The sequence below is a fragment of the Nibrella saemangeumensis genome (assembly GCF_039541915.1).
Classification (GTDB): Bacteria; Bacteroidota; Bacteroidia; order Cytophagales; family Spirosomataceae; genus Nibrella; species Nibrella saemangeumensis.
Window position 1 is genome coordinate 1 of the sequence record NZ_BAABHD010000012.1, and the last position, 115,343, is coordinate 115,343.

General features: G+C 50.1%; 106 protein-coding genes and 3 tRNA genes (1 of these 109 running past the window's edge). 55 read left to right on the top strand and 54 right to left on the bottom strand.

Features of this window, described 5'->3' with window-relative positions:
* Window positions 1-3,557: 3,557 nt before the first annotated feature.
* The 7 genes from ABD949_RS05275 to ABD949_RS05305 form a co-directional block, all read right to left on the bottom strand.
* Window positions 3,558-4,760 (bottom strand): aspartate aminotransferase family protein, encoded by a 1,203-nt coding sequence (locus ABD949_RS05275; RefSeq protein ID WP_345241325.1) that lies wholly within the window; start codon window positions 4,758-4,760, stop codon window positions 3,558-3,560.
* Window positions 4,761-5,289: 529 nt separating this feature from the next.
* The gene (locus tag ABD949_RS05280) at window positions 5,290-6,489 is read right to left on the bottom strand and encodes a hypothetical protein (protein ID WP_345241327.1); all 1,200 of its coding nucleotides are present in this window, start codon (window positions 6,487-6,489) and stop codon (window positions 5,290-5,292) included.
* Window positions 6,490-6,518: 29 nt separating this feature from the next.
* A complete protein-coding gene (locus ABD949_RS05285) occupies window positions 6,519-7,400 on the bottom strand; it encodes a type 1 glutamine amidotransferase (RefSeq protein WP_345241329.1) in 882 nt (293 codons plus the stop codon).
* Between the two features lie 10 nt (window positions 7,401-7,410).
* Window positions 7,411-8,511 carry a carboxylate-amine ligase gene (locus tag ABD949_RS05290; RefSeq protein ID WP_345241331.1) on the bottom strand — a complete coding sequence of 367 codons (1,101 nt, stop codon included), beginning with the start codon at window positions 8,509-8,511 and terminating at the stop codon, window positions 7,411-7,413.
* 11 nt (window positions 8,512-8,522) lie between these two features.
* Complete coding sequence (locus tag ABD949_RS05295) at window positions 8,523-9,572, bottom strand: ATP-grasp domain-containing protein (RefSeq protein ID WP_345241333.1); 1,050 nt, start codon at window positions 9,570-9,572, stop codon at window positions 8,523-8,525.
* Between the two features lie 13 nt (window positions 9,573-9,585).
* Window positions 9,586-10,062 (bottom strand): DinB family protein, encoded by a 477-nt coding sequence (locus ABD949_RS05300; RefSeq protein ID WP_345241335.1) that lies wholly within the window; start codon window positions 10,060-10,062, stop codon window positions 9,586-9,588.
* Window positions 10,063-10,074: 12 nt separating this feature from the next.
* On the bottom strand, window positions 10,075-10,782 hold the full coding sequence (locus ABD949_RS05305) for an esterase family protein (protein WP_345241337.1): 708 nt from the start codon (window positions 10,780-10,782) through the stop codon (window positions 10,075-10,077).
* A 149-nt stretch (window positions 10,783-10,931) separates the two neighbouring features.
* On the opposite strand from ABD949_RS05305, the gene ABD949_RS05310 reads away from it, so the two are divergent.
* Both ABD949_RS05310 and ABD949_RS05315 read left to right on the top strand, forming a co-directional pair.
* Complete coding sequence (locus ABD949_RS05310; RefSeq protein WP_345241340.1) at window positions 10,932-11,783, top strand: alpha/beta hydrolase; 852 nt, start codon at window positions 10,932-10,934, stop codon at window positions 11,781-11,783.
* A gap of 16 nt (window positions 11,784-11,799) precedes the next feature.
* A complete protein-coding gene (locus tag ABD949_RS05315; protein WP_345241342.1) occupies window positions 11,800-13,755 on the top strand; it encodes a hypothetical protein in 1,956 nt (651 codons plus the stop codon).
* A gap of 9 nt (window positions 13,756-13,764) precedes the next feature.
* On the opposite strand, the gene ABD949_RS05320 is transcribed toward ABD949_RS05315, so the two are convergent.
* From ABD949_RS05320 to ABD949_RS05335, 4 genes are read right to left on the bottom strand one after another with little or no spacing between them, the layout of a single operon-like run.
* Window positions 13,765-16,557: a CHAT domain-containing protein gene (locus ABD949_RS05320; RefSeq protein ID WP_345241343.1), complete on the bottom strand. Its 2,793-nt coding sequence runs from the start codon at window positions 16,555-16,557 to the stop codon at window positions 13,765-13,767.
* A complete protein-coding gene (locus ABD949_RS05325; protein ID WP_345241345.1) occupies window positions 16,554-18,020 on the bottom strand; it encodes a S8 family peptidase in 1,467 nt (488 codons plus the stop codon). The genes ABD949_RS05320 and ABD949_RS05325 overlap by 4 nt, the downstream gene beginning before the upstream one ends.
* 11 nt (window positions 18,021-18,031) lie before the next feature.
* Window positions 18,032-18,760, bottom strand: coding sequence for a tetratricopeptide repeat protein (locus tag ABD949_RS05330; RefSeq protein ID WP_345241347.1), 729 nt, complete (start codon window positions 18,758-18,760; stop codon window positions 18,032-18,034).
* On the bottom strand, window positions 18,757-19,350 hold the full coding sequence (locus ABD949_RS05335; RefSeq protein WP_345241348.1) for an RNA polymerase sigma factor: 594 nt from the start codon (window positions 19,348-19,350) through the stop codon (window positions 18,757-18,759). The genes ABD949_RS05330 and ABD949_RS05335 overlap by 4 nt, the downstream gene beginning before the upstream one ends.
* Window positions 19,351-19,477: 127 nt before the next feature.
* On the opposite strand from ABD949_RS05335, the gene ABD949_RS05340 reads away from it, so the two are divergent.
* Window positions 19,478-20,074 (top strand): DUF3244 domain-containing protein, encoded by a 597-nt coding sequence (locus ABD949_RS05340; RefSeq protein ID WP_345241350.1) that lies wholly within the window; start codon window positions 19,478-19,480, stop codon window positions 20,072-20,074.
* A 209-nt stretch (window positions 20,075-20,283) separates the two neighbouring features.
* On the opposite strand, the gene ABD949_RS05345 is transcribed toward ABD949_RS05340, so the two are convergent.
* Both ABD949_RS05345 and ABD949_RS05350 read right to left on the bottom strand, forming a co-directional pair.
* Window positions 20,284-21,123 carry a universal stress protein gene (locus ABD949_RS05345; RefSeq protein ID WP_345241352.1) on the bottom strand — a complete coding sequence of 280 codons (840 nt, stop codon included), beginning with the start codon at window positions 21,121-21,123 and terminating at the stop codon, window positions 20,284-20,286.
* Between the two features lie 93 nt (window positions 21,124-21,216).
* Entirely contained in the window at window positions 21,217-22,251 is a 1,035-nt protein-coding gene (locus tag ABD949_RS05350; RefSeq protein WP_345241354.1) for an aldehyde dehydrogenase family protein, read from the bottom strand.
* Between the two features lie 135 nt (window positions 22,252-22,386).
* Between ABD949_RS05350 and ABD949_RS05355 the strand changes: the two genes are divergently transcribed.
* From ABD949_RS05355 to ABD949_RS05365, 3 genes are all read left to right on the top strand, one after another.
* Window positions 22,387-22,737 (top strand): 4Fe-4S dicluster domain-containing protein, encoded by a 351-nt coding sequence (locus ABD949_RS05355; RefSeq protein WP_345241356.1) that lies wholly within the window; start codon window positions 22,387-22,389, stop codon window positions 22,735-22,737.
* Window positions 22,738-23,020: 283 nt separating this feature from the next.
* On the top strand, window positions 23,021-24,214 hold the full coding sequence (locus ABD949_RS05360; RefSeq protein WP_345241358.1) for a porin: 1,194 nt from the start codon (window positions 23,021-23,023) through the stop codon (window positions 24,212-24,214).
* A gap of 60 nt (window positions 24,215-24,274) precedes the next feature.
* Window positions 24,275-25,603 carry an ammonium transporter gene (locus ABD949_RS05365; protein ID WP_345241360.1) on the top strand — a complete coding sequence of 443 codons (1,329 nt, stop codon included), beginning with the start codon at window positions 24,275-24,277 and terminating at the stop codon, window positions 25,601-25,603.
* 174 nt (window positions 25,604-25,777) lie between these two features.
* Here the strand turns inward: ABD949_RS05365 and mtaB are convergent, their stop codons facing one another.
* Window positions 25,778-27,109: a tRNA (N(6)-L-threonylcarbamoyladenosine(37)-C(2))-methylthiotransferase MtaB gene (mtaB, locus tag ABD949_RS05370; protein ID WP_345241362.1), complete on the bottom strand. Its 1,332-nt coding sequence runs from the start codon at window positions 27,107-27,109 to the stop codon at window positions 25,778-25,780.
* Between the two features lie 420 nt (window positions 27,110-27,529).
* On the opposite strand from mtaB, the gene ABD949_RS05375 reads away from it, so the two are divergent.
* From ABD949_RS05375 to ABD949_RS05410, 8 genes are all read left to right on the top strand, one after another.
* A complete protein-coding gene (locus ABD949_RS05375) occupies window positions 27,530-29,719 on the top strand; it encodes a glutamine synthetase III family protein (RefSeq protein WP_345241365.1) in 2,190 nt (729 codons plus the stop codon).
* Window positions 29,720-29,813: 94 nt separating this feature from the next.
* Window positions 29,814-30,995: a M28 family metallopeptidase gene (locus tag ABD949_RS05380; RefSeq protein ID WP_345241367.1), complete on the top strand. Its 1,182-nt coding sequence runs from the start codon at window positions 29,814-29,816 to the stop codon at window positions 30,993-30,995.
* Between the two features lie 92 nt (window positions 30,996-31,087).
* Window positions 31,088-31,651 (top strand): hypothetical protein, encoded by a 564-nt coding sequence (locus ABD949_RS05385; protein WP_345241369.1) that lies wholly within the window; start codon window positions 31,088-31,090, stop codon window positions 31,649-31,651.
* Between the two features lie 2 nt (window positions 31,652-31,653).
* Window positions 31,654-32,493, top strand: coding sequence for an AAA family ATPase (locus tag ABD949_RS05390; protein WP_345241670.1), 840 nt, complete (start codon window positions 31,654-31,656; stop codon window positions 32,491-32,493).
* A gap of 83 nt (window positions 32,494-32,576) precedes the next feature.
* Entirely contained in the window at window positions 32,577-33,776 is a 1,200-nt protein-coding gene (locus tag ABD949_RS05395) for a vWA domain-containing protein (RefSeq protein ID WP_345241371.1), read from the top strand.
* 16 nt (window positions 33,777-33,792) lie between these two features.
* Window positions 33,793-34,500 (top strand): 16S rRNA (uracil(1498)-N(3))-methyltransferase, encoded by a 708-nt coding sequence (locus ABD949_RS05400; protein ID WP_345241373.1) that lies wholly within the window; start codon window positions 33,793-33,795, stop codon window positions 34,498-34,500.
* Between the two features lie 64 nt (window positions 34,501-34,564).
* Window positions 34,565-35,233: a DUF4159 domain-containing protein gene (locus ABD949_RS05405; protein WP_345241375.1), complete on the top strand. Its 669-nt coding sequence runs from the start codon at window positions 34,565-34,567 to the stop codon at window positions 35,231-35,233.
* A 92-nt stretch (window positions 35,234-35,325) separates the two neighbouring features.
* Complete coding sequence (locus ABD949_RS05410; RefSeq protein ID WP_345241377.1) at window positions 35,326-36,165, top strand: acyl-CoA desaturase; 840 nt, start codon at window positions 35,326-35,328, stop codon at window positions 36,163-36,165.
* Between the two features lie 51 nt (window positions 36,166-36,216).
* Here ABD949_RS05410 and ABD949_RS05415 read toward each other — a convergent pair whose 3' ends face one another.
* The 4 genes from ABD949_RS05415 to ABD949_RS05430 all read right to left on the bottom strand — a co-directional run bounded on the left by ABD949_RS05415 (window position 36,217) and on the right by ABD949_RS05430 (window position 40,170).
* A complete protein-coding gene (locus ABD949_RS05415) occupies window positions 36,217-36,744 on the bottom strand; it encodes a 5' nucleotidase, NT5C type (RefSeq protein WP_345241379.1) in 528 nt (175 codons plus the stop codon).
* Complete coding sequence (locus tag ABD949_RS05420) at window positions 36,741-37,373, bottom strand: hypothetical protein (RefSeq protein WP_345241381.1); 633 nt, start codon at window positions 37,371-37,373, stop codon at window positions 36,741-36,743. Before ABD949_RS05420 ends, ABD949_RS05415 begins: the two co-directional genes overlap by 4 nt.
* A gap of 84 nt (window positions 37,374-37,457) precedes the next feature.
* Window positions 37,458-38,852, bottom strand: a complete 1,395-nt coding sequence (locus ABD949_RS05425) for a dihydrolipoamide acetyltransferase family protein (RefSeq protein WP_345241383.1) — start codon at window positions 38,850-38,852, stop codon at window positions 37,458-37,460.
* A gap of 46 nt (window positions 38,853-38,898) precedes the next feature.
* Window positions 38,899-40,170 carry a competence/damage-inducible protein A gene (locus ABD949_RS05430; protein WP_345241385.1) on the bottom strand — a complete coding sequence of 424 codons (1,272 nt, stop codon included), beginning with the start codon at window positions 40,168-40,170 and terminating at the stop codon, window positions 38,899-38,901.
* Window positions 40,171-40,253: 83 nt separating this feature from the next.
* Between ABD949_RS05430 and ABD949_RS05435 the strand changes: the two genes are divergently transcribed.
* The 8 genes from ABD949_RS05435 to ABD949_RS05470 all read left to right on the top strand — a co-directional run bounded on the left by ABD949_RS05435 (window position 40,254) and on the right by ABD949_RS05470 (window position 46,819).
* Window positions 40,254-40,991: a DUF4197 domain-containing protein gene (locus ABD949_RS05435; protein ID WP_345241386.1), complete on the top strand. Its 738-nt coding sequence runs from the start codon at window positions 40,254-40,256 to the stop codon at window positions 40,989-40,991.
* A 191-nt stretch (window positions 40,992-41,182) separates the two neighbouring features.
* Window positions 41,183-41,542, top strand: coding sequence for a gliding motility protein GldC (gldC, locus tag ABD949_RS05440; protein WP_345241387.1), 360 nt, complete (start codon window positions 41,183-41,185; stop codon window positions 41,540-41,542).
* Window positions 41,543-41,566: 24 nt separating this feature from the next.
* Window positions 41,567-42,775 carry a thioredoxin family protein gene (locus ABD949_RS05445; protein WP_345241389.1) on the top strand — a complete coding sequence of 403 codons (1,209 nt, stop codon included), beginning with the start codon at window positions 41,567-41,569 and terminating at the stop codon, window positions 42,773-42,775.
* 297 nt (window positions 42,776-43,072) lie between these two features.
* A complete protein-coding gene (locus ABD949_RS05450; protein WP_345241391.1) occupies window positions 43,073-43,462 on the top strand; it encodes a hypothetical protein in 390 nt (129 codons plus the stop codon).
* Between the two features lie 22 nt (window positions 43,463-43,484).
* Window positions 43,485-43,745, top strand: coding sequence for a hypothetical protein (locus tag ABD949_RS05455; protein ID WP_345241393.1), 261 nt, complete (start codon window positions 43,485-43,487; stop codon window positions 43,743-43,745).
* 68 nt (window positions 43,746-43,813) lie between these two features.
* The gene (locus ABD949_RS05460; RefSeq protein ID WP_345241395.1) at window positions 43,814-44,680 is read left to right on the top strand and encodes an STAS domain-containing protein; all 867 of its coding nucleotides are present in this window, start codon (window positions 43,814-43,816) and stop codon (window positions 44,678-44,680) included.
* Between the two features lie 12 nt (window positions 44,681-44,692).
* Window positions 44,693-45,079 carry an STAS domain-containing protein gene (locus ABD949_RS05465; RefSeq protein ID WP_345241397.1) on the top strand — a complete coding sequence of 129 codons (387 nt, stop codon included), beginning with the start codon at window positions 44,693-44,695 and terminating at the stop codon, window positions 45,077-45,079.
* 45 nt (window positions 45,080-45,124) lie between these two features.
* Window positions 45,125-46,819, top strand: a complete 1,695-nt coding sequence (locus ABD949_RS05470; protein WP_345241400.1) for a sensor histidine kinase — start codon at window positions 45,125-45,127, stop codon at window positions 46,817-46,819.
* A 54-nt stretch (window positions 46,820-46,873) separates the two neighbouring features.
* Here ABD949_RS05470 and ABD949_RS05475 read toward each other — a convergent pair whose 3' ends face one another.
* Window positions 46,874-47,365: a hypothetical protein gene (locus ABD949_RS05475; RefSeq protein ID WP_345241402.1), complete on the bottom strand. Its 492-nt coding sequence runs from the start codon at window positions 47,363-47,365 to the stop codon at window positions 46,874-46,876.
* A 713-nt stretch (window positions 47,366-48,078) separates the two neighbouring features.
* Here ABD949_RS05475 and ABD949_RS05480 point away from each other — a divergent pair.
* Entirely contained in the window at window positions 48,079-48,282 is a 204-nt protein-coding gene (locus ABD949_RS05480; protein ID WP_345241403.1) for a hypothetical protein, read from the top strand.
* Between the two features lie 455 nt (window positions 48,283-48,737).
* Here ABD949_RS05480 and ABD949_RS05485 read toward each other — a convergent pair whose 3' ends face one another.
* On the bottom strand, window positions 48,738-49,982 hold the full coding sequence (locus ABD949_RS05485) for a BamA/TamA family outer membrane protein (protein ID WP_345241404.1): 1,245 nt from the start codon (window positions 49,980-49,982) through the stop codon (window positions 48,738-48,740).
* A gap of 191 nt (window positions 49,983-50,173) precedes the next feature.
* Between ABD949_RS05485 and ABD949_RS05490 the strand changes: the two genes are divergently transcribed.
* Window positions 50,174-50,440 (top strand): hypothetical protein, encoded by a 267-nt coding sequence (locus ABD949_RS05490; RefSeq protein ID WP_345241406.1) that lies wholly within the window; start codon window positions 50,174-50,176, stop codon window positions 50,438-50,440.
* Here the strand turns inward: ABD949_RS05490 and ABD949_RS05495 are convergent.
* The 20 genes from ABD949_RS05495 to ispG form a co-directional block, all read right to left on the bottom strand.
* Window positions 50,429-50,812, bottom strand: a complete 384-nt coding sequence (locus ABD949_RS05495) for a LytTR family DNA-binding domain-containing protein (protein WP_345241408.1) — start codon at window positions 50,810-50,812, stop codon at window positions 50,429-50,431. The two genes, ABD949_RS05490 and ABD949_RS05495, sit on opposite strands and share 12 nt — an antisense overlap.
* Before the next feature lie 145 nt (window positions 50,813-50,957).
* Window positions 50,958-51,941 (bottom strand): sensor histidine kinase, encoded by a 984-nt coding sequence (locus ABD949_RS05500; RefSeq protein ID WP_345241410.1) that lies wholly within the window; start codon window positions 51,939-51,941, stop codon window positions 50,958-50,960.
* Window positions 51,938-52,624 (bottom strand): response regulator transcription factor, encoded by a 687-nt coding sequence (locus ABD949_RS05505; RefSeq protein WP_345241411.1) that lies wholly within the window; start codon window positions 52,622-52,624, stop codon window positions 51,938-51,940. Before ABD949_RS05505 ends, ABD949_RS05500 begins: the two co-directional genes overlap by 4 nt.
* Before the next feature lie 112 nt (window positions 52,625-52,736).
* Window positions 52,737-53,054, bottom strand: a complete 318-nt coding sequence (locus ABD949_RS05510) for a hypothetical protein (protein WP_345241413.1) — start codon at window positions 53,052-53,054, stop codon at window positions 52,737-52,739.
* A gap of 356 nt (window positions 53,055-53,410) precedes the next feature.
* Window positions 53,411-53,755: a hypothetical protein gene (locus tag ABD949_RS05515; protein WP_345241415.1), complete on the bottom strand. Its 345-nt coding sequence runs from the start codon at window positions 53,753-53,755 to the stop codon at window positions 53,411-53,413.
* Window positions 53,756-53,991: 236 nt separating this feature from the next.
* On the bottom strand, window positions 53,992-54,462 hold the full coding sequence (locus ABD949_RS05520; protein WP_345241417.1) for a hypothetical protein: 471 nt from the start codon (window positions 54,460-54,462) through the stop codon (window positions 53,992-53,994).
* The gene (locus ABD949_RS05525; RefSeq protein ID WP_345241418.1) at window positions 54,463-54,999 is read right to left on the bottom strand and encodes a hypothetical protein; all 537 of its coding nucleotides are present in this window, start codon (window positions 54,997-54,999) and stop codon (window positions 54,463-54,465) included.
* Between the two features lie 255 nt (window positions 55,000-55,254).
* On the bottom strand, window positions 55,255-56,163 hold the full coding sequence (locus ABD949_RS05530; RefSeq protein ID WP_345241420.1) for an SPFH domain-containing protein: 909 nt from the start codon (window positions 56,161-56,163) through the stop codon (window positions 55,255-55,257).
* Window positions 56,164-56,279: 116 nt separating this feature from the next.
* The gene (locus tag ABD949_RS05535; protein ID WP_345241422.1) at window positions 56,280-57,149 is read right to left on the bottom strand and encodes a porin family protein; all 870 of its coding nucleotides are present in this window, start codon (window positions 57,147-57,149) and stop codon (window positions 56,280-56,282) included.
* 344 nt (window positions 57,150-57,493) lie between these two features.
* On the bottom strand, window positions 57,494-57,706 hold the full coding sequence (locus tag ABD949_RS05540; RefSeq protein ID WP_345241424.1) for a hypothetical protein: 213 nt from the start codon (window positions 57,704-57,706) through the stop codon (window positions 57,494-57,496).
* 145 nt (window positions 57,707-57,851) lie between these two features.
* Window positions 57,852-58,229: a hypothetical protein gene (locus ABD949_RS05545; RefSeq protein WP_345241426.1), complete on the bottom strand. Its 378-nt coding sequence runs from the start codon at window positions 58,227-58,229 to the stop codon at window positions 57,852-57,854.
* 230 nt (window positions 58,230-58,459) lie between these two features.
* Window positions 58,460-58,762 carry a hypothetical protein gene (locus ABD949_RS05550; RefSeq protein ID WP_345241428.1) on the bottom strand — a complete coding sequence of 101 codons (303 nt, stop codon included), beginning with the start codon at window positions 58,760-58,762 and terminating at the stop codon, window positions 58,460-58,462.
* A gap of 109 nt (window positions 58,763-58,871) precedes the next feature.
* A complete protein-coding gene (locus ABD949_RS05555; protein WP_345241430.1) occupies window positions 58,872-59,774 on the bottom strand; it encodes an SAM-dependent methyltransferase in 903 nt (300 codons plus the stop codon).
* Between the two features lie 53 nt (window positions 59,775-59,827).
* Window positions 59,828-60,916: a fatty acid desaturase family protein gene (locus ABD949_RS05560; protein WP_345241432.1), complete on the bottom strand. Its 1,089-nt coding sequence runs from the start codon at window positions 60,914-60,916 to the stop codon at window positions 59,828-59,830.
* A gap of 8 nt (window positions 60,917-60,924) precedes the next feature.
* Window positions 60,925-61,257: a winged helix-turn-helix transcriptional regulator gene (locus tag ABD949_RS05565; protein ID WP_345241434.1), complete on the bottom strand. Its 333-nt coding sequence runs from the start codon at window positions 61,255-61,257 to the stop codon at window positions 60,925-60,927.
* 420 nt (window positions 61,258-61,677) lie between these two features.
* Window positions 61,678-63,894, bottom strand: a complete 2,217-nt coding sequence (locus tag ABD949_RS05570; protein ID WP_345241436.1) for a bifunctional SulP family inorganic anion transporter/carbonic anhydrase — start codon at window positions 63,892-63,894, stop codon at window positions 61,678-61,680.
* Window positions 63,895-64,262: 368 nt separating this feature from the next.
* Window positions 64,263-64,817: a tetratricopeptide repeat protein gene (locus ABD949_RS05575; RefSeq protein WP_345241438.1), complete on the bottom strand. Its 555-nt coding sequence runs from the start codon at window positions 64,815-64,817 to the stop codon at window positions 64,263-64,265.
* Between the two features lie 70 nt (window positions 64,818-64,887).
* A complete protein-coding gene (locus ABD949_RS05580) occupies window positions 64,888-65,238 on the bottom strand; it encodes an MmcQ/YjbR family DNA-binding protein (RefSeq protein ID WP_345241440.1) in 351 nt (116 codons plus the stop codon).
* A 4-nt stretch (window positions 65,239-65,242) separates the two neighbouring features.
* Window positions 65,243-65,425, bottom strand: coding sequence for a DUF6728 family protein (locus tag ABD949_RS05585; protein WP_345241442.1), 183 nt, complete (start codon window positions 65,423-65,425; stop codon window positions 65,243-65,245).
* A 103-nt stretch (window positions 65,426-65,528) separates the two neighbouring features.
* Window positions 65,529-67,547, bottom strand: coding sequence for a (E)-4-hydroxy-3-methylbut-2-enyl-diphosphate synthase (gene ispG, locus ABD949_RS05590; protein WP_345241444.1), 2,019 nt, complete (start codon window positions 67,545-67,547; stop codon window positions 65,529-65,531).
* A 199-nt stretch (window positions 67,548-67,746) separates the two neighbouring features.
* On the opposite strand from ispG, the gene ABD949_RS05595 reads away from it, so the two are divergent.
* The gene (locus ABD949_RS05595) at window positions 67,747-68,826 is read left to right on the top strand and encodes a DUF3500 domain-containing protein (protein WP_345241446.1); all 1,080 of its coding nucleotides are present in this window, start codon (window positions 67,747-67,749) and stop codon (window positions 68,824-68,826) included.
* Here the strand turns inward: ABD949_RS05595 and ABD949_RS05600 are convergent.
* Both ABD949_RS05600 and ABD949_RS05605 read right to left on the bottom strand, forming a co-directional pair.
* Window positions 68,823-69,896: a mevalonate kinase family protein gene (locus tag ABD949_RS05600; RefSeq protein WP_345241448.1), complete on the bottom strand. Its 1,074-nt coding sequence runs from the start codon at window positions 69,894-69,896 to the stop codon at window positions 68,823-68,825. The genes ABD949_RS05595 and ABD949_RS05600 overlap by 4 nt on opposite strands.
* 92 nt (window positions 69,897-69,988) lie before the next feature.
* On the bottom strand, window positions 69,989-71,212 hold the full coding sequence (locus ABD949_RS05605; protein ID WP_345241450.1) for a sugar MFS transporter: 1,224 nt from the start codon (window positions 71,210-71,212) through the stop codon (window positions 69,989-69,991).
* A 345-nt stretch (window positions 71,213-71,557) separates the two neighbouring features.
* Between ABD949_RS05605 and ABD949_RS05610 the strand changes: the two genes are divergently transcribed.
* From ABD949_RS05610 to ABD949_RS05620, 3 genes are all read left to right on the top strand, one after another.
* The gene (locus tag ABD949_RS05610) at window positions 71,558-71,977 is read left to right on the top strand and encodes a 6-pyruvoyl trahydropterin synthase family protein (RefSeq protein WP_345241451.1); all 420 of its coding nucleotides are present in this window, start codon (window positions 71,558-71,560) and stop codon (window positions 71,975-71,977) included.
* Entirely contained in the window at window positions 71,937-72,686 is a 750-nt protein-coding gene (gene folE / locus ABD949_RS05615) for a GTP cyclohydrolase I FolE (protein WP_345241452.1), read from the top strand. Before ABD949_RS05610 ends, folE begins: the two co-directional genes overlap by 41 nt.
* Window positions 72,687-72,771: 85 nt before the next feature.
* Window positions 72,772-73,467: an SDR family NAD(P)-dependent oxidoreductase gene (locus tag ABD949_RS05620; RefSeq protein ID WP_345241453.1), complete on the top strand. Its 696-nt coding sequence runs from the start codon at window positions 72,772-72,774 to the stop codon at window positions 73,465-73,467.
* A 48-nt stretch (window positions 73,468-73,515) separates the two neighbouring features.
* Here the strand turns inward: ABD949_RS05620 and ABD949_RS05625 are convergent, their stop codons facing one another.
* Together ABD949_RS05625 and ABD949_RS05630 are read right to left on the bottom strand one after the other, a co-directional pair.
* Window positions 73,516-74,430: a sugar phosphate isomerase/epimerase family protein gene (locus ABD949_RS05625; protein ID WP_345241454.1), complete on the bottom strand. Its 915-nt coding sequence runs from the start codon at window positions 74,428-74,430 to the stop codon at window positions 73,516-73,518.
* Between the two features lie 229 nt (window positions 74,431-74,659).
* A complete protein-coding gene (locus ABD949_RS05630; protein ID WP_345241455.1) occupies window positions 74,660-75,688 on the bottom strand; it encodes a cation diffusion facilitator family transporter in 1,029 nt (342 codons plus the stop codon).
* A 70-nt stretch (window positions 75,689-75,758) separates the two neighbouring features.
* Here ABD949_RS05630 and ABD949_RS05635 point away from each other — a divergent pair, with 70 nt between their 5' ends.
* Together ABD949_RS05635 and ABD949_RS05640 are read left to right on the top strand one after the other, a co-directional pair.
* Window positions 75,759-76,307 carry an NUDIX domain-containing protein gene (locus ABD949_RS05635; RefSeq protein WP_345241456.1) on the top strand — a complete coding sequence of 183 codons (549 nt, stop codon included), beginning with the start codon at window positions 75,759-75,761 and terminating at the stop codon, window positions 76,305-76,307.
* 18 nt (window positions 76,308-76,325) lie between these two features.
* Window positions 76,326-76,961: a LysE family translocator gene (locus tag ABD949_RS05640; protein ID WP_345241457.1), complete on the top strand. Its 636-nt coding sequence runs from the start codon at window positions 76,326-76,328 to the stop codon at window positions 76,959-76,961.
* 82 nt (window positions 76,962-77,043) lie between these two features.
* Here the strand turns inward: ABD949_RS05640 and ABD949_RS05645 are convergent, their stop codons facing one another.
* Both ABD949_RS05645 and surE read right to left on the bottom strand, forming a co-directional pair.
* Window positions 77,044-78,627, bottom strand: coding sequence for a GH3 auxin-responsive promoter family protein (locus ABD949_RS05645; protein ID WP_345241458.1), 1,584 nt, complete (start codon window positions 78,625-78,627; stop codon window positions 77,044-77,046).
* 22 nt (window positions 78,628-78,649) lie between these two features.
* Window positions 78,650-79,423, bottom strand: coding sequence for a 5'/3'-nucleotidase SurE (gene surE / locus ABD949_RS05650; RefSeq protein ID WP_345241459.1), 774 nt, complete (start codon window positions 79,421-79,423; stop codon window positions 78,650-78,652).
* Between the two features lie 57 nt (window positions 79,424-79,480).
* On the opposite strand from surE, the gene ABD949_RS05655 reads away from it, so the two are divergent.
* Window positions 79,481-79,981 (top strand): GNAT family N-acetyltransferase, encoded by a 501-nt coding sequence (locus ABD949_RS05655; RefSeq protein WP_345241460.1) that lies wholly within the window; start codon window positions 79,481-79,483, stop codon window positions 79,979-79,981.
* Between the two features lie 98 nt (window positions 79,982-80,079).
* On the opposite strand, the gene trhO is transcribed toward ABD949_RS05655, so the two are convergent.
* Window positions 80,080-81,051, bottom strand: coding sequence for an oxygen-dependent tRNA uridine(34) hydroxylase TrhO (trhO, locus tag ABD949_RS05660; protein ID WP_345241462.1), 972 nt, complete (start codon window positions 81,049-81,051; stop codon window positions 80,080-80,082).
* A gap of 177 nt (window positions 81,052-81,228) precedes the next feature.
* On the opposite strand from trhO, the gene ABD949_RS05665 reads away from it, so the two are divergent.
* Window positions 81,229-81,843 (top strand): deoxynucleoside kinase, encoded by a 615-nt coding sequence (locus ABD949_RS05665; protein WP_345241464.1) that lies wholly within the window; start codon window positions 81,229-81,231, stop codon window positions 81,841-81,843.
* A gap of 69 nt (window positions 81,844-81,912) precedes the next feature.
* Here the strand turns inward: ABD949_RS05665 and ABD949_RS05670 are convergent, their stop codons facing one another.
* A complete protein-coding gene (locus ABD949_RS05670) occupies window positions 81,913-82,644 on the bottom strand; it encodes a hypothetical protein (protein WP_345241465.1) in 732 nt (243 codons plus the stop codon).
* A gap of 495 nt (window positions 82,645-83,139) precedes the next feature.
* Window positions 83,140-83,221, bottom strand: a tRNA-Leu gene (locus ABD949_RS05675).
* Between the two features lie 275 nt (window positions 83,222-83,496).
* On the opposite strand from ABD949_RS05675, the gene ABD949_RS05680 reads away from it, so the two are divergent.
* The gene (locus tag ABD949_RS05680) at window positions 83,497-83,871 is read left to right on the top strand and encodes a DUF3127 domain-containing protein (RefSeq protein ID WP_345241466.1); all 375 of its coding nucleotides are present in this window, start codon (window positions 83,497-83,499) and stop codon (window positions 83,869-83,871) included.
* A 107-nt stretch (window positions 83,872-83,978) separates the two neighbouring features.
* Here the strand turns inward: ABD949_RS05680 and ABD949_RS05685 are convergent.
* Window positions 83,979-84,054: transfer RNA gene (locus ABD949_RS05685), tRNA-Lys, on the bottom strand.
* Between the two features lie 90 nt (window positions 84,055-84,144).
* Window positions 84,145-84,217, bottom strand: a tRNA-Lys gene (locus tag ABD949_RS05690).
* A gap of 79 nt (window positions 84,218-84,296) precedes the next feature.
* Between ABD949_RS05690 and ABD949_RS05695 the strand changes: the two genes are divergently transcribed.
* Together ABD949_RS05695 and ABD949_RS05700 are read left to right on the top strand one after the other, a co-directional pair.
* Window positions 84,297-85,016, top strand: coding sequence for a tetratricopeptide repeat protein (locus ABD949_RS05695; RefSeq protein WP_345241467.1), 720 nt, complete (start codon window positions 84,297-84,299; stop codon window positions 85,014-85,016).
* Between the two features lie 158 nt (window positions 85,017-85,174).
* Window positions 85,175-85,639, top strand: coding sequence for a CHRD domain-containing protein (locus ABD949_RS05700; RefSeq protein ID WP_345241469.1), 465 nt, complete (start codon window positions 85,175-85,177; stop codon window positions 85,637-85,639).
* A gap of 45 nt (window positions 85,640-85,684) precedes the next feature.
* Here ABD949_RS05700 and ABD949_RS05705 read toward each other — a convergent pair whose 3' ends face one another.
* On the bottom strand, window positions 85,685-87,931 hold the full coding sequence (locus ABD949_RS05705; RefSeq protein WP_345241471.1) for a T9SS type B sorting domain-containing protein: 2,247 nt from the start codon (window positions 87,929-87,931) through the stop codon (window positions 85,685-85,687).
* A 64-nt stretch (window positions 87,932-87,995) separates the two neighbouring features.
* Between ABD949_RS05705 and rlmD the strand changes: the two genes are divergently transcribed.
* Complete coding sequence (gene rlmD, locus ABD949_RS05710) at window positions 87,996-89,423, top strand: 23S rRNA (uracil(1939)-C(5))-methyltransferase RlmD (protein WP_345241474.1); 1,428 nt, start codon at window positions 87,996-87,998, stop codon at window positions 89,421-89,423.
* Between the two features lie 79 nt (window positions 89,424-89,502).
* On the opposite strand, the gene dnaB is transcribed toward rlmD, so the two are convergent.
* The gene (gene dnaB, locus ABD949_RS05715) at window positions 89,503-91,080 is read right to left on the bottom strand and encodes a replicative DNA helicase (protein WP_345241476.1); all 1,578 of its coding nucleotides are present in this window, start codon (window positions 91,078-91,080) and stop codon (window positions 89,503-89,505) included.
* 371 nt (window positions 91,081-91,451) lie between these two features.
* Between dnaB and ABD949_RS05720 the strand changes: the two genes are divergently transcribed.
* The 16 genes from ABD949_RS05720 (at window position 91,452) to ABD949_RS05795 (ending at window position 108,774) form a co-directional block, all read left to right on the top strand.
* Window positions 91,452-92,402, top strand: coding sequence for a PhoH family protein (locus tag ABD949_RS05720; protein WP_345241478.1), 951 nt, complete (start codon window positions 91,452-91,454; stop codon window positions 92,400-92,402).
* A complete protein-coding gene (locus ABD949_RS05725) occupies window positions 92,383-93,708 on the top strand; it encodes a M43 family zinc metalloprotease (protein ID WP_345241480.1) in 1,326 nt (441 codons plus the stop codon). The genes ABD949_RS05720 and ABD949_RS05725 overlap by 20 nt, the downstream gene beginning before the upstream one ends.
* Before the next feature lie 6 nt (window positions 93,709-93,714).
* Window positions 93,715-94,164: a GNAT family N-acetyltransferase gene (locus tag ABD949_RS05730; protein WP_345241481.1), complete on the top strand. Its 450-nt coding sequence runs from the start codon at window positions 93,715-93,717 to the stop codon at window positions 94,162-94,164.
* Window positions 94,161-96,260: a ComEC/Rec2 family competence protein gene (locus ABD949_RS05735; RefSeq protein WP_345241483.1), complete on the top strand. Its 2,100-nt coding sequence runs from the start codon at window positions 94,161-94,163 to the stop codon at window positions 96,258-96,260. The genes ABD949_RS05730 and ABD949_RS05735 overlap by 4 nt, the downstream gene beginning before the upstream one ends.
* An 82-nt stretch (window positions 96,261-96,342) precedes the next feature.
* Window positions 96,343-97,026, top strand: coding sequence for a TetR family transcriptional regulator C-terminal domain-containing protein (locus ABD949_RS05740; RefSeq protein WP_345241484.1), 684 nt, complete (start codon window positions 96,343-96,345; stop codon window positions 97,024-97,026).
* Between the two features lie 52 nt (window positions 97,027-97,078).
* Window positions 97,079-98,425, top strand: coding sequence for an ABC1 kinase family protein (locus ABD949_RS05745; RefSeq protein WP_345241485.1), 1,347 nt, complete (start codon window positions 97,079-97,081; stop codon window positions 98,423-98,425).
* Window positions 98,426-98,549: 124 nt separating this feature from the next.
* The gene (locus ABD949_RS05750) at window positions 98,550-99,053 is read left to right on the top strand and encodes a deoxycytidylate deaminase (RefSeq protein WP_345241487.1); all 504 of its coding nucleotides are present in this window, start codon (window positions 98,550-98,552) and stop codon (window positions 99,051-99,053) included.
* Complete coding sequence (locus ABD949_RS05755; RefSeq protein ID WP_345241489.1) at window positions 99,050-99,655, top strand: acyl carrier protein phosphodiesterase; 606 nt, start codon at window positions 99,050-99,052, stop codon at window positions 99,653-99,655. The genes ABD949_RS05750 and ABD949_RS05755 overlap by 4 nt, the downstream gene beginning before the upstream one ends.
* Before the next feature lie 12 nt (window positions 99,656-99,667).
* Complete coding sequence (holA, locus tag ABD949_RS05760; RefSeq protein WP_345241491.1) at window positions 99,668-100,702, top strand: DNA polymerase III subunit delta; 1,035 nt, start codon at window positions 99,668-99,670, stop codon at window positions 100,700-100,702.
* 225 nt (window positions 100,703-100,927) lie between these two features.
* Complete coding sequence (locus ABD949_RS05765; RefSeq protein WP_345241492.1) at window positions 100,928-101,731, top strand: polysaccharide biosynthesis/export family protein; 804 nt, start codon at window positions 100,928-100,930, stop codon at window positions 101,729-101,731.
* A 23-nt stretch (window positions 101,732-101,754) separates the two neighbouring features.
* Window positions 101,755-104,076 carry a GumC family protein gene (locus ABD949_RS05770; protein ID WP_345241494.1) on the top strand — a complete coding sequence of 774 codons (2,322 nt, stop codon included), beginning with the start codon at window positions 101,755-101,757 and terminating at the stop codon, window positions 104,074-104,076.
* 5 nt (window positions 104,077-104,081) lie between these two features.
* The gene (locus tag ABD949_RS05775) at window positions 104,082-105,566 is read left to right on the top strand and encodes a lipopolysaccharide biosynthesis protein (protein ID WP_345241496.1); all 1,485 of its coding nucleotides are present in this window, start codon (window positions 104,082-104,084) and stop codon (window positions 105,564-105,566) included.
* Window positions 105,567-105,577: 11 nt separating this feature from the next.
* A complete protein-coding gene (locus ABD949_RS05780; protein WP_345241497.1) occupies window positions 105,578-105,961 on the top strand; it encodes a metal-sensing transcriptional repressor in 384 nt (127 codons plus the stop codon).
* A gap of 65 nt (window positions 105,962-106,026) precedes the next feature.
* On the top strand, window positions 106,027-106,566 hold the full coding sequence (locus tag ABD949_RS05785; protein ID WP_345241499.1) for a serine acetyltransferase: 540 nt from the start codon (window positions 106,027-106,029) through the stop codon (window positions 106,564-106,566).
* Window positions 106,567-106,576: 10 nt separating this feature from the next.
* Window positions 106,577-107,764 (top strand): EpsG family protein, encoded by a 1,188-nt coding sequence (locus ABD949_RS05790; RefSeq protein ID WP_345241501.1) that lies wholly within the window; start codon window positions 106,577-106,579, stop codon window positions 107,762-107,764.
* A gap of 128 nt (window positions 107,765-107,892) precedes the next feature.
* Complete coding sequence (locus ABD949_RS05795; RefSeq protein WP_345241503.1) at window positions 107,893-108,774, top strand: glycosyltransferase family 2 protein; 882 nt, start codon at window positions 107,893-107,895, stop codon at window positions 108,772-108,774.
* Between the two features lie 61 nt (window positions 108,775-108,835).
* Here the strand turns inward: ABD949_RS05795 and ABD949_RS05800 are convergent, their stop codons facing one another.
* Complete coding sequence (locus ABD949_RS05800) at window positions 108,836-111,574, bottom strand: glycosyltransferase (RefSeq protein WP_345241505.1); 2,739 nt, start codon at window positions 111,572-111,574, stop codon at window positions 108,836-108,838.
* A 196-nt stretch (window positions 111,575-111,770) separates the two neighbouring features.
* On the opposite strand from ABD949_RS05800, the gene ABD949_RS05805 reads away from it, so the two are divergent.
* The 3 genes from ABD949_RS05805 to ABD949_RS05815 form a co-directional block, all read left to right on the top strand.
* Window positions 111,771-112,997, top strand: coding sequence for a glycoside hydrolase family 2 TIM barrel-domain containing protein (locus ABD949_RS05805; RefSeq protein ID WP_345241506.1), 1,227 nt, complete (start codon window positions 111,771-111,773; stop codon window positions 112,995-112,997).
* Between the two features lie 183 nt (window positions 112,998-113,180).
* Window positions 113,181-114,269, top strand: a complete 1,089-nt coding sequence (locus tag ABD949_RS05810) for a glycosyltransferase family 4 protein (RefSeq protein WP_345241508.1) — start codon at window positions 113,181-113,183, stop codon at window positions 114,267-114,269.
* Between the two features lie 3 nt (window positions 114,270-114,272).
* Window positions 114,273-115,343: the 5' portion of a DUF1972 domain-containing protein gene (locus tag ABD949_RS05815; RefSeq protein ID WP_345241510.1), read on the top strand. 66 nt of this gene lie beyond the right edge of the window; only the first 1,071 of its 1,137 coding nucleotides appear in the window; the start codon lies at window positions 114,273-114,275; the stop codon falls past the right edge of the window.

Sequence of the window (115,343 nt, forward strand, 5' to 3'; positions counted from 1 at the left end):
CGGGTGCGCTACATCCAGGGGGCGGGTGGTCTGGGTCTGCAGGTGAGCTGGCAGGGGCCGGGCGTAGCCAAGCAGGAGATCCCCGCCAGTGTGCTGGCTCATGTGGGGGTAAGCTGTGAGTACACGGCCATGGCCAGCAGCAGCGGTCCGGTAGTGGTGGGTCAGAGCCTGCAGCTGTCGGCCAACGCGGTAGCGGGAGCTACTTACCGCTGGAGCGGTCCCAATGGCTTCAGCAGTAGTGAGCAGAACCCGGTACTGGGGGCTGTGAGTCTGTCACAGGCGGGCAGCTACACGGTGACCATCACGCGCAATGGCTGTAGTGTCAGTGGCAGCACAGCAGTACAGGTGAACCCGGTAGTGGTGTCCTGTGAGTTTAGTGCGAGTGCCACGGTGAGCAACAGCAGTCCGGCCTGCAACACGCCGGTGCAGCTGACGGCCGCCTGCAGCGGAGCCGACTGCGCGGGGGTGAGCTACAGCTGGACGGGGCCTAATGGCTACAGCGGCAGCGGGCCGAGCGTATCGGTGGTACCGCCTGCGGTGAGTGGCACCTACACCTATACGGTGAGTTTGAGCCGCAGTGGCTGTGCGGTGCGCACGGCCCAGGTGAGTGTGACGGTGGGCAACTGCGGGGGTGGCCNGTGTCTGTTTAGTGCAAGTGCCACTGTAAGTAACAGTGCTCCAGACTGTAACACACCGGTGCAACTGACAGGCAGTTGCACCGGGGCGGACTGCGCGGGGGTGAGCTACAGCTGGGCAGGTCCAAACGGCTACAGCGGCAGCGGGCAGAATGTATCGGTGGTACCACCTACGGTGAGTGGTACCTACACCTATACGTTAACTGCCCGGCGCAATGGTTGCGCTGACCAGGTCACTACGACGAACCTGAATGTCAGTAACTGCTCTACTGATCCGTGTTTTCCGGTTAACGTTTGCATTGAGTCGGAGAGTTTAACAGGAGGGAAAAACCTAACGTATGACCCACTTGCGTCAGGTGGAGTCCTGGTGGCTGGTTTCGGACTTCCAACTAACTATTTACAATACGAAGTGAGCATACCGACTGCTGGTAGCTATACCCTTATCTTACGGTATAAAACGCAGAATTACCCAACCGCATCGATCATAGTAAATGGCGGTATTGTACAGTCTGTTCCGTTGAACCGGGTTAATTCCGCTATGCCTTATCGGGAGGCCCGTCTCCTGCTGACTTTAAAAGAAGGTAATAACACGATTCGTATTCAGGGAAGCAACGATGGTAGTTTTGACCAGGACCGGATTTGTATTGTCTCCGCCTTTTCCATCAATGCTCAGTCAACAGTCCTGACACCAGGTTGCGGTACTAAGGTAAGCCTGAAGGCGATCTGTGGTGGAGGAGATTGTACTGGCGTGGTTTATCGCTGGAGCGGACCTGATGGTTTTTCTCAGGTGGGCAATGAAGTCACAGCAACAACACCAGCCGCAAACGGTACCTACCTGTATATGGTTACTGCCACCAAACAAGGTTGCAGTGAACAGACCGCCAGTGTAACGTTAAGCGTATTGGTAAAGGATTGTCCCAGCGTAGGCAATTACCAGTATTTAGGTAGGGTTGGTACCAACCGGGAGAACATAAACATCGCGAAGAATTATAAGGATAATGTTTGCTATGTTTCAGATGTTTCGAATTTTAAATCCGTGCCGGGCTATAATACGCTCTACTTTATCAATGATATTTTCGTAGGCTTTGCTCTTGACAACTATGCATTACCAATAAATGCTAAATATGTCATTGACAAAATAATTACGAAATCAATGCCGTCTGGTCCGTACCCGAGAGTCAATGACTGGTGGTACGCTGGTGGCGACCCGAGCTGGATTTATAGCTCTAATCAGGAGATTATCAGTACGTATAATCCGTATGTGCCTTTCAAGGGTGAAGAGTCTATCGACGGAAATAAAGGAATTCTCTTACCCCGAAATGAGCTATGGCTTGTTAACACGAACTCCTGGAATTCGCAGGCTGTCAAAGATGCTCCGGCAAAAGCATTGCCATCCGACAAACTATACGGTGGGTATCAGCAGGATGCAAAATCAGTCCTGAGTGAGTATTATTCAAGAGGGTGGAACGCATTTGGTCTCAAGCGGCATATACCGTTGAACAGGCCTGAAGAAACGGTTCCGGATGCCATGTTTCAATCTATGCCCAATGCAGTTGATTTTTGGAACACTATACCCAATGAGCCACGTTCGATCAATGTTACCTATGAGCAGGGCAGGCGTGCAGCGGAGAAGTTAGGAACTCGGTTCGCCGGGATACAGCTTGATCAGATGCGTGAAGATACTGATCCACAATATCCTTCGATATTGGGTCCTGGTTACTTTGGACTATATGAGCGATTACGGGAGATATTTCCGGGTGCCAAGTATTTTGGCGTATATGGGCAAATGGACATCCGCTACCAGGCAATCGCAGAAAATTTTAGATCCAGAAACGGAAGCGAACGGGCTCCGTTGCATCCTGATTACAAAAACCGGTATATTTCGCAGGATGAAGCCCGCAGAAAAAGCGATGGAAGCATGGATGACTTCTACCAGGGCCGGGTAAATAACAAAAGTTATTCAGATATAGGCATGGAGCAGCTGATCCAATTGTACCCGTTCTATGCGAATCAGGTTGATCTGCCTTATATTAAAATGCATGAAATGGATGTCATGTTAAAGCAGGATCCTAACAGGCGGCCTATGGGGTATTTCTGGGCTTATCGTGAATTTGTTGGGAATGGCGCCGGAGCTCCTTTTGTCTCCTGGGAACACGAGACGACAAATCCAGTGGGCCGGGTTTTACGGGATGCCCATCAGTCTCACGGTACAACGGCGTTCGAGGTATTCGTCTTTGATATGATGGTCCGTGGTCAGGGGGCTATCTCCTTCAACAATGCTGTTAACCAGGTTGATGATCCGAATGCCATTCCGGTTAACGATGTTGGACATATTGCGAACCAGTTTTTCCCGGGTTCAGGTGGCTCCAATTATTTCCCCTACAGACAAATAGGAAATTATAATAAACCGCACGCTCCTCTGTTAAATTTCGATATTGCGCATCAGGCAAGAGACAAAGCCCTACGGGTCTTTGATTACCTGGGCACAACTAAACCGGAGTGGCGGTACGCAAAGTATTCACTGGACGGGGGTAACTTTTGGCGGGAGGTTCCGGCCGATGGGAGTGCTGTTCTGCAGCACGCGAATGATTACAAGCCAATGGCCATGATTCTTCGGAATCCTACCAACGCAAAACAAGTGATCTGGGCGGTGGACCCCTACTGCCAGCCGAATGCAGAGCAAAAAATAACGGTTGAAATTACGCCGGGCAGAAACATCACCATTCCTCTCGTTGGGAACGCACTTCACGTAGTGCTGGTCAATCTGATGCCGGAATAAGGGCGTTGGGTCTGCCTTTTCATAGAAGAAGCCGGGACCTAAGCCCGGCTTCTTCTTTTTGGTATATCCTGCCTAACGTTAACCGATCCAGACTGACCAATCAGTACAAGGGGGACAGACAACGATGACCAGGATACCCCTGATTAGGCATTAATGGCTTCCAGAACTATCGCACAGGCCCGTCGTATCTCTGTTTCGGTAATAATTAAGGGCGGGGCTATACGCATGGAGTTGTTGCAGAAGAGAAACCAGTCGGTAATGACGCCACAGCCGGTCTGCCCCCGTTCGATAGCCCGGTCAATGATGGGCTTAAGGATTTCAAATGACTCGAATTCAGCCGCCAGCATCAGGCCCTTGCCTCGTACTTCTTTAATAGCCGGGTGAACCAGTAGTTGACGGAACAATTGCCCTTTGGCTTCGGTAGCTTCATGTAGTTTGTTGTCCAGGATAGTCTGCAGCGTAGCCAGCGACGCGGCACAACTGACCGGATGTCCACCGAAGGTGGTAATGTGACCCAGAATTGGGTTGTTCCTGAACACCGCCATTAGCTCAGGCGAACTGACAAACGCACCAATCGGCATTCCACCCCCCATCCCTTTAGCGCAGACTACCACATCCGGTTCTATTCCAAAGGCCTCAAACGCCCAGAAGGTACCGGTACGCCCGAAGCCGGTTTGTATTTCATCAAAAATCAGTAAAGCGCCCACATCGGAACACCGCTCACGCACGGCTTGCAGGTAAGCGGCATCCGGTACCCGAACACCCGCTTCACCCTGAATAACTTCCATAACGACGGCGGCCGTACGGCAGGTGATGTGTTCGAGGTCTTCCACGTAGCCATGGCGAATGTGCCGAATACCAGGCAGGAGCGGGCGGTAGTTTCGCTTAAAGTCTTCGCTGCTACCCAGTGATAACGCCCCCTGGGTAGAGCCATGGTAGGCATTGAAGCAGGAAATCAGCTCGTTCCGACCGGTATAGCGTTTGGCCAGTTTCATGGCCCCTTCAATGGCTTCTGTCCCGGAATTTGAAAAATAAACGTTGGATAGGGAAGGCGGCAGGGTCTGAGCCAGGGCGTGGGCCAGTTGCACTTGCGGGCTCTGGACAAACTCGCCGTATACCATCAAGTGCATGTATTTCTCTAACTGCTCCTGAATAGCCCCTAGGACATTTAGATGCCGGTGACCAACGTTGCTGACGCCAATGCCCGAAATTAAATCGATATACTGCTGTCCGCCAGTGCCGTACAGATAAACGCCTTCGGCACGTTCGATCTCCAGCGCCAGTGGAAAATCGGACGTTTGAGCCACGTGCTGGAAAAAGAGTTGACGTTGAGTAATATGTTCCATCGACAAAAATAAATCTATAAATTACGGCAAATCACTCCGGCTAATTCACAAACGTATGTTCAGAGCGCACCTCATCCTTGTAGTATTATTAACCGGCTTATTGAACTGTAAAAAATCAACCGATAATTCGGTTGAAGCGGAGTGTCGGCCGCCTGCGTTGCTTACTGCTCAGGCCACCTGCGAAACCAACTATCCGGGAGTTCTGCTACAGTCTGCCAATTATGTAGCCAGTGATCAAACCCAATTCATATATTATGTTTACCCGCAGCAGGATACCCTTTCCAACAATGTATCTACCACCGCCAACAGTTGGGCTAATGCCTCCAGCGACCGCATTGTTGTGCCCGAAACCGCAATGGGCAACGCTCCGAAGTTTGTGGCGCAGGTCACTGTAAATTGTCAGGGGAAAATACTTTTTTCGCGCTATTTTGCTTTCGTAAAAAGGCCGGTTGGAACTTCGACCTGTTTTCGTTGGGTACAGCAGAATCGGTAGGCGAATTCCGAAAAGGGAAAGCCGTTCCCATCACTACTACGGTTCAAAATAGCAGATAGAGCCGCCAACCCAGTCGAAATCCTTGTTAAAGCGGACACCGATCATTTCGCCCCGGCTCAGGCGGCTGAGGTTGGTTAGCAGCAGCGGTCTGGGTTCGCGTTTGTGCCAGATAAACAGCAGGCGGATTTCACACTTGATGAGGCTGCCGTCGGCTGCCAGAACTACGGGTTCGTACTGTACCTTCCGTTGCAACAGGTAGTTGGGTCGTTCGGCTTCGGGAATGGCATCCAGATCGGAGGGGGTGATGTTGAGTTTCACGCCACTGCCGGCAAACGAATACAACGGCTTGAGCACATACTGGCTCAGGTCTTCCGGGTACTGTGGCAGCGTGTGCAGGTAGTAACTGGCCGGCACATACGGACTGTTCAGCAGAGGCAGTGTAAATTTACTAACGCGGAAAAACCAGTTCGGGTGCCCGATCCATTCCACCTCCACATCATCGGTTAGTTTGAACTCCGTCTGCAGATCCGGCATTTGCTCCAGTTCATCAAAGATCAGCCGGTTGTAAATCTTTTTGATGTGGATCTGCCGGCCGTTTTTTTCGTAATAAAGCTGCCGGCCGTTTTTCCGGATTTTGGTGAGGCATACCGGCTCTACACCCAGATAGCGTTTCGTCAACTCAAAATCGATCCGGGTTTTTTGCTTCTCCGGATAGATCTCCAGCAGAATTACTTCTTCCGGGTCGCAAAGGCCAACGATCCGCCGGCGCAAATGCTCCAGGTACGTTTGGTTGCTGTCGACATTGAACAAGTGTGAGAAGTTCTCCGGAATCGGGAAGAACGTCCGGTACATCTCCGAAATATAGGGTTGAAACCCAAACAGCGAGGGGAAGCCTTGCAGCTCAATCAACAGAGGGGTAAGCTCGCCTTGTTCGTCGCGGCAGACGGCAAAGTCAATCGCCAGAAATGCCGGATGCTCGTCTTCGTTAGGGACAAACTGATGGGAAGGAATGGCCCGGTCCGTCAGTTCTTTGTAATCTTCCCGCGTCAGGACTGCCACAATATCATCGCAGGCAGCAATCAGCTTCTCTTTGAAAAAAGCTGGAACAAATACCGGTGTCTCAGCCACACGGAAGTCCAGCAGGCCCGGCAGGTCAGCATGAACAGCGTCTAAAAAAGCCCGGTATTGCTCCGGGCTAAAGGCTTGATTGTAGTCGTCTCGAACAGATGCAATCATGAGTTTCCAGCGATTGTCAAATAAGGTTATCAGGCAGAGTGCCGCTTGTCTTCCAGATTGATAATAGGCTCGAACCGGGTGACTCGGGTCTCCTCCGGATGGGCCGCCAGTGCATCCAGCGCGTGCCGCAGAAACGACGGCAGGATCACCGACTCCGTCAGCTCGATCTTGTTCGGGTCCTGCAGCGAATGCACCATATCGTAGTACTTTTCTTCGCTGTAGTTCTCAATGATCTGGTTCTTCTTCTCGTCGGTCATGAAGTACCGCAGCATACCCTCGCCGTCGGCCTCCGGGTGAAACTGCGTACCAAAGATTTCGTCGGAGAAGCGAATGGCCATCACCGCCCGTTCCAGGTTGACATGCGGGCGGATTTTCTCCAGACACAATACTTTTGCCCCGATTTCTTCAATCCTGTCAAAGTTCGGCTCCGTCAATTGGTAATCCCGCGAGTCCACCGCGTAGAATGGTTCCGGCAAAGCCCGAAAATACGATTCCGAGTTACCCTCGTCGGTCTTGTGCATCGGAAAAATACCAAAGGAAGTAGATTTTCGTTTACTGACGGTACCGATTCCCAGATGCCGCGCAACCAGTTGAAACGAGTGGCAGATCAGAAAGAGATACTTCTTATGCTCGTGGCAGCGGTTATGCTGAAAAAGCCGGTCGATCAAATCGAAGTACCGGGTTTCCCAGGGTTCATCGGACGGCAGCGGACTACCCGGCCCGCCGGTCGAGATAAAGATGTCGTAATCCAGATTGGGCAACTCGTTGTTGGCCCGAACGTTAAAGACGTGGAAGGTCAGGTTGTAATGGCCTTTTCCTTCTACCCTCCGGATCAGTTGCAGAATACAGCGCATCCCCTCGTTGGGTACGTTGTTGTACATGTCCAGAACGGCAATTTTTATTGGCTTCATGCTAAAATAACTACCTCAGTCCGAAAGAAGTTTCCTGGACAATATAGTCCACTACCTTGGTCAGATCCTGCGTTTGATTGTACACACTTAATTGCCGGTCGGCACCGGTTCCCATCTCCAGTATGTTGTTCAGGTACTCAACTTCATGGCGACTGCCGAGGTCATCGACCACATCATCCACAAAATCGAGCAGCTCCTGCGCCAGGTGGTGGTACGGTACTTCCTGCTGTTTACCGAAATCGATCAGCTTGGCTTCGATACCGTAGCGGGCTGCCCGCCACTTGTTTTCGTTGATCAGAATCCGGCGGTAGGGCCTGAAGTTCAGGTTCTGACGGTGCAGTTTGTGAATCTTAGCCACCAGGGCCTGCATCAGCGCGGCCAGGCAAATGGTTTCGTCCACCCGCATCGGCACATCGCAGATCCGGAACTCGATGGTGTCGAAGAACGGATGCAGGCGGATGTCCCACCAGATTTTCTTGCCGTTGTCGATACAACCCGTCTTCACCAGCAGGTTGATATACTCATCATACTCCGCTGCCGATGAGAAAAAGTCGGGGATACCTGTTCTCGGGAATTTGTCGAATACTTTGGAGCGGTACGACTTAAATCCCGTATTACGCCCGCACCAGAACGGCGAGTTAGTCGATAAGGCGTAGATATGCGGCAGGAAATACCGCACGGCATTCATGATCTGCACGCCCTCGTTCCGGCTTTCGATACCGACATGTACGTGCAGACCGAAAATCAGGTTTGAACGGGCTACATCACGCATCTCGTCGATCAGCTTATCATACCGCTCGTTTGGGGTGATGAGCTGCGCCTGCCAGTCCGAGATTGGGTGGGTGCCGGCGGCCGCCAGCTTAAGGTTCTGGTTATCGGCCAGATCCAGAATCATCTTCCGGAGGTAGGTTACTTCCTGCCGGGCCTCCTGAATATTTTTACAGATATTGGTGCCCACTTCAACCACCGCCTGGTGCATCTCCGCTTTAACCCGCTCCTGGAGAATTATTTCGCCACCCTCTACAATTTTCGACATGTGGGAACGCAATTCGCGCGTTTCCGGATCGATTGTCTGAAACTCCTCTTCAATTCCTAACGTGAAAACAGGCATATATGCAGCGGTTAAGAGGCAGATGTCTTCTTTTTTCCTTTGGGCTTAGCCGCTTCGGGGGCTGTTTCGGGCTGAGCCGTAGGGGCAGGTGCCGAGGCAGTTGTTAAGCCCTGTCCCTGGGTCGAGTTCCGTATGAATGTGCCCCAGGTGAGGTTGCTCTGGCCTGGTTTATGCGCTCTGGCGCGTTCGATGGCGTAATTGGCGGCCGTCTCCACAACCCAGTCGAAATTCTCCTGGCCTACCGAGTATATGTCCGCATCCGGAGCCGGGTTACCGAAGTCAATGGCGTACGGGATACCGTCGCGAACGGCAAACTCCACGGTGTTGAAGTCGTAGCCAAGTGCCATGTTCAGTTTCAGGACGTAATCCGTTACCGTCGCCATCAGCTTTTTGCCGGCCGGGCCGGTGGTTTTCGGCTCGGTTGCGTAGCGCAGGTGGTGGGGGTTGCGCGGTTCGTAGGGCATAATCCGTACGTCTTTACCGCCGATGCAGTAGCAACGGAAGTAATCGTCGAACTCAATAGCTTCCTGATACAGCATGACCAATTGATTAGTCTCGTCGTAGGCTCGGAAAAATTCTTCAGCGTTGTTCAGTTTATACACGTGTTTCCAGCCTCCGCCCGCGTGGGGTTTCATGAATGCCGGAAAGCCGATGTGCTGGAAAATGGCATCCCAGTTCATCATCTGCAGGTTTCGGAACGACTTCTCGTTGGTATCGTCCGGCCGGTCTTTCGAAGGCAGCAGTACGGTTTTCGGCACCGGCACGCCTACCTGAACCGCTACGGCATTATTGAAAAATTTTTCGTCGGCGCTCCACCAGAATGGGTTGTTGATGACGGCTGTACCAGTTATGGCGGCATTTTTCAGATAAGCCCGGTAGAAGGGAACATCCTGCGAAATACGGTCGATGATAACGGCGTAGTCGGTCGCCACAGCCTGCTCTACCTGCGGGATGCTGACGAATTCAGCGACGATATCGCTCTGCTTTTTCTCGTTGATGCGGTCGATAAAGGCCTGGGGAAAGGTGTTTTCCTGTCCGAAAAGGATTCCGATTTTTTTCATAGGGTGAAGTGATTCAAAGCAACGTTTTGAGATGATGTTCCATATGGGCAATATAGTCCTCAATCAGCCAGGACAGGGTTGAGGTAGTACCGTTGCCCAAAAGTATTGAATTCTGCAAAGCTTGTTCCGGTAACTGCCCGACAACATATAAAATCTGCGTGTTTAGCGCTTGCCACAGTATAAGCAGGTGAGCCAGTGGAAGCTGCTGGTACTGATTTACCAGGACCAGATTATCCTGGTCATAACGTAGAATAGGATACGGTTGTTGGGAAAACGGGACTTCGGTGATTCGCTTGAGGTTGTTTACCGCCGAATCAATCAGATGACCTAACGCTTCTTTTTTCGACCATTTGCCGGCTAGTTTTAGCGTCAATTCCTCGTCGGAAAAGCGGCTCAGCCGTTCAGGGACATCGCTCAGGCGGGCACGCAGCCACGTAAGGGCAGCGGGGAGGTTACTGTCGGCAGCTGTATAGGTAGTTATCTGATTCATTCCGGCGGATAGTTATTCAATCAAAGACAGGTAATGCGGAAACATTTCGCGCCAGACGGGCCAGTCGTGTTCGCCCCACGGCCGCACATCCAGCCAGTGCGGAATGCCCTTTTGGTTCAGGATATCTGACATCCGGTGGTTTTCCGGCCGGCAGAAATCATACGCCGACGTACCCAGCACAATCTTCATTTGGTAAAAGTGATCGTTATGGGCATTTGGTATATAATCAGGTGGGTTGTTGAAGTAAACGTTTTCGTCATAGTACCCATTCATAAACGAGCGGATGTCAAAGGCCGCGCCCATTGAAAACAGATACGCCACCTGGTCGGGGTGGCGGAAGGCAAAGTTCAGCGCCTGAAAGCCACCAAAGCTGCACCCGCCCACGCCGATTTTACCGACATGGCACTCATGCTGAATAGACGGAACCAGTTCTTCGCACAGAAACCGGTCATATACCGTGTGGTTGTGAATCCGGATGGATGGGTGGAGGTGTTTGGCGTACCAGCTATCCCGGTCGATGCTATCAACACAGTATAGTTTTACTTTGCCGGTTTCAACAAACCAGCGGACACTTTCAATGAAGTTGAAATTCTTGTACTCATAGTAGCGACCCATCGTGGTTGGGAACAGCAGAATGGGGTAGCCCCAGTTGCCGTACACCAGCATTTCGATGTCGCGGCCGAGATGATGGGAGTAAAATCGACGGTATTCTTCGTGCAAAACGATAAAGTTTAGGTAAAAACTGTTGACTAACTGGGGTGAAAATTACGAAAAAATAGAAAAGTACACCGGGATATAGGCGGCAAACTTTAACTTTGGCTACCACATACACCGGCATGTTTCATTTATTTCTCTTGTTTTTTTATCTAATGAACACCCCAGCGGCCAGGCCTGCTTCTTCTTCAGTACCCACCTCCAGGGCATCCGTAACGGTTGTTCGTGATACGTCTCTCGTCTCTGTTCCGCTGAATCGACCCGTTACCTTAGACATAATTCTGCCGCCCGATTACGAAACATTTAAGGGTGATCTGCCGGTTCTTTACCTCAACGATGGTCAGGATCTGCCCCGGCTGCGGATGACTGAAGTGCTGGATTCGCTGTACCAGCAAAGCGCTCTGCCACCGTTTGTGCTGGTAGCCATTCACGCCGGCGACCGGATTCAGGAGTACGGCACGGCCTCCCAGGCAGATTACATGCACCGGGGCAGCAAAGCCGGTCAATACACCGATTTTGTGCTGACCGAACTGCTGCCTTATATCCGAAAACACTACCGGGTAACCACCGATCCGGCCAAGGCGGTCTTTGCCGGGTTTTCGCTGGGCGGGCTCTCTGCCTTCGATCTGGCCTGGCACCATCCCGATCGTTTTAGTAAAGCCGGCGTATTTTCCGGGTCGTTCTGGTGGCGCAAAAAAGGCCTTGATGACGGTTATACCGATGCCGACCGGATTATACACGGGCTGGTGCGGACGGGAAAAGCCGACAAGCGGCTTCAGTTCTGGCTGCAGACCGGAACCCTGGACGAAACCAGCGACCGCGACAACGATGGCGTCATTGATTCAATCGATGATACTCTTGACCTGATTGCCGAACTGGAGCGGAAGGGATACCGGTGGGGCCGGCAAATTCGTTACGTGGAGGTAAAGGGTGGACACCACAACCAGGAAACGTGGTCACAGGTAATGCCGGATTTTCTACGCTGGGCTTTTGAGGTCCCGAAATAAATACCATAAACCATATATGCTCAACTTTGTAAACCTGTCAGTAGCGATCTTATTGTCATTAATAGCTTGCAGGACCGACAGCCCAAAACGAACCAACGATACAGCGGCTAAACAATCGGTGCAAACCCGGCCTGCTCAGGCCAGAACGGCCGTCGCCATTCCCGAATCGGAAGGACCACTGTCCGGGAAGGGGCAGATAGGCTATACCCGTATTCTGACGCGCCGGATGACCGACCGGAAGGGGAAAATTGGCAGAAACCAACTGCCGGAAAACAGCTATTATTCCCCGAATTACTCCTTCTATATTCCCTTCGGTATTCCGGGCGTAAGCATTGATGACTGGAAAAAACAGGGGTACAATAAATTTGACATAACGATGGTGCTGGCTGATGTAGACGCTGGCCGCACAAAAACCGGTGAGATTACTTATTACTTAGTTGAGCAGGGGGTAATTCCGGATGATTTACGAGGCTGGGCATTCTTTTACCATCCTATTGACGTAATTGGTCAGCGGCTCTGGGAGTTCAGCAAGGTCGACCCCAGGGCATCCATGGTGATTCCGGATATTGAATTTACTAACATCTGGGCCTGGACAGGTATGCCGGCTAATACCTGGAACGCCATCCGCAACCAGACGACCCGGTGCGAAATTGACGGCAAAACAAGAACGTTTCAGCAGTTGCGTGATGCCGGCCTGGAACTACCGGAGATCCACCAGCGCTGGATCAACCGGAGTATTCTTTTGCGGGAAATTATTAAAGGCGTAGTGCCGGGCATGAAGTATAGCGTTGGAACAGCCATTTTCCAGGGAGTACCGGATGGACGAATGGCCGCAAACATGACGATTCCCTTCACCGATGCCCGGAGTAATATCCGTAACTGGACAGGCCGGAATGACGATAAACTGACCTTCACAGCGCACGGAAAGCCAATAACCGTAACGATACCGAAAGGAGAAAATCTGTTCAGTGGGGAAGATGTGCATTGGGATTATGATTACCCGCAAACGGTGGATATGCTGGAGTCGGACTACAATGATATTTTCGTTCATAAAAAGCCCGGTACCCAGACCAATATGTATCTGTGGTCTAAAATACTGCCAGCTCATACGGGGGCTTACATAAAAGCCCGGTGGCAACTGATTCGTAAAGTAATGCGGGCCAACGGCTTAAACCCCAACATACCCATTGTTCACATGGCCGAAATGCAGGCTGAGGGTAACGAGTCGGTAGCGATTGTTGGACCAAACCGTTCGTTTATCCGGGTTGCGAATGGCCGGTTGCCCTACGCCGATATTGTGCTCCCGGCCGGACAGGATCGGCCAAAACTGGCCTTGTCTCCGGACTACCAGTATTCAGTGGGCATCTGGCATCGATTCCTGAACAAATACGGCGGCAATTACTTCTTTAATGCCCCCCATACAGTTGCGTTGAACGGCAGTTATTCTCCCTATAACCAGCATCTGCACTGGGTAGATGCCCGACTGCAGGCCAGGGAAGATATGCAGCACCTGGAGCAGTTCATCGACAATTCGACGTTAGTAGAGGACCCGGAGGTACTGGAGCAGGGTAAATCAAAATGGGAGGCTTATGACGGGGTTCAGGCTTACAACCGGTCCTCTGGGGTAAATCACCCGCCCCGTCCGGCCTACAGCTTACGCCATTGGACCAGCAATGGAAAGACCTGGGTCGTCATTGTGGGTTCGTTTCCGCAGGCGACCACTCAGAGCCGTACGGACAAAATACGGCTGCCGGATGGTGGCCTTGGCGGAGCTATTTTTGAGGTGACGCTGACCGGTCCTACCGCGCATCTGATTGAGTTTACGTTACCGGCCGGCGGTGATGCCAAAACGTACGGGGGAGGGGCGGTTCTTGACCCTGAATTGATGGTACCAGGTTATGGAGGGCATACGGTTATTGACCCGAATACGCCTTTACTGACCCCGGCTTCGGCCAATGTTCGGCGTAGATGAGTGGTTAACTCAAAAGCCTGTAAACCTGACTAACGCCACCAGGGTTGCTGCCAGCGTTTGTTTTACGCTGGCCTTTTCTGATTGTGAACGCCGGCCTCTACGCCAGAAGATAAACCCGGCCAGACTTGAAAAAATAACGAATACAAACGCAACCGTGATCCAGGAACTCCCTGAATCTGATAAAATTAGTGGATCGGTATCGCCCAATAAAATATAGGCTGCCCATAGCGTTGGATACGCTTCTTCCGGACTGGCCGAGTTCAGATAATCTAGTTTAGCCTGCTGCAAAGCTTTGTCCTTTGGGAGGCCATCGACCAGGTATTTGTGAAATAGATGAGTAATTCGGTAGGTAGCATTATCCTGTACACTCCACAGCGTTGTCACGATACTCGGAATTCCCAGCATGGCGAAGCCGCGGGCCAGGCTGAAAACGCCTTCGCCTTCCTGATTGGCGCCAATGCCTGTTTTGCAGGCTGATAAGACCACAAGTTCGGCGTTCAGCGAATCCGTTCGCTGTAGTTGAGATAATGGTAATGCCGCGTCGGCAAAGTAAAGGACCGGCTCACGACCCAGACTATCGGCATCGGCATGCGTCAGAAACTGAATAACCTGGTAACCGCTGAACTCCTTCAGGAAATTTGACTTAATCGCTTCGGGGCCCGTAAGGACCGTTGCCGAATTGAACAGGCGGCTAATGGCCTTCAGCGTATCATCCGATCCGGCCAGGGTTACCTGATTAAGTGCGCTGTGGTAGCGTACGGGTGCCAGTCCCAAAAAATCTTTTCGCGCTGAAACCTGCCTGTCTGACTTCTTTAAAAGCAGATTGGCTGAGTAGGCGTAACTAAACGCATAGTGGCGGACCAGAAAGTCTTCCTGAGTGGCAGACCGACTTAATAATTCCAATGGCTGTAAAAAGCCGTCGGTCGACACAATGACGCTTTTGGTGGATAGATGCAACGGGTCGACCAACTCCTGATAAAGCTGATTGCCGTAGAGGAGGACGTTCCGGTAATCCTGTTTGGTAGGAGCGGATTTAGTTAAGAGGGGGGTGAGTGCTGCCAGCGCTACCTGGTATTGATGAACAGGTTTCCTGAACAACTGTGCCGTATCAGCAGTGACTGCCAGTATATACAAATTAGTTATGTCGACGAAATAAGAGACAAAACTAGCCGAGTGCCGACGTAGCCATTTTTGTAAGGTGTCCAGGGTAGGCACCGAGTTATCGTATTTGTACTGGTAGTACGCCGGATTGGTATTTTCCAGACCTTTTCGAAAAGTCGTTAGGTTGAGTTGTTCGCGTTCAAGTTGCTGCTGAATAGGCTGATAGCCTGCCTGACCGGTTCGTTGTTGGGCCAGTTCTTTCTGCAAATTGCCAATACGTTCCTGAATACCTTTCTCCGCACGTTGTTGCGACTCCGATAGCCGCTGCCGGGCACCCAATTCGTTTAGTTTGTCGGCCAGCATTACCGCTTTGCTTTTCTCAAAGAAATAAAAGGCCTGCTTTGCATCGCCCAGCAAATAAGAGGTTTCAATGGCTTGTTGATACAGCTTGCGCGTTTTCTTCCGCCAGAATAATTTAACCTGATCATCGGTATGATCCCATCGCATCAGGTCAACCATTTCCGAAGCGAGCTTATAGGTGTTAAGGGCCTGCTCCAGATGGTGTTTGTTTTCTGATGTTTTGTAATAGTCCAGCCAGGTTTCTGCCTTATCCAGGATTAGCGTAAGCAATACCTGCCTGCGAAGAACCTGTCGGATTGATTTGGGCGGGGGGTTATCCAGCATCGATTTTCCGGTGAACCCAATTGGTAGACTTTGCAAACCCCGCTGGTAGTCGGAGATTGCCTGATCAAATTTGCCGACCTTCCACCAGCAGGCACCGAGGTTATCAAACAACTGCGCCCGACTGTAGGGGTTTGTCTGAAGGGCAAGGGCATGTTGATTATAAGCTATGGCTTTTGGGTATTCTTCATTCTCGTAATAAAAAAAGCCGATGTTTGTCAGGATAGTTGCTTCTAGACTGGCATCCCCCCGGCAGTATTTTAATGCTTTCTGGTAAGCGGCCAGGGTTGCCGGTGCGTTCGCCAGCGTAGCTTCAACGTCACCCAACAGCAGGTAATATTTGCTTAGTTGAAGATGGTCGCCCGAGGTATTGGAATGGGTTATAGCCTCCTTGATGGTAATGCCGGCCTCTTTAAACTTTCTTAACGCAAGCAGTGCATTTGCTTTTTCGCGTAATAACATGGCCGCCTTTTCGGGGGCTTTTAGGTGGGCAACCAGTTGGAGACCCTTATCGCTGAGTTCGATTGTCTTATTATAGTCACCTTTGACATAATAAAGCCAGGCCAGATAAGCATAAGCACTTAGGTGAACACCAGCATTTGCTGGTGCCAGGGAAATTATCTGAGACAAGGTACTGATAGCGGGATCTGCTTCGCCATTGAACATTTGGGAAGATCCCAGCATAAACATAGATTGGGCCAATAGATACGCAGGGATAGGACCTTGCCTCGACTCCTTCAGCGCCTTACTGTACCAGTTGACAGCTTCGCTAAACTCGCGTTTGCTATAATGATACTGTCCTAACCAGTGCAATAACTTGATATAGGAGGTATCTTTTTTTTCCTGACATGTAATCCAGCGTTGATAAAGCTGAGTGCCAGAGGCTACCAGTTTTTGGTCGGCTACTTGTGCTGAGTGTTTTTGCAATCGCTGCCAGTCCTGCCGCACCGATGGGCATTGCGCCCATAGGTATCCGGCAGAATGGCCGCTGAGGATCAATATTAATAGTAGCCGTATCATACTGGACCTTGAGGGTGTCCATCTTCCTGCTCAATATAGAAACCCTCACGAATATGGTTCTGGAGATCGTTTTTGCGTTGCGCACCAATTCCCTCTAAAACTACGTCTTTAGGGGCCAGCCCATGTTCAAATAAGTATCGGGCTATAAGCCCACTGACAAAAGCGGTAGCATAAGAAGAGCCCTTAACCGATGGGAGTTTTGCATCATTAATTAAGGGTTCTTCAAATGCCGCGTCAGGGCCCGCGCCGATACCCACATCAACAAAAGAACTGGAGTAGTTTTCGGCTACCTCCTTTCTAGCCTGATTGTTTCGGACCGTAGTTACCGTTACCAGCGTTTCCAAGTCTTTACTGTAACAGGCTGGCCAGCGTAAATCCGGGTCTTTTAATTCAATGAACCGATTTTTATACCGGTCCCCTTCATTGCCTGCAGCATTGATAAACCAGATCCCCTTCCCTATTAATTCATTCATATAGAACGTAAAAAGGGGACTTTTGCCTTTCCTGTAGAAACCCCAGCTTGCGTTGATGATCTCCACTGCCGTCCTTTTTCTGAGAATATATTCGAAGCCACAGCATAAATCAAATAAGTTCCCTATACCATTCGCCTTAAATACCTTAAGATGAAGAAATTGCACCATATCGGGTGCTATTCTATTAATTATAGCGGCAATTCGGCTTCCGTGCCGGTTTAAATTATCGTCAAAGGGATCAGGCTGGTCGTTAACGAAATCCCACCCGATAACGTCGATTTGATCCGTATTACAAAACGGAACGTCTTGATTGATTAAGTTGGGGAGATTCGCTGTATTCGGATAGCCAAGGTGGATTCCGGTGTCCATAATGGCAACCACTTTCCGCTTGCCGTTTGGGTACGATTTGCCTTCTAATGGGCGCATCAGGTCGTCAATATTGTGTTCCTGGGGAGGATCAGGCGCACCTGGACCTTCTGGTGCTCCTGCAAGCGCAGGGTTAGGGTTTGGTGGCGGAACATCCCGATCAGGACTGTACTCAATATCGTTAGCGTTAAATTCTTCTATCTGTATTGGCGCAACTTCCTCACCAAGTTGAGCGGCTAATTTCTCGGAAAGGAGGTGTACGTTTTCAGTATCGATCCCTTCAACCAACAAGAGATTTTTATTACAATGACATCTTTCTAAGACGCGGACCTGGTGCCTTACTGCCCGGCCGTTGGCGTCTTCTCCAGTTAGGAAGAAAATATCTTTCAAACCTCTTGCGACATCATTTTCTGCCGCAAAGCGGACGATCAACTGATTTTTATACACCAGCCGGGTGGGATCTCGGGGATACCGGACAATTTTGTCTCTCTCTTCAATATGAGGGGGCAGTTCTACCAGGTCCCCCTCGTTTCTCTGATACTTGTCGTTCGCGTTCATAAAGAGTTTGAGTAAGGTTTTAAAGAGGGTTAATAACAAGTACAGTAATTTTCGAATCAGATCCATAATACGGCTTGTTAAAGGTGTTTTAGTAACTCAACAGCCTCCTGTTTACCTTCTAAGTTCTTGTCTATCACCGTCTGTAGCAATTTTTTTGCCTGGTTTTTATCCATCGGTTGTCCCCGCTTTATATAGGCCAGTGCTTCCAGGATCAAACCTGAGGTGTCTAGTAACTCGGTTTGCTGATTAAGCCGGTTAAAGTGCGTAATAGCCTTGTCGTAATTTCCCGTACGCAGGGAAACAATACCAGCGTATTTTAATGCGTCCGAATAATCTGGTTTGCTTTCGAGTAAAGCCGAGAAAATGGAATCTGCCTTGGTGTATTGTTGCTTTCGGTAGGCATTTACCCCCAGTGCAAGGCTATCGGCGGAGCCGCTCATGGATGCCGGAAGCTGATTATATTTTTGGGTAATATAGGTATCGGCCAGCTCGGTAGCCGTGGGTGGCTGATTTTGTCCCGTAAAGAAGTACCACCCTAAGCCTAAGAGCAGGAGGAGGCAGGCGGCCGCTGCGGTAGTGTAAGGCCACAGGCTTATTCGTCGGGCTGGTACCGTTTGTCGCCGGTCATTCCATTGGGTAAGCCGTTGCTCCCGACTTTCGGCTTTAGCCGCTTGCCGGGCCATCAGGTAAAAGGCAACGGCATCGGCCAGGTCAGGATCGGTTTGCAGGGACGACTCAAATCCTTGTTTTTCGTCGGCGGTTAGGCGGCCGTTGAAATAGTCGTCTATTCTTTCCAGTTTGTTCATGATTTCTTTCCTCGATAAAAGTCGCGTAATCGCTCCAGGCAACGCAGTCGGCTGGTCTTGGCTACATCCGAAGAATTATAGCCCAGGGTTTTGGCTATATCCTCATCAGTATACCCGTCGGCCCACGCCACCAGCATCTCACGGCATTTGTCACTCAGCAAACGAATTCGTTGCTGTAGTAAATCGGAGTCATACTGGTCCATCAGTCGTTGAATGGCGGGTCGGGCTTGATCGGGTACCTGCAGGATGGCATCGTCCAGCGAAAGTGTGTTGTGGATGCTACTTCGATTAGTCGCATTTTTTCGGAGGAGGTCAACACATTTATTGGTAAAAATCTGGTACACATAGGTTTTCAGGCTGGAACGACCTTCAAAGCGGCCCGTGATGATATGATCGATAACCGATAAAACGGTATCTGAATATCCGCTGGCGCAGTCTTCTTGGGAGAGCTTGTGTTTACGACTGCCGTCGTGGACCAGATACGCGTAGCGTTCGTACAAAGCGGTTTCGCTGTGCCTGCGTCGGGAACCACCTGCTTTTATCCCTTCAATAATGTCATTATCCGTTAAACGCCTGGAAAATACACCCATAGCTGCTTCTCTCTATTGAAGTAAGTTCGCAAAAACTTCATAGGATGCAAATTTTTTCGAAAAGCTGTTTCCTGAACGGTTAGTCCCCACGACAAAGCAGACATAACCACACAAATTCCTATCAATTATGACACCTCTTTTTAACCTCCGTTTAGCCCGTCAATCACGGGTTACATCAACGATCTGCCAGACCAGCCGCAATGGGCGCACAATGCTGGTAAACTCATGGGCCATTCTGGCTTTGCTATTGCTTGGTTTGCCATTTATGCTGCTTTCGCCCTCTGCTTTGGCTCAGGATGTCAATAACGGGAAGGAGAATGCCTCTCCAACTGCCGGAGCTATTCTTCTGGACCAGGAATCCGGGTTACCCCTGCGCCCTGCCGGCCTGTATTCAAATACGTTCAGTTCTAAAGACGGGTCCTGCTTATACCTGGTGTTTAGTAATCCGGACCGAGAGCGGCTTACAGTCCGGCTTGTCAACGAGAAAGGAGAAACGCTTTTCGATCAGTATACGAATGCAAAAGAGCACGCTTACCGCTTCCGGATGGACGGGATGCCGGCTGGTAATTACAAAGTGGTGGTCATTGGCCAGAGCAAAAAGATTACCCGTGACATTGCCTACAATTTCCGGCCCGGTACCTTTCAGGTTACTATGAACCAGGCGGCCACGGAAGACCCGATTGTGTTGCACCAGAAAAAACCAAAACTGCCGCAAAACAACTAATAGCTATCAGTAACCTGTGTTCAACCTTCCTCTTTCAGGTTACCTGAGTCGAAACCGGCCCGCATCCAGAGGGCCGGTTTTTTCGGGTACCTGATTGATCCTTACGTAACGAAGCGGTGGCAATGGGATCTGTCGGTAGGACCAAAAAGAAAGCGGAGCGCCATCCGGGGCACTCCGCTTTGCTTACTAGCTTTCTTCAGATTGATTTTTTACAGGCGCATGATCAGCACTGGCGATTGGGTATGATTCAATACATCGGCGGCCACGCTGCCCAGCAGGAGATGCTCTACGCCTTTGCGGCCGTGGGTAAACAAAACGATAATATCGGCTTCAATTTCTTCGGCATAGCTGATAATGCCTTCGGCGGCTGTTTTATCGCTGCGGATAGCTATATCGTAATGCGCCATACCCTTACTAAGGGCCAGTTCTTCTATCCAGCCCCGAACGGCCTCGGTATCCCGGTTGTCTGATGGTGTATAGACGTACAGAAAGTACCCATCCACATCTTCGCTGCCCTGGTTCAACTGGAATGGATACCGCTGCCATTTCTTTAACTGATCGTCTACATCAACGGCATACAGAATTTTTTCCGGCCTGAAATCCTGAATGGGGTCTTTAATAACCAGTACGGGACAGGTAGCAAACCGAACCACCGTTTCAGTGTTGGAGGTTTCCCAGAACTTCTCAAAATCGGAGGTACCCTTAGAGGCCATTACAATCAGATCGGCCGGGCGGCTGAGGATTGATTCAGCCAGGCCGTCGGTATTATCGCATACTGCGGTTTCAATGGGAATTCCCTGATACTCCGGCCGGGCGGTAATCTGGTGGAGTTCCTCCAGGGCTGTCGTAATGTTCTCCTGCAAAAGGGCCTGGAGGTCATACGTTCCAACGGGAAACGAAATGTCGGAGCAGGTCAGGGCCGTAGCGTGCATAGGCACAACGTGCAACAGCAGGATTTTTGCCTGTCTTGTACGACAGATGTCAGCTGCTATCTTCAGCGCGTTCAGCGAGAGGTCGCTCAGGTCGGTGGGTACCAGGATTGTTTGCATGGGCTTTGGTATCTTGTAATTATAGCCCAAAACAACGGCAAATCGTACTATTCCAAAATGATCTGCTTCAGCCCGGCGGCTAACTTTTGTCAGTCACAGCGCCGACAGAAAGGCCATGGTATCGACACCATCGGCGTAGTCGGACAAGCCCGGTTGCTGAGTCTGGCCGAAAGCTACACTAGCGGGATACCAGCCCTGACCGTTCTCCTGAGCCGCTGCGGCAACAACCTGTATTTTTTCTGATCTCTCCCTGATGAATGCATCCGCTTCGCTGAGGGTCTGGTAGGTCTGGTAGTAGACTACTGAGATCGGGGAAACTAGTTTATCATTTTCTGTCAACAGCAGAAAACCGTTGTCGTAGTGGGGAATCTGGTTTACCAGATAAATCGATTTATTATAGTCATAGTTATTAACATATTTGTTTTGATTGATATATTCAGTCGCCAGCGGCTCAAGCGCGCGCATCAGTGTTGCTATTGGATAGTTGTCCGGAATGAGCAATGTTGAAACATTCCGGCAGCCAAGTCCGTAATACTGCAGAATATCCTGACCTAATTGCTGGAGGTCCGCATCCCGCTCATCGCCCATCAGGATGCCCACCGATGTCCGGTTCCGGCGGATAATATGGGGTTTCCTGCCAAAATAATAGGTGAAGTAACGGGCGGTGTTGTCGCTGCCGGTAGCGATGAACGCATCCGCACTATTCAGCCGCTCGGCAATGGTGATAGCCTCCTCAAAGGCAGGATTTATTTCAGTGATTTTTTGTATTAAATATTGAATTAGTACAAAGTCCTGGCTACTTAACTTCGCCAGCAGATGGTGGCCACTGATCAGGACACATAACAGGTCATGAAAACCGACTGCAGGTATGTTCCCGGCCATGACAACCCCTACCTTTTTGGGCGATTCGGGCTCAATGGCATAGCTGGACGCCCAATTGGTCAGTGCTTCAGCATTCAGATAATTGGTTGCAATGGCTTGTAAGGCAGTCAGGGAGTTAGCGGGTGTAAACCACGGATTCCGGTGAAAGGCCTGCCGAACGACCTGTTCGAGTTCAGGCTGAGCTGAGTCCGAGCGTAAAAAAGTACCTAATTCGATAAAGGTTTGCAGTCGTTCAGATTGCCGCATGAAATGTAATTTAAGGCTTACGGATAGAGCAACCCACAAAAATAAATTTTAGTTTGCCCCCAACCTTTAAATAATTATATTTGTTGTTCAGTAATCAAGTGAAAAATAATTTCCAGCTATAAACTTGTACAACTCATGGCAATAATGATCACCGATGAGTGCATCAACTGCGGAGCCTGCGAACCCGAGTGCCCAAACACCGCTATTTATGAGGGTGGTGTAGAGTGGACATGGGGTGGAGGGACCAGCCTGGAAGAAGTTGATTTTGGCGATGGTACCGTTGTTAGCGGCAAAGCGCCACAGGCACCGGTGTCTAATGAATTCTATTATATAGTATCCGATAAATGCACCGAGTGTGTGGGTTTTCACGAAGAGCCTCAGTGCGCGGCCGTTTGTCCGGTAGACTGCTGTGTACCTGATCCTGAGCACGTAGAGGAGGAAGACACCTTGCTGGCAAAGAAATCCTGGCTACACGCTGAGGAATAACATATAAAGCTTCATTTAAAGTGCGCCCCGACCTAATTAGGTCGGGGTTTTTTGTGTTCACGAAAATTCAATAGTCTGCTTATAGAATGAACGGATTTATAAGAAATTTTTAAAAATTATTGAATTTTAGGTTAAAATAATAAGACGTTTTAAACAAAATTAGGCAAAAATTGAGAAAAGTGCTTTTCAAATAGACTGCCTTATTGTAAATATAAAATTTACCTATAATCTTTGTGAGGGCATAGAAAAATCTGCTATCACTTAAAACCACCAAATTAAACGTATGAGAAAAGGAATTTTACTTGTATCTCTAATCGCTTTGGCCGCGATTGGAAAGGCTGAAGATACAGATTCTACTTCGGCACCCAAGCAGGATGATGGGAGTAAAGGGAAATTCACTTTTTCCGGTTACATCGATAGCTACTACTTCGCCAACTTCAACCGGCCGGCTTCCCGCTCCAACCTCGGCGCGGCTGGTAACGCCAGGGCCTTCGACCAGCGCGCCGGGCAGTTTTCCCTCGGTTTGGTGCAAACCCGAATTGGTTACAGCACAACCAAATCAGATGTATTGGTTGACCTTGCCTTCGGTCCCAACGCAGATTTAGGTAATTACGGTAACCTGGTTGGTCCGCTGGGATCCAACTCGACAGCGCTGGCTATCAAACAAGCCTATTTTAACTGGAGAGCTACAGACAAGCTCACGCTAACCGCCGGGCAGTTTGGTACGCACATCGGCTATGAAGTCATCGATGCTCCGGTTAACTACAATTATTCGCTGTCTAACCTGTTCAACAATGGTCCTTTCTACCATATTGGTGCCAAGGCTACGTATGCGTTCAGCGACCGGACCGCGCTGATGCTCGGTGTGGTTAATAACATCGATAACCTGAATGACAACAATCGCTCGAAAGGTCTGATCGGTCAGTTTTTTGTCTCGCCCGCATCGGGCTGGAACCTGTACCTAAATGGAATGATCAGTAACGAGGCCAATCCGAAAGCCAACGGCAAAGACTCAACCGGTACCTACGCAATAATGGATTTAACCACTACCTACCAGATCACCGACAAATTCTTTCTGGGGCTGAATGCTGCCTACGGTGGCCAGAAGGGCGATTTCCAGGGTAGCGGTGACATTGGTAAAACCAAAACCTGGGGTGGTGTTGCCTTCTATTCAAACTATACGCTGACTGATAATTTTGGGTTAGGGGCCCGCTATGAAGTCTTCAATAATAAGAACGGTGCCCGCGCCCTGCGGAACTCCCTCGGAGAAGGCACCAGCGTGAATTCGGTCACTATCACCGCCAACATTACAGCCGCCGACGGACACCTGCTGCTGAAGCCTGAATTCCGGGTTGATAGCTACGCTAAACCGACCGCCCTTGGGGCCGAAAAGAACCTACAGTTTGAAGACAGCAATGGCGAGTTCACCAAAAGTTCACAGGCCACGCTGGGTATGGCCATGATCTACAAGTTCTAATTCCGACATCAGTTTCTTACCTAAAATATCTTCCTAGTACAACAAAAACCTGAATTTCGTATGAAAAAGCCTGCTTACTTACCGCTCATTCTTTTATTAGCCCTCAGCGTACTGGGTATCCTGATGCCTGCCGTTCCGAAGGCCATTGTAACCGAAGGGCTGGATACCGGCGATACTGCCTGGATGCTGGTCGCTACCGCACTCGTCCTAATCATGACTCCTGGTCTGGCTTACTTCTACGGCGGAATGGTAAACAACAAGAACGTGATTTCGACTATGCTCCAGAGCTTCATTGCCATGGGCGTCATCAGTGTTCTTTGGGTGGTAGTCGGCTTTAGTCTGGCGTTTGGTGAATCTATCGGTGGTTTTGTAGGTAACCCGATGACGTTCTTTATGTTCAACGGTGTACTCGATGGCAAGCCTTGGGAACTGGCCGCTACCATACCGCTGGTGGTATTTGCTTTCTTCCAGCTGAAATTTGCGGTAATTACCCCGGCGCTCATCACCGGTTCAATGGCCGAGCGGATCAACTTCCGGTCCTACGTTCTGTTCATGATTCTGTTCAGCATTTGTGTTTACGCTCCGCTGGCGCACTGGACCTGGCATCCCGAAGGTTTCCTCTTCAAGTTAGGTGTACTGGACTTTGCCGGTGGTACGGTGGTACATATGTCAGCCGGCTGGGCCGCTTTAGCCGGAGCCATTTATCTGAAGCGCCGGAAGTCACACGTTGGTGCGGAGTTCTTCCCGCCTGCCAACATCCCATTCGTACTACTCGGGACGGGTCTGTTGTGGTTCGGCTGGTTTGGATTCAACGCCGGTTCGGCGGTAGGGGCTTCCCCGCTGGCAGCTTCGGCATTCGCTACTACTAACACGGCTGCTGCGGCCGCCGGTCTGGCCTGGGTGCTGTTCGATTCCGCTAAAGGAAAGAAAGTTTCAGCACTAGGGTTCTGTATTGGTGCGGTAGTTGGTCTGGTGGCCATTACGCCGGCCGCTGGTTTCGTAACGGTGCCGACTTCGATCTTTATTGGTACGGTAGCGGCTATCATCAGTAACTTTGTCGCTCACCTGCGTACCAAGTCTACACTGGACGATACGCTCGATGTGTTCCCCTGCCACGGGGTAGGTGGTATGGTTGGTATGGTAATGACGGGTATTTTCGCCAGCAAAGGTGTAAACTCAGCCGTTGCCGACGAAGGACTGGCTTTCGGGGATACCAAGCTGTTCCTGACGCACATGCTGGCCCTGGTACTGGTATCGGCTTTCGCCTTCGGAATGTCTTACCTGCTGCTGGTAGTAACCAACGCGATTGAGCCGCTGCGCGTGAAGGAAGAAGATGAAAAAGTAGGTCTGGATGTAAGCCAGCACGACGAATTCCTGATCGACGCTTAAGATAACACGGCAAAGCCACAGGCCTTGCTGCACGGCACACGACTGCCAATTCAGTGCGACTGTGGTTTTGTTGTACTCGTCGAAGGTATCTGCTTTTAGCGGATACCTTCATTTTTTAACAAGAGAAGGCCCGGATTGCGCCGGGCCTTCTCTTGTTAAAAGCTATTGTCCTGGTCAGGTCTGTAAATGGACCAGGTCTGGTACCGTTTCGGCTACTTCCACCAGGCCGTCGGCGTTAATTCCGGTTAACCGGACCTGTTTGGTTTCGTTGATCAGCAACGGGTCATACTGTGCCGTTACCCGGACATAGTTCTCGGTAAAGCCCTGCATCTGACCGTTGTCTATATCTTCTTCAAACAGCACCGTTGCTTCGCGGCCAAGCTGAGATTCGTAAAAAGCGCGTCGTTTCTTATCCGACAAAATATGCAGCATTTTTGAACGCTCTGCGCGTTTATGCGCCGGGACTACCGGCTTAATAACAAGCGCCTGGGTGTTGGGCCGTTCTGAGTATGTAAATACATGCAGGTAGGCAATATCCATTTCATTAAGAAAGCGGTACGTTTCCTTAAATTCCTCTTCTGTTTCCCCTGGGTGCCCCACAATCACATCAACGCCGATGCAGGCCTGGGGCATATATGCTTTAATAGCCGCTACCCGCTCGGCGTATAGCTCCCGCCGGTAGCGACGGCGCATCAGCCCCAGCACCTTATTGCTGCCAGATTGCAGCGGCACATGAAAGTGCGGCACAAACCGCCTGGATTGCGCGACAAAGTTGATGATGTCGTTGGTCAGCAGATTGGGTTCAATAGAAGAGATTCGAAAGCGCTCAATGCCCTCAATTTCGTCCAGCGCCTGAATCAGTTCAAAAAACGTTTCCTGCCGTTCGCCGTTTTGCAGGCCGAAATCGCCAATATTTACGCCGGTAAGCACAATTTCTTTAACACCCCGGTCCGCTATCTCATGAGCTGCGTTCACCACGTTGGCAATCGTATCGCTCCGGCTACGGCCACGGGCCAGGGGAATGGTGCAATAGGAGCATGGATAGTCGCAGCCGTCCTGAACTTTCAGAAACGTACGGGTACGGTCGTTCAGCGACCAGGAAGCGTGGTAATCAACCACTTCTTCAATTGAGGAGTTATATACTTTTCCCTGACCAGTCGGTGCTTTTTCAAAGGTTTCAATCAGATCGGCCAGGCGGAATTTCTCGGCAGCTCCCAAAACAGCGTCTACACCTGGTATGCCGGCAATCTCCTGCGGCTTTAACTGCGCATAGCAGCCGAGAATTGCCACATAGCCATCGGGGTTGATCTTCTGAGCCTCCCGAACAATCTTCCGGCATTTTTTATCGGCATTATCGGTAACGGAGCAAGTGTTGATGATGAAGATATCGGGCTTCTGATTGAACCCCACCCGTTCATACCCCCGCTGCTCGAGCATTCGGGCAAGAGTCGAACTTTCGGAGAAGTTCAGTTTACAACCTAAGGTATAAAAAGCAACTTTTTTCATGAATGCGTAATCAGCCTGTTTATAGATACAGAAAAAGAAAAGGCTGGGTTCTAGTTTTATCAGAATTGGCTGAAAATCATGTAAAATTATGGAAATAAAGCCTTTTTGCCCAGTTTGCTAATAATAAAAGCAGCAGTTTGGGAATAAACTAGGGGTTTCGTTCTTTGAAACAGTTATAAGGCCTAATTTCCTTCTGGTGTTAATCTGTATTTCATTATACTATTTTGTAAAAGAGTTCTATTTGCGGGTGGAATAGTGATTTTCTAAGCTGTGCGTATAAGTTTGAAAAAAGGTTATAAATAACGCATAACCAATATTTTTCTTAAAAAACGGTTTAAAAGTTTGCCTTTTTCTTGGAAAGATGGTCAAAACATGTGTAAGTTTGGATGTTTTTCATCCAAAACCACCTAATTAAGTCAAATGGCAAATTTACGCTTCAAGGCACTTGAAATTGCACAAAGCCGGCAAGCACTGCCCGTAGCACCTCCGGCCGAGCGAGTAGGCGATTATTACGGATCCAACACCTTTAATAATGAGGTAATGCGGGCGCTTCTGTCTCCGGAGGCTTACCTGAAAATCACTGAGGCTATAGAAACGGGCGGTAAAATCGACCGCGAAATCGCCGATGAGGTAGCGAATGCGATGAAAGCCTGGGCGGTTTCGAAAGGAGCTACCCACTATACGCACTGGTTTCAGCCACTGACCGGCGAAACAGCGGAGAAGCACGATGCGTTCTTTGACATTACCATGGATGGCAAAGCCATTGAGAAATTTAAAGGGGGCGCCCTCGTGCAGCAGGAGCCTGATGCTTCTTCGTTCCCGAGCGGTGGTCTGCGCAATACGTTCGAAGCGCGTGGCTATACCGGTTGGGACCCCTCATCGCCAGCCTTCCTCATGGACAATGGTGCGGGTGGAAAAACCCTGTGTATTCCTTCGGTATTTATTTCATACACCGGCGAAGCGCTTGATTACAAGACGCCGTTGCTGAAGGCACTGCTGTCGCTGGATAAAGCCGCTACGGCCGTTTGCCAGTATTTCGACCGTAACGTTACCAAAGTGACCGCTACGCTGGGCCCTGAGCAGGAGTACTTCCTGGTCGACAAAGCGCTGTTCTATGCGCGTCCGGACCTGGTGATGGCAGGCCGTACCGTTTTTGGTCACTCCCCGGCCCGTGGTCAGCAGTTGGAAGACCATTATTTCGGTACTATCCCTCCACGGGCGAATGCCTTCATGGTCGACTTTGAATTCGAAGCGATGAAACTGGGAATCCCGGTTCGCACCCGTCACAATGAGGTAGCCCCTGGTCAGTTCGAAGTCGCCCCGACCTTCGAAGAAGTAAACCTGGCGATCGACCACAATGCCCTGTTGATGGATTTGATGGAGAAAGTAGCCGAGAAGCATAACTTTAAGGTGCTGTTCCATGAGAAGCCTTTTGCCGGTATCAACGGAAGCGGTAAGCACAACAACTGGTCAATGGGTACCAACACCGGTGTAAACCTGCTGGCCCCCAGCACAAAGCCGAAAGAAAGCCTGCGCTTCCTCACGTTCCTGGTGAATGTGATCAAAGCCGTTCATGACAATGCCGACCTGCTGCGCGCCAGCATCGCGTCGGCCGGTAACGAACACCGCCTGGGTGCCAACGAAGCTCCTCCGGCCATTGTTTCTGTCTTCCTGGGTGAATCACTGACCAAGGCACTGGAGGATCTGGAAGTGAAGTCGGAGATTTCGCTGAACAAAGGTGACAATGTTTATTATAAATTAGGTATCAACCGGATTCCATCCCTATTGCGTGACAATACCGACCGGAACCGTACTTCGCCGTTTGCCTTTACCGGTAATAAATTTGAATTCCGTGCCGTAGGGGGAGCCGCCAACTCATCGTCAACGATGATCGTGCTGAACTCAATTGTGGCCAGCCAGTTGATTCAGTTCAAGCAGGATTTGGACGCGCGTCTGGCTGCCGGCGAAAAGAAAGAACTCGCGATTGTTGATATCCTGAAGCAATACTATACAGCCTCTAAGCGCATTCTGTTCGAAGGCAACGGGTACTCAGATGAGTGGGTTGAGGAAGCCGCTCGCCGGGGCCTGTCCAATATTAAGTCTTCTCCCGAAGCACTGGAAGTCTATTTGAAGCCGCAGTCGCTGGATCTGTTTGAGAAACTAGGTGTCCTGAGTCATGCCGAGGTAGAGTCCCGCTACGAAATCGAACTGGAGAAGTACATTAAGAAAGTACAGATCGAGTCTCGCGTGATGGGCGACCTGGCTATGAACCACGTTGTATCAACCGCCCTGAAGTACCAGAACAAACTGGCCGAAACAGCAAAATCGCTGGTGGACCTGGGTATGACCGAAGAAGCCGAGCCGGTGAAAGACCTGATCCGGGAAATTTCGCGTCGGGTTATGACGATTAAGACGAACGTACATGACATGACCGAGACCCGTAAGAAAGCAAATAACCTGGGTAATACCTCGGAGACGGCCAAGATGTACGCTACCGACGTCAAAGACTTCTTTGATGTGATCCGTTACGAAGTTGATAAACTGGAGTTAATTATCGACGACGAGGATTGGCCTTTGGTGAAATACCGCGAAATGCTGTTCATTAAATAAATTCTGACCCACCGTTAAGAAAGCCCGCCGAAAGGTGGGCTTTTCTTTTTTGCGGATAATCAGCATCTTAGCAGTCAGACCGTCACCGAAGCCCATGTTTCCTCTGGACACTTTCCTGCGCGAGCTGACTCATTTGCCGCACCGTGGCGCTGCTACTCCCTGCGAATCGGAAGCGGCCCAATTGCTGGAGAACTATCTTACCCAAATGGAAGCCGATGTGCAGACCGAACTGTTTCGAACGCCCAAAACCTACGTTACGGTGGTATATTGGTTGTTAGGCGGACTGGTGTTCGGTTTATTGCTGGTGCCGTACCTGACCGTGACCGCGCTGGTGCTAGTCTGGCTCTTTGTTGTATTAGCCTGGTTATTTTTCAACTGGCGGTACTCGCCGGTCACCCGGTTTCCGCTGCAGCATATGGCCCGCAACGTTATTGGGCGCTGGCCGGCCCAGAACAACCAGAAACCTGTTTCCAAGGTAATTCTAATGGCACATTACGACACGGCACCGGTTTCGCTCCTGTACACTTCAAGCTTGGTCGGTAATTTCAGAGGTTCGATGATCTTGTCACTCGGCTTGATGGTAGCGTCCGCACTGGGTGCAACGCTTGAGGTGCTTGGTTGGGGATTACCCTATGTGACTTATCTCCGTTATGGGTGTATGGGCTATTTTGCCGTGCAGGCGGTATTGGCCACCGCAGGGTATTGGCTATACGGGTATACCAACGGAGCCAGTGATAATGCTACGGGTGTAGCGGCTGCGCTGGCGGTGGCCGACCGTCTGCGGCAGGCTAATATACCACACATGGATCTGGAGGTAGTGTTGACCAGCGCCGAAGAGGCCGGTATGATAGGGTCACAGCATTACGTGCAGGAGCACCGGTCTGACTGGCCGGCCGGTCGAACTGCCGTAATCAATTTCGATACCCTGGGAGCTGGTAAACTTACCCTCATTGAAAAGACCGGTACTATTGAGCCGATCCTGTACGACAATCCGCTAACCCAACTGGCCCGGAGGCTGATTGAACAGGAAAATTTCCAACATCATGTTCAAACCGGCGAATGGCATACTGCCGATTTCGACAGCATTTGGTTAGTGCGGGCAGGCGTACCTGTGATTACATTATGCGCGCTGGATGAAAATAAGCAGATGCCCCGCATTCACCGGCGCGACGATACCCTTGCGGCCGTAGAGTTAGAGGCTCTGACGACTGCTGTTGATTTTGCCGGAGCACTGGCGTATCAGTGGACGACGGTCCGGCAATTGACGGCCTCCTGATTACCTATCGAGTGGGAGAGCTTTGGTTTTGGTTAACCCGAACCAGATAAGTAGCTTTACCGCTTCATTACTCATTTATAGAATACCCGTCTATGGCTACTTATAAAAATCAGGGATATGATCCCGAAGAAATTGCTGAATTTAAAAAAGAACTGGAACAGGAAGGTAAATCATTCGCCCACGTTGAAGATGATGAGCTGGATGTACTCGACTCCGGCGAATGCGTTCATATTCAGTTTATCGGTAATCATAAGGGTGATGAGGTAATTTACGATGCCGTTATTTACACGCTGCGTTTACACCATAGCAGCCTGGTGTATGAGATGGCGGTGGAAAAGGTAAGAAAGAGTTTTCCGAAGTATGTTCCCCCCGAAGACCGGAATGCCAACTATAAAATCGATCCGGAGGAGGAAGAGGAGGTTGAACTGCTGCTAACTGAACTCATTGAGGAAATGGAGGAGACGGAAGCCGTGAAAGTACAGGAACATATCGAAGTTGACCATGATTTCGAGTACGGGATCGGCCTGGATGTGTGCCTGAACGTGGAAGAGATCACGGATGAGGTCATTGAAGAATTCATTCACGACTTCAACAGTAATGCGCTCCAACTGGATACAACGCTGTATTCGTTTTCAAGCGACGAACAGGAGGAATAATGATGTTCTTTGAAGGGACCGAGCGTTATGTGGCGACCCGCGAACTGAGTATGGCTGTTAATGCCGCGATTCAGTTACAGAAGCCGCTGCTGATCAAAGGAGAACCGGGAACGGGTAAGACGCTGCTGGCGTATGAGGTTGCCCGCTCATTGCAAAAACCTTTGTACACCTGGCACGTCAAATCAACCACTACCGCTCAGCAGGGCTTATACGAATATGATGCCGTGTCAAGGCTGCGTGATTCGCAACTGGGTGATTCGCGGGTAGGGGATCTGGCGACTTATATCAGGAAAGGAAAACTTTGGGAGGCTTTTGAGTCGGACGAGCAGGCCGTGCTGCTGATCGACGAGATTGACAAAGCCGATATTGAATTCCCGAATGATCTGCTCCAGGAACTCGACCGGATGGAGTTCTACTGCTACGAACTCCGGCAGACGATCAACGCCCGACACCGGCCGGTGGTCATCATCACCTCCAATAACGAGAAGGAACTACCGGATGCGTTTCTGCGCCGGTGTTTCTTCCATTACATCCGCTTTCCCGACCGGGAAACGATGCAGCAGATTGTAGAGGTTCATTTCCCGAATCTGCCCCAGGAGTTGATGGCGAAAGCATTATCGGTATTTTTTAACGTCCGTGACGTAAAGGCGTTGAAGAAAAAGCCTTCCACCAGCGAACTCATCGACTGGATTCGCCTGCTGCTGGCAGGTGGTGTCACCAGTGACGACCTGACCGACCTGGAATCGCTGAAGGAGCTACCGCCCTACATTGGTTCACTCCTGAAAAACGAACAGGATACCGACCTGCTGACCGCCCTGCGCAGCCGGGGGAGACCTTATTAGAGTAGACAGTGTGCAGTAGGCAAATTTAAAAAACCTCCTATACTGCCAATTGCCAACCGAGAACTGCAGACTGCCTTTTAACTATGTTTCTCGATTTCTTCCTCCTGCTGCGGCAACATGCGTTGCCGGTTACTTTGCCAGAATACCTGACCTTGCTGGAAGCGTTGAAGAGCGATGCCGGCGGGGTGAGTGTAGATGCCTTTTATTACCTCTCGAAGACGACGCTCATCAAACATGAGCAGCACCTCGACCTGTTCGACCGGCTGTTTGGTGAATATATTGCCGGTATTCCGTCAAAACCGGTGCCGGGGCTGACGGAAGTGCCACCGGACTGGCTGGAGAATGCCCTGTTAAACGATCTTTCGGAGGAAGAAAAAGCGGCTATTCTGGCGATGGGTGGGCTGGATGCGCTTTGGGATCGTCTGCGGGTGTTGCTGGAACAGCAGGAAAAGCGGCACGAAGGGGGTAGCCGTTGGATTGGTACCGGGGGGACTTCTCCTTTTGGGGCTATGGGCTATAACCCGGAGGGGTTCCGGATGAGTGGCGAAGCAAAGGGGAATCACATCGCCGTAAAAATCTGGGAACAGCGTGATTATCGCAACCTCGATGATGATCTGGAGCTGAATACCCGCAACATGAAAATGGCGCTGCGCCGGCTGCGGATTCTGACCCGCGAAGGTCAGGACGACGAACTGGATATTGACGGAACGATCGAAGAAACCAGTCGGAACGGCGGATTGCTGGATATCCAAATGCAGCCGTCAAGGCAGAACCGCGTGAAGGTGTTGATGCTGCTTGACGTCGGTGGATCAATGGACGAGTACATTGATTTATGTTCACAATTGTTTTCGGCTGCGCGCTACCAGTTTAAACGGCTGGAGTTTTTCTACTTCCACAATTGCGTTTACGAAACCCTCTGGCGCGATAATACCCGCCGGCACGATCGGGTCCCAACCTGGGAGGTGCTGCATAAGTACAATAAAGAATACAAAGTAATCTTTGTGGGGGATGCGTCCATGGCTCCTTACGAAATTACAACGGCCAAAGGCAGCATTGAGCATTATAACGAAGAAGCAGGCATTGTCTGGCTTAACCGGTTTAAACAACAGTACCCGCACCTCGTGTGGCTGAACCCGACCGTGCCCGGTTACTGGAAATATACCTCCAGTACCGGTCTGATCCGCGACTGGTGCGACGAGCGGATGTTTCCACTCACACTGAATGGCCTTACCCAGGCGATGAAATGCCTGAAAAATCCAAAGGTGCGGTATTCGGCTGACTGATTACTTTTGTGCCGTTATGAATCTATTCTACCAGCCAGATATTGCCAGACAACCCTATCTCACTGAAGAAGACTCCCGCCATGCCATCAAAACCCTGCGGCTCAGCGTTGGCGAATCTATCAGCGTAACTGACGGACAGGGCACCCGCTTTGATTGTGTAATTACAAAAGCCGATGCCCGGCAGTGTGCCGTTCGGATTGTGGAGTTTCACTCAACTCCCCGGCGGCCCTTCTCCATCCGCCTGTGCCTGGCACCAACCAAGAACATCGACCGGATTGAGTGGCTCGTAGAGAAAGCTGTAGAAATAGGGGTGGAGCGGTTCAGTTTTTTCTTCAGCCAGCATTCCGAACGGAGAGTACTGAAGACCGACCGGCTGATTAAAATTGCCGTAGCAGCCATGAAACAGTCGTTGCAAAGTTACCTGCCGCAGATTGATGAAGCTGTTTCGTTTAGCCAATTGTTGGCTGCTATTCAGGAGGAACACCGGTTTATTGCCCACCTGCCTGAACTAAGCGCACCTGAACATTTGTTCAACCTTACAGTACCCCAAACCTCATCTGCGATATTGATCGGTCCGGAAGGTGATTTTTCCGGCGAAGAATTGAAGCAGGCCGTGGAAGCTGGCTTTCGAATGGTTACCTTGGGTAAAAATCGGTTGCGGACCGAAACAGCCGCCCTAACCGCCTGTCAGATAATAAACTTAGCCAATATTTCGAAACACTGACGTTCACTTTTCGGTAGATACTGAAACCGGCACCGAAGCGTTATTTAGAGAGTCTCAATATTATATGATAAAATTTGTAAAGGTCTGGCTTCTCCTATTTAGTTTCTGGCTGGTAACCGACGCTCAGGCGCAATACGCCTATAAAATTGCCAAACTGAAGTACAATGGTGGGGGCGACTGGTACGCCAACAAAACCTCCCTTCCGAACCTTATTAAATTTGCCAATACCAATCTCCGCATGAATATCTATCCTGAAGAGGATATTGTCGATGTTGGGAGCCCTGAACTGTTTTCGTACCCGTTTGTCCACATGACCGGTCACGGCAACGTGGTGTTCAGCGATGCCGAAGCTCAGAACCTGCGTCGGTATCTGATGTCGGGTGGTTTTCTGCACATTGATGATAATTATGGCCTGGAGAAGTTCATCCGTCGGGAGATGAAGAAGGTCTTTCCGGAATTGAACTTTGTGGAGTTGCCATTCTCCCATCCGATCTACAACCAGAAGTTCAAATTTCCAAGCGGGTTGCCTAAAGTACATGAGCATGACGGCAAGGCTCCGCAGGGCTTTGGCCTGATCTGGCAGGGCCGGCTGGTCTGCTTTTTCAGCTTGGAATGCGATTTGGGTAACGGATGGGAAGACCAGACGGTTTATAATGATCCGGAGCCCGTTCGGCAGCAGGCGCTGCGCATGGGAGCCAACTTGCTGCAGTATGCCACTACCTCTTACCAATAGGACTTTTTAAGGAGGAAGGGCCTTTTTTTGTAAAAAAGTTTACTTTTGTACTAACATTCTGTTTTCTTAATACCACCCTAAATATTTCAGCTGTGATTGTATTGCTTGCTTTTATTGGACACTGGTATTTGTCCCTGTTCTGCCAAACATTTTTTCTGCACCGGTATGCTGCCCACAAAATGTTTACCATGAGTAAATTCTGGGAGCGGTTCTTTTACCTGCTGACCTATGTTTCACAGGGCTCCTCGTACCTGAGCCCACGGGCCTATGCCGTCCTGCACCGGATGCACCACGCATTCAGTGATACGGAAAGGGACCCACACTCTCCTCATCATACCAAAAACGTATTTACCATGATGTGGAAGACGAAAGACCTTTATAACGCTGTACTTCACCGCAAGCGACCGGTAGAGCGTCAGTTTGACCGCAACTATCCGGAGTGGACGCTGATCGAAAAAATTGGTGATTCATGGGTGAGCCGTATTGGCTGGGGGGTAGTTTATGGCCTGTTTTATATTTTCGCCTATATCTACCTGGATATGCACTGGGCGTTCTTTTTCCTGCTGCCAATTCACTTCCTGATGGGCCCGATCCACGGGGCAATCGTTAACTGGAGTGGGCATAAGTATGGATACGCCAACTACGATAACCACGATAAGTCGAAAAACTCTCTGGTGTTTGACCTGCTGATGATGGGCGAACTATTCCAGAACAACCATCACAAGCGGCCGAACAGTGCCAACTTTGGTGCCCGCTGGTGGGAGTTTGATCCTACGTACCCGGTCATCAAGGTGCTTCATAAACTGAAAATTATTGAGGTTAGACCTTCTGCGAAGCTCAAAGAAGCGCAGTTGGAAGTTGGTCATGACCGTTTGGTTGAAGACCAGAAAACGGAGAATCACACCGTTGAAAACCGCCGGGTGGAAGCCTGATCATTCACTTATCAACAAAAAAGGCCTCAAGTACTTGAGGCCTTTTTTATTTTAGAGCAGCAGGTCAGCGACTTCCTGCCAACTGTTAACTCGTTTGTATTCGGTTTCGTCCCGGTTGTGCAGAGCGGTAAAAAGCAGGCCCTGACCCGTAAACGTGCGTAGATTTCGGGGCAGATCATCAATCAGATAATCGGTATTGAGTACACTTTTATCGCCCAGAAAGATGATGTTACGCCAGTGAATGGCCGGAAAGTGTTCGGCCAGCCATTCGTATTTGTCCACGAATGAGTTAGGAAACTCCATGGCGGCCGTGGCGATGTATACCTCGTATTTCTCCATCAGCCGGTTCACCACATCCTGCGCTCCTTCCATGATCTGGATGTCGCGGAAGAAGCCGGGCTCATACACATTCCGGAACAGCGTCCGGAACTCCTGCTCGTCGAGCAGTTCATGAAATGACTTCTCTTTTAACTCTTCAATGGTGAATCGGGGGGCTTCACCATTGAGATAAATGTCAATAAACTTACGGTTGGTATCCGCCAGGACATCGTCCATGTCCAGTGCAATGCGTTGTTTCATCCTTTAAATTTAACACCAATCGCGCTTTTGCCACCTGAGTAGATGACAGCTTCGAAGTCTTTTTTATCCTCCGCAGCTTCTTTCTTCACCCGCTTGACAAATTGCGCCATATCTTCCTCAATTGAATTGTTGACTAAGCCGCTCGTAAAGTATGATTTCGCTTTCAAACCACCAGTGGCATCAACCACCCGGTCATACTCCCGAACCGGCTCACTCAGGACATAGAGTTCGTAGCCATCGACTTTCTTAACCCTGGCCAGGCCTTTGTTTTGTTCGGTAGCCTGAGTCTTGAATTTGATAGCCACTGCGGTTTTAGAACCAGAAATCAGAACCGCATCAAACTCCTTGTTGTCTTTCTTTCCTTGTTTGACGGCATGTCTGATAAATTGCTCTGCTTTATCCGAAACACCTTCATTAACGACGCCACCCGTAGCCAGTGAGGCCATTTTAAGGCCGGTCTCTACTTTAAACGCTACGTCGTACTCCCGCAGAGGCTCGGACATTACGTACGTTTCAACACCCTGAATTTTCTCGACGCGGGCGACACCGCTATTATCCTGGGCAAATACGGAGCAAAGGGTTGCTACAAAAAGCAGCATGGTGGTGTAGATAGATTTGTAGTCGTGCATGATTGTTTGTGGTAAAAGTTGACGGCTACAAACCTATCTAGGATACATACACCAGCCAAAAACGAGTGAGTAATCGGCTTTTTATTACAATGTTCGGTTAACATCGAACTTCTCCAGGTAATCGGCTACGCGCCGGACAAACTGTCCACCGAGCGAACCATCGACAACGCGGTGGTCGTAAGAGTGCGACAGGAACATCATTTGCCGGATACCGATCAGGTCACCCTGGGGCGTTTCTATAACGGCCGGTTTCTTCTGAATGGCACCAAAGGCCATGATCGCCACCTGCGGCTGAAGAATGATGGGGGTACCCAATACATTTCCGAACGTGCCGATGTTGGAGATGGTGTAGGTTCCGTTGGCCAGGTCATCGGCGGTCAGTTTATTCTCACGAGCCCGCTTTGATAAATCGTTCACCTTTTTAGTCAGCCCGATAAGATTATACTGATCCGCTTCGTGAATAATCGGAACGATCAGATTTCCGTTGGGCAAGGCCACGGCCATCCCAATGTTGATATGTTTTTTGACGATGATAGTGTCACCCTCCACCGAAATATTAATCATTGGGAAGTCTTTGATCGCCTTTACGACAGCCTCAACCAGAATAGGGGTGAAGGTCAGGTTTTCGCCTGTCTGGCGCTTGAAGTCTTCCTTGACCGCATTTCGCCACTGGACAACTGGCGTCATATCGGCTTCCACAAATGAGGAAACGTGCGGAGATATCTGCTTGGATTCGACCATCCGCTGCGCAATCATCTTCCGCATCCGGTCCATCTGAATAATATCAGACTGGCCGTTCACCGAAGCTGTTTTAGTCGGGCCGGTCGCGGGCACAGATGGAACCGTTGTGGGCTTACTGACTGAAGCGGGAGAATCAACTGATGGTTGAGGGGCTGGCTTTGGTTCCACTGCCGCCTGCTTCTTCCGCTGCTGCACATAAGCCAGCATGTCTTTCTTAGTGACGCGGCTTTCTGCCCCTGAGCCCGGAATACTGTTTAGCTCTTCGGCTGAGATGCCTTCTTCTTTGGCAATGCTGAGTACCAGCGGTGAATAAAACCGGTTACCGTAATGTACACTACCAGACGCTACCGGCTCCGGCAGTCGCGTACTCATAACCGAAATACCGGCTTCCAGTTCCTGCGCGGATGCTTCCACCGTTTCCGGCACCGCTACTTCTTCGGGTACCCTTTCCTGGTCAACGGGAGTCTGGGTAGGCGTCGTATCAGAACCCGCTTCCTGCTCAATTTCGATTCGGGCAATTGGTTGGCCGATGGGTACTACATCACCATCGTTTACGAGCACTTCTGTCAGGATGCCGGAATGAGAAGCCGGCACTTCAGTGTCTACCTTGTCGGTGGCCACCTCCAGGATGGATTCGTCGGCTTCAATGCGGTCACCGGGCTTTTTAAGCCAGGTAATCACCGTACATTCCATGATGCTTTCGCCCATTTTGGGCATTACCATGTCTACCAGAGCCATTGTATTAGTCGGTTTGGTACTTTGAGTTTGTTTGTGATTGATGAAGTTAATTCAACGTCAGCAACTCCTCCCGGAGCAGATTCAGCACATAATTCGTGGTCAGTTGAATATTCTGTTCGCGGTACTGCCCCAGTTTTAGCAATCGGGTTACCGTCCGCTGGTCGGTGGCGCAGGCAATCCAGATGGTGCCAACGGGTTTATCGGGTGTTCCGCCGTCCGGGCCGGCAATGCCGCTGGTGGCAATGCCCACGCTGGTGCCCAGCACCCGCCGAACGCCTTCAGCCATGGCCTGTATGGTGGGCTCACTCACGGCACCATGTTCGGCCAGCACCGCCCGGTCTACCCCTAGCTCTTTGACTTTTATTTCATTGGCATAACTGACAATGCTGCCCCAAAAATACGCAGAAGCGCCCGGAACTTTGGTGATTTGTGCGGAAACATAACCACCGGTACAGCTTTCAGCAATGCCCAGCGTCAGCGATTTCTCCTTCAGCAGGCGACCAACCACCGTTTCCAGCTCATCGCTATCAAAGCCGAACACATGCTGGTCAATCAAAGGCAGGACGTTGGCTACCTGTTCCGCCAACTCCTGCTGCAATTGCTGTGCATTAGTGCCGGTGGCCGTCAGGCGCAATTTGACCTGACCGAAGCTTGGCAGATACGCCAGCCGGATTTGCGGGGGGAGCGCGTCTTCCCATTGCTCGATACGCTCGGCCAGAAACGACTCACCAATGCCGACAGTCCGGATCATTTTGTGCAGGATGACGGGCGTCCGGAAATGTGCCTGAAGTTTGGGCAGGATCAGGTTGGTCATCAGGCTTTTCATCTCAAACGGCACCCCCGGCAGTGAAACGTACACCCGCCCGCGAACGTCGCCCTGGTCGTGCTCAAACCACATACCCGGAGCGGTACCCCAGTGATTCGGAATATAGACGCAGTTGGCCGGCAGGGCGGCCTGGAGCCGGTTGAGCTCCGTCATGGCCCGGCCGCGTTTCGCAAAGAAGCCCGTCACCATCGCCAGCGCATCAGGGTTCATAACCAGTTCGGTGTTAAAGTACCGGCACAGGGTATGTTTGGTAATGTCATCTTTGGTTGGCCCCAGGCCACCCGTCAGGATAATCACATTAGCCCGCTGGTGGGCTTCCTGTAAGATTTGCAGAATGGCTTCTGCCTGATCGCCGACGGAGGATTTACGGACAGTCCGGATGCCGATATTGGTCAGTTCGGTGCTAATCCACTGGGTGTTGGTATCGGTTATCTGGCCGAACAGTATTTCGTCGCCGATGGTTACTACTTCAGCAAGGATGGTTTCAGGCATAGTACAGGTTTCGGAAAAAACGGGCTGCCGGCTAAACCTTTCACCGTTTTTTGGGTCAAAAGTACATAAAATCGCTAAATCGGATGAAAAAGATAATCTGGATAACCACCGCACTCACAGGCCTGTTTCTCACAACAACGCAGGCTCAGACACCGCGGACCACCCTGGGCAAGATCCTTGAGAAAGTAACACAACCTACCGGTACCGGTTCGCTGACAGCCAACGAAATCGCTCTGGGCTTAAAAGAAGCGCTCCAGGTTGGTATTACCAATGGTGCTAAACAAGCATCGGCCGTAGATGGCTACTTCAGGAATCCATCCATCAAGTTGCTGTTTCCACCGGATGTACAGCGTATGGAGGCCCGACTGCGGCAGATTGGGCTGGGGCGGCAGGTCGACCAGTTTATCCTGTCCCTGAACCGGGCCGCTGAGGATGCTGCCAAGCGCTCACGGCCTATATTCATTTCGGCTATTACGTCCATGACCATTCAGGATGCGCTCGGTATTCTACGGGGCCAGCCCGATGCGGCTACCCAGTACCTTCGCCGGACTACTTACCAGCAGCTTGTCAACGAGTTTACACCCGTAGTCGATAGCGCCCTGACGGCCAATAATGCAACCCGTTACTACGGAGACCTGGTTCGGACTTATAACCAGATACCATTGGTGCAGAAGGCTAATCCCGACCTGACAAACTACGCTACGACCAAAGCTGTTGACGGCCTGTTCCTGCTGATTGCACAGGAGGAGAAAAAAATCCGTGAGAATCCGGCTGCCCGCGTGAGTGATATTCTGAGAAGAGTTTTCGGATCGCGGCAGTAGTTTGGTTGAGGGATTAATTGGACGGTTTGCCGGCTTCAATGGGGATTTGTAGGGATAGCATTCCCTATGTTGCATATAGCGTAAGCAAACGGTGACATCTACCTCTAAATTACCTAAAAACGTGGCTGAATACCCGGTGGCTCACGAGTTTTTCGTAATTTAGGGGTTTAATTGCTCCTTTATACATTTGTATGAAAAAATCTGAAATTCGCTTTAGCGTTGAATTAGACCCCTCCAATGTACCCGACAAGATATACTGGGATGCCACCGATAACCCCAACGAAGGCCTGAGTGACACCAAAGCCATTGCCGTTGCGCTTTGGGACCATTACCACCGCAGCACCATGAAAATAGACCTCTGGACCAAAGATATGGAGGTGCTGGATATGAAGCGGTTTATCATTGAAATCATGAGCGGCCTCGCCGATACCGCTATGACGGCGACCGGTGACCAGCGGATGGCCGATGATATTGAAAATCTCTGCCGGACGATCAGCAAACGGGTTGAGGAAGAATATAAAGCGCAGAATCAGCCCAACAGCAATAAATAAGTCATCTGCCAACTCTGTTCTACCATGAAGAAATTATTCATTTCGCTGGTCATCTGTTGCCTGTCCGTGTCGGTAGTGATGGCACAGAAGGGCAAAAACGGAATCCTGTTCAGGGAAGCTCCGCTGGAAGAGGTTTTCCAGGCTGCCCGCAAGGCTGGTAAGCCCGTGTTTGTGGAGATCTACTCCCCAACCTGCCATGTCTGCCAGAGCTTTGTGCCGACACTGAACGACAGTCGGGTAGTCGATTTCTACAATGCCCGTTTCATCAGCACGAAGCAGGATATTACCCAGAAGGCCACGCAGGCTTTTCTAGGCAGCCGGAAAATGTACGTTCCGCAATTGCCACTGTTCCTTTACTTCGATGCACAGGGAAACCTCCTGCATATGGCAATGAGCAGCAACACGGCCAATGAAGTAATCCGACACGGCACCAACGCGCTCAATCCCGGCCAGCGGACCCAGGGCATGAAGGGCCGGTACACCAAGGGCGAGCGGTCACCGGCTTTCCTGATTGATTACGCTATGTACTCGCTGGTCACCCGCGATACGGTAACAAACATGAAGGCGATGGAAGAGTACGCCCGGCAGGTGCCTGCCAGTGATTTTGCCAAATATACCAACTGGCTGGCATTGAAAAAGCTGGTCATGGATTCGGATAACCCGCTGTTCCAGTACTTTCTGACGCACCAGGATCAGTATAAAAAGCACGCTCAGCCCGATGAACTCAAAAATGTGGCTGAGAACATTCTGATGTCCTCGTTGTTCAGCAGCCGGGGTGCCCGGTATTCACCGGAAAAGATTCTGGAAATCCGGTCTAATCTGGCTAAAATCGGGATTGATCCCAAAGTAGCCGCCAACCGGACCTTGTTACCGGAGGTAAATGCGTTCTTCCAGACGCGCCAAACGGCCAAAGCCGTAGCCCGGATGGACAGTCAGGTAACCAACAACCCGATCACTGTTCCGGAGTTTGTTTACATCACCAAGCTGTTTAACCGCTTAAGTCCGGACCCATCTGATGCGCCAACGGTAATCAAATGGGTAAACAAAGCTTTTGCGCTGAACAAAGCGACACCCAGAGAACAGTCGGACCTGTATTATGAACTGGCCGAGGCTCACCGTCGGGCCGGCAACATGGCCGAAGCATCAAAAGCGGCTCAGAAGTCGATGGAACTGGCACAGGCAAACAAACTGGATGTTCGGCGAAACGTAGAGCTGATGCAGAAGTTGAAATAAGCAAATGCTCCCCAAAAACATTGGCCTGCTCCGGACGGAGCAGGCTTTTTTTTGCCCCGCCAACACGCAGGATTCAGGGAGGGATGTGCGCAAGTGCCTCGCGGGAAAAGATATTTGACCTTACCAGCAACTTATCGGAAGGTAAAGTGTTTACTAAGTAGCTTCCCTTCATGTCAGCTTAATTCGTAAGCTAATCGTCCTGACGCCCGCGCTTGTCACTGTACTGCCAGGTAAGAATCACGTATCGTTTCGGCTATTGAACCGGGCTATTCAACATGACATTTTAAACCCAAACCAATGAAACTATTCCTTAATCAATTCGATATTCCTTTCCAGGTCGACGATTCGGTTTTTATCAACCAACCCCTTACGTACTGGACAGACAACAACGCAAAGGTGGTGCCTCACTTCTCAGGAGTGATCAAATCCATTGAAGTCATCATCAACCCTAAATCCCGGTTTATCCGGAAAAAAGGTGAACAAAATACCTTGGTCGTCGATATGGTCAGGTACGAAATACTACCTCACAGTCAATTTAATCCGTTTGGGCAGGTTGAGATTTTTGATCAGGTGGAAAGTGGTTCTAAACTGTTTGCTACCGAACAGGCCTTACTGAATGATTCCGCAACAAATCCCTCCGTGTATCACGCGAAGGGTGAAGCGCTTAACATTACAACGTCTTTATAGCCGCAATAAACTCTCGTAAAGCATGAACGGACTCCATCAGGTGCTTAAATCGTTATTGAAAGAAGGGGTAATGAATTATGATACCCTTTCGTCGGTCAGCGGCTTAACCGTTTCCTATTGTCAAAAACACGCCGAACAGCTTCTTCAGCAGGGGATGGTCAGAATTATGCCATTTGGGGGAAGTCAGAAAAAGGATGTAGTCATCATGCTTACCCCTGTGGGAAAAGAAACCGCAGCCAGACTGAATTCCGAGATCCGTCAACCAGGTGAGGCTTACCAGTAGCAAAAAATTGACTTACAGGTAATAATCAGGTTAAAAAAGCTACCTTAGCCAGCCTAAACGACGCAAACATGGTTGATAGCTTGCCCCAGCTACTTCGTAGCAAGAAAAAAGACCTTCTCAATACCTGGCTTCAGAAGCAATTGACCAGTGAAACGCTCCGCGATGATCTGATGACAACCGACGAGCTGCGGGGGCAATCAGAGGATCTTATCAATGCATTAACTAAATCCATATCCGATAAAACGAGTGATAGCCTAGAATCCGCTGACTATGAGGAAGTAGCAGAAGTTCTGTCGGGAATCTCTATATCGCGGGCCCGGCAGGGGTTCTCGCCCCGCGAAACGGGTCAGTATATTTTCAGCCTTAAAGAGTCTATTCTGGAGCTGCTTCAACAGGAAATGGGTAACGATCCGATGAAGCTGTTTAAAGAAAGTCTGAAAGCAAATCGCCTGCTGGACAATTTCAGCATCATCACGTTTGAAACGTTTATTAAGGAACGTGAAGAAGTCATCTTCCGCCAGACAGCAGAAATCAGTGATATTTCACTGCCGGTGATCCAGGTGTGGGACGGTATTCTGGCCCTGCCCATTATTGGAACCCTGGATAGTGCACGCACCCAGGTTGTCATGGAAAACCTGCTCCAGAAACTTGTCGACACCGGCAGCAGCATTGCCATCCTGGACATCTCCGGCGTGTCGAGCGTCGATTCGCTGGTCGCGCAGCACCTGATCAAGACCGTTAGTGCTACCCGGTTAATGGGGGCCGATTGCATCATTAGCGGTATTCGGCCCGAAATCGCCCAGACCATCGTTCACCTGGGTATCGACCTGTCCAGTATCATCACCAAAGCTTCCCTGGCCAGTGCGCTCAAGGAGGCCTTCAGCATGCACAGGCTGGTTGTCAGACGACAGGAAACCGAGAAGAAAGTTTTCTAAAGCGGCTTTTGTATGGACAAAATTCCTATACTGCGGATGGGGCCGTTTCTGCTCGTTACCATCCAGGTAGATCTGTACGACCGGCTGGCCCTGGACCTGGAAACCGATCTGATCAGTACGGTTCATAAAACGGGTGCCTGTGGTGTCCTGATCGATATTTCAGCCGTATCCATTGTTGATTCCTTTATGGGCCGGGTGCTGGGAAATATTGCCAGCATGACCAGGGTACTTGATGCCGAAACCGTGGTGGTCGGTATACAACCAGCGGTAGCCATTACCCTGATTGAGCTGGGCTTATCGTTGAAAGGAGTGCATACAGCCCTCAACGTTGAGCGGGGTATGGCCTTGCTGCAGACGAAGCTTGGTCTGGATACCGGCATGGAGGATGACGTTGAGTAAAGACGGCCGTCTGGTAAATCATGCCTTGTTTTCATCAAAGAAACTATGGAGGAGTTAGTGCGATTATCGCTGGGTAACGAGATGGACCTGATTCTGGCCCATAAGCGATCCATGAGACTGGCCGAACTCGCCGGTATGTCTTTGGCCGCTCAAACTACCTTTGCCACGGCCGTCTCCGAGGTATCCCGGTACGCGATTGAACAGGGTACCGCGCCAGTACTGACTTTAGGGGTATACCTGCCCCGAACCAGCAGTTTACGGGACCACCAATACCTGGCTGCGGTCATCGAAGATAAAGACTTGCCGGTAGTCAACCCGGTAAACCAGAATCTGCTGTATGCCCGACGGCTGGTAGAGAGTCTGGAGATTACCAACACCGAAACTGGCAGCAAAATCGCCCTGTACTGCGGCCTGCCTGCTTCCCGTAAACTTAACGCCGAGGTGTTCACCTACTGGCGCTCTCAATTCACTACCGACCTGCCGTTATCGGCGTACGATGAGATTAAGCGAAAGAACGAACAGTTGCAGGAACTGGCCCTGCGGCTGCAGGATAGCGAGCAGCATTACAAGCGGGTAACCAATGCGCTGCCGCTTATGATTTTTACCGCCAACCAGGCCGGTCAGCTTATTTATGCCAACGCCTGGGTAACCGAACTTACAGGGCTGGGCATTCAAACACTGAATCAATCAAAATGGAGCCAGGTCATCCACCCCGAAGATTTTGACCACTTCTGGGCATTATGGACCAAAAAAGCCGCCGAAGGTAAGGCGTTCGAGTCGGAGTGCCGGTTAAAAGCTGCGGCTTCGCAGGAATACCGCTGGCATCTGTTTTCGGCCCGCCCGGTGATAAGCGAGGCTGAGAAGGTAACTGCCTGGACGGGTTTTGTGGTTAATATCCACGCTCAGAAAATTGTGAGCCATACCCTGCGGGCGAATGAAGAGCTTACTCTGGCTAAAACTCAGCTGGAACAGTCGCAACGGGAGTTGCAGTCAACGGTAAGCGAGCTGAACCGTAGCAACGCTGAACTGAGCCAGTTTGCCTATGTGGCCTCCCATGATCTGCAGGAGCCTTTACGTAAGATTCAATCCTTTGGTGATATTCTGAAAGACCAGTTCGCCCCGGCTCTGGGCGCTACCGGTGCCGACCTGGTTTCGCGCATGCAGAGTTCTTCCGGCCGGATGCAGACTCTGGTCAAAGATCTGCTTACCTACTCCCGGCTGACGACGCATCAACAGGCGTTTCAACGGGTCGATCTGAATGTTTTGATGGCGGGCGTGTTGAGTGATCTCGAAACCATTGTTCAGGAGAAACACGCTACCATAGAAGTCAGTCCACTCCTAAACATTCAGGGCGATCAGCTACAGCTACGCCAGTTCTTTCAGAATCTGCTGTCCAACGCGATTAAATTCGCCAAACCAGACCTTCCTCCGGTGGTGCAGATCACGGCTAACCGCCTTTCGTCCGTTCAGCTTCCCTCGAATGTGTTGCTCACAGGGTATCCGGCCTACGTGGCTATTTCGGTCGCCGATAATGGTATAGGGTTCGATCAGCAATACGAAGAACGCATCTTCCGGTTGTTTCAACGGCTGCACGGCCGTAGTCAGTACGAAGGAACCGGTATCGGTCTGGCGATCTGTAAAAAAGTAGCCGACAATCATGGCGGGCACATCAGTGCCCGCAGCCGACCGGGTGAAGGAGCCGTTTTCACGGTCTATTTGCCGGCCGGCGACGCGGATTAATCATATCTGGTTAACCCGGCAGCTGAAACGCCATTATGTCTCGACTCCCTTTCTTTAGTTCTCCGCCAGCGGATAGGGCCATACCCCCGATAAAATCAGGTGGGGAGATGGCTCAAAAGAGCTGTCCAGAATACAGCCATGGAAGGCATCAAGGCCGCTGATTTCCTCATTCTGGTCAACGAGGTCGCTGGCATCGATGCAGGCATCCGTCAGTAACCCTTTGAGGTATTGGATCAATTCAACATACCCCTGCTCATAGGTGATCAGCCGGCGTTGAAACTCTTCGCCCTTCAGGCCGGCGTTCTGGATAATCATAACCGGAATAGCCTCAAACCATACCGAAGCCAATCGCCAGATATACCGGTTTTCGAACGAGTGATCTTTATAGTACTTGATCACAACTTTGTTGTTTCCGTCGATGATGGACTTATCTAACTCCAACAAAGCACTTACTTCCGGAATGTGATTGTACAGACAGCCAATCAATACACTCAGGTCATTATCCTCCCGTTCGGGCGTTCGGTTATACAGGTCTATGGGTGTCATCCGAATCGCCCCTCCCTGGCCGGAATGGAGTGGACGGCAGACTGATCGGTATTGGTGTCAATCTCTTTTCGGACCTGAATGGCCGGCACAAAATACCAGCCACGCGGGACGTAGTTCGGCTGAGGGGGTGGTAAATCGCCTGATCACTCTCAATCATGGGCCGGAAAATACGGATCAAAGGGCTGATAATCTTTATTAACTTGGAAATCATTGTCGCTGAAAGTTAAAGGTGAATATTTCCTTCTATGAAAAAGGGCTGGCATCTGCCCTTAAAAACGTCTATTCCTGTTTGTTACGCAACTTACCGGGTATTTGATCTATTCTTCTAAAAAAAGCAGAAAACCAAACGTAATAGACGGAGAGAGGAGTGACAATGAGGTAGTAGCGAAAAAGTGACAATTGTCCGTCGACTGTCGTTTACCCTGGTCGGATTGGATACGCTGGTAAACAGGTGCTAAAAGGTGAAGGCCCAATCCCGGTCAATGTATTTAGTTCTACTCGTACAACTATGTAAATTACAAACTAGTTTATTAATTATAAGGAAAAATGAAAATTTATTTATATATCAATAAAATAGCGTTCCATCCTATGATATCCCGTTCTATGGACTGTATTGATAGCCTGAAATATTTTCGTCATTTACCTTCCGTTCCTGAACCAAACGTCCTTTTACCAGGTATTGGTTTCTACTACTCATAAGACACCAGGCAACCATGAACGGAAACTATCAACGGTTAAGTGACGCTATTGACAGACTGGAGAATCTTTCGATGATCCTGACGATGCCACTGCCTGCCACTAAACACGTGGAGCAATTGCGAGCCGCTATGCCTGGGCTGATCAAAGACTTTAAAGCTGGTTATATAGAGGCAACCGGCGAGGATCCCTGGCAAAACTGGAAGGAAAAGAGTCAGTAGCCCACATTGTTTTTATTGCCGGTTTTACCGGTTAAACGACCGCTTTCCACCAATACCTGAAGCTGCACCGGCTACGAGTACGGTTTTTCCCTATAAGTCCTTGTTCATCAACATTAAAGGTTAATGATATTGATAATACCGCCTGAGCCTTCGGCATTATACCGGGCCGAGGGGCTGGTGATGACTTCCACACTCTTGATCATATCGGCGGGGATCTGCCTGAGGGCGTCGGCGACGCTGGCGGCAACAAAGGTGGATGGCTATCGTTGAATCGGAGCCTCTCACCAGGGTAATAGGAGCAACGCAAAAAAGGATTGGTATTAAAAATGATGATTTATTAATACATAGGACTATGCGTGCTGATCAGTTCTGTAAGGACATTACCCGTTATAGATTAAACCAGCCACAGGATAACCCCTGGTTTATAGTTGAACCTTACCTTTTTGAGAGCCACATTAAAATACTTCTCCGAGCGTAAGCGTAACACCTGAATAGCCCCTGCTAAATCCATAGTTCAGCCCGATATTAGTACCGGCGCGTTTATTCAGTTTGACCCGTATCCCGGCACCGGCACCAGGGTTCCAGTTCAGTAAGTATAAACTGCGGGGACCGCTTACGGTAGTAGCGTTGGCAAAAATGACAAATCCCAATAAGCCGTTATTGGTAATATCACGGCGGTATTCGGCTTCTACGTACAGCAGGTCCCGGCCTCTATACCGGTTTTGGTTAAAACCCCTTCCGGACCGATTGTAATCTTCCCAGCCGAGACTGGGAAGATCCAGGTACGGTACGCCCGTCTTGAAAACCGTCCAAAGGTAGGTCCAGAGCGCCAGCATGTTTTGCTTTTGGAGACTGGGATCAAACCGAATGTATCGGCGAAAATCAAGGTAAACGGCGTGCCATACATGATCATTTCCCAGAAACGTGGGATTTACCCGGTATTGCAAACTGGCGTAATAGCCATCCCACGGGTTAAGGGAGTTCCTGCGGGTGTCGAAAAGCACATTGAGACTAATACCCGATGAAAAGCTGTTTGACCCCTGGGCGGTTCCATACTCATACCGGGTAAAATCCTGTAGACGCGGGCGGAGAGAATCTGTGTGAATATTAATTCTATAATCAAGGTGGTAGCCCACACCGGCGAACAACCCTCGGGAAAGACGTTTTAACGCCTGCTGATACAGACGGATGTAGGAATAGTTCACCAGCAATTTAGTGTCTTCCGGGTATTGGCGGCCTAAGCCCCAGGTGTGTTGGGGATACACCATCAACCGGGTATCACCGCTGATAACCCAGCGGTTTTGACTTAGCCATAGATAAGAGCGAATGGGGAACCCAAACCTTCGTTTAAAATTCCAATAGGGGATAAATGTCACCAGAGACACGTAGGTGTCCTTTCTGTTACCGAGGTAAAAGCTGGCCGTGGTTGAGGTTACCAAAGCCGTTCCTCCTCCGGGAAGCTGCGCCGAAAAAGGTAAAACGGAGAAACTGATCAGTTTGCCCTGGGCGGCTCGGGCCCGTTTGACGCGGACAGGTAACAGTTTTTTTCCAATTTCAATCAGATCCAGTAGTTTACTGGTATCGGCCTGTAGGGTTGAATCTCTTTCCAGGGCACTGCCTGAGCCGGGTATTTGCCCATAAATGACAGTTGTATGGCAAGAAACGCTACCAAGCAGAAAAAATAGGGCCAGTCTGTTCACACTACTTTTTTGATTAACGATAGCCTGCCGGAGAAAATCACCGTTAATGACTCCTGCCAGAACAATCCGTTTGGTTAATCTGCAGGAAGTGCCCAACACATTCAAATGAATCTATTCTTACTCTATAATGTTAATATACGGCTTATACCAGGTATTTTCCTGTCTATCCAGTTGCTCAACTACTTAACCCCATGGTCTACCTCACTTTATTTGCCTGCAAAGACCATGTTCCCCAGCGCGAGTTTATTTACGGCTCACGAGATTTAGATGTAGAAGGGGCTCTTGATTTTGTAACCAGACTGGTGGTCGAAGGGTGGACGGTGCTTTACGTTAGTCTGCGGATCGATGAAGGGATTGATATGGAGCTTCCGGTTGCCGCTTTTGACGAGCAGCTTATGGGCGAACACCTGCGTATGCTACAGGTCCAATGGGAAAAGATACTGAATTTACCGCAGTAAAACCAGGGGATAGTCGTAAAAAAATTGTTCGTAAAGTCTGGTATCGGCAACCGCCTGGATCGTTTCGTCTGCTCTGCGCCGGGACACTACAACCAAAGCACCAGTCGATAAGGTAAGCGTTAGCGACGCCGGCAGGGCTTTGCCAGGGCGGTTTATGTGTACAACATGAGCCGGGTTTATCAGCGTATGTTTGTGGCAACGGATAAAACCCGGTAAGGCACATTCAAACTTATGCAGGGTAGTGGAGGAAGTGTGCCTACGGTTACTGGTAACCACATGACTGTAGTTGCCGTCCCCTTCAATCATTACAATGTGCGCAATCAGGATTTGGGTTAGGCGGTCAATCTGGATAACTGTTGCATCAATTTTCATATTAGAGCAGGGGTAAGGTAATGGTGCTTTCAGAAACGGTAGCACGAGTGTAGTGACTGGGGACAACAGAATACCCGATCCTGATTCGCTTTATGGAGCGGTCATGATAAAGGTAAATACTCAACATGAAGATTGGATGAAGCGGCTAACTCGGCTGGAAGTTCAGCGTAATGGACGTGCCCTGCCCGGCAACTGAATTAACTGTCAGGCCAATGTTGTGAAAAGCAGCAATGGTGCGAATCAATTGCAGGCCGATACCATTTCCTTTACCCGTAGCTTTTGGCGGCCGGCCATATTCCTTCAGGGTTGTAATCTGATCGGCGGTCATGCCGGGGCCGGTGTCCGTGATGGATAGCGTTGCCTGCGTACCGCTCAACGCCTGAGTCAGCGTTAGCCGGCCCTCCCGGCTATTATAACGAATCGCATTTCTGATCAGGTTCGACAGCATTGTGTAGAGTAGCGAATGATTCCCTTCGGACACCAGAATGTCTTCCTTAAAATCCAGATCTACGGATACGTTCTTTAGCGCGATCCGGTCATCCAGATCCTGTAACACCTCCAGCACTACCGACCGGATAGAGACCTGTTCGTCTTTTACATACTGGTGGTTCTCAATTCTGGCCAGTCTCAGTAACTTCTGCACAATGTTGCTTAACTGCAATAAGGTTTGCTGGGATTCTACCAACCGGATCGCTACCTGACTGGGGGTCTGGCTGTTGGTGATGAGGTTATCGAAGCGATTGCGAAGCACGGTAATAGGCGTCAGCAACTCGTGAGAGGCATACGCAGTAAAGGCTTTTTCGCATTCAAACCGGATATTAAGCTGGCGCATTAGGTCATTGATGTGTTGGTTGAGCAACCTCAAATCGGTTGTTGTGGTCGGGAGGGGCGAGTAATCGAAGTAACTGGGATCCTGAATAATCCGGAGTTTGCGGCTTATCAGCATCCGAAGTGGACGGAGGAGGAAATGGGTATACCCCAGGTCAATCAGATAAGCCAGCCCGAGAATTACCGCTGCTCCGGCAATGTATACCCAGGTAAGCGGAGTTGGCCAGAACCCACCGGCGATCCCCACCAACAGGAGCCGGATACCGGTATTGTAGAGTGCCAGCTTCGTAGAAAGTCTCATAAAGGCCCAGTTAAATTGATCCGATACCCTATTCCACGTACGGTTTCCAGCCAGTTAATTGGGGCAAACATGGCCAGCTTCTTCCGCAGGTTCTTAAGATGCACATCGATATAGTTCGAGTTTGACTCATCATCCGACAGATTCCCCCAGATGTGTTCGGCCAGTTGCAGGCGGGTAATTACCCGGTTACGATACAGCAACAGGTAATGCAGCAGATCAAACTCCCGTCTGGTCAGATCGACTACTGCTGTGCCAAAAGAGACAAGTCGTCTGAGCGGGTCCAGCACAAAGCCGGCAAAGGCAATAGTCGGGTCAGTCAAGCCATGTTTCCGGCGGTTGATAGCCAGCATACGCGAGTGGAGTTCCAGTAGCGAGAAAGGCTTGGTCAGGTAGTCATCGGCTCCCAGGTTCAATCCTTTCAGTTTATTGTCCAGCTCACCACTGGCGGTGATAATCAAATAGGAGGTTGTCTGCTGACTGGCTATCGCTTCCTGCAGTAAGTCAAATCCATCGTAGTCGGGCAAACCCAGATCAATCAGCACAAAATCGTAACTGTTCACGTAAAGCAATTCCGACGCCTGTTGTCCCGTATGCGCAATGCTGCACACGAAACTTTCCTGACGCAGAAAGGTAGCCATTTCCAGCGCCATTGAGGGTTCGTCTTCTATAATCAGTACGTTCATGCTGGTAGTTTAATCAGGTCAGGCTCAACGATGGACTGACAGATCCCGGTAACTGGTTTATTATCTTTTTTACATCATAGATCATGGTGCCAGCAGGTTAAGGCATTACCCTTCAGAGCAGACCATTATCAGAATCCGCTTTATCCTTAGCCTGGCTTTGCTTCATTCGCCTGCGCTTTTGATCGTGCTGGCCTTCCGTCGATTCTATTTCTTCCAGGTGCCGGCTCATCATCAGGGAACGTTCTTCACGAACTACAGCGACTCTTGAGTTTACCAGCCTGTTTTCCTGTTGCTGGCGATGATCCAATACATCCCAGCTTTCGATTTCGGCCTTTAGCAGCGCTTTAAAATGGCTGACGTGCTGGCGCTTTAGCTTGAGTTGCTCACGAATTCCGGGTAACTCAGGGGCATATCCAAACATGTGAGCCATAAAAATTAGGGTTTAGTTAAACCAATAATGAACGCACTAACGTAAACTTATATACGGTACCGTTGGGTAGCTTCTTAATAAAAGGTCAAGCCCAGGTTGGCGTTCAGCACACTTCGATTAAGGTGCGCATTCATAACCATGTTCTACAACGAATGGATTATTTTATTTACCCGATACTACTCAGGTTCAGATCGATGGGGTATTTTCTGACGAATGGCAGACTGGCTCAAGTACGTTGGTGTTCGCCGGTAACGTACTTACAGAGGGGTTATTTACTTACTACAGAGAACATAAGAGGCAAGTTCAGCAGCAGGTATTAAAAATAATGACTTATGCCTACATATGAGCGTTCGTGCTCAGGAAATCCATTCTTCGGCCTCATCCTGATGCACTAGGAGTTCTGCCCTCGTCCTGAATAAGGTTTTCTGTCCGGGAGACAATGCCACGTTTACACTAACCCGGGGCATGCCGGCATGATCCCCTAAAGGCTTAATATCATATATGACCTGGCTCATCACCAGCTCGTAATTTTCTGCGCGGAGCCGGACTGCGGAGGTACTCATCAGGCTGCCATCCAGAATTATCTGAATGATTTCTCCCTGAAAATACGATGTTTGCTCTGTAACTTCGTAGGGTTGAGCTATCCAGACTGTATCGCCAACCAAAAAGGGAACTTCTTGAAATTTCAGGGAAATTTTCATAGTCGTACAGTTGAAAGATTGAGATGAAAGCTTTGTTCGAAAAGCGCTGTAGCCGGATTTTTGATGAAGGCTAAATATAAAGCTAACACATCAACATGAAGATTACGTGAGGCTTTAGCCCTTGTTGTAAATAATGTCGCTTCCCTGAATATATAAGAAGGTTTGCAGTACGCTCAGTCGTTTTTCGCTGAATTAACTCAACGCATACAAGCAAACGGTTTAAACAGAAACCAGTTTCAGATAGACTCGACTTCCTGTAAAGACCGCTGTATATGACGGTTTAGATAGATCCGCTGATCGTCTAAAAAGAAAGTCACCTCTCCGGTATGGTCACACCTGAAGAAAACTCCATTTGGAAAATAGCCGACACCCGCATGATGGTAGCAATTCAGCCGGCTGCTAAGCTGCTGATCGGGTTCTTTTGCTGCCGATGCGGGTATACGCTGGCGCAACCAGCTCACCAGCGACGTTATATCCTGAACTTTCCCATGTACGCCCACCTCGTCGGTGAAGTCAATGCGATGGCCCAATTGCTCGGCGTTATTCAGTAAACCGTCCAGCAAAATGACTACCTCGCAGAAAGCCGGTTGCCAGGAGGTATCTCCGGGAGAGGGTTGATTAAAAACAGGCGACTTCAGAATCTGGTGGAGACGCTGCCCGTCGTGAGCCAGCTGAGTCTGGGTGAGAGAAGAAAGTAAAGGGTTCATCTAGTTTTTGGTTAGTTCATACGGCCAAACGCCGGATAACAAGGCGTGAGGGGAGGGTTCAAACGAAGTGTCCAGCATACTGCCGTAAAAGTCATCGAGCCCCCAGATTTCTTCGGTTGGTTCGATTAGCTCTCCGGTGTTTATAAACACATCCGTTAATTTTCCATTCAGGTGTTGGACCAGGTTAAGGTAGAGCTGAGCGTTGGTAATGATTCGGCGCTTAAATTCCTCGCCTTCTAATCCTGCATTCTGGATGATCATTACCGGCTTAGCGTCAAACCAGACCGAGGCCAGTCGCCACCGGTAATGGTTATCAAAAAAGTGGTCTTTGTAATATCTGATGAGCACTTTTTCCTTCACCGCTCTGAGGATTGGATTCTGTTCCGAAAACGTAGTTGCCTCCGGAAGATGATTGTAATAACACCCTACCAGCACACTCAGATCATTATCTTCCCGTTCGGGAATCCGGTTATACAGGTCCAGTGGTGTCATCTCAATCAATCCTTCCTGACGGGTAAGGAAAAAAAGGCTGTTCAATCAGAACAGGTATTAATCGATACGCTGCCGCAGGACGGTAACCAATTCCCGCAGCTCCCGGACCTACCCGGCCAAGGGGCTGGTAAATCGACTGATTACTTTCGATTACGGGCTGAAAGGCCCGGACCAGCTGATTGATTATTTTGACTAAGTTGAATAACATGGTTGTAATGGGTTGACGTGTGAATCTCCACTGGATCAGGCACCTGATCAGACAAGGTGCATCAGGTGATTACTGACAAAGTCATAACCGGGTCAGACCATTTCGGCCATCCGGCTATTTCTGCGTTCTTCAGCGGCCTCTTTTTTGACATGAACTGGCACCAGGCCAGCCATTTCGCCGATAACATTGACTAACTCTGATCCGGATGGAATAACAATTTTCGTATTCGCACTTAAAGAATTCTCCAGTGCTTCCAGTTTGCGGAGCAGTTGCGCATTGCCGGTAAAGTACTCGTCGGCGGCCACATTTACCAGTTTAATGGCTTCGGCTTCCCCTTCGGCATGCAGTACTTTTGCCCGCTTGTATCCTTCGGCTTCTTTGATTTTGGCCCGTTTAACGCCATCCGCCACCGTTTCGGCCGCCGTTGCATAATCGATAGCCGCAATTTTCTCATTCTCAGCTTTGACTACTTTGTTCATAGTCTCCTGCACGTCTTTTGGAGGGTCTATCTCCTTCAGTTCGGTTCGTATGATAACGATGCCCCAGTTAGCCGTCTCGTTTTTCAGGGTACTATGGAGTTCGGCGTTCATTTTACCCCGCTCGCTGTTGGCCGAGCGCAACGTGAGCGTTCCTATAATGTTTCTCAGGGTGCTGCGGGCCAGATTGACTATTTGTATTTTGTAATCATTGACATTGTATTGTGAGCTCTTGACACTCTCCTCGGTTTCAATGACTCTGAAGTAGACCTGAGCGTCTACCCTGGCATTCAGGTTATCGTTGGTGATGATTTCCTGGGGCTGGGCGTCGACCATTTGCTCGGTTGTGTTGACCTTATACATTTTGTCGATAAACGGAATGATCCAGTGAAAGCCCGGACCCGCAAATTTGTTGTATCTGCCAAGCCGCTCAATTAAACCTCTGTGCGTGGGACGTACTATTTTAACGCCCGCCAGAAAGATGCCTATCAGGATGACCAGAAGCAAAACCCATGTCGTTTCCATTTTTATTACGTTAAAAGGATAAATAAAAAACTGGTAAGTTTATAGACAGGGCTGCGGAGTTGGTAAAAACCCCTCCACGAATAAAGGGGTTCTACGCCATTGACCGTTGCTACGCCTTAGAACGTCCAGCCCAGGCTGGCGCTCAGCACCCGTCGTTGCGAACCCGCAAAGCCGATGCTGTTCACGGCCTGAATCGCGTTGGCAAAGCCGTGGTGGTAAGTCAGGTCCAGCAGGACCGGCCCCATATCGAAGCCTAGTTGAGCCAGTCCGTTGACGGTGCCGCTCTTGATCTCCGATTTATTCAGGTTAAATGAGCGGCTGTTGGCGCTGATCCGGTTAGCATATTCAAGACCAGCCTGCAGCCGGACGGCGGAGATACCCCGCAGGGACTGAACCAGTTTGTAGCCTATATATACCGGCACCTGCAGGTATTGGATGTTGATCTGGTCCTGAATGGAGCTGACGCTAGTGCCGTCACCAGCCCGGAAATAATTGGAACTGGAGGCAAAGTACTCGGCACCCAGTTGCCCATAGAGCCGTCCTCCTGCCCGAAACAGAGCGCCAGCCTGGTACCCCAGACGACCTGATAACTGATCGCCATTCAGCGTCTCACCAGCAAAACGGGTGGTGTTCAGGCCGGCGTATATGGCGTAGGCGAAATTATTATAACCTTTACTCTTCTGCTCCCGGCTGGCAGGTCGGGCAGACGCTGCCGTATTGACATCATCCGTGCGGGAAGGTATTGTAGAGATGGTTTCCTGGGGAGCAGGGCGAACCGCTTCATTCGTATGGTTCACCATTGGGGCCGTTACCGTAATTCCGGCGTTCCCGGGTAGGGTGTCACCAGACAGGGAAGATCGGCTGCTTTTTAGAGAATCAGCGGATAAGGTCTGCATACTGCCGGTTGTAGGGGTAGAGGTTGTCTGGCCCCGGGCCAGGCCGGTACTTAGCAGACAAGCTGCCAATAAGGTAAGATGCGCTTTCATAAGCTTGTTATAAACGGAATGGATTAGACAAAATTGGAAAGTAAGTGCGGAGAGAAAGCCAGGGTGGTAATACAGGGCTGTTTACCGGGATTGTAGTCTCCTTACGTAAGGCCAAGTCGGTTACCCGATTTTATAACGGGTTCGAATTGACGGGTGGGCATCCTCTGGCGAATAGTACCCTGGTTTATATACGTTGGTGTATACCGTAGCGTACTATCAGAGGGGTTATATACTTACTACGAAGAAAGTTAGAAACAAGTTCAGTAGTATGTATTAAAAATGAAGATTTGTTAATACATATGAGCGTATGTGCTCAGGACGTCTTACAGGCTCGAACGCACTGTCTATACTAATCCGGTAATGGTATAGACTCCTTCGTCAATGCTGACCTTTAAACTTCTCCCAATCCATTGGTCCAGGTCAATGCCCGGCGTATTATTGGCACCAACCCTGACCCCTTTGTCGAGGATCACATTCTCTCCCCAGAACCTGACAGGAACCCGGCAAATGAACTCATCGGCTGTCCGGGTAAATAAATAATCAAATATGATAGTCATAACCGAGTTGGGTTAAAGGTGGGTAGAGTTAATGTACTTCCGGGCAAAGAGACCAAAAGAATCGTTTACAGCCAACAGCACAATGGCTCATCCGTCAACGGGTGTGAGGTGAGTAAATCTGCAAGGGTCGAATCCGGCAGCTTTCTCAAACGGTGACGAAAGAGTCTGATTTCCAGGCCAGCCGGTGTGCATTAAGGCCTGCGGGAGATAGGACACCAAACCCTCCAGGTAGCTTTCCGGCTTCCGTAAAGTAGGGGTTGAATTCGGCCCACTGCTCTTCTCTGGCTAAAAAGATGTCGACGGTCTGCACCGAATCCTGGAAAAAAGCCGGCTGGGGCCTTCGGAACGGCAGAGCCGCAATTCGATACGATTGGGGCGGACTCCCTGGTTCAGCTCCGCTCATAATGAACCGCTGTCCATAGTGAAACCCCGCTAACGAGCTGACGCTTACCTGAGGTGACAGGGCATGAAAGTGTTGCCGGCCGGGATCGTCGTAAGCAAAAAAATGGATGGAGATAGGCATGACAAAGCGTGTTTAGATGAAACGAACGGGCAAGTCCTGAGTGGAATCCCGCGGCTGGGGCTGGAAGAAGGCTAATGAGGAACCCGGTTCGTTACTATATTCCTCAACGACGAACCTGTGTTGGTCTCAATCCAAACGAAGCTATAGCTGTATAACCCCATTCCGGGGTATTAGTTCAATACCTAAGGTAAAAGCCGGCACTGCCTGCATTTACCACCAAAGCACCCTGTTTATTTGGCCGTAAGGTATTCCACTACTGACTGGCTGTCGGAAAAATAAAGGCGCTCGGTATCGTTGCCCCAGTTTTTGAGATCGACCTCGAAATTGTCTACATACTGAATAGACACATCAAACGAAAGTGGGTTACGGTCAGAAACTCGTTGTAAGTTTTTGGCTCGCCGGAAATGAAGACGAAAGCTCGTCGAGCCGTCGTGGTAGTTTGTTAATGACTGGAAATTGGTGAGGACATAACCACTTTTTGTCGGGGTAGTATATTCCTTTATTTTCCGAAGTTTTCTGGCTAAATCATCCATTGTTTTGCGTTTTGGTGATGATAAACATTCGTTATATAATTTGCAGTTAGGCGGGTATAGTCTTAAAGGGTAATATGGAGAAATGAATAGGTATTCAGGTGACAGGCCTTTATACTTTTTCAAAGACCAGCCGATAATGTTCCATCGTCTCCTGCTGAAAGCACACCCGGTTCGGGCTCACCCGAAAAACGGCAATCAGGTCCTGAAACGCTTTATTGGTCAGCAGGCGGGGGAGCAGCGAGGCATAGAGTGCATATTTTTTCAGGTGAAACGCCCGGAACCGTTTGCGCCACTGCCCGATGGTTTCGATATAGTCGAGCCGGCCGCTGCTCTGCGAAATGAGCTTGAACCGGGGCTGGGCATTGCGGATAACCTGCTCAGGTCCATATGGCAGCCATGAACCGGGGAATTGGGCAATCATCAGCGCCAGCGCATACGAGGGAGAATCTTTTGGTGTCTTCACGCTGATCTCTTCCAGTGGAATCATGTTCTTGCCAAAGACCATCGTCTGCATATAATACCGGCCACCAACGGGCAGGAGGTCAGCCAACTTGCTGAAAAATGTGGCATAAACTTCATCCTGCTGCCCGGCCTTGTACTGCTCAATGGAACAGAAATGCTCCATGCCCCCAATGCAGGTTACCGCGTCGAAGATCCCATAGTCTGCCGGGGTAATCAGGCGGCAGTCTTTCACCTCCACCGTCAGTCCATTTTGCACACAGGCGGCTGCCTGAGCGGTGGACAGAGTTACCCCGCGTCCCTGGGCACCAATCCCCTTGATATACGTTAGAAATGGCCCCCAGCCACAACCCATATCCAGGACTTTAGAACCTTTGGTAATGCCGAGACTTTCGGAGATAAAGCGGTGTTTCTGGCGCTGAGCCTCCTCCAGGGTCAGCGAAAAGTCACCGTTGTACATCGCTCCGCTGTAGTCGCCGGTTTCGCCTACACTCAGGCGAAAAATCTGGTCAATGGTGGAGTAGGTAAACTCCAGGTCTTGTTGAGATGCCATTGGTCATTATGAGTTTAATAGAATGATAGCTGAGATGTGCCAGGAGGACCGGTCTAGGCGGCCCGCCCCATCGTTTTCAGAAGCCGGTAATGCGAGTGAAGCGCCGAGAAAAATGTAGGGTTTTCCAGATAAGGCAGGTCGAAGTCACGAGCTGTTTGTTTAACGATGGCGGTTAGGGCCGGATAATGGATGTGGCACACTTTGGGAAACAGGTGGTGTTCAATCTGGCGATTGAGGCCTCCGCAGAAAAAGGCAGCCACCCTGGAGCGGGGGGCAAAATTCGCGGTGGTGCGTAACTGGTGTGCGGCCCAGGCCTCTTCAATGGCTCCAGCTTCGTTCGGTACAGGAAAAGCGGTACCTTCAACCACGTGAGCCAGCTGAAAGACTAGGCCCAATACTACCCCTTCCGCCATATGCATGGCTAAAAATCCCAGCGCTAGTTGCCACCACGTTATATCAAGCACCAGATACGGCAGTACCAGAAACAGGACGTAATAACCTGCCTTGGTCGCAAACAGGATGATGTATTCCCGGCGGGGGTGAACGGAGTTGTCGGTATGCCCAATCCGTTTTTTAAAGAATTTCAGATAGTCTTTGCGAAAGACCCACATGAGCGATGTCAGCGTATAGAGCAGAAACGCATACCAATGCTGAAAGCGCTGCCACGGCCGCCAGGGCTCATCGGCATCGACACGGATCAGGCCCGGTGCAATCTCGATGTCTTCGTCGTGACCAGGAATATTGGTATAGGTATGATGAACAACATTATGGGTGATTTTCCAGACATAGGGATTCGCCCCCAAGAAGTAAAAACTGGCACTCAACACGTTGTTCACCCACTTTCGGGAAGAAAACGCACCGTGAATGGCATCATGGGACACGTTGAAGCCAATAAAGGCTGCAAACATCCCTAAACCCATGGCCATCAGCAGCATTGCCCACGCGCTGAACTGGCCGGAAAGAATCAGGCTGTAGAGCAGGATGTAAGTGCCAAGAAAGAAGATGGCCTTGGTCCACATCGCCCCGTTTGCATGGGGCGATAAACGCTTTTGTTTGAAATAGGCGTCAACCCGCTGGCGCAGGGTCGCAAAGAAGGACGCCTGTGGCGTGTTGGTGAATTTTAACTTTATCGGCGTTTGCATTGCTTTTGTCAGTTGAAGATCCGGCCGATTTCCTGCAGCAGTCGCAGGATGGGTAATGCCAGCCGGCCTTTAGAGGTTAACGTATACTCGACCCGTGGGGGAATTTCGGCATACACCTTCCGGTCTATGACACCCAACACCACCAGGGCTTTCAATTCCCCCGCCAGCACTTTTTCGCTGATGGAGGGCAGCATTTCAGCCAGTTGGCTGTAGCGCCGGGTCTCTTCCCCCAGTTGCAGGATGAGATACAGACGCCATTTTCCGGATACCACTTCCAGGGCTTTGCTGATCAGAATATAATCCGGCTCAGCGGGTAAATCATGTCGGTTCCCTTGTTTCATCTGATTGACTTCGTGAACATGAACCGATTCCTGTGATCACCCGGCCGGAGCCGTTGTGAAAGCAGAAAAGAGAAAATGATGCGGTGAAAAACCTGCAGGTGTTACGATGCGGTGAAAGCTAATGAAGGGCCAATCAATGGACGATTGTCGCCTATACTATGCCGGATTGGGTACTGTGGTAAGTAGGGATTAAAAGGTGAGGGCCCAATCGCTGCCACTTTTGTAAAGGTTATTTACTTACAACCAGGTAAGTGGCTAACTAGTTTCAGTAAAAACCTAAAATATGAAAATAATTTTATATATTAATATAGTCGCGTTCGATCCTATGAACCAAAGCGTGGCAACGCTGGTATGTTTGGGTAGAGAATCAGGAGAAGTAAATTCGATTCGAGTCCTTACTACTCGTCCGCAGCGTTCCGGTTAAGCTACAGACCTTGATACAGGCTGTTCGTCGAATAATACTTTGCCGGAAGAGGTATCGTAATACGCCGGGAGAACGCCTACTTCACGAGCCAGATAACGGCTTTCCAAATAGCTACTTTGCGCCAGCAGTTCCTTGACTGAATTTCTGGCGTTCAGCCAGGTAATTTGCTGCATGACATTGGCATGGCTGGTGTCGATGCTGGTGCGGGTGTAGACGCTGTTTGTGATTACGCGATTAATTTTTTTCGTGATATGGCCAATATTCCCTTCATGTATCCCGTCGACGGCAGCTTTTATGGCTCCGCAGTTGGAATGACCCATGACAATGACCAGCTTAGCGCCAATTTCTTTGACTGCCAGTTCAACGCTGCCTACGATGTCCGGGTTGATGATGTTACCGGCAATCCGAATGATCAGCAAATCGCCGATGCCCGCATCAAACACCAGCTCGGGTGACGTCCGGGAGTCGATGCAGGCAATAATCACCGCTATTGGGTTTTGCTCCGCCGAGGTGGCGTTTACCTGGTGCGGAAAATACTTGTCATGGTGCTCACCCCTTATAAACCGGTCGTTACCCGCTCTTAAAAAATCGAGAATGCCAGCGGGTGAAAGATTTTGCTGGACGTCCTGGTCCAGTACATTCACAAACTGAACGCTATCGTCTGAAACAAAGTGTACGTAATCGGATAGCTCGTATTTTTCTTTTAAGCCAATGATATTTAATTGAATAGCGCGTTGGGGCGCTACCGCTGTTTTAAAATCATCGATCACCTCCAGCACATCGCCATCGATAAAACTGGAGCGGGTTGCATTGATAACGACTTTCGAACCGGGAGGAATACTCCACAAGGTATCTTTCACCGATGCTTTGTTTAAAAACGACACCTCATCGGATAAGTCGATCTTTATCACTTCCCCAATATGCAGAGTAGCCGTATTTAGTTTGAAGGGATTGCGATAATTACTGCGCAACAGGTAAAAAATGCTGACCGCGAACCCTATCAGGATTCCGATCAGTAGGTCAGTAAAAACAATAGCCACAATGGTGACCAGGAAAGGAATGAATTGGCGCAGGCCTTTTCGGTACATCTCCTTAAACACAGCAACTTTGGTTAGTTTGTAGCCTGTTAGTAACAGGATAGCGGCTAACGACGCCAACGGAATCAGGTTCAGCAATTGGCTCAGCATCAGCACACTGACCAGCATGAATACACCATGCAAAATGGCGGAAAGCTTGGTAGCGTTTCCTGCCTGAATATTTACCGAACTCCGAACCACAACCGATGTTATCGGAATGCCGCCGAATAAACCCGCAACCATATTGCCTATACCCTGAGCGACCAATTCCCGGTTGGGAGGAGATTCCCGTTTCAAAGGGTCCAGGTTGTCTACAGCCTCGATGTTGAGCAACGTTTCCAGGGAAGCGACGGCGGCAATAGTAGCGCCCACAAGCCAGACCTGGTAGTTACCCAAAGAGGCAAGCGCCGGCCAGTAGAAATAAGCGGCAAGATTGCTGGTATCAATGGGGGGCAGATTCACCATCTGCAAAGTTCCCACACATAAATAAGGTATATAGTTGCAAAAGAACTGATCCAACCCCACGCCTAGCATGACAACGAATAAGGATGAGGGAATGTATTTGAATTTCTTTAACGGTGTTTTGTCCCACAGCAATAATACCACCAGAGAGACAATACTGATTACGACGGCTCCTGGTGTGATAAATTCCCACATTTTAATGAGCACAGAGAAGGTATTTTCACCATCAGGCTGTATAAACGAAAAGTCATCCTGTGGGTCCTTATCATAACCAAAAGCGTGCGGTATTTGCTTAAGGATCAATATAATACCAATTGCTGCCAGTAATCCTTTAATGACATTGGTAGGAATGTAGTTAGCCACAAAGCCTGCTTTTAGCAAGCCCATAATAAGCTGGAGACCTCCCGCAATCAGCACGGCGGTCAGAAATACCTCAAAATTGTTTAGCTGGAGAATGGCCGACAAGACTACGGCCGATAATCCGGCTGCAGGTCCACTCACACTCGTTTGCGAACTGCTTAGCGAACCGACTATGATACCTCCTATAATTCCGGATATTACGCCTGACAATAATGGCGCACCGGAAGCCAGTGCTACGCCTAAACAGAGCGGCAGTGCCACTAAGAACACGACTATGCTGGCCGGAATATCTTTTGATAATTGTAAACTTGTCATGTAACGATAAAATGAATTCAGGCGCACAGGATTTTACTGCACCCATGGAACGTTTCTGATTTATATCAGACCGGTATATGCTGGTTTCCTGCGGATAACATTACGGCTTATTAGCGCCAGCGAGGTATTCATTGAAGCTTTATCTAGAACGGCAAATACAGGAATGAGAAAGAAAATCTGCCGGACCGGAAAAAAAACAGATGTGTAATCAGGTTTGTAAACCTTCTTCGACAACGCACCTGAGCTGTCTCAATTCAAATTATACGGTGATGTCCGCATATAGTTGTCCTTGTACAACACCGTATTAAGGTATTAGTTTAAATACCGGTAGCCGGCTCATTGAGGAGAAGTGCTCGCTGAGGAGAAAGTTAGTTACTTTGAAACTCTTTTGTCGTAAATGGCGGTTGGGTCAGCAGGTATGCTGAGTTTTCGTCACCAAGCAGAACAGCCCGGCGGAGGTCGTTTTCGGCCTGGGGCATCTGACGGAGTTTAAGCCGGGAAATAGCCCGCCAACGGTAGGCATCGGGCTTTTCGTCGCGGAAGTACCAGACAGCCTTATCAAACTCCCGGAAAGCATCGGTATATTGGTCAACCTTATAAAAGGCTATGCCCCGGTCGAGGTAACAGTCCGCCTGTGTATTATCAATGCTGATAGACTGGGTGAAGTCGTAAATAGCGGAGTAAAAATTCTCCTGCTCCAGCTGGCATTTACCCCGATAGGCATACGCCACGGCTGATTTGGGATACTGCTTTACCGCATCATTAAAATACGTGAATGCATCGGTGAAGTTGCGGGCCTGTACGAGCCGGATACCCCGTTGAAATCGCTTACGGTCCTTATCAGAAGGCGTATCATGGTCAGTAATGAAATACCGGATGGCCAGGTAGATCGTAAATAACAGCACCAACAGCGAAACTTCCATAACTCGGTGTGGCTTCTTTTTAAAGGCTTACTAAGTTACAAACTGCCTCAGGTTTAGACAAACCTGACTGTCAAATTAATTGCTCCCGAACGGCTTTGGGGAGGCTTTTTCTGACTAATGCATACGAATCGTCGATCCACTCCCGCAGCAGGCTCCCTTTTACACGTCCATCCGCTACTACGGTATTCCAGTGGGTTTTATTCATGTGATAACCCGGCCGTACAGCCTCAAATTCCTCTCGAAGCTGTACGGCTTTTTCAGGGTCACATTTAAGATTTATATGCAACGGCTGGTTGTCGAGACCGGCTAAGGCAAATACCTTACCACCGACTTTGAACACCAGCGTTTCTTCACCAAACGGAAACGATTCGGTTACGCCTGGTTTACTCAGGCAGTACTCACGCAGCGTTTCAATATTCATCTGATTAAATATGTCTGATGATGTATACCAGTATGGCAATCAGAAACATAACGATGGAGATCCGGTTAATACCATGCATCATCCGCAAGTTTACGCTGGTGGGGTGATTTGGATCCGGCTTGCGGAAAACACGAATAAAATACCGAAACACCTCACCCAGTTTGAAATATCCTGCAATCCGGCTCATTTTGAAAGATTGTTTACGTGATACGAAATTAGGTTGGCTGAATTAGTCAAGGGTTTGTTGAAAAACATTGTTTTGCCTTAGCCCTGAATTTTAAGCTGAATACTTAGCCGGCGCGTTCAAGGCTTTCCGGTTCAAGCCACCGGCCGTCTTCCCGAATCAATCCGATGAGTTCGTCGACGGCCCGATCTGCGGCTACGGATTTCTTTACGACCTGCTGACCCCGGTACAGCGCGATCTTGTCCCGCCCGATGCCTACGTATCCGTAATCGGCATCCGCCATTTCGCCGGGGCCGTTGACAATGCAACCCATGATACCAATTTTGACTCCTTTCAGGTGGTCTGTCCGTTTCCGGATCATCGCGGTGGTTTCCTGTAGGTCGAAAAGAGTCCGGCCGCAGGAAGGGCAGGAGATATACTCGGTCTTTGTGATGCGGGTACGGGCGGCCTGCAAAATGCCAAACGCCAGCGCATTGAGCCGCGACAGGGCCGCCGGTTCGTTTGCTTCCGAAGCCGAAAGCATGACGCCATCGCCCAGACCGTCGACAAGCAGCCCCCCCAGGTCCGTCGCTGCATACAGTGGCAGATCTTCTGCCGGAACCCCCGGGTAACTTTGCTGCACCACGACCGGAGCGGTAATTCCCTGATTGATTAACTCAACAAACAGTCGGCGTAGTTCCGGCATCGCGTGTGAATTATCCGTGTGTGCCAGCAGCACAACCGTTGAATCAGAACGAAGGCGATGTAGCAACCCGGTGGTCAGGTCAGCCAGGGCGACACGTACAAAATTCAGGCTAGTATGCAACGGAACGCCCTCGCCGACTGCCTGTAGATACTGGCTCGCCTGGAGCAAAGGAGAGGTATTGGGCTGATCCGCATGCGTCCGCCACACCGGGTAATCAAGCACTTCTTTCAGGCCGTTGGGGAGCATGAAACCGGCAGGCCGGGATCCGGTGTAGAGGTAATCGGCCCCGAGATCATTCATGCGCCACTTATCCGGCAGGGGCAGGTAAAAATGACCAATCGGCTTCAGTACCTCATGCCCCGTTACGGGTACCTGACTGAAATCGGCAATAACGCGGGGAACGTTGCTGCCGCCGAAGTTTACTACCTCATGCGTTGTCCGCCGGTGGTACTGAAACGGGTCAATCGGGTAATTTGTTACCGGGGGAATAAACGCGTGGCTGGGCCGGTTGGTATACCGGTCAATCAGCGCTCTGGCTACGGGGGCTTCCCGTTCGGGTTCTTCCGTCAGCGACACCCGAACGGTGTCGCCAATCCCGTCTTCCAGCAGCGTTCCAATACCCACCGCCGATTTAATGCGCCCATCTTCGGCTTCACCGGCTTCGGTAACGCCCAGATGAAGCGGGTACGGCTTCAGGCCTTCTTCGTCGAGCCGCTGCACCAGAAGTCGATAGGCTTGCACCATCACCTGCGGATTGCTCGACTTCATCGACAACACGATGTTGTAGTATTGCTCATCCTCGCAAATCCGCAGAAACTCTAAAGCCGACTCCACCATACCCACCGGGGTATCGCCGTAGCGGCTCAGAATGCGGTCAGAGAGGGAGCCGTGGTTGGTCCCGATCCGCATCGCCGTACCGTATTCTTTGCAAATACGCACCAGCGGCAGAAATTTATCGCGGATGCGCTCCAGCTCGGCTGCGTATGAGGCATCGGTATAGTCAATATGCTCAAACCGCTTGCGATCGGCGTAGTTACCGGGATTGATACGTACCTTTTCAACGATACGGGCAGCCAGTTCGGCGGCATTCGGGGTAAAGTGAATATCGGCAATCAAGGGCGTTGTATACCCCCGTGCCCGCAGTTCTTTCCGAATGTTATCCAGATTTTGAGCTTCTTTTACACTGGGAGCCGTTATGCGGACGTACTCACAGCCTGCCTCGATCATCCGGATCGTTTGCTCAACCGAGCCGGCTGTGTCCATGGTATCCACCGTAGTCATGGATTGAACCCGGATTGGAAACTCCGAACCCAGCGGAACCCCATCTATGTTGACGGTAATGGTTTTTCGTCGGGTGTATTCGGTCAGGGAAGGCGTATAGAGAACTGGTTTTCCGGACAAGGTGGTCGCGGTGGGAGTCGTCTGAACAGAATCAAGCATACGGTTGTCAGGATGACGAATTAACCCGGCAAATGTACACAAAATACCGGGTTCGGCATCTATCAGTACAACCCTGTTTTCGGCGGAAATGTTCGCCGAAAACAGGGTTCTTCAACGCCAAAAATTCCGCCGGATTATGCAGCGCTATAGCTGAATATCAGTTACCTTAGCACTCGTTTTTCTGAACCCTTCTCATTTTATGAAATCAGTTACACGCGCACTTTTACTGGCATTCGTTGTCCTCACATCCAGCGTGGCCGTCGCCCAGAACCTGGCAGCCGAAGCGGTGAAAAAGCAGGTGATCCAGTTTGTGCAGGAGTTACGCCCCGACCAGCGGGCGCGGGCCCTCAGAACCTTTAGCGACTCTGCCCGCACCCGATGGAATAATTTACCGGTTGGTCTGGCTGCGCGGTCTGGGATCAGCCTGGGCAATCTGACCATCAACCAGCGAAAACAGCTTCACCGCATTCTATCGGCCGCCTTAAGCTCACAGGGCTATCTGAAGGCCACGGGTATTATGCACCTTGATAACCTCCTGAATCAATACTACGACACGCTGCTGGTCCGGAAGGAAATCAACGAAACGATGCACAAACGAATGCGGGACCTGAAATGGGAGCACCAGAATTTCTTTACTGCCATTTTTGGTGACCCGGCGGGCCAGCAACCCTGGGCGCTTAAACTGGAGGGGCACCACCTGTCACTGAACCTGACATTTACCGGCAACCAGCTTGCCGTAACCCCCATGTTTTTGGGCACCGACCCTGCCGAATACGGAATTTCATCCTACGCCGGCTGGCGCGTGTTAGGGCAGGAGGAAGACTACGGCATTATGCTGATCAATGCCCTCTCCGCCGACCAGAAGAAAGTGGCAACGATGAGTACAGCCGTGCCCGGTGATATTATCACTGCAGCCAACAGCAACAAGCGGCTGATCGACTACTGGGGCCTGAAAGCCTCAGCGATGACACCCGAGCAGAAGAAACTGCTGCAGTTCATTGTGCATGAGTATGTCCATAACCTGGACAGGGATAAGGCCGATGTCGAATACGAAAAGATCAGCAAAGCTGGCTGGGATAACGTTTATTTCGGATGGATCGGCAGCTACCAGGAAACCGAGCGCCATTATTTTGTCATCAATGGCCCCACATTCCTAATAGAATTCGACAACAGCGGCTTTGGAAACCAGGCGAACCACATCCATACCATCTGGCGCGAAAAAGGCAACGACTTTGGCGACGACGTGCTCAGAGACCATTACCAGTCACACAAGCATTAACTCTTTTCAACCCGCGTTCCCTCATCGACCTGAATAATGTATGCCTGACCGCCTTCCCGTTCAATGGCTTCGGCAACGGTCTCCGCATGGTCGGGAGCGTAAGCAAACATGCAGCCACCTCCGCCGGAACCGTTGATCTTACCGCCCAGGGCGCCGGCTTTCAGGGCAGCTTCTAGCATTCGGTCTATTTTGGGCGTCGAGATCCGCTGGGCAGCGCGCAGGTTTTCCTGATGGTCACTCAGGAGTCGGCCAAGCCGCTGGTGATCGAGCAAAGGAGTTTGCAAAACAGTTAAGGCTTCACGGAGGATATCCCGGTTAGCGAGCGTACCTTTCAGCAGAATATACTCGTCTTTGGTGAGCATATCCTTAAACTCACCTACTTCTGTAATCTCAGAATTATGCAGTGAAAAGTTGTGATTAACACTGTTAACTTTGGTTAAAATGCTACCCATGCCATAGCGGACCCGACCCAGAATACCGATGGTATCTTTGGGCTCAAGGGAGTCGCCCAGCACAAACGTACCGAGAGCTGGCTTTAGCTCCGTCAACTGAATGGAAGGAACCGATTCCAGGTAAATTACATTGCCAACGGCCGTCGAATAGTGGTCCATCATGCCGCCCGGCTCGCCAAACTCCAGTACCTCGGCTGCGTTGGCCCATTCGGCCAGTTGGGCCGGGGCTATCTCACGGGGCGAATCGGCCAGCCGGCTCAGGATATTCAGCCAGGTGACAATCAGAGCCGATGAACTCGACGTACCGGAGTTGATCGGAATTGTACCCCGAACGGTGGCTTCGATGCCTTCTGAAAAGGTGAAGCCCTTGCGCAGGAGCAGGTTTACCGAACTTTTGTAATAATCCCGTTCCTGCTGGTAGGAGAGTTGCTGACCGTTCAACGCAAACTGTTCAGCCTCGCCGATATCGGGCAAATGCAGGTGAATAACCTGCTGCCGAATACGCTTCGCTGTTATACTGATGCGACAGGATATAGCTGCTGCAATGACGGGTAGTCCTAAATAATCCAAGTGTTCGCCAAACAGGCAGATACGGCCGGGTGTGGATGCGGTAATCATACGTTTCAGGGTTCAGGTTTCAAGTCTCAGGTGTCAGGTTTGGCGGAAGGTAAATCTCAAACTTGACACCTTAAACTTGAAACATTAACGGTTTACCAACTCGTCTTTTTGTGTCCGGCTACTGCGTAATACAAGATGTATGCGAAGAGGGGGAGGAGCAGGGCATAGGCGAGTTTGGGGCTGACGGCATCCGTCAGATAACCATGCAGCAATGGTAAAAGTGCACCACCGGTAATACCCATGATGAGTAGTGCCGACCCGATTTTAGTAAAACGACCCAACCGGTTGAGGGCCAGCGGCCAGACGGCCGGCCAGATGGGGGCATTGGCAAAGCCAAGCAGCGCTACGCACAAAACAGATGTAAATCCTGACGTGAGCAGGGCGGCTATGGTCAGCACAATACCCAGAATGGCTCCAAAAAGCAATGCATTCTGCTGGGAAATAAATTTGGGAATCAGGAAAATCCCTAAAATATACCCGGCTAGCATGCCGTAAAGGGTATAGGCCGTAAAATACTTAGCCTGTTCGTTACTGAAGCCGATCGCAGTTCCGTAGTTGATAATGGTATCCCCGGCAATTACCTCCGCACCAACATAGCAGAACAGGGCCAATACCCCCAATACAAGGTTTGGAAATTGCCAGACGCTGGTGTGGTGAGTAGCGGCCGCCGTATCTCCATCCTGTTCTTCAGAAACCTCCGGCAAATTGGAGAAGCGGATCAGCAACGCCAGTACGGCCAGAATACCGGTCAGAATAAGGTACGGTGTTACCACTTTTTCGAGACTGGCCGAGCCCGCAGCCGCATTGGCGCCGGTCAGCAGTAAGCCGCCGAAGATGAACTGGCTGATAATGCCGGCCAGTTTGTTGGCCACGCCCATCACGCTGATTCGCTGAGCGGCACTCTCACGGGGACCCAGGATCGTCACGTACGGATTGGACGCTGTTTGCAGGATGGTAAGGCCAATACCAATTAGAAAGAGCCCAACCAGGAACAAGGGATACGAGAGCGCATTGGCCGCCGGTACGAACACCAGAGTTCCCAGGGCCATAATGATCAGACCAAGAGACATCCCATTTTTGAACCCGGTAATTTTCAGGATCCGGGAGGACGGAATGGCCATGATCGTGTAGGAAATGAAAAAGGCAAAGGCAACCAGATTCGACTGGAACGTGCTGAGATTAAAAGCCTGCTTGAAAAAAGCGATCAGGACGCTGTTTACCCAGGTAACAAAACCGAAGATGAAGAACAATGCCCCCACGATCAGGAGAGGGCCAATATAGTTTTGTGATTTTGCCGGTGCTTGCGTTGGTGTCATTGTACAGGTGTTAAAATTTAAATACAGGTCAGGTTAGGGTTCTAAAAATTGATGCCGTAAAAAAAGGAAAAAAATCCCTCATTCGACACTATTCCGGCCGAACAACCATTTTTATCTCTACCGAAATATGGTTTGGGAACGAAACCCAAATGCGGGTCGTTTAACAAATGATGTAAAAAGGTCTGTTTAACTTTTGTGGAAGAAAAGTTGAACAAAATAAGAAAGGCCACTGTTATAGCAGTGTAACACTCCCATAAGCGCCCTGACCACACGCTTGACGGTGTTTGAGTGTAGTACACAACCTTTGTACGGGCTCAGCAACGGTAACCGGTTCTGTTAAAACCTATGAATAAACCGCGAGTTTCGGTGTTCCGCAAAGAACACTTTAATGCAGCGCATCGCCTGTACAATCCGAACTGGTCCGACGAAAAAAACGAACGGGTATTTGGCAAGTGCAGTAACCGGAATTATCACGGACATAACTACGACCTTATTGTGCAGGTGACGGGACCAATTGATCCCGAAACGGGTTATGTTATCGATATGAAATACCTGAGCGATGTGGTGAAGGAGCTGATCATCGACCGGTTCGATCACAAAAACCTGAATCAGGATACTGTCGACTTTCAGGACCTGAACCCATCGGCTGAAAATATTGCCATTGTTATTTATCAACTAATACGTGACCAACTGGATCCCTCGCTGGACCTGAAAATCAGACTGTATGAAACCGAACGGAACTTTGTTGAATTCCCTGCCAGCTGACGATATTCACATCAACCATCCTGATTTTCGGCAGGAGGTAATTACGGCGGAAGAGGCTGAGGAAATGGGTGAGGCTCACGTAGCAACTTCATTGGATACTCCCCTGCGGGACGATGCCTTTGATCTGGACGATAACCTGAAAGTCGAACTGATTGAAGAGCACTTCCGGGAGATTATGAACATTCTGGGTCTTGACCTGACCGACGACAGCCTGAAAGGTACGCCGAAGCGGGTTGCCAAGATGTTTGTGAAAGAGGTATTCAGCGGCTTAAACCCGAAGAATAAACCCAAAGCGACCCTGTTTGAGAATAAATATCAATACAACCAGATGCTGGTTGAAAAGGATATTACGCTGCATTCGTACTGCGAGCACCATTTTGTACCCATTTTGGGCAAAGCGCATGTGGCGTATATCTCCAGCGGTAAAGTGATCGGTTTATCCAAACTAAACCGTATTGTGCGGTATTTTGCCAAGCGCCCGCAGGTTCAGGAACGGCTCACCATGCAGATTGCCGACGAATTAAAAAAGGTGCTGCAGACCGATGATGTAGCCGTGATCATCGACGCTAAGCACTTGTGCGTTTCGACGCGTGGTGTGCATGATACGGATAGCTCAACGGTGACGGCGGCCTACTACGGTAAGTTTAAGGAAGAGGCTACCCGGCAGGAGCTTCTGAGGTATATCAGTAACCGGAATGCAACAATTTGATTTCACAACGGATTGTACTGGCAATACCGGAAGGGTTGGAGGTTCCAGCCCTTTTTTATTGATCATCCACTAACTTATTTTCCTGATGCAGGGTAAGTCTATTTTTATTGTTGGAGCCAGTTCCGGTATTGGCCGGGCGCTGGCCGAGATGCTTCAGACGCAGGGTGCCACCTTGTTTACAGCCGGAAGAACCCAGCCGGAAGGTATTCAATCGACCCACATGAACTGGGATGTAACGCAGCCGGTCGGCGACAGCCTGAGCCAGCTGCCTGAGGTGTTGCACGGATTGGTATATTGCCCCGGCACCATCAACCTGAAACCGTTTCAGCGGCTCGACCGGGAAGCGTACCAGGCCGACCTGGATGTGAATGTGCTGGGTGCCGTAGCCGCTATTCACGCAGCCTATCCGGCGCTTAAGAAATCGAAAGCGGGCAGTATTGTCTTGTTCAGCACGGTGGCGGTCAAACTGGGGATGGGCCTGCACTCGTCGGTAGCGGTTTCCAAAGCGGCTGTGGAGGGGCTGACCAAATCACTGGCGGCTGAATTCGCACCCTACCTGATTCGGGTTAATGCCGTTGCGCCTTCATTAACAGATACGCCATTAGCCCAAAACTTACTGGCAGGTGATAAGCGCGATGCCGCCAACAAACGCCATCCGCTCAGCCGCATTGGCAGCCCGCAGGACATTGCCGCCATGGCTTCTTACCTTCTTTCTGACCAGGCAGCCTGGATTACCGGGCAGGTGATTGGGGTCGATGGGGGAATGGGGAATTTGAGGTAGTTAAGAGTTATGACGGGGCCGCCGGGCGGCCCCGTCATAACTCTTAACTTAAACGACCGGTCCCACCCGATCCAGCAGCGCCTTGGTTTTGCGGATGCCTTCATATTCGTCCATTTTGCCTTCGTACTCAATACCGACAATACCTTTGAAGCCAAAGTCTTTGATCATTTTCAGCATGCGGTTGTAGTCGATCTGGACTTCGTTGCCAGCGGCATCGAAATCGTGGGTTTTTGCGCTGATGCCTTTGGCATAAGGCAGCATTTCCTGAACGCCTTTGTAGCGGTCGTATTCCTCAGCGCAACCGTCTTTACTCCGTTGAATACAGAAGTTGCCGAGGTCGGGTAAGGTGCCGCAATTCTTTTTGTTGACCTGCTTCATCACATTGGCCAGCCACTGCCCGTTGGACGAATACCCACCGTGGTTCTCCACAATGACATTAATGCCGTACGGCTGCGCAAATTCCGATAAACGGCCTAAGCCATCAATGGCGGCTTTGGCAACATCTTCAGCCGTGCCCTGGCCATAGGCATTCACCCGAATGGTTTTGCAGCCCAAGGTTTTAGCGGCTTCTACCCACTTGTAGTGATTTTCAACGGCTTGCATTCGTTTTTTCTCATCCGTATCGGCCAGGCCACCTTCTCCGTCGATCATAATCAGGTGATTGCGGACGCCATTGTCTTTGGCGCGACCCAGCAGTTCTTTCAGGTACGTAGCATCTTTTGCTTTGTCCTTAAAGAACTGGTTTACATACTCCACAATATCAATCCCAAATTCTTTTTTGGCAATGGCCGGGAAATCGAGGTTATCGATCTTTTTCGCAAATAAGGCTTTGTGCAGTGACCATTCGGCCAGTGAAATCTCGAAGAACATCTTTTTCTTAGCCGTCTCCGCTACTAAAGGGTTTGAAAGGGACGCTAAGCCAGCGACTGCACCGGCTTGCATCAGGAAAGATCGTCTATCCATGTCAAAATTAGGTTAGGGTAAAACCAGGGCGAAAATTACGGAAGCTTCCGCAAGAAAAAAAGGCTGATCGTAAAGCAATCAGCCTTTCTATTATGAATACAACCTGAATAAAATCGTAGCGTGACAAAGTTGTTAAGGACAACTTTAGCATCGTGTAATGTTATAATTTTTCTGGGAATTAGTCAATAAAAAGAACATAAAAATTTCCTCGGCCATTTTGTTGTACACGCTAAGTTGTAGGAAAGGGTTGCTCGGGAATGGCCGGTTGGAAGGGCACAAAATGTTTCTGGTTAACCGTCAGATTGTCGGCGGTCCATACAACATCCTTAATGAACGGGAATTGCCGTACCGGGCAATCGGCTACCTGACAATAGTGGCAGCATTCTTTCAGGCATGGATCAGCATGCACAAAAATTTCGACCTCGCTTGGAAATCCGCTTTTCAAAATATTTTCAAAGCGGTTTACCTCATCGTGGGCTTCTTTTAATTCCCAATAGTACGGTAGCGTAAGGTGGCAATCGATGTGCAGATCGGAGCCATACTTTTGTACCCGGAGGTTATGCACATCAATCCAGTTCTGTTTTTTGTTTGCGTTGAGCGTCTCGACCACCCGTACCAGCGTAGGCGTATCGGTTTCGTCCATCAGGCCGGCTACCGATTGCCGCACCAACTGCCAGCCATTGTAGATAATAAGTAGTGATAACGCTAACGCCAGGGCACTGTCAATCCAGGTCTGCCCCGTCAGCCAGACTAGCCCAACACCCACCACCACCACTAAACTGCTGATACTATCGGTCAACAAGTGGCGGCCGTCGGCGGTTATCGCCAGCGAGTGCGTTTGGCGGCCGGTTCGCATCAGGCCCCAACCCAGCAGAGCGTTTACGGCCGTTGCTACAGCGATTAGGGCAATACCCCAGTCGAGATTGGTAATCAGATTGGGTTCAAAGAAACTTAAAACTGCCTGATAGATGATGAAGAACCCGGCCATAACAATAAGGCCGCCTTCAAAGCCGGAGGAGAAGAACTCAATTTTTCCGTGGCCGTACGGATGATTCGTGTCGCGCGGCTGACCAGAAAGGTAGATGCTATAAAATGCAAAGCCACTGGCCACGACATTGACGATCGATTCCAGCGCGTCTGTTAAGATAGCCGTCGATGAAGTAAGGTAGTAGGCTGTTAATTTGGTTAGTAGCAGCACAATACTAACGCCAAAAGAAAGCGCCATCCACCGGTATTTTATTTGTTGAGAAGTTGGCATTAAAGGGAGACTATAGTATTTTAAATGTAAAATTAACCTATAATACCGAAATTGTTTGTAATTTCGTAATATGAACGTCACCGACAATCCTTGGAAAACGCTCACGTCGTCAGTTGCTTACGAAAACAATTGGCTGACTATCAAACACGAGGAGGTCATTACACCCGCCGGTACACCCGGTATTTACGGGGTGGTCAGCTTCAAAAACAAAGCGGTTGGCGTAATTCCTATTGATAATGAGGGAAATACCTACCTGGTTGGCCAATATCGCTATCCGTTAGAAGAGTATTCGTGGGAAATACCGGAAGGCGGCTCGCCTGTTGGCACCGATGCGCTGGAGTCGGCCCGCCGGGAACTACAGGAAGAAACCGGATTGATAGCGAACCGGTGGACACAGATTGCCCGCATTCATACGTCGAACTCTGCTACCGACGAAGAAGGATTCCTCTACATCGCCGAAGATTTACAGGAAGGTGATCAATCTCCCGAAGAAACTGAAGATTTACAGATAAAAAAGGTACCGCTTGCGGAGGCCGTTCAGATGGTAATGAACGGTCAGATTACCGATTCGTTGAGTGTCTGTGGGTTATTGATGGTAGCCCGTCTAAAAAACTTGTAACAACCGTACTTAAAACTTATGCAACCTGTCTTGTATGGAGCCATTACCGGCGTACTGCTGTGCCTAACGTTCGGAACGGTCTTCTTTTCCTTACTCCAGAACAGTGTCGAGAACGGCTATCGGGCCGGAATTAAAATTACCCTAGGCGTTGTGGTTTGCGACGCTATTTTTGTGATTTGCTCCCTGTTCGGTACGTCGTTTCTGCCGAAGATCAATAATTTCGAAAACTATGTGACCGTGGTGGGCGTGGTCTTTCTGATCGCAATGGGTTTGGCTAATTTATTCAAGCAGACCCCGCGCCTGGCTTATCCGAAAACCCGCTTCGGCGATTTTATGTATTACTTCAGCACGGGCTTCCTGCTGAACGGTCTTAATCCGATCAACTTCGTGAGCTGGGTTACGCTGGCGGCTTATACAAAAAATTCTCTCCATTACACGTTTGCCGAGCAGACCAGCTTTATGGTCGCGAGTTTGTTTGGTATCCTGGTGGCCGAATCGTCGCTGGCCATTTTTGCCCACCGGCTGAAGCGGTTTTTTACCCCTCGCGTGGTAACGATCTTCAACCGGACCACCGGAATGGTATTTCTTTTTGTAGCCGCTCAACTGGTTTACACCCGCCTGTATCAGCCGCTGCTGAGCTGGGTGCATTGGTGATTTTAGTAGGCAGTTGGCAGTGAGCAGTAGGCAGAATAAGAAAGCACCGTTCTGGCGCTAATTTCTGCTCACTGCCAACTGCCTACTGTTCTTTCACACTCCGCGCTGCCTGCGCATCAATGCCCTGCTTCTGGAGAAACGTTTCCCAGTCGGCGACCAGATTCTTTTTGAGCACGCGGGGAAATTTATGCTGGCCACCCAGTTTTCCTTTGGCTTCCATCCACTTGTAGAACAGTTTAGACGGTACCACCGTCACAAAAATATCTTTGAGAGCGTGCCGGCGTTCTACGGCATAGTCATCGTTCAGTTCCTTCAGTTTAGCGTCTATATTATCCCGAACCTTGTCGGCGTCAACCGGATCATCGCTGCCGATAAACCAGTGATGGGCAAACAGCGTATCGTACGAAATACCCGCTACGGAGAACTCCCGCACATCGATACCCATTTCTTCCGAGACCAGTTCGATAGCCTTGTTCATGTTATCGACCGACAGGTGTTCTCCGCATAGACTCAAGAAATGCTTGGTGCGACCGGTAATAACAATTTCGCTGCGGGCTTTGGAAACAAACCGGACGGTATCGCCGATGAGGTAACGCCAGGCGCCGGAGCAGGTAGTAAGAAGAAGCGCGTATTCCTTGCCTTCCTCTACCTCATCGATCATCAATGTTTCCGGATTCGCTACGATTTCCCCATCTGCCGTGAAATTCTTATCATTGAACGGAACGAATTCATAGAACAGGCCATTGTTGAGTACCAGTTGCATGCCTACCGCATTGGGGTGAGTCTGGTAGGCAATAAAGCCCTCAGATGCCAGGTAGGTTTCGATATACGTTATGGGTCGGCCGAGGAGTTTTTCAAAGCCCTTTTTGTACGGTTCAAACGAAACGCCACCATGGCAGAAAACCATCAGGTTAGGCCACACATCATGAATGGTTTTAACCTTATAGTGCGCGATAATTTTCTCCATCAGCAATTGAATCCAGGCCGGAACACCTACGATAAAACCAATGTCCCATTGGCGGGCCTTTTCCGTAATCTCATCCAGTTTCAGCGCCCAGTCGCGTTCCTGTGCGATCTTTTTGCCCGGTTTATAAAACTGCTGAAACCAGAATGGAATCTGACTGGCCGTAATGCCGCTCAGGTCCCCCTCGAAGTGATTACCCCGAAAGCTCAGGGTGGTGCTGCCACCGAGCATCAGGAACCCTTTTTCGTAAAGTTTTGCAGGCAGATTCTGGTATCGGGACAACGTAAGGATCTGCCGGATGCTGGTTCGCTGAATGGCTTTCGACATAGCCTTGGTGACCGGAATGTATTTGGAGGCTGCCTCCGAGGTACCGGAACTGAGGGCAAAGTACTTGACCCGGCCGGGCCAGGTGATGTCTTTCCCGCCGTCGAGGGTCCGGTGCCACCAGTCTGCAAACATTTTGTTGTAGTCGTGCACCGGCACTGTCTCCCTGAATTTACGGTAAAACTCCTTGTCCTTGCCAAATACCACCAGATTCAGAATTTCTTCAAAATCATATTTCTGACCAAACTCCGTATTGCGGGCTTTTACCAGAAGTTTGGCAAATACCTTTTGCTGTGCTTTTTGAGGGTTTATTTTCCTGGGCCGAACGGCATCCGTCAGCCGGATGCTGCGTTTCAGCAAATTTCCCAGTAGCGCCATAAGCGTTCTGTTAGTGGGTTAATTAAAAATTCCAGTTGCTCATCTGCTGCATGGTCTCATAAGCGGTCATATCGTACTGACACGGCACCACCGACGTATAATTCTGAGACAATGCAAACTCATCCGTATCTTCACCTGGATCAGAGTTTATAAACTCGCCGGCCAGCCAGAAGTACCGGCGGCCGTGCGGGTCACGTCGTTCGTCGAAAATCTCCTGCCATTTGGCGCGTGCCTGACGGCATATCCGTATGCCCTGTAAGGGAGCGCTGCTACGGCTGGGAAAATTCACATTTAAGGCCACTCCCTTCGTCAGGCCGCGTTCCAGTACGTTCCGGGTAATGCTGAGTACGTGTTCATGCGTATGGTTGAAATCCGGCTGCCGGCTAAAATCATTCAGCGAAAAGCCAATGGCCGGAATGCCCTCTATCGCTGCCTCAATGGCCGCCGACATCGTACCCGAGTACAGCACGCTGATGGACGTGTTGCTGCCGTGGTTAATGCCGCTGACGACCAGATCCGGAGCCCGGTCCTTCAACACATGGTGTTTGGCAAGTTTCACACAATCGGCCGGGGTGCCAGAGCATTCATAGGCTGGCACGTCCGGAAAAATATCGGTCGGATACAGCCGGAGTGGATATGATATAGTGATGGCGTGCCCCATTCCCGACTGTGGACTGTTTGGTGCCACAACGACCACATTGCCAAGTTGTTTCATTAAATCTATCAATGTCCGGATACCGTGCGACGTAATGCCATCGTCATTGGTGACTAATATCAGGGGCTTATGTTCGGGCATGTGCTGGTTGTTTAGTTACTTTGCCGGGCCGACAAAATTACAAAATCACCCCCGAAAATGAAGGTAAATCTTCGAATTGCCACCGTAGACGATATTCCGGCTATCATTCGTATGCAGGAACAGACCTGGGAACCAACCTATCGGGAAATCTTATCCAGAGAGCAAATCGATTATATGTTTGACCGAATGTATTCGGATTCATCCCTAAAAGAGCAGATGACTCAGCTTGGGCATACCTTTGTGGTCGCAGAAGAGGACAGCGTTGTATTAGGATTTGCTTCCTTTAATCGCATCGATGCCACTAAGCAAGTATATAAACTCCAGAAAATATATGTGCTTCCCGGCACCCAGGGGAGTGGTGTTGGTCGGCTGCTGCTGGATGAGGTGGAATCTCAATGCCGGGAACGGGGTGGCCAAACGTTATGGCTGAACGTGAACCGCTACAACCGGGCCATAACTTTTTACAAACGTCAGGGTTTCAGCGTCCTCCGCGAAGAAGATATACCCGTGGGGCCGTACTGGATGAATGATTACCTGATGGAGAAGGCGTTGGAGTAGGCAGTTCTCAGTAAGCAGTCTTCAGTAGGCAGTAGGCAAAAAGAAAGGCCACCGAATAGTGACCCCAAAAAATTGGCAATTTGTAAACTGCCCACTGCCTACTGAGAACTGCCAACTGCCAGCTCACTCCGCTTCCGGCTCAGGTAGCCCAGGAATGGCGTATAATGATGCGTGGGCTTCTGGTAATAGCCGGTTCCGTCGTATAGGCGTTTGTCGGGGGCGGTAAAGCAGGCGTCGGAGCAGGTTCCTTCGTACTGCCAGCCGCACGCTTCGCAGAGTGGCATGTGGTTGTTGCAACCGGCGTTGGCGCAGTTGACCATCCGGTCGCTGGGCGTACCACAACGGTAGCAGGTTGAAATTACTTTCGGATTCACCTTGTTGACATCCACCGTCAGGCGGTTATCAAATACATAGCACTTACCTTCAAAGTCTTCACCGCCTGCTTCCAGGCCGTATTTGATGATACCACCGTGGAGCTGGTAAACGTTTTCGAAACCTTGCTCCAGCAGAAAGGCACTGGCTTTTTCGCATTTGATACCACCGGTGCAATACGTAATGATGGTCTTGTCTTTCAGGTGCTCAATTTCGTGCATATGCTCCGGTAATTCGCGCAGGTTCTCCATATCGAAAGTAATGGCTCCTTTGAATTTGCCGACGGTATGCTCATAATTAGAGCGCATATCAATCAGGACCACATCCTCCTGGTCTTTCAGCTTTTTGAACTCATCAGGTTCCAAATGGGTACCGGTGCGTTTGAGCGGATCGACGGGTAAGTCAGAATTTACAATTTCTTCTTTCAGGCGCACATGCAACTTCTTGAAGGCATGTGTATCGTGTTCCTCCACTTTGAAGTCGATAGCAGCAAAGCGGGGATCAGCCTTCAGCGTATCTATGTAGGTCTGGCAATCTGTAGCCAGGCCGGACACAGTTCCGTTAAGGCCCTCCGGAGCGACAATGATGCGGCCAAGCAGGTTAAGCCGGAGACAAAGCTGGTGATGCTCGTCGCAGTAATGCTCCGGGTTTTCAATGGGCGTGTAGATGTAGTATAAAAGAACGCGGTACGGTTTCATATCAGGTAGCTGCCTGTTTTTCAATACAAATATACAAAAAGGCTTGCAGATGCCCTGAAAACACTGTTCAGGCCCTGGGGGTTTCATTAAAAGTTAGGTGAAAAAGTTGTGAGCCTGATGTTAGGTATTCAGAGGTTCATTGTGGAGATTCGCAACCCCAAAACCTAACTTGTCTGTATGCATATAGCAATTACCGGAAATATTGGTGCCGGCAAAACTACGCTGGCTTATAAACTGGCCGAGCATTATGGCTGGGATGTTCTGTACGAAGCCGTGGAAGGCAATCCGTACCTGGCCGACTTCTATGAAGACATGGAGCGGTGGGCGTTCAACCTGCAGATTTATTTTCTGAACAGCCGCTTTGAGCAGGTTAAAACCATTCGTGACGCGGAGAAAAGCGTAGTGCAGGATCGGACCATTTACGAAGACGCCTACATTTTTGCCAAAAACCTGTACGAGAGCGGCAACATGTCGGAACGGGATTACCAGACCTACAGTAAACTATTCGAGAGTATGCTGAGTTTGGTGCAACCGCCGGACCTGATGATTTACCTCCGTGCCGACCTGCCAAAACTAATCAGCCAGATCCGGAAGCGGGGCCGTTCGTTTGAGCAGTCAATCAGTGAGAGTTATCTCGGTAGCCTAAACGAACTGTACGAAGAATTTGCCCGGAACTACACAGCGGGGCCGCTGGTGGTGCTGGATGTAAATGAGTTGGATTATGCGTCCAGACTGGAAGATTTTAAATTCGTAGTAGATAAGATTGATACAAGTTTAGCAATGAAGGTGTAGATATATTAGTAACGATAAAAGGTCTCTATAAAGAGACCTTTTATCGTTACTAATAAAGATTGAATAAATTTAGGGGGTAACAACGCCATCTACAGTGGTAGAAATGGGATAGAATCTCAATTGCAGGAGCTTCAGCCCTTGGTTATCATATTCCCAGAAGAAACCATACAGTCGCTCATCGAAAATTGGATATCTTCCGGCTTTCAAGGTATAGTCAATTACACCGTCATCATCTGTATCTAGAGCAACATCAGTCAGAATTGTTACATATAGTAGCTCAGCGCTAACGTTTGTGAACTTTTTGAAATTCGAGGCATCAAACGTGATTCCGTCGCAGTCCAATTCTACGGCAATTTCCTCACCATCAACCACCACACCATCGGCACAAGTTGTCAAGGTAGCGTTTCCTCGTTGATTACCGGGTACACGGGCAAATACAGAGTAAGTTGTAGTACCATCAGACTCTGGATCTGGATCAGGCAATGTAAAGGAAGCACCATTGGCGTCAGTTCCGTTAGCATCCGTAACCTGGAAATCGGTACCTGGATACAGATTAATTCTGGTTTTTCCGTCCAGAGCTACAAAAATGCGGCCACCATTGTTACCAGTCATATCGGCAGATTTGCCTTTTGGTACACCAATAATGTTAAGGTTGTAGTGAGCACCGGTAGGAGCACCGTTACCAACACGGGCAGAAGCTTGTGTACGGCTAGGGGTTAAGGTTGTAGACTCATCTGAGCAAGAAGCAAAGATAGCTAGGGCGGGCATCGCAAGGGCCGTCAAAATTGACAATTTTTTCATGAAACTTGTAGAGAGTGATTAAATGATAAATGAATAATGAGTAACGTTACCGGGGCTAAATTATAGGTATGCATTTAGATTTTCTAGTAGTTCTCTAATTTTTTTCTAAAGTTAAATTAATGTTATGTGACCTACTTAGGCATTTTATATCTTAAATGGTAAATTTTTAAATAAATTTTGCTAAGTTAATTAACTGAAATGCAATGTATTCAGTAAATATTACTAAGTATTATTCGCTAAAGTCATATCCTATGTTCAACCGGCCATTAAGCTTTGCTTCAATTTATTTAATGGTATGGAAAGCGCACTACGACGAGAAATAGGAACGCCTGGCGGTATGAGAAGGTAAATCTGGATGAAGCAAGGAGCCGGAGCCGAATAAACTACTATCAAAAGGGTGTCAATTCAAAAAGCAAAAAGCCAGACTTTTGCCTGGCTCATACTGACCGGGAAAACCCGGTCCAAAAATTGAAACTGCGAAATTCCAAGAAGTTGTGACCACGGGGAGACTCGAACTCCCATGCCTTGCAGCACCACCCCCTCAAGATGGCGTGTCTACCAGTTTCACCACGTGGCCATTGAAATTATCTGGGTGCAAAAGTAATGGTTACCGGTAAAAAAGACAAGAGGTAACACATGAAACTTTATTGACAATAGAAGCCGCACAGGCGTTTTGCGTGCTTTTAACAGGTAATCAATGACTTGGCTTTCCTGCTGCGAATTCACCACCTGACGATTCCTTTTGTGTGAGAACGTGAATGCTGTTTTAAGCGCAAATTTCCACCGGTGCAACGAGAAAAAAGTCCCGGAATTTTCGTAAATTCAGCCTTTCAACGCATCAAAATTATAAGTATGGCACTGGAATTAACGGGAAAATTAGTGAAGGTCATGCCGGAGGTGACCGGACAGGGAAAAAATGGAGCCTGGAACAAACAGGAGTTTGTGATCGAAACCATTGACCAGTTCCCGAAGAAAGTTTGTATGACCGCCTGGGGCGAAAAAGCCAACGATCTGAAGCAGTTCACCAACGGCGATACCCTTAAAGTAACGGTAAACATAGAGTCCCGCGAGTACAACGATCGCTGGTATACCGACGTACGCGCCTGGCGTATCGAACTGCTGGAAGGCGAAACCATTCGTCCGGATCAGCCTAAAGCAGCTGCGCAGCCGGCCGGAACTCCCTTTGGCGTAACGTTTGAAGAAGAAGGCAGCGATCTGCCATTCTGATTCCTAAATATAACCCACAGAAAAGCCCCAGCAATGAGGCTTTTCTGTGAATACGAAATGAGGTTGCTAAAAACAGAAAACCACAGCGTGGGGCTGTGGCGATGTTTTGGTGATCCGGCTGGGACTCGAACCCAGGACCCATACATTAAAAGTGTATTGCTCTACCAACTGAGCTACCAGATCTTCAGGAGTTAAGAATTAAGAGGGAAGAGTTATGAGTTGCTTTATGTCGCAAAAGAATTAATTCTTAATTCATAACTCTTCACTCATTTGTGATCCGGCTGGGACTCGAACCCAGGACCCATACATTAAAAGTGTATTGCTCTACCAACTGAGCTACCAGATCTACTATATTTGTGATTCGGGTGATCTTCACATGAAGCCTTCCCGAATCGCGATGCAAAAGTATCTGTTTCTACGATTTAATGCAAGTCCGTTTTCTTAAAAAAAGTCTATTTTTTTGCTTCCTGCTGAGTTTCCGGGCCTTAGCTCAGCCAGATTATGTACGCACGGCCGACTCCCTGTTTGCGGCCGGTGTACCTGAGGAGGCTGCGCTTTTGTACGAACAAGCGCTCGCCGATGGGAAACCAGCTACCGATGCCATGCTGCTTAAATTGGCTTATGCCTATGAGAAAAAAGGTGATGTCCCCAGGCTGCTTTATTTTCTGCAGGTTTACTTCGACCGCCATCCCGATGAACAGGTGCTGCGCCGGATGAGTGATATAGCACGGGTTAACGGGCTGACAGGGTATGAGACGGATGACCTGAATTACTTCTATTTCTTTTACAAACAGTATGGCCTATACCTGCAATTGCTGTTGCTTGGCTTGGGACTATATGTTTTTCTGGTTCTGATTACCAAAATGTTTCAGAAGCAGCCCATTCTTCAGCGGCACAAGTGGGTATTGCTGCTTTACCTGACCGGCCTGCTGGTGTTTGTAAACCTACCTGAGGGGTATCAGTCGGGGGTAACCAGCCACGACCGGGTGTTGCTGCGCAATGAGCCCTCCGGAGCTGCTCCCGTGGCCGAAACCATCGGACGCGGGCATAAAGTCAATATTCTTGGCAGTAAGGATATCTGGCTGCGGATTTTCTGGAACAATCACCTGTATTACATCCGGAAAGATAATATCTGGGTGATCTGATCACCAGGCATTTCGCTGCCCGGTCAGATTTCGCCGGTTCTGGTGGGAAAAAAACCGGCAAACCAGTTTATAAAATGCCAAACGGCCATCACTCGGGAATCTAAACAAAAATAGTATACTTGCGCTATAAACACGAAGACTACCCCAATTCCACATTTATGAAACGGAAATCGTTCCTGCTCTTATTACCGGCTTTTTTGGTGGGCACCCTTACATTTACCGCCTGCGAAAATGATAATGATCCGGATTTACGTGACACCTTAAACATTGTCTCCACACTAAGTGGACGGGATGTACTTCCCCCTAATGCCAGTTCAGCCACCGGTCGGTTTGAAGGACAATATAATAAAACTACCAGGGTGTTAACCTATACCATTACGCACCAGGGTGTAACCCCTACGTACATCAACCTGCACCGGGCGGTTCAGGGTACTAATGGGCCCGTTGAAATTCCGTTGTCCAGTTCAGCGACATCGCCGGTAACGGGAACTCTAACGTTGACGCCCGCTCAGGAAAATGACCTGATTTTTAGCAACTACTATGTCCTGATCGGCTCGAAAACCTATCCGGATGGAGAGCTTAGAGGAACCCTTCAGATTGATCGGGCCACCCCAACTCAGTAGCAACGCATACCAGTTGGTGACCTCGCAGGTATTCGGCTTGTGGGGTTACCTCAATAAACTTACTCCGCCTTTATACACTCGCCGGGTATACTGGATGCTGTAGTAGTACACCCCTGCCGGTATGTCTTCCCCAAGCCATTTAAATTGCCGGTCGGTCGAATAATACACCCGTTTACCCCATCGGTTGACAATTTCTACCGATCGGAACTGCTCCGAACAGTTGTCAAGGGGCAGTTCCGGTACGGCAAAGTAGTCATTGACACCATCATTATTGGGCGTAAAAACATTGGGTACCGTTATGTCGTAATCAACCGGTAGGTTTTTCAGCGTGAAGGTGACCGTTGTGGTATCTTTGTTTTTGGGCTGACAACTCCGGTCATCGGCTACAAAGTCGAGCGTAAAGGTAGCTTCGTCTTTTCCTTCGAGAAGGGCACAGGTGGGATTCCAGCGGAATGTCGACTGAAGCGTGGGCAAGCCGGTTTTATCGGTGAATTCCATGCCCAGGTCCTGCCAGTTAAACCCCTGGCCCTGGGCCAGCAGACGCAGGGTATCCCGATCCTGATCATTGGCCAGGACATCAAATACCACTGCGCTCTCTGGCGACCCACCCGGTATGACCGTCATTTCAATGGCCGGTTTTCCCAAAGTAGTTGCTACTGAGGGCGGCTGGCCGGGAGTCCCTCTGGCCGTTAGCTGCACCGTCACGGTATCACGCAGGTTCCGCTCACACCGGGTATCGGTCACAATAAAATCGACGGTGTAATTGCCGACCTGGGTACAAACCGGCTTCCACTGAAACACTTGTGCCACATTGCCGGTACCTGATACTGGGGCAAACGTCATTCCTGCCTGCGCCAGCGAGAATCCTCGCCCTACTGCCTGAAGGGTAATAAAATCGTTATCGGGATCGGTGCCGAACGCGTTGAAGGTCAGCGATGTGCCTACTGTTACCTGACCCCGGTTGTTCAGCAGGTCGGTTCGCGCTGTGGGTTTGCGGTTATCGTCCGGACTGATGTTGAGCCGGACGACCAGCGTATCGGAGAGTCCCTGCGGACAGCCTTCGTCGGTGGCCAGAATAACTAGTGTAATGGGAGTGCCGTCGCCCGGACCAACGCACCGGCCAAAGCAGAATTCGGCGCGGAGGGTATCGCGGTCGGTGCGGGTCAGCAATTCGCCGGGGGTTATTTTCAGATCCGGCAGCGAGCCACTCAGGTTGAATAATTGGATGCGCTGGTTGGGGTTCGGGTCGGTTATTAATAGACTCAGGCAGTTTGCTTCTTTTTCGGAAATGGTCAGTACCGTACCTTCTTTGTAAAAAGCATTCTGTCCCTCGGGCCGCAGCAGAATTCTGGGTGCGTCATTAAGCGGACACTCAATAACGCGCAACTGGAAATCCCGGCGAACCAATCCAATCCCTTGCCGGGCCGCACCGGGTGCCGGCCGCCGGTATTCCTCAACCTGCACGGAAAACACAAAAAGCCCGATCCGGTTAGCCGTCACGGTCAGTAAACCCGTTCGGCTATCTACCCGTAGCGGGGCCGGGCCTGGAATTACGTTCTGCAGGTCAATGCCCGTGCTCCAGTTTACGCCCGGATACGGGCCGGGACTGGAAATCTGTGGGTTCGGCTGGTTCTGGTTGCTAAATCCGTTATACGGTGTTACCAGGGTGTAAACCAGACTATCCCCATCGGGGTCTTTCGCGCTGAAATCAAACGTAAACGGTCGGTTCAAACAGATATAATCCCCTTTGGCGGTACCAAACACCGGCGAGGAGTTAATAAATGACGATTGGTTGTTCCAGGGGGCGGCAAATTCCAGGTAAAAGGCAGAACCGGCTCCGCCCGGATTGACAATATTGGTTACGGTTCCGTTGCGGCAGCAGCGCTCCCAAACCATGTAGTAGCCGCCGGCATCGTTGAATGTCTGGGCAAAGGTAACGTCCCGGGTGTACTTGATAAGCCGGGTGCGGAGATTACTGATGGCGCAGGCGGGTACGCTGTAGTTGACCAGTTGGTTGCTGATGCGGAATAGTTCGATAGATCCCATCAGGGCGTTATCCCGCTTCCGATAAACAAAGACGTTGATGGTAACATCCTCGGCACCCGGGTTGCCGTTTATGTCGTCAAAGTAAAGATTCAGGTTGATACGGTGGGTAAAGGCGCTTCCGACCGGCTGTCTTTGAAACTCCAGTTCCCCACCTACTATATGCGTGGCAAAAGCCTGGGCGGAAAACAGGATCATCAGGTAGACTATCAGCCACTTACCAGCATAAGTAGGGTAGTATTGTTTCATTGGGTCAGGTCAGGATGATTACCGTCCGGGAACGGATGCTTAAATTAGCGGTTTTTTAGCAATTATGCGTATCAAGACCCATAAAACCCCCGAACGGTTGGAGCAGGTGCGGATCGACGATGTTGCCGCCGAAGGAAAGTGCCTGGTTCGAACCGCAGAGGGCGTTGTTTTTGTTGAAAACCGCGAGGGTGGCCCCGTGGTCGCCCCCGGCGATGTGGTAGACATTCGGATAACGAATCGGAAAAAACAGTACCGCGAAGGCGTTGCCGAAAAAGTGTACCAGTATTCTGAGGTACGGGCGGAACCCTTCTGCCAGCATTTCGGTACCTGCGGAGGTTGCAAGTGGCAGCATATCCGGTACGATGAACAGTTGCGCTTCAAACGCCAGCAGGTCATCGACCACCTGACGCGCATCGGCAAAGTGACGCTGCCTGAGATTCAGCCCATTCTGCCGGCCGAACCGATGCGCTACTATCGCAATAAACTGGAGTTTACCTGTGCCGAGGGCCGCTGGCTGACCCAGGCCGAAGTGCAATCAGGCCAGGTGTTCGACCAGCGGACGGTTGGCTTTCATGTGCCGAAGCGGTTCGATAAGGTGCTGCCAATCGTTCACTGTCATCTGCAGCCCGATCCGTCGAATGCCATCCGGCTTGCCTTCGCCGACTATGCCTCGCGGCATAATCTGTCGATGTATAACCTGAAGACCCACACTGGTTATCTGCGGACGCTGATTATCCGGACAGCCTCAACGGGTCAGGTAATGGTGACGCTTCAGGTAGCGCAGGACCATCCGGAGACGCTGCATCAGTTGCTGACATTTCTGCAAAATCAATTCCCGGAGATTACGTCGCTGAATTACATCATCAACACCAAGAAGAATGATACTTACCAGGATCAGGAGGTGATTACCTTCGCCGGAACGCCTTATATCGAAGAGCGGATGGAAGACCTGGTGTTTCGGGTAGGCCCTAAATCGTTTTACCAGACAAATTCGCAGCAGGCGTATCACTTGTACCGCATTGCCCGCGAGATGGCGGGGCTAACCGGCAGCGACCGGGTCTATGATCTGTATACCGGTACTGGTACCATTGCCCTGTTTGTAGCCCGGCAGGCCAAAGAAGTAGTGGGTATAGAATACGTGGCGACCGCTGTTAACGACGCCCGTGTGAATGCCCAGGTGAATGGCATCACCAACACGACCTTCCTGGCCGGAGACATGAAAGACCTCCTGACCGAGCAGTTATTTGACCGGTACGGCCGACCGGACGTGGTCATCACCGATCCGCCCCGCGCCGGTATGGACGAAGCCGTAACGCAGCAACTTCTGGAAGCCGGGCCCGAACGCATCGTCTATGTAAGCTGCAACACCGCCACCCAGGCCCGGGACCTGAATCTGCTTGATGAAAAATACGAAGTCGTTGCCGTGCAACCCGTAGATATGTTCCCCCATACGCATCATGTGGAGAACGTGGTGCTGCTGAGAAAAAAGTGATGAGTTATAAGTGATGAGCGATGAGTGAAAAGGTTGCGTACAGCTCCACTCATCGCTCATCACTTATAACTCATCACTCCTAAAAAGGCGTTTCCTGTTTCGGGTCGGAGTAGCCGAAGTTGGAGAGGTCGTTGGCTTTGCTGCGGAAGGTGCCGCCGGCCGGGGGGGCATCAAAACTGCTCAGACCGGAGACATCGCTGCTAAAGCCCGGAGTCTGGACCGGCTCGAAGTACGAGTCGAGATCGCAGAACTTGGTAAATCGGTTGACAAACCGGAGCTGGATCGTATCGAGTGAGCCACTCCGGTTTTTGGCTATGATAACCTCGCCAATGCCGGCGGTTGAATTGCCGTTTTCGTCCTGGGTAATGTTGTAGTATTCCGGCCGGTAGAGGAACATAACCATATCGGCATCCTGCTCGATGGAACCGGATTCCCGAAGGTCAGAAAGCTGAGGCTTCTTATCGCCCCCCCGCGTTTCGACGGCCCGACTCAACTGCGACAGTGCAATTACGGGTACGTTCAGCTCCTTAGCCAGGTTTTTCAGTGCCCGCGAAATGGAAGCAATTTCCTGTTCACGGTTGCCTCCGCCTTTGGTGGTATCACCCGTCATCAACTGCAGGTAGTCAATCACAACCATCTGAATGTCGTGCTGGGCCTTTAAGCGCCGGCATTTGGCCCGTAGCTCCAGAATGGATAGGGCAGGGGTATCATCAATAAAAATGGGCGCTTCCGTCAGACGCTGGATCTTATGGTGAAGCTGCGTCCATTCGTGCGGAGCCAGGGTACCCTTGCGGATTTTCTCGCTGTCGATTTCGGCTTCGGCCGAAATCAGACGGTTAACCAACTGCACCGACGACATTTCGAGCGAGAAGATCGCCACCGGTTTGCCATGATCCACGGCCGCGTTTCGCAGTGCCGAGACCACAAATGCAGTCTTACCCATCGCCGGCCGGGCCGCCAGAATGATCAGTTCGGTAGGTTGCCAGCCCGAAGTAAGCCGGTCAAGGTTGGTAAAGCCCGATGGCACCCCCGTTAAGCCCTGCTGGTTTTTCTTCGTCTCCATCTCGTTCAGAGCCTGGCGGACGATGGTACTCATATCGGAATAATTCTTCCGGATATTGGACTCGGTAATTCGGAATAGCGACTGCTCCGTTTTATCAAGCAGGTTGAATACGTCGGTGGTGTCTTCGTAGGCATCCCGCAGGATTTCGGAAGACATGGTAATCAGCGACCGCTTGAGGGCCTGCTCCGTAATGATCCGGGCGTGGTACTCGATATTAGCCGCCGAGTTTACCCGAGTTGTCAGGTCGGTGATGTAGCCGCCACCGCCAACAACATCAATTTCTCCGGATTTTCGGAGTTGAGACGTAACCGTCAGCAGGTCAATCGGTTCGGAGTCGGAAAAAAGCGTCAGAATCGCGTTGTAGATCCGCTGGTGGGCTTCTTTATAAAAGCTGTCCGGCTTTAAGATGTCGATAACGGCCGAGAGCGCATCTTTTTCGATCATCAGCGCGCCCAGTACAGCCTCTTCCAGATCAATAGCCTGCGGAGGTAATTTTCCTAAACCGGTATCGAGCCAGCGGTTGCTGGTTTGCTGACGGCCTCCTGGGCTGGTAGGGGGTTTACGGAAATTGTTGTTTGGGCGGGCGTTTTCCATGGCTAACGCAAGTATAAGCAAACGCTGTTACATAAGGCAAGACAGGGAACCGTACCAGGGCTGGCATTTCGGTAACTTGATACGCTCAACAACCTGATTGTAAAATGAGTAACGCTGCCGAAAAAAAATCGGAATTTTAAGTGCGGCAGGCTGTTGAAAAAACGCATCTTTTTACAGGGGAGAGAGCATCGGCGGACGGGGCCAATATACACGCCCTTCGCTTATTTATCAATGAAAACCGACTTGTTTTTTCCTTCATATAAAAGTAGCGCCACATCGAATAATTTTTCGGGAAAAATTGTTGTACTGTTAGACAAACCCGATATATTTCGGACTACGAGTCTTCATAAACCTTTAAACGAATAGAGCATTTGGTCGAAAAAGTAATCACGCTGGAGAATGTTTCGCTGACCGAGTTCCTGGGCGTGGAGAACAACAACATTAAGGAAGTAGCGGCTGCCTTTCCGATGAGTAAAATCATCTCGCGGGGCAATGAAATCCGCATCAAAGGCACAACACCAGAAATTACCCGTATTACCGATATTCTGGACTCGCTGATGGAGCATTATCAGAAGTATGGTAAACTAACCCACGAGAACGTGAAGGAATATATAAGCGGAGGTATCCAGCCGGAGGCCCGTCCGGAGATCGTTTCCGACGATGATGTCCTGGTATACGGTACCAAAGGGGTAGTCGTACGGGCTAAAACGGCCAACCAGCAAAAACTGGTCGAAGCCGCCGAAAAACACGATCTGGTGTTTGCCGTTGGGCCGGCCGGTACGGGCAAAACCTATACCGCCGTGGCCATTGCCGTGCGGGCGTTGAAAAATAAAGAGGTCAAGAAGATCATTATAACCCGGCCGGCGGTAGAGGCAGGCGAAAACCTGGGTTTTCTGCCGGGTGATCTCAAGGAAAAGATTGACCCGTATCTTCGCCCGATCTACGATGCGCTGGACGATATGATTCCGGCCGAGAAGCTGAAGTACTACGTAGAGAACCGGATCATTGAAATCGCTCCGCTGGCGTATATGCGCGGCCGGACCCTGAACAACGCTTTTATTTTGCTCGACGAAGCGCAGAACACGACGCCGATGCAGATGAAGATGTTTCTGACCCGGATGGGCCCCAGTTCCAAGGCGATCATCACCGGCGACCGGTCGCAAATTGACCTGCCTCACAAGCAGAAGTCAGGATTGATCGAATCGGTTGATATTTTAAAAAATATAAAAGGCATCGCCTTCGTTGAACTGGATGGACGCGATGTGGTTCGTCACCGGTTAGTTAAAGAGATCATTGCCGCCTATGAAGAAGCGGGTCAGTAATAAGTTGTTTTTGGGAGCCGGCGGCCTATGGCTGGCCGGCTCTTTGCTGTCTGTTAGTGGTCAGTCATTACCTGATGCACAGGTGAAGCGGTGTGCCCATGTGGAGTATGAGCAGGTCTTACAACGGCGAAATCCGCTCCGTCGGCATAATGTAGAAGCCTTAAACCAGAAAATACTGGAATTTAAAGAGTTACAAGCCCAAAGCCGGACCGGCGAAACTGTATACCGGATTCCGATTGTGGTCCATGTTATTCATAATAACACGTCTGGTTTTATTGGCGGAGCTAATAACCCGAACATCTCAGATGAGCAGATAATCTCTCAGATTCAAGTATTAAATGAAGATTATCGTCGGATGGAAGGCACTCCTGGATACAATACTGATCCAATTGGTGCTGATACAGGTATCGAATTCGTTTTGGCCCAGGCAGATCCTACTGGCCGTCCCTCCACAGGTATAACGCGTCACTTCAACGTCAAAGCAAGTTATGATGTATTTAAGGATGATGTTCTCCTGTCGCAGATTGCGTATTGGCCAAGCGATCGCTATTTAAATATTTGGGTTGTACCATCGGATAGATCTCAAAACTCATTTTATCTTGGAGTGGCTCAGTTTCCCGAATGGGGAGGCTCCTTACCTGGTTTGCCTGGTGAAACCAATGAGTTTACTGATGGCGTGATTATTGATTTTCGTGCTTTTGGTCGTATAGGTGCCGTAACGGATCCAACCTATTGTTGTGGCCGGACTACCACCCATGAGGTAGGACACTGGTTGGGGTTGATCCATACCTGGGGAGATGATGTATGCGGGGATGATTATGTGGCCGATACTCCGCCCACCGAACGGGAGAACAAGACGACGCAGTGTACCCAAACATTTTCTACCTGTAATGGCGTACGTACTCGTGACCAGATTGAAAACTACATGGATTATTCACCGGACCGCTGCATGAATTTGTTTACAAAAGGTCAGCGAGATCGGATGCGTACGGTTTTAGCAGTGAGTCCACGCCGGCGACGGCTTATCAACTCTGCTTTGGCTTTGCCTGAGGCAGAAGCTTTAACCCTGCGAATTTCACCAAATCCGGCTACCATTGAAACCGAGGCCGATGTTCTATTTACAGGGTTCAAATCATTTACAGTAGAGGTATTGGACATTAACGGTCGTCCTCTTCGAAGTTTATTTTATACAGATTATCCGAGTGTCCGTGTGACTGTACCCGTCTATGGCTTGCCCACTGGTGTTTATGTAGTGCGAGTGAAAACCGATTCTGAATCAAAAAGTGCCCGGTTGCTGGTTCATTAATTGCTTATGATAGACGTTTTACTGATTACCAATCCTGCTGAACTGGAAAAAGCATTCGCCATACGCCGGGAGGTGTTTGTGGAGGAGCAGCAGGTGCCCGCCGACGAAGAATACGACGAATTCGAAGAAAGCAGCCGTCATTTTCTGGCCCTCGCCAATGGTGAACCTTGCGGTACGGCCCGTTGGCGGCAAACTCCCAAAGGCATTAAACTGGAGCGTTTTGCCGTTCGTCAGGCTTTTCGGGGGCAAGGCGTGGGTAGGGCGCTGGTCAGAGCGGTGCTTGATGATGTTTTCAGGCACCACGCACAGCCGGAGCTGGTGTATATGCACGCGCAGGTGAGTGCCATGCCGCTGTACACGGGATTCGGCTTTGAACCCGTGGGCGACCTGTTTGATGAGTGCGGTATTATGCATTACAAAATGGTGCTGCCCCAAACCGCCTATCCGGTTTTATGAAAGGTTCCCCCTTTGTCCGCTACGCAGCCGCCCTGATAGGCGGCATTCTTTTTTATGTATGGCAACCGCAGTTGGGTTGGTGGGTTGCCGGTCTGGGCATAGGGGGCGCCATCCTGTTTGGTTGGGGGGTATTCAGAAACGCCCGGCAGGATCGGAAGCCGCTCAGTCCCGGCGCGGGTATCGGTAGTACGCTGTTGCTGTTTTCCCTGGGCTGGGTTATTACTTACGTCCACACCCCAGCCACCCGTTCCGACAATATCCTTCATCTGAGTCTACCCCTGGAGGCCTATGAAGCCGTTATTGCCAACCAACCCGAGGAGCGGGCGAAAACCTACCGGGTGGAACTGGCACTTCGGCGGGGTCGGGTCGGTGGTACGTATCAACCCGTAAGCGGCCGGGTCATTGTTTACCTTGATAAATCGGGTATACCACTACCCCAATATGGCGAACGCTGGCTGGTGGAAGGTACCCCCCGTCTTATAGATCCACCGTTGAATCCTGGCGAATTTAACTACCAGCGTTTTCTGTCTTACAAAGGTATCTACCACCAGCAATACCTGAGGCAACCGCAGCGACAGGTGCTCGGTGTAGCCCCACCAAACCGGTTGGTGGGGCTGGCTAACGCTGTTAACCTGTTTGCCGATAGCTTATTTACCCGGCAGGTCGGTTCCCGGTCGGAGTACGGTATCATCAACGCCATGATTCTCGGGGTGCGCGATGATGTGGACCCCGAGCAGTACCGGGCCTATGCCGCATCCGGAGCCGTACACATCCTGTCGGTATCGGGTCTGCATGTTGCTATCTTGTTTGGGGTATTAACGGTTCTCCTGGGTTTTCTGGAAAAACGGCGGGGCGGAAAATACCTACTTGGGTCAATTCAGTTGCTCATCCTCTGGTTTTATGCGTTAATGACGGGCTTTTCTCCGCCCGTCCTTCGCTCGGCCGGGATGCTGACGCTGCTGATTATTGCCCGGATGATGGGCCGAACGCATAGTATGCCGAACACGCTGGCAGCTTCAGCTTTCTTTATTTTAAGTGCCGATCCGTACGCCTTATTTTCGGCCGGGTTTCAATTGTCTTATCTGGCCGTGGCGGGTATCGGTGCGTGGCAGTCGGGCTTGTATCAGTCCCTTTCATGCCGGTATGTATGGCTCGACAAGCTTTGGGCTGTTACTGCGCTGGCGCTGGTGGCGCAACTTGCTACCTTCCCGCTGGCGGTTTTCTATTTTCATCAGTTTCCCACGTATTTTCTGCTGGCCAACCCGGTGGTCATGGTCTTATCGCAGGTGCTGCTGCCGGTGGCAATGGGGACGCTGGCGGTGTGCTGGATTCCCGGACTAAACGAATGGGCCGGCTGGGTATTGCAGAAAACGGCCTGGCTGCTGAACCAGGCGGTATCGATGACCGGTCAGTTGCCGGGCGCCATCTGGGATGGACTCTGGCTGTCGCCGGTGCAGCTGCTCCTGATTTATCTGATTATCCTGAGCGGGGTAGCCCTGCTGGTGACGAGACAAAAGACGTACCTTTGGCTTACCTGTTTTCTGGGCTTGAGCCTGACCGCGCTGTTGCTGACGGATCAATACCTGCAGAAACACCAGCGCAGGCTGGCGGTTCACTTTCTGCCGCATAAAACGGCGGTAAGCCTGACCGAAGGGGCCAAAGCTACCTTGTTTACGGATCTGGATCTGAGAAAAGATCCCCGTTCCTTTGACTTCTATCTCAAGAATACCTTTGGCCAATGGGGGGTAACGGACCTCAGCGTCTCGGCCCTGACCGATACGGGTGAAGCCGCGGGCAATTCATTACAAGCCAGTGATTACCGGTTAATGGTCTGGCAGGGAAAACGTATTATGCTGGTCAACCGGCTAAATGGCTCCGAACGCTGGCAACTCCCGGCGGTGGTCGATTACCTCATCATCCGCCGGAACGCTCTCCGCTCCTGGGAGGAACTCAACGGGCGGGTTGTAGCCCGGCATATTCTTTTCGATGATTCCAACAAAACGGCGCTGACCGATCAGTTGCTGGCGGAGGCCGCCACCCGGAATATTCAGTGCTTTTCGGTCCGGCAGCAGGGCGCCTTTGTGGCTGATCTGTAAGCGAAAAAATAAAGGCTGATAATGCCCTTGTCATGGCTGTTTTACTAAAACTTTTTTCCTGAACCGGCCGTTTCCCTAGTGTATGGAAACGCTGGAAAAAATCCGCAAAACGTACAGTGATTACGTTTTGGAACATGGCAGACAACCACCCTCCGTTTATCAGTTTGCCAAGAAATTGAAAATACCCGAAGTTGAGTTTTACAACTACTACGCTTCGTTCGACGCCATTGAGGCCGACATCTGGCTGGCTTTCTTTCAGGAAGCCCGGCAAACGGTGGAGGCCGATACCGTGTACCAGACCTACTCCGTTCGGGAAAAGCTGCTCGCCTTTTATTATACCTGGGTTGAAGTGCTGAAAAGCCAGCGCAGTTTTGTGACGTACAGTTACAATCGTCTGCGCGAGGAGTCCGGCACCGCCCGTGCCGACATGAATCCGGTATTGCGGGCCCGGCGGGGTACAGTCTCCCGAAGTCGCACGCTGGACCCGTTCAAAGACGCTTTCTTCGATTTTGCCCGCGACCTGCTGGCCGAAGGGCGCGAAAGCCGGGAGGTAGAACCCCGGCCCTTTGTGACCGACCGTTACTCCGACGGTCTCTGGGTGCAGACCCTATACATTTTGGATTTCTGGATCCGCGACGTGAGCAAGAACTTTGAAAAGACGGACACAGCCATCGAAAAAGCGGTAAACACAGCGTTTGATCTTATTGGCCGTTCCCCACTGGATTCGCTGTTTGATCTGGCCAAATTCATTTATCAAAACCGGTGACCCGTCGTTAGTCGATGGTAACTTGTCGACTACAGGCTTAGCTAACTACCCTATGAAATCCCAAAACCATATTCCTACCTCGAAAGTAGCCCGAGCGAGCCAGTTTGTTAAGGCGGGCATCAAGGTGGGGGGCAATTATATCAAGCATTACAGCAAAAAACTCGTTCAGCCCGGTATGGGAAACGAGGAACTGCACTCGGATAACGCAGCCGACATCTATGATGCGCTGAGCGAGCTGAAAGGCAGTGCCCTGAAAATGGCCCAGATGCTGAGCATGGACCGGAATATTTTGCCCAGGGCGTACGTGGATAAGTTCTCTATGTCGCAGTACTCGGCTCCGCCCCTGTCGGGGCCGCTGGTGGTGAAAACCTTCCGGACGTATTTCGGCAAATCACCGCATCAACTGTTCGACCGGTTCGAGATGGACGCGGTTAACGCAGCGTCTATCGGGCAGGTACACCAGGCCTGGAAGGGCGATAAAAAGCTGGCGGTAAAAGTACAGTATCCTGGAGTGGCTGACAGTGTCAGCTCAGACCTGAAAATTGCCAAGCCCCTGGCCGTGCGGCTGCTGAACCTGAACGAACGGGATATTGACCGCTACATGGGTGAGGTGGAAGCCAAACTGCTGGAAGAAACCGATTATGACCTGGAGCTGAAGCGCTCGGTAGCCATCTCGGAAGCCTGCGCTGACATCCCCAACCTGGTTTTTCCTAAATACTACCCGGAACTATCCAGCAAGCGTATTCTGACGATGGATTGGCTCGACGGGCTGCACCTGAAAGATTTTCTGAAAACGAACCCCTCGCAGGAAGTGCGCAACCGTGTTGGTCAGGCGCTGTGGGATTTTTATAACTACCAGGTGCATACCCTTCGGCAGGTGCATGCCGACCCGCATCCCGGTAATTTCCTGATGCATGCCGACGGCACCATGGGGGTAATTGATTTCGGCTGTGTGAAGGTCATCCCGGATTATTTCTACGACAACTACTTCCGGCTCATTAATTTCGATACGCTGGAGGACGAGGCATTAACTAAGGAGATCTTCCGGAATCTTGAGTTCCTGGTTGATGGGGACAGCCCCAAAGAAGAAGCCTTCTTCACTGATTTGTTCAAGCAGATGATCTATATGCTGGGCCTGCCCTTCAGCGTCCGGGAGTTTGACTTCGGCGACGATGCCTACTTCGACCGCGTGTATGCTTTTGCCGAAGAACTCTCGCAGATCGAAGAACTGAAGAACTCGAAAGTTGCCAGAGGTTCTCAAGATGGCCTGTATATCAATCGCACGTATTATGGTCTGTACTCCATGCTGAACGAATTGAAAGCGAAGGTGATTACCCACAAACCGGACTGGTTGCTGTCGCATAAGCTGCGTAGCGAACTTCAGGACGCAAGCGTCTGACGCGTTAATTAGGTTGGTCGTCTACAGTACCGGCAGATTGAATAGGGGAGAAGAAAAGCAAAGTTTGCATTTGTCTTTTCAGTCGATTGTGGCTATTTTCCGGGAACTGAATTAATTCTCCGGCATGGGCAAACCCCACTTCGACGATATTTTTATGGAATTGGCCGTTAACCTGGCCAGGCGTTCTCACTGCATTAAGGCGCAAGTCGGTGCAGTACTGACCAAGGAGACCCGCATTATTTCGATCGGCTACAACGGTCCCCCGGCCGGTACGCACAACTGCGACGAAGAATTCCCGGGAGTGGGTTGCCCTCGCGATTCAAAAGGTAGTTGTTCGCTGGCGCTGCATGCCGAACAGAATGCCATTTTGTACGCAGCCAAGAATGGCTCCAGCATGGAAGGTTCTACCCTGTACGTGACCCTGTCGCCCTGTATAGCCTGCGCCCGCATTATTTACAGCATGAAAATCGACCGGGTGATCTATTACCATTCGTACGCCGAATACAAGGGCATACCCGTCGACGAGGGAGTAGAGTTTCTGCGCCGGTTTGGGGTTCATGTGGAGCGGTATGCGCCGACGGAGCTGCTTTCCATGCCGACAGACCCCAGGTTATTGCCGGTATCATGAACATTCTGGCGCATGCATATCTCTCCGGGCGCCACGAAAGCCTGATCATCGGCAACTTCATCGCTGATTTTATCAAAGGAAATCCGGCCAATCCCCGGCATGGCTTAACCCCCAACGAACAGGCCGGCGTGTGGTTGCACCGGGCCATTGACGAATACACCGACGCCCACGCCCAGGTAGCGGCTGTCCGCCAATTGCTATATCCTCGGTGCCATAAATACGCCGGGGTAGCCGTCGACGTATTCTTCGATCACTTCCTGGCCGTTCAGCTGGCAACCAGCCCGGATGATTCTCTGCTGGGTTTCCGGACCTATGTGTATGAGGTACTGCACCGTCATTGGAACCGCCTGCCACCAGGTGCCGACCGCATGGCCGAAGCCATGATCCGGTACGACTGGCTGAACCACTACCAAACGATTGAAGGCATCGACCGGTCCCTGAAAGGATTGTCGCGCCGGACGGCTTTCCCTTCTGGCCTGGATACGGCCATTGACGATTTTACGGCCCATTACGGGTTCATTGGAGAGTGCTTTGCCCGCTTCTGGCCACAACTGGTGGCTTTTGCGCGGGAAAGGCTGGTCAGTTTGCCCGGTTTCGCGTAGTTTTGCCGCCCTATGACTCCCGCTGTTACTAACCTCCTGAAAGATATTCGCAACAAACGGCTGGTACCGGTTTACCTGATCCACGGCGATGAGCCGTATTACCTGGACCGCATTGCCGACGAACTGGAAAAGGTGGCCGTGCCGGTGGCTGAGCGTGGATTTAATCAGTTTGTGCTGTTCGGCAAAGACACCGATGTGGGCGCGGTGCTGAACTACGCCCGGCGCTACCCGTTTATGGCCGAGCGTCAGTTGGTCCTGGTCAAAGAAGCGCAGCAGATTGCCGGCATTGGCGATAAAAGCGGGCAGCAGCTTCTGGAGGATTACGCGGCCAACCCGTTGTCGAGCACGATTCTGATGCTATGCTTTGTCAAAGAAGATGGTAAAGCAGGCCTGGATGAGCGCAAAACCTGGGTCAAAGCTTTTGGACAAAAAGGGGTGTTGCTCGGCGTCAAGAAGATGTACGACAACAAATTGGTCGACTGGGTCGCGGAATACTGCCACGAACAGGGTGCTAAGGTGAGCCCAAAAGCCTGCCAGATGCTGGTCGACGCCATCGGTAATGACCTGAAACGGCTGGCCAGTGAGATTGACAAAATCCTGCTGAACCTTCACGTTGGCGAAGAGATCGCTGCCGGTACGGTAGAGCGACTGGTGGGTATCAGCAAGGAATACAATGTTTTTGAACTACAGAAAGCTCTGGTGCAGCGCGATGTGGTCAAGGCCAATCGCATCGTCGATTATTTTGGTCGCAACGCCAAGGATAATCCGCTCATCATGATCCTCACGCAGTTGTTCCAGTATTTCAGCCGGGTGCTCATGGTGCAGGCCTCCAAAGACCAGTCTGAAAAAGCCGTTGCTGCATTACTGGCCATCAACCCCTTTTTTGCCAAAGGTTACCTGTCAGCCGCCCGTACGTTTCCGCTTCCCAAAGTGGTCGCTATTATCCACGCCATCCGCCGGTCCGACGCCTTGGCCAAAGGCATTGATTCGCCGTCTATGAACGAAGGGGATATTTTACGGCAGCTCGTTTTTGACATTCTACATTAAATATTTTTCCCGTGACAGCGCGTGACAATAGGGGCGTCGTGGCTTGATTAGGAAGGCCGCACAGATGCCGGCGAGAAAACTTTTTAAATTAGTAATCGTTAAAGTATCTCAACGTTTGCCTCTCTATTCGTGTAGCAAGCAATAGCCTGTGGCTTTACAACCACGTTTAAAACTTCTGATTGGTTTGTTAAAGCGTTATATTATATTGAGCCATAGCTTCAACAAATGAAAATAAGATTTTTACTCTATATAGCCATTATCGTGCTCCCGGCCTGTAGACCTAATCGCAATTTAGTATACCTGAATGACCTGCGGGGATCAGCCGAATACAAAACCCAGATTGCCAACAACCCTCCTCTTCAGGTTCAGCCGGATGATCTGCTGCGAATCACGATTAATAGCCTGAATCCCGAGTCGAGTATTTTATTCAACAATGGTGTGTTGGCGGCTACCAGCAGTGCCAATCCCAGTGAAGCGACAACGGTTAATAATGCCGTAACCAGCAAGCGCGAGAACGAAGGCTATCTGGTTGATCGGGAAGGTTTTATCAACTTTCCGGTGCTGGGGCGGGTTAAATTGTCCGGGCTGACCATGGAAGAGGCAACACAGAAAATGACCGCTGAGGTCAGGAAGTATGTAAAGAACCCCATTGTAGAAGTCCGATTATTAAACTTCAAAGTCACCGTGATTGGGGAAGTCAATCAGCCTACGTCCATCGACGTACCCAGAGAGCGTATCAACGTGCTGGAAGCGCTGGGGCTGGCGGGCGATATGACGCCGTTTGGGCGCCGGGAAAACGTTTTGATCATTCGGGAAAAAGAAGGCATCCGTACGGCAACCCGCTTAAACCTGAATTCGAAAGACGTGCTGCAATCACCTTATTTTTATCTACAGCAGAACGATGTGGTGTACGTCGAACCCGATAATCAGGCCCGTCTCGCGCAGAATGACCCAAATAATAGGTTTCTGCCCATCTGGGCCGCCGTAATTTCAACCATTGGGTTTGCTATTATATCTTTTGTACGGTAACTCGTACTGTCCTAAACACCGCTATGGCCGAGGGCGAAGTTATTTATTCCCAATCTGAAAAAAACGATTTTAAGCGGTTCCTGTATAAGTACCTGCGCTACTGGTATTTGTTCGTAATCAGTATTGCCCTTTTTCTAACTCTGGCGTTTGTGCTGCTTCGTATGAGTACCCCCCAGTATCTGATTAGCAGCTCCATCCTGATTCGCGATATTGATAAAGGCCCCGATTTTCAATCCGGTGATCCGGTGTTCAAAGACCTGGATATTTTCAATGCAGCTACCAGTATTGAAAACGAAATAGAAGCGCTGAAATCAATAACGCTCATGCAGCGGGTGCTAACGGAATTGTCCCTGCAAACCAGCTATTATGTCGATGCCTTTCTGAGCAAACGGGAGATCTACGGTAGCGAACTGCCGATTCGGGTGCGCATTTCTCGAATAAACAATGCCGCCTATAAGCAGAAAGTAAAGATCGTTATCAAAAACAGCAATGAGTTTGAGTGGCAGGACGGAGCCTTGACAACCCATACCTGCCGGTTTGGAGAGTCGGTTGTCCGGCCATATGGGACGTTTACGGTACTGGTAGCGTCGGCCGTATTACGGAACCAGCCCCAGGTGATACACGTAGTTTTTCATGACCTGCGTGATCTGGCTCTAGACTATCAGGAGAAACTGACGGTCGCTCAGGTTAATAAAAAGGCTAATGTGCTGACAGTTAGTATGCTGAGTCCGGTTCCGGAAAAGGGCAAAGCCATTGTTAACAAACTGATCGACGAATATAATACCGAGAGCAAGGAAGATCGCAATCTTCTGGCAATGAATACCATCAATTTCATTGATGAGCGGCTGCGTGATCTTACCGGTGAGTTGTCGGATATCGAGCGGTCGGTAGAACAGTTCAAACGTCGAAACCAGGTAACAGATGTCCGTTCCGAAGCGACGGCCTACCTGGAAGAGTCCCGGAATTACTCCAATCAGCTTTCAAACCTGAACATTCAGCTCGATGTGGCCGAGTCGCTGGAGCGGTACCTGTCGCAACAGCAGGATCAGTTTGAACTGGTGCCGAGTAACCTCCGGATCGACGATCCTACGCTGGTTGATCTGATTACCCGGTTTAATGAATTGCAACTCCAGCGCGAACGGTTGTTGCGAACCGCCGAGCCTGCCAATCCACTGGTAATAAACATTAATCAGCAGTTAGCCAATCTACGGCTTAACATTCTGGAGAACCTGAGTACCATTAAACGCGGCCTGATCGTTACCCGCGACAATTTGGCCAACAAAGCCGGTGGTTTCCGGTCCCGGATTTCCCAAATCCCTGAAATTGAACGTCAGCTCAATGCCATCAACCGGCAGGAGGGCGTTAAACGGGATTTGTATGTGTACCTGCTGCAGAAACGCGAAGAATCGGCGCTGTCGCTGGCGGCAACCGGTTCCAATACCCGGGTCATCGACCCGGCCATCGCCAGCAAAACGCCGGTACAGCCAAAGAAACCGGTGTTTTTCGGGGTGGCGTTTGTGCTGGGCCTGGTGTTGCCCCTTGGTTTTATTATGGTACGCGATTTCCTGAGCGATAAGGTCCAGCGGAAAAAGGATATTACAAAATCCACCTCGGTGCCTGTTCTGGGCGAGATTTCTCATTTCGGCAAAAAAGGATACCTGGCCGTTTCCAAAGGAATTCAGACTCCACATATGGAGCAGTTCCGGCTGCTGCGGAGCAACCTGGATTTTGCCGCTCCGCAGCACGCCAATCAGGTTATTCTGGTTACCTCGAGTATGCCGGGAGAAGGAAAAACATTTGTGGGCATCAACCTGGCGGTGAGCCTGAGTTTTGCCGGGCGCAGCGTGGTTTTGGTGGATTTTGACCTTCGGCAGCCTGGGATTATAAACGGCCTGGGTCTGAACAGCGGCCCAGGGGTGAGTGATTTTGTGAACCGAAAGGACTTAGCGGCAGATGCCGTGATTGGCTCAACGTCCGCAGCGCCCGATCTGGCGGTAATCGGAGCAGGTTCTTTGCCGGACGATCCTACGGAATTTATGATGTCGCCCCGCGTGAGCCAACTTATTACGGAGCTTCGGGAGCGATTTGACCATATAATCATCGATACGGCTCCCATGGGTCAGGTAGCCGATGCGTACTCGTTAGCGCCGTTTATTGATGTGACTATTTTTGTGGTGCGGTACAACTTTACACCTAAGGCCCAGATTGACAACATCAACGAAATTGTCGATAACAAAAAGCTCAACCAGCCGATGATTGTGCTGAACGACGCCCGGAGAGAAAACAGCTATGCCCTGAAACAGCGGTATGCCATGAACAAGTACAACAAGAAGAAACGTGTGTAAGCGTTATGTTAGGTAAGAAATTAGGGCAGAACTTCGCCATCAGCATCGTCTCCATGGTGCTGGGGATTCTCAGTTCGGTGTTCATAGCGCGCATAGGGGGACCGGCGGTGTTGGGGAATATCAGTCTGGCCATGTCTTTTCAGGTGCTGGTGAAATCCATTTTCACCCATACCGTCAACAGCGCTCACCTGAAAATGTACAGCGATGATCCGGACGTGGGGCTGAAAAACTACCTGGCCGTATTCTTCTTCTACAATGTGCTGACCACCTTGCTGGTGCTGGCGTTTGTGTTCTGGAACCAGACCAGCCAACAGGGTACGTTTACCGACCTACAGATTTCGCTGATCGTCATCTTTATCCTGCAGGATTACCTGATGACGCCCCTGTACCTGTACCAGACCGATCAGTCCTCGAAGCTGAACATTGTCCGGGCCAATATGATTGACTTTTTTGCCCAGACTCTGCTTAACATTGCCAAGATAGCGGCTGTTGTATTCGGAGAAACCGAAATTGGGATTGCCTGGTACATGATGGCGGCCGTTGGGCTTAGCTCCATCTACCCGCTGGTGATGCTGATCCGGTCAAAGTTTGGCCCATTTTCGCTCGATATTGCCAGGAAATACATCCGGTACTCCCTTAGTATTTCGACCTCGACCATTGCCTATGGCCTGCTGATAAGCTTTGATAAAGTTTTGCTGGGTTTGTTTCGGGTATCGCCTGAGCAATTGGGGTACTATAATGTAGGTAACCGGCTCGGGCTGCTCGTGCTCACTTTGGGTACAAGCGTTGGGGGCATTTTTCTGTCGGTTTTTGCCAAAAACGTGACAGAAAATAACCAGGAAAAAACAAAGGAGCAGTTAGCCAATTATGAGCACTTTATCTCTATTATTTTTTTGCCCGCCGTGGTGGTGGCTACGCTTTTCGGCGAAGAACTGATTACGGTGGTCTTTGGCGTCGAGTACGTACATGCCTACCCGGTGCTGATTTTCTCTCTATTGTTCGCGTTTGTAAAGACCCTGACAATTCCTTACCAGAATTACATCTTTGCCAATAATCAACTGAAAGATTTCCGGCTGACGTCGATCCTGTTTGCGGTAGCTATAGCCCTCTTTACCTTATTATTTGCCTATGTCGACTTCTTTGGTGACTTGACCATATCGGTAGCGTTTGGTTTGTTTGTGGCCTGTCTGTTCGAGCGTGTCCTGTTTACCCGCGCTGCCGCCAAAGTGGACCCCCTGATTCAATTTTTCTTTTATCCTACAACTATCCTGTTTTTCGGAGCGATCATCGGCGGCTGGTTCCTGATCCGCGAAGTTTTACCATTAGATAACTACCTACTAACCTTTAGCATTCGATTTGGGATTTTATTATTATTGTTACCTGTTGGTTACCTGCTTGGCGTTTACACCCGCGATGATGCGGCTATGGTCACTAAACTGCTCAATAGGCAGCCGGTCCAAAAAGAGAGCGTTAATGCACAACCGGAATAATACATAAGCAAATGTTGCCTAAGGACCTGACGCTAGACTTAAGAAACCGGCTGAATTATCTGGCTGGTCAACTACAGGGAATTGTTCGGATGCTGGATCAGGAAAATACCCATCCTGAGCAGATCCTGATTCAGTTTAAATCGTTAAAGGTAGGCCTGCAAAAAGCCCACGTCATTCTGATGGATGAGGTGGTGCGCAAAGATCTGGCCCTGCGTATCGTTGATCTGAAAAACGCCTGTCCCGGAAACTGCCCCGATGCCGAAAACATTGAGTCGGTTCGTCAGGAATTTCCCTATCTGAAGCCGGAGGAACTGATTGATACGATCAATGAGGTGGATCAGATTCGCGAGCGGCTGGCCCGCTACAACGCCCGAAATCAACAGAAAAGTTTATGAGAACCTAGTTGGAAGACCCCCCAGGTGCATCTGTAGCTTTGTCTTCTTGATCCAAAGCATGGTATATGGAAACGAGTGGAGTGCATTATGGTATATTCCAGGATTGGAAAGCAAACCGGGGAAACATAAAGGCGCAGTTGGTGCTGGCAATGTTTCGTTTGGCTACCCTGATCCGGAATAACAAAATACTGATAGTGTTCTTTTTCTGGTACCTGATTTTCTACCGGTTCTTTGTCGAATGGGTTCTGGGAATCGAGTTGCCCTGGAGCCTTAGGGCCGGACGAGGTTTAAGGTTCCAGCATGGCCAGGCCTTGGTTGTACATGGCGACAGTATAATCGGCGAAAATTGCGGTCTCAAGCATTCCACAACGATTGGCAACCGGATGAACCCGGATGGCAGCATCAGCCGGGCGCCTAGACTCGGAAACAATGTCGATATTGGCGCTCATGTATGTATAATTGGGGACATAGAAATTGGGGATAATGTTATTATTGGCGCTGGGTCAATCGTTGTTAAGAGTGTTCCGTCCAACAGTATCGTTGTCGGTAATCCGGCGAGAGTGATCCGGGAAAATGTTGTTTGTACGAATATTTCTACACAATAAGTTCAGGTAAATGGTAGAGCCAGGTACGTATATATTTTATACCCTGCTGATGGTGTTTATGATCCTGTTGTCAAAACCATCGGCGGAGCCTGTTCTCGACAATACTGGTCAACCTGTTGCCTTTCCAAATTATTGGGGTCCCAACCTGATTATCCTGATACTGCTGTATACCTTTCTGATCGGGTGCCGGTATTACGTAGGTATCGACTACAAGGCGTATCTGGAGTGGTACCTGGAACTGCGCAATACAGGCATATACCCCCGCGAAATAGAATTTGGTTACGAGTTTCTGAACGAAGTGCTTAATTATGTGAATGCCCACTTTGCATTTTTGTTCGTATTTATCGCCTTTTGCCAGATCTATTTCTGCTATAAGGCGCTGGAAAAGTTTCCATTTATCATTCCCTGGTTCATTTTTTTCTTTTTTACCTACCTGCTGATGTTCAGTAGCATGAACATTATGCGGCAATCGCTAGCTTGGTTCGTATTCTTTTACGCGCTCAATCTGGCCATGGAAAAGAAATACGGATGGGCGCTACTGTGCATTTTCTTCGGGTTCAGCTTTCACAAGAGTATCCTTATCGGCGTAATCTTTTACCCCGTGCTGCACATCGACTGGTTCAGGAGCCGAAATTTGCAGATTACCCTGCTGCTGATTGTTACGGCGCTGGCGTCGGTCATTCTAAACCTCTTATTGGCCGCAGCAGGTCCTTTGGTTTCCGCTATCGGTTACGACTATTACGTAGAAAACCTAGACGAGATGCAGGAGATCACCGAAGAAAACAAGGTAGGTGCCGGCACAGCGCGGGCGTTATACTTTATTCTCGACTTTGCCATTATCTGGTTCAGTCCCCAGATGAAGGAGAGCTTCAAAAAATACGATTTCTACAAATACTATAACCTGTACTTTCTGGGAGCGTTGCTGGATCGGCTGGTTTACGATAATTTTATTCTCGCCCGCACCAACGATTACCTGCTTAACTTCCGGGTGCTGATCCTGGCATTCCTGTTCTTTTTTCTCTTCAACAGCCGCTCCCAGAAGATGATCAAGAAGGTGATTGGCTATACCATATCGTTCATGATGATTGCCTTTTTCTACCGGGCTATTTACAATAAAGCTGCGGAAACTTCGCCGTTTCGGTCAATCTTCCTGGAGGACGTCCTTCAGACACAACCGATGAAACTAGATAATTATTAACAAAAGCATCCGGCTGCAATCAACTGAACCGGGTAGAACATTAAATGTAGATTTAAGTTTAGATCGTATATTCTTTAGGAAAGGAAACTCCTCACTTTTGCTAATACAACCTATTAAGATAGTTGTTAATGATCAGCTACAGCTTAATTATCTGCACCTATAATCGTGCATCTTTTTTAAAAGAAACGATTGAGTCTATTCTGTCTCACTTCCGAAGCAAGACTAATTTTGAACTCCTCATTATAAATAATAACTCCACTGATAATACAGCCGATGTTGTAAAGCCTTTTTTGTCGGTGCCTGTGGTGCGGTATGTTGTCGAAACAAACCAGGGTCTGTCGCACGCCCGTAACCGGGGTATTAAAGAAGCCAGAAACGAAATTCTGGTCTTCCTCGACGACGACATCGATATTGAACCCAACTACCTGGATGTCTCCGATCAATTGTTTCGTGATCCGGCCAACCAGATTGTAGGCGGTAAAGTGCTGCCGTACAATTCAGGGATTCCTGAATGGCTTCCCGAACAGTACTATTACATCATCAGTATCTTCGACCGTGGTGACTCTCCCTTGCATACCGATAAACTGATGGGGGCTAATTACGCCATGCGGAAAGAAGCTGCGCTGAAAATTGGCTGGTACAATACAGAACTGGGCCGGAAAGGCAGTAACCTAATGGGGGGCGAAGAAGTCGACTACCTGGACCGGGCGCGGGCCATCGGGTATTCTGTTCTGTACCACCCCGGCTTGGTCGTGTACCATAAAATAGGCAATAAGCTTAATAAGGATTACGTATTTGACTACGCGTTTAACCTGGGAAAATCCGAGCGGATCATTGATGGTCAGCGGAGTACGGTAAAAGTCCTGCTAAAATACGTCAAATACATTTTGATGATCCTTCTGTATTACGTATATGGGTCGTATGCGCCTAACCCGAAACAGCAGACGTATTTTACAATTAATTATCTCTACGGCTTAGGGTATCTTGGACAGAATAAATCTAAACAATGAAGCCATTCTGCGCTTGTACAATTCCTGATTTACACGCTTCCTGATCTATAACCTGAAATGTCTATCTGACAACAGGGTCAACCTGGTTGCTGGTGACGGTTAGTATTTTAAGTTGTTGCCTGATGGTGGCAATGGCATCTCTGGACGATTCAAACCGCCAGTCAATATACCGGGTAGTTTTGTTCGGTCGCCAGTCGGTTACCCAATTTGGATCATTCTCCGCATCAAAAAAGACTACCGATCGAATTTCCGGATAGTCCGGTAAATCGGTGAGCGCTTCATTAAACCAGGTATCGCGGTTACCACCGAAGGTAGTCGACCCGAATTCTGTCAGCATGACTGGTTTGTGCCCGATTTGTGGGTCGTCATATTTTAAGATTTGAGACCGGTAAGGTTCGTACAGCGCCTGGAAAGAATGCCACTCCTTGTCGGTTGCTGCTTCCCCATAGTTCAGGCACGTAATGCCGATCCAATCTACATAGGCTGAGCCGGGGTAATAGTTTTGTACGGCAGTTTCCTTCCAGGGATTCCAAACCCATTCGACGTTGTTGACACCTGCTTGCCGGAAAAAAGTCACGATATAACGCCAGGCGGCAATGAACTCTTCCGGGGTATTGCCACCCTTTGCCGACCACGGATACATCGGATTGTCGGTCTCATGCGCAAAGCGAATAAACACACGCGTAGGCTGGGCATCTATTAAGGCCGCATACCGGCGCAGGTAACCATCGAATTTGCCTTCCGATATGGCCCGGAATACCTTCTGATTGCGGCCCAGTTCCGGATGGCTCTTAAACTCTGGAAACGTATTGGACCAGGGTTCCCATGTAATCAACGGATGAGCACCTTCCTGGGTTATAGCGCGGATCTGCCTAACCGGAAGGCCCTGCAGGCTGTCCGCTGACCAGCTGTGGTAGAAAGAGATAAGTTCAAACGATATATTTAGCTGTTGTTCGAGATGGGAAATTCGTTGAAGCCCATCTGCCTGATCCGTTTGCGGTACGTATATGCCGGGCAGAAACGGTTGGGCTTTCCAGCGGGCGCTCAGGTTATCAGCCTGGCTGCTACGTTGCGGAAAAAGGCTATCGTCGGTGAACCCCAGATGAACAGCCATGCCAATCAGGGGAATCAGTAACACAAAACCGTATTGAGCCAGCAGACGGTACAACCGACGTTGTACATCCCAGAAACCAAAGCCCAGACCTTTCAGGAAATTCTTGAAATAATATTTCCTGCCAGGCAACGAATACATAGACGATAAAAACTTCTCCTGTCCCAGCAAAACGTTAAAGCCCAGAACCACGGCATTGACTATGGCAAAGCCGGCCATAAATAAGGAGTAGGAGTAGAAGTCGGGTAACTCGCCCTGCTTAAGGGCTTCCTTCCAGATTCCTAACGATAGGCCGTATTGATACGATGCATACCAGATAGCGCCCAGGCTTATGACAACGCCAATGATATTGGGCAGACACAGCCAGAGATTGTTCTGCGGTTTATCATCTTTCGGAGTAGGAATATACGGTACCTTCACCCCGAAAATGGTATACACAAAACCCAGTGTATAAATCCACCACGTACCGACCCGCAACAGTCCACCCAGAATATGAAAACTTCGCTCTTGTTCTTCCAGCAGCCACCGCTGTACATATTGCCGGATGAGCATGGACATAATAAACACCGGTAAAAACCTGAGTATAAACTCTATCAGGTTAACTGTCCAGGGAAATTCACCCGTTACCAGCGAAGCTGCTGGTATAAACAGATCAATTAAGCCGATGACGCCGAAGAGGTAATAGAGTGGAACTGTGAAATAATGAAGCTTCTGCCGCCAGGTAAACTGGCGAAACAGTCGGGGATATACGTGAAATAACAAATCAAATGTGCCCCGTGCCCATTTCACCTGCTGTTTGTAATAGGCCGCCAGCGTACCCGGCACCAATCCCTTCGTCAGCACTTCGGGTACATATACCGATTTCCAGCCTTTGGCATGCAGCAGCATGGCGGTATGCATATCTTCGGACAAACCGGGAGCGTGTCCCCCGATAGAGTCCAGCGCAGAGCGTCTAAAGGTGCAGTTGGCTCCAATTGCCTGAGCTGTTCCGTAGTGTCCCATGCTCATCATCATGGGACCATAGAACTGATACGTTTGCTCGGCAGCGCCGTAAGCAACCAGACTTTCGCCCTGGTTATAATACGCCTGAACACACTGCACATAGCCGATTTGCTCATCTTCGAAATAAGGCAGGACCCGGTCCAGAAATTGCGACACCGGTACGTGATCCGGGTCAAGAATGACGCAGATTTCGCCGGTTGCCTGCCGCAGAGCATTATTAATGTTGCCTGCCTTGGCGTTAATCTTCTCGGTACGGCTTACATGGGTTACCCCTAACCGACGGCAGACCTCCTTTAGCGACGGGTCATCGCCTTCATCGCAGAGGTAAGCGGTGTGGGGGTAGGTAATCCCCCGAATAGCCTCTAGGGTGTTAATAATCATTTCATGAGGCTCGCCGGGATAAGCCGTGGTCAAAACATCAACTGTGTATTGTCGTTTTAAGGTTGGACGCTCAGGTACACTGATGCAGAAGTAGTGGTACCACTCGTGTACCATTCGGAAAACTTTAAACACCAGCGAGAACGTGAGGAGCCAGTACAGGAGCGGTTGGCCCATGTGCCCAGGTAGGAAAAACCACCATACGAATTGCACCAGTGCCAGAAAACCAAGCACGATCAGCGTTCGTATTATGAGGAGTTCTTTACGGGAAGGTTTAGCTACGGTTATTACTTCTGAAACAGAACTCATACCATTCTTTACAAATCTCCGGGTGGATCACACAGTGAACAAGTTGTCACTAATTTGTAACTTTTATTGTACAAAGTTGTTTAAAGCCAAATCAATACTTTACCGATTATTTTTCCTGTTTCTTTTTGCCTTGGTGAGTTGCCAGGCCAAGGAGAAGGTTTATCATGGAAACGGGCGGACCTCCCGTACGGTAGCGGTGCAAAAGGAATCATCCGGGTACCGACTCTACAGGAACGGTCAGCCTTATTTTATTAAGGGGGCTGGCGGCTATACCCATTACGAACGGCTTAAGGAGATGGGAGGCAACTCGGTCCGGGTGTGGGATACCAACGATGCGGATCGCGTTCTGAGCCAGGCCCAGGAACTGGGGCTTACCGTCATGCTGGGAATATGGCTTACCCGCGAGAAAGAGAACTTCGACTACTACAACCAGGAAGCGGTCCGGGCGTTAAAAGAACGAATCAGGAGAGATGTGCTGAGCTACCGCAATCATCCGGCCCTGCTGATGTGGTGCATCGGCAATGAAATGGACTTGGGTACGGCTAATGTAAGAGCCTGGCGGGTTATCGATGATATAGCGGCCATGGTTCATGAACTGGACCCGAACCACCCGACTACTACGGCTATGAATATTATCCAGCCGGATAAAATTCGGCTGCTCAAAAACCAATGTCCAAACATAGATATACTTTCGGTTAACCGATACGGAGGCTTGTCTACCTTGGCAGAGGATATTCAGAAGGCCGGCTGGGAAGGGCCTTACATTATTACCGAATATGGCCCCCCAGGGTATTTTGAGAAATGGACAGTAACCGAGTGGGATGCCCCCATTGAGTTTACCAGTGCCGAGAAAGCCCAGTTTATCAGAAGCCGGTATAGGTCCGCCATTATAGGGCAATCATCCCATTGCCTGGGCGGCTATGCTTTTTACTGGGGCCAGAAACAGGAGTGTACCCCAACCTGGTTTAGCCTTTTTTTGGAAACCGGAGAGAAAACTGAGGTGGCTGATATGTTGCAGTACCTGTGGAGTGGCCGTTGGCCCGCCAACCGGGCTCCCCATCTCGTTTCCATGAGGTTGACTAACAAAGATAACGTTACCTCGAACCGGCTTTTTCCTGGTGAGACCTACTCGGCTACCGTGCTAGTTCAGGATTCGGAAGGGGATTCCTTACGGTACCACTGGGAAGTTCTGCCAAAATCGAACTGGGAGGAACTGGATGGCTCGGTAGATAGGGAGGTGAAGCCCACGCCAGTCGGTAATGTATTGCTCAGGAACAACTCGGCCACTATAGAATTGAAATTTCCGGTAGTGCCGGGACCCTATCGACTGTTTGTGTATGTTTACGACGGCAAAGGAAGTGTAGCCACAGCGAATATTCCTTTCTATGCCGAGTCAGTTTCCCAAACTACAGGTGTTCAGTAAGACGTGCGGCCTAACAGGAGAGCAGATTGAGTAGGACAGAGCTATCGCAAAAAACTTTACGGTTTAATTCTGGTTAAAAGCTATGTTCATAAACTCCGTAACGCCACTTTATAAATCGAAAGTAACCAGATTTGCAGCTTACTTTGGTAAATACCTATAGGTTGAGCATTTAAGACGTCTACGATGAAGGTTTTAATGATAGCCCGCAGTACGCTGTTCTCTTCGCCCGGTGGCGACACCACCCAGATCGAAATGACAGCCAAGTACCTGCGGGAACTGGGCGTACAGGTGGATATTAAGCTGAGTCATGAGACTTTGCGCTACGAAGATTACGACCTGCTGCATTTCTTCAATATTATCCGGCCCGACGATATTCTGCCCCATATTGAAAAAACGAAGATCCCGTTTGCCGTTTCGACCATCTTTGTCGATTACTACGAATACGAAAAGAACAATCGCCAGGGCTTGCTTAAAATTGTAAATACAATTTTTGAACGCAACCAGATAGAATACCTCAAAACGGTAGCCCGGTCGGTCAAAAATGGGGATAAGATAAAGTCGCATTACTTCCTGATCCACGGACAGAAACGTTCGGTGCAGTACATCGCGGAACGGTCATCGGTACTGTTGCCCAACTCGCATAGCGAGTACAACCGGTTCGTGGCTCTGTACGGAGTGAAACAGCGGTACCAGAAGGTCGTCAATGCCATCGATCCGGCTTATTTCGGCCAATCCGTTGAGCCCAATATGACATACAAAAATCACGTGTTGTGCGTCGGCCGAATCGAGGGTCGTAAAAACCAGCTCAACCTGATTAAAGCTTTAGTTGACTCAGGTCTTCATTTGACCATCATTGGTAAACCTTCGCCTAACCATATCGGTTATTACGAACAATGCCAGGCGTTGGCACAAATCGCCGGTAACGTTCATTTTATTCAGCATATCGATCATAAGGAATTAGCGGCCATCTACAAAGCGGCAAAGGTGCACGTATTGCCCAGTTGGTTTGAAACTACGGGGTTAAGCTCCCTGGAGGCCGGAGCCATGGGGTGCAATGTGGTGGTCACCCGTAAAGGCGATACTGAAGAGTATTTTAAGAATATGGCGTATTACTGTGATCCTGACGATGTAAACTCAATCCGGCAGGCTGTTCAAAAAGCGCATGCTGACCCGGTGCACCCGAAGTTGCAGGAGTACATCTTTTCAAACTATACATGGCGTGATGCCGCGGAGCAGACACTGCAGGCGTATCAACAAGTTGTGGGGAAATAGCGTATGCACATCGGAATTATCGGAACCAGAGGAATACCCAATAATTACGGAGGATTTGAGCAATGCGCTCAATATCTGGCGGAAGGACTGGTAAAACGGGGGTTTACCGTCTCCGTGTACAACTCACATAACCACCCGTACCAGAAAAAAGAGTGGAATGGCGTAGAGATTATTCACGTCAACGATCCTGAGCATAAGTACGGAACTATAGGCCAGTTCATTTACGATTTTAACGCCATTCAGGATACGCAGAAACGTAAATTTGACATTATCCTGCAATTGGGCTATACCAGCAGTTCGGTTTGGGGCCGGTTTTTACCCCGCAAGAAAAGCATTGTTACCACCAACATGGACGGGCTGGAGTGGAAGCGCTCTAAATTCTCTAAACCCGTTCGCAAATACCTGGAATACGCAGAGGGGTTTGCCGTAAAGTACAGCGACTACCTTATATCAGACTCCTTAGGGATTCAGGAGTACCTGAAAGAAAAGTTCGGTAAAGATTCGGTGTATATAGCCTACGGGGCTCATTTATTTACAACGCCTGATACGAGCCCTCTCCCTACATATAATGTAACGCCTTATGGGTATGACATGCTGGTGGCCCGGCTGGAACCGGAAAACAGCATCGAGATGATCCTGGACGGTGTTGTAGCGGCCAAAGTTGATCGCCCGTTTCTGGTGGTAGGCAAACATGAAACTAAATATGGCGAGTTCCTGAAAGCCAAGTACCAAGGAGCGCCCACTATTCGGTTCGTGGGAGGAATTTATAACATTGATACCCTAAACAACATCCGGTATTACTCCAATGTGTATTTCCACGGTCATACGGTAGGAGGGACCAACCCGTCGCTGCTTGAAGCCATGGCGTCTGGAGCACTGCTTTGTGCTCATGAGAATGTTTTTAACAAATACATTCTGGAAAAAGACGCCTTATATTTTACAACCGTTTCGGGAGTAGTCGAAGCATTAAAAACAGTACGGAAAGAGCAGCCGGTTTACCAGCAAATGATTCAGGCCAATAATGATAAAATTACCAGGCTGTATAACTGGGACATTATAATTGAGAAGTATGCC

Excerpts from the sequence above, each read along its gene's own strand:
- ABD949_RS05530 (WP_345241420.1), bottom strand. The coding sequence starts at position 56,163 with ATGGAAACGACATGGGTTTTGCTTCTGGTCATCCTGATAGGCATCTTT.
- ABD949_RS05700 (WP_345241469.1), top strand. The coding sequence starts at position 85,175 with ATGAAACGGAAATCGTTCCTGCTCTTATTACCGGCTTTTTTGGTGGGC.
- ABD949_RS05755 (WP_345241489.1), top strand. The coding sequence starts at position 99,050 with ATGAACATTCTGGCGCATGCATATCTCTCCGGGCGCCACGAAAGCCTG.
- ABD949_RS05575 (WP_345241438.1), bottom strand. The coding sequence starts at position 64,817 with ATGGAAGTTTCGCTGTTGGTGCTGTTATTTACGATCTACCTGGCCATC.
- ABD949_RS05810 (WP_345241508.1), top strand. The coding sequence starts at position 113,181 with ATGAAGGTTTTAATGATAGCCCGCAGTACGCTGTTCTCTTCGCCCGGT.
- ABD949_RS05570 (WP_345241436.1), bottom strand. The coding sequence starts at position 63,894 with ATGACAAGTTTACAATTATCAAAAGATATTCCGGCCAGCATAGTCGTG.
- ABD949_RS05285 (WP_345241329.1), bottom strand. The coding sequence starts at position 7,400 with ATGAAGCCAATAAAAATTGCCGTTCTGGACATGTACAACAACGTACCC.
- ABD949_RS05795 (WP_345241503.1), top strand. The coding sequence starts at position 107,893 with ATGATCAGCTACAGCTTAATTATCTGCACCTATAATCGTGCATCTTTT.
- ABD949_RS05415 (WP_345241379.1), bottom strand. The coding sequence starts at position 36,744 with ATGAAACAACGCATTGCACTGGACATGGACGATGTCCTGGCGGATACC.
- ABD949_RS05595 (WP_345241446.1), top strand. The coding sequence starts at position 67,747 with ATGAAATCAGTTACACGCGCACTTTTACTGGCATTCGTTGTCCTCACA.
- ABD949_RS05280 (WP_345241327.1), bottom strand. The coding sequence starts at position 6,489 with ATGATTGCATCTGTTCGAGACGACTACAATCAAGCCTTTAGCCCGGAG.
- ABD949_RS05800 (WP_345241505.1), bottom strand. The coding sequence starts at position 111,574 with ATGAGTTCTGTTTCAGAAGTAATAACCGTAGCTAAACCTTCCCGTAAA.
- ABD949_RS05545 (WP_345241426.1), bottom strand. The coding sequence starts at position 58,229 with ATGCCTATCTCCATCCATTTTTTTGCTTACGACGATCCCGGCCGGCAA.
- ABD949_RS05335 (WP_345241348.1), bottom strand. The coding sequence starts at position 19,350 with ATGGGTGTATTTTCCAGGCGTTTAACGGATAATGACATTATTGAAGGG.
- ABD949_RS05315 (WP_345241342.1), top strand. The coding sequence starts at position 11,800 with ATGCTCAACTTTGTAAACCTGTCAGTAGCGATCTTATTGTCATTAATA.
- ABD949_RS05395 (WP_345241371.1), top strand. The coding sequence starts at position 32,577 with ATGTTTCTCGATTTCTTCCTCCTGCTGCGGCAACATGCGTTGCCGGTT.
- ABD949_RS05470 (WP_345241400.1), top strand. The coding sequence starts at position 45,125 with ATGGAGGAGTTAGTGCGATTATCGCTGGGTAACGAGATGGACCTGATT.
- ABD949_RS05560 (WP_345241432.1), bottom strand. The coding sequence starts at position 60,916 with ATGCAAACGCCGATAAAGTTAAAATTCACCAACACGCCACAGGCGTCC.
- ABD949_RS05435 (WP_345241386.1), top strand. The coding sequence starts at position 40,254 with ATGAAAAAGATAATCTGGATAACCACCGCACTCACAGGCCTGTTTCTC.
- ABD949_RS05465 (WP_345241397.1), top strand. The coding sequence starts at position 44,693 with ATGGACAAAATTCCTATACTGCGGATGGGGCCGTTTCTGCTCGTTACC.
- ABD949_RS05665 (WP_345241464.1), top strand. The coding sequence starts at position 81,229 with ATGCATATAGCAATTACCGGAAATATTGGTGCCGGCAAAACTACGCTG.
- ABD949_RS05320 (WP_345241343.1), bottom strand. The coding sequence starts at position 16,557 with ATGATACGGCTACTATTAATATTGATCCTCAGCGGCCATTCTGCCGGA.
- ABD949_RS05725 (WP_345241480.1), top strand. The coding sequence starts at position 92,383 with ATGAAGAAGCGGGTCAGTAATAAGTTGTTTTTGGGAGCCGGCGGCCTA.
- ABD949_RS05375 (WP_345241365.1), top strand. The coding sequence starts at position 27,530 with ATGGCAAATTTACGCTTCAAGGCACTTGAAATTGCACAAAGCCGGCAA.
- ABD949_RS05775 (WP_345241496.1), top strand. The coding sequence starts at position 104,082 with ATGTTAGGTAAGAAATTAGGGCAGAACTTCGCCATCAGCATCGTCTCC.
- ABD949_RS05630 (WP_345241455.1), bottom strand. The coding sequence starts at position 75,688 with ATGCCAACTTCTCAACAAATAAAATACCGGTGGATGGCGCTTTCTTTT.
- ABD949_RS05520 (WP_345241417.1), bottom strand. The coding sequence starts at position 54,462 with ATGAACCCTTTACTTTCTTCTCTCACCCAGACTCAGCTGGCTCACGAC.
- ABD949_RS05645 (WP_345241458.1), bottom strand. The coding sequence starts at position 78,627 with ATGGCGCTACTGGGAAATTTGCTGAAACGCAGCATCCGGCTGACGGAT.
- ABD949_RS05540 (WP_345241424.1), bottom strand. The coding sequence starts at position 57,706 with ATGACTATCATATTTGATTATTTATTTACCCGGACAGCCGATGAGTTC.
- ABD949_RS05405 (WP_345241375.1), top strand. The coding sequence starts at position 34,565 with ATGATAAAATTTGTAAAGGTCTGGCTTCTCCTATTTAGTTTCTGGCTG.
- ABD949_RS05510 (WP_345241413.1), bottom strand. The coding sequence starts at position 53,054 with ATGGCTCACATGTTTGGATATGCCCCTGAGTTACCCGGAATTCGTGAG.
- ABD949_RS05330 (WP_345241347.1), bottom strand. The coding sequence starts at position 18,760 with ATGAACAAACTGGAAAGAATAGACGACTATTTCAACGGCCGCCTAACC.
- ABD949_RS05640 (WP_345241457.1), top strand. The coding sequence starts at position 76,326 with ATGCAACCTGTCTTGTATGGAGCCATTACCGGCGTACTGCTGTGCCTA.
- ispG (WP_345241444.1), bottom strand. The coding sequence starts at position 67,547 with ATGCTTGATTCTGTTCAGACGACTCCCACCGCGACCACCTTGTCCGGA.
- ABD949_RS05765 (WP_345241492.1), top strand. The coding sequence starts at position 100,928 with ATGAAAATAAGATTTTTACTCTATATAGCCATTATCGTGCTCCCGGCC.
- ABD949_RS05390 (WP_345241670.1), top strand. The coding sequence starts at position 31,654 with ATGTTCTTTGAAGGGACCGAGCGTTATGTGGCGACCCGCGAACTGAGT.
- ABD949_RS05430 (WP_345241385.1), bottom strand. The coding sequence starts at position 40,170 with ATGCCTGAAACCATCCTTGCTGAAGTAGTAACCATCGGCGACGAAATA.
- ABD949_RS05515 (WP_345241415.1), bottom strand. The coding sequence starts at position 53,755 with ATGAAAATTTCCCTGAAATTTCAAGAAGTTCCCTTTTTGGTTGGCGAT.
- ABD949_RS05655 (WP_345241460.1), top strand. The coding sequence starts at position 79,481 with ATGAAGGTAAATCTTCGAATTGCCACCGTAGACGATATTCCGGCTATC.
- ABD949_RS05310 (WP_345241340.1), top strand. The coding sequence starts at position 10,932 with ATGAACACCCCAGCGGCCAGGCCTGCTTCTTCTTCAGTACCCACCTCC.
- ABD949_RS05790 (WP_345241501.1), top strand. The coding sequence starts at position 106,577 with ATGGTAGAGCCAGGTACGTATATATTTTATACCCTGCTGATGGTGTTT.
- ABD949_RS05555 (WP_345241430.1), bottom strand. The coding sequence starts at position 59,774 with ATGGCATCTCAACAAGACCTGGAGTTTACCTACTCCACCATTGACCAG.
- ABD949_RS05745 (WP_345241485.1), top strand. The coding sequence starts at position 97,079 with ATGAAATCCCAAAACCATATTCCTACCTCGAAAGTAGCCCGAGCGAGC.
- ABD949_RS05340 (WP_345241350.1), top strand. The coding sequence starts at position 19,478 with ATGACACCTCTTTTTAACCTCCGTTTAGCCCGTCAATCACGGGTTACA.
- ABD949_RS05445 (WP_345241389.1), top strand. The coding sequence starts at position 41,567 with ATGAAGAAATTATTCATTTCGCTGGTCATCTGTTGCCTGTCCGTGTCG.
- ABD949_RS05780 (WP_345241497.1), top strand. The coding sequence starts at position 105,578 with ATGTTGCCTAAGGACCTGACGCTAGACTTAAGAAACCGGCTGAATTAT.
- ABD949_RS05730 (WP_345241481.1), top strand. The coding sequence starts at position 93,715 with ATGATAGACGTTTTACTGATTACCAATCCTGCTGAACTGGAAAAAGCA.
- ABD949_RS05585 (WP_345241442.1), bottom strand. The coding sequence starts at position 65,425 with ATGAGCCGGATTGCAGGATATTTCAAACTGGGTGAGGTGTTTCGGTAT.
- ABD949_RS05300 (WP_345241335.1), bottom strand. The coding sequence starts at position 10,062 with ATGAATCAGATAACTACCTATACAGCTGCCGACAGTAACCTCCCCGCT.
- ABD949_RS05500 (WP_345241410.1), bottom strand. The coding sequence starts at position 51,941 with ATGAGACTTTCTACGAAGCTGGCACTCTACAATACCGGTATCCGGCTC.
- ABD949_RS05345 (WP_345241352.1), bottom strand. The coding sequence starts at position 21,123 with ATGCAAACAATCCTGGTACCCACCGACCTGAGCGACCTCTCGCTGAAC.
- ABD949_RS05295 (WP_345241333.1), bottom strand. The coding sequence starts at position 9,572 with ATGAAAAAAATCGGAATCCTTTTCGGACAGGAAAACACCTTTCCCCAG.
- ABD949_RS05620 (WP_345241453.1), top strand. The coding sequence starts at position 72,772 with ATGCAGGGTAAGTCTATTTTTATTGTTGGAGCCAGTTCCGGTATTGGC.
- ABD949_RS05385 (WP_345241369.1), top strand. The coding sequence starts at position 31,088 with ATGGCTACTTATAAAAATCAGGGATATGATCCCGAAGAAATTGCTGAA.
- ABD949_RS05705 (WP_345241471.1), bottom strand. The coding sequence starts at position 87,931 with ATGAAACAATACTACCCTACTTATGCTGGTAAGTGGCTGATAGTCTAC.
- folE (WP_345241452.1), top strand. The coding sequence starts at position 71,937 with ATGAAACCGAACGGAACTTTGTTGAATTCCCTGCCAGCTGACGATATT.
- trhO (WP_345241462.1), bottom strand. The coding sequence starts at position 81,051 with ATGAAACCGTACCGCGTTCTTTTATACTACATCTACACGCCCATTGAA.
- ABD949_RS05290 (WP_345241331.1), bottom strand. The coding sequence starts at position 8,511 with ATGCCTGTTTTCACGTTAGGAATTGAAGAGGAGTTTCAGACAATCGAT.
- ABD949_RS05770 (WP_345241494.1), top strand. The coding sequence starts at position 101,755 with ATGGCCGAGGGCGAAGTTATTTATTCCCAATCTGAAAAAAACGATTTT.
- rlmD (WP_345241474.1), top strand. The coding sequence starts at position 87,996 with ATGCGTATCAAGACCCATAAAACCCCCGAACGGTTGGAGCAGGTGCGG.
- ABD949_RS05610 (WP_345241451.1), top strand. The coding sequence starts at position 71,558 with ATGAATAAACCGCGAGTTTCGGTGTTCCGCAAAGAACACTTTAATGCA.
- ABD949_RS05420 (WP_345241381.1), bottom strand. The coding sequence starts at position 37,373 with ATGCACGACTACAAATCTATCTACACCACCATGCTGCTTTTTGTAGCA.
- ABD949_RS05735 (WP_345241483.1), top strand. The coding sequence starts at position 94,161 with ATGAAAGGTTCCCCCTTTGTCCGCTACGCAGCCGCCCTGATAGGCGGC.
- ABD949_RS05505 (WP_345241411.1), bottom strand. The coding sequence starts at position 52,624 with ATGAACGTACTGATTATAGAAGACGAACCCTCAATGGCGCTGGAAATG.
- ABD949_RS05785 (WP_345241499.1), top strand. The coding sequence starts at position 106,027 with ATGGAAACGAGTGGAGTGCATTATGGTATATTCCAGGATTGGAAAGCA.
- ABD949_RS05365 (WP_345241360.1), top strand. The coding sequence starts at position 24,275 with ATGAAAAAGCCTGCTTACTTACCGCTCATTCTTTTATTAGCCCTCAGC.
- ABD949_RS05490 (WP_345241406.1), top strand. The coding sequence starts at position 50,174 with ATGGTCTACCTCACTTTATTTGCCTGCAAAGACCATGTTCCCCAGCGC.
- ABD949_RS05480 (WP_345241403.1), top strand. The coding sequence starts at position 48,079 with ATGAACGGAAACTATCAACGGTTAAGTGACGCTATTGACAGACTGGAG.
- dnaB (WP_345241476.1), bottom strand. The coding sequence starts at position 91,080 with ATGGAAAACGCCCGCCCAAACAACAATTTCCGTAAACCCCCTACCAGC.
- ABD949_RS05350 (WP_345241354.1), bottom strand. The coding sequence starts at position 22,251 with ATGCGGCAATCTGAACGACTGCAAACCTTTATCGAATTAGGTACTTTT.
- ABD949_RS05535 (WP_345241422.1), bottom strand. The coding sequence starts at position 57,149 with ATGAAAGCGCATCTTACCTTATTGGCAGCTTGTCTGCTAAGTACCGGC.
- ABD949_RS05680 (WP_345241466.1), top strand. The coding sequence starts at position 83,497 with ATGGCACTGGAATTAACGGGAAAATTAGTGAAGGTCATGCCGGAGGTG.
- surE (WP_345241459.1), bottom strand. The coding sequence starts at position 79,423 with ATGCCCGAACATAAGCCCCTGATATTAGTCACCAATGACGATGGCATT.
- ABD949_RS05565 (WP_345241434.1), bottom strand. The coding sequence starts at position 61,257 with ATGAAACAAGGGAACCGACATGATTTACCCGCTGAGCCGGATTATATT.
- ABD949_RS05425 (WP_345241383.1), bottom strand. The coding sequence starts at position 38,852 with ATGGCTCTGGTAGACATGGTAATGCCCAAAATGGGCGAAAGCATCATG.
- ABD949_RS05750 (WP_345241487.1), top strand. The coding sequence starts at position 98,550 with ATGGGCAAACCCCACTTCGACGATATTTTTATGGAATTGGCCGTTAAC.
- ABD949_RS05355 (WP_345241356.1), top strand. The coding sequence starts at position 22,387 with ATGGCAATAATGATCACCGATGAGTGCATCAACTGCGGAGCCTGCGAA.
- ABD949_RS05550 (WP_345241428.1), bottom strand. The coding sequence starts at position 58,762 with ATGGATGATTTAGCCAGAAAACTTCGGAAAATAAAGGAATATACTACC.
- ABD949_RS05455 (WP_345241393.1), top strand. The coding sequence starts at position 43,485 with ATGAACGGACTCCATCAGGTGCTTAAATCGTTATTGAAAGAAGGGGTA.
- ABD949_RS05625 (WP_345241454.1), bottom strand. The coding sequence starts at position 74,430 with ATGGATAGACGATCTTTCCTGATGCAAGCCGGTGCAGTCGCTGGCTTA.
- ABD949_RS05475 (WP_345241402.1), bottom strand. The coding sequence starts at position 47,365 with ATGACACCCATAGACCTGTATAACCGAACGCCCGAACGGGAGGATAAT.
- ABD949_RS05670 (WP_345241465.1), bottom strand. The coding sequence starts at position 82,644 with ATGAAAAAATTGTCAATTTTGACGGCCCTTGCGATGCCCGCCCTAGCT.
- ABD949_RS05635 (WP_345241456.1), top strand. The coding sequence starts at position 75,759 with ATGAACGTCACCGACAATCCTTGGAAAACGCTCACGTCGTCAGTTGCT.
- ABD949_RS05580 (WP_345241440.1), bottom strand. The coding sequence starts at position 65,238 with ATGAATATTGAAACGCTGCGTGAGTACTGCCTGAGTAAACCAGGCGTA.
- ABD949_RS05495 (WP_345241408.1), bottom strand. The coding sequence starts at position 50,812 with ATGAAAATTGATGCAACAGTTATCCAGATTGACCGCCTAACCCAAATC.
- ABD949_RS05460 (WP_345241395.1), top strand. The coding sequence starts at position 43,814 with ATGGTTGATAGCTTGCCCCAGCTACTTCGTAGCAAGAAAAAAGACCTT.
- ABD949_RS05605 (WP_345241450.1), bottom strand. The coding sequence starts at position 71,212 with ATGACACCAACGCAAGCACCGGCAAAATCACAAAACTATATTGGCCCT.
- mtaB (WP_345241362.1), bottom strand. The coding sequence starts at position 27,109 with ATGAAAAAAGTTGCTTTTTATACCTTAGGTTGTAAACTGAACTTCTCC.
- ABD949_RS05695 (WP_345241467.1), top strand. The coding sequence starts at position 84,297 with ATGCAAGTCCGTTTTCTTAAAAAAAGTCTATTTTTTTGCTTCCTGCTG.
- gldC (WP_345241387.1), top strand. The coding sequence starts at position 41,183 with ATGAAAAAATCTGAAATTCGCTTTAGCGTTGAATTAGACCCCTCCAAT.
- ABD949_RS05400 (WP_345241373.1), top strand. The coding sequence starts at position 33,793 with ATGAATCTATTCTACCAGCCAGATATTGCCAGACAACCCTATCTCACT.
- ABD949_RS05325 (WP_345241345.1), bottom strand. The coding sequence starts at position 18,020 with ATGGATCTGATTCGAAAATTACTGTACTTGTTATTAACCCTCTTTAAA.
- ABD949_RS05600 (WP_345241448.1), bottom strand. The coding sequence starts at position 69,896 with ATGATTACCGCATCCACACCCGGCCGTATCTGCCTGTTTGGCGAACAC.
- ABD949_RS05740 (WP_345241484.1), top strand. The coding sequence starts at position 96,343 with ATGGAAACGCTGGAAAAAATCCGCAAAACGTACAGTGATTACGTTTTG.
- ABD949_RS05360 (WP_345241358.1), top strand. The coding sequence starts at position 23,021 with ATGAGAAAAGGAATTTTACTTGTATCTCTAATCGCTTTGGCCGCGATT.
- ABD949_RS05450 (WP_345241391.1), top strand. The coding sequence starts at position 43,073 with ATGAAACTATTCCTTAATCAATTCGATATTCCTTTCCAGGTCGACGAT.
- ABD949_RS05380 (WP_345241367.1), top strand. The coding sequence starts at position 29,814 with ATGTTTCCTCTGGACACTTTCCTGCGCGAGCTGACTCATTTGCCGCAC.
- holA (WP_345241491.1), top strand. The coding sequence starts at position 99,668 with ATGACTCCCGCTGTTACTAACCTCCTGAAAGATATTCGCAACAAACGG.
- ABD949_RS05275 (WP_345241325.1), bottom strand. The coding sequence starts at position 4,760 with ATGGAACATATTACTCAACGTCAACTCTTTTTCCAGCACGTGGCTCAA.